The organism is Thermoanaerobacterium sp. PSU-2, from assembly GCF_002102475.1.
Lineage (GTDB): Bacteria > Bacillota > Thermoanaerobacteria > Thermoanaerobacterales > Thermoanaerobacteraceae > Thermoanaerobacterium.
On record NZ_MSQD01000003.1, the window covers coordinates 115,343 to 203,931 of the forward strand.

The 88,589-nt window shown below is 34.4% G+C and carries 84 protein-coding genes, 2 tRNA genes, 2 pseudogenes and 2 other annotated features (1 of these 90 cut by a window edge); of the genes and pseudogenes, 4 read left to right on the forward strand and 84 right to left on the reverse strand.

The features are described 5' to 3' along the window. The 29 genes from pstC to BVF91_RS03845 form a co-directional block, all read right to left on the reverse strand. Positions 1-788, reverse strand: the 5' portion of a protein-coding gene (pstC, locus tag BVF91_RS03705; protein WP_085112154.1) for a phosphate ABC transporter permease subunit PstC. It extends 118 nt beyond the left edge of the window; only the first 788 of its 906 coding nucleotides appear in the window; the start codon lies at positions 786-788; its stop codon lies off the left edge, out of view. A gap of 101 nt (positions 789-889) precedes the next feature. Then, a complete protein-coding gene (locus tag BVF91_RS03710) occupies positions 890-2,569 on the reverse strand; it encodes a methyl-accepting chemotaxis protein (protein WP_085112155.1) in 1,680 nt (559 codons plus the stop codon). Positions 2,570-2,645: 76 nt separating this feature from the next. After that, positions 2,646-3,539: a phosphate ABC transporter substrate-binding protein gene (locus BVF91_RS03715; protein WP_085112156.1), complete on the reverse strand. Its 894-nt coding sequence runs from the start codon at positions 3,537-3,539 to the stop codon at positions 2,646-2,648. A 93-nt stretch (positions 3,540-3,632) separates the two neighbouring features. Then, positions 3,633-4,994, reverse strand: coding sequence for a two-component system histidine kinase PnpS (gene pnpS, locus BVF91_RS03720; protein WP_085112157.1), 1,362 nt, complete (start codon positions 4,992-4,994; stop codon positions 3,633-3,635). Next, on the reverse strand, positions 4,987-5,694 hold the full coding sequence (locus BVF91_RS03725) for a response regulator (RefSeq protein WP_085112158.1): 708 nt from the start codon (positions 5,692-5,694) through the stop codon (positions 4,987-4,989). The genes pnpS and BVF91_RS03725 overlap by 8 nt, the downstream gene beginning before the upstream one ends. 40 nt (positions 5,695-5,734) lie before the next feature. Further along, positions 5,735-6,202 carry a transcriptional regulator NrdR gene (gene nrdR / locus BVF91_RS03730; RefSeq protein ID WP_013787850.1) on the reverse strand — a complete coding sequence of 156 codons (468 nt, stop codon included), beginning with the start codon at positions 6,200-6,202 and terminating at the stop codon, positions 5,735-5,737. A gap of 88 nt (positions 6,203-6,290) precedes the next feature. Then, a complete protein-coding gene (locus tag BVF91_RS03735) occupies positions 6,291-6,542 on the reverse strand; it encodes a YlmC/YmxH family sporulation protein (protein ID WP_085112159.1) in 252 nt (83 codons plus the stop codon). A gap of 86 nt (positions 6,543-6,628) precedes the next feature. Beyond that, positions 6,629-7,399 carry an RNA polymerase sporulation sigma factor SigG gene (gene sigG, locus BVF91_RS03740; RefSeq protein ID WP_013787848.1) on the reverse strand — a complete coding sequence of 257 codons (771 nt, stop codon included), beginning with the start codon at positions 7,397-7,399 and terminating at the stop codon, positions 6,629-6,631. 65 nt (positions 7,400-7,464) lie between these two features. Beyond that, the gene (gene sigE / locus BVF91_RS03745; protein ID WP_085112160.1) at positions 7,465-8,190 is read right to left on the reverse strand and encodes an RNA polymerase sporulation sigma factor SigE; all 726 of its coding nucleotides are present in this window, start codon (positions 8,188-8,190) and stop codon (positions 7,465-7,467) included. 15 nt (positions 8,191-8,205) lie between these two features. Further along, a complete protein-coding gene (spoIIGA, locus tag BVF91_RS03750) occupies positions 8,206-9,048 on the reverse strand; it encodes a sigma-E processing peptidase SpoIIGA (RefSeq protein ID WP_085112161.1) in 843 nt (280 codons plus the stop codon). 233 nt (positions 9,049-9,281) lie between these two features. Then, positions 9,282-10,370: a cell division protein FtsZ gene (ftsZ, locus tag BVF91_RS03755; RefSeq protein WP_085112162.1), complete on the reverse strand. Its 1,089-nt coding sequence runs from the start codon at positions 10,368-10,370 to the stop codon at positions 9,282-9,284. Between the two features lie 17 nt (positions 10,371-10,387). Further along, positions 10,388-11,614, reverse strand: coding sequence for a cell division protein FtsA (gene ftsA / locus BVF91_RS03760; RefSeq protein WP_085112163.1), 1,227 nt, complete (start codon positions 11,612-11,614; stop codon positions 10,388-10,390). 22 nt (positions 11,615-11,636) lie between these two features. Continuing rightward, positions 11,637-11,984, reverse strand: coding sequence for a small basic family protein (locus tag BVF91_RS03765; RefSeq protein ID WP_013787843.1), 348 nt, complete (start codon positions 11,982-11,984; stop codon positions 11,637-11,639). Further along, positions 11,984-12,703: a DUF881 domain-containing protein gene (locus BVF91_RS03770; protein WP_085112164.1), complete on the reverse strand. Its 720-nt coding sequence runs from the start codon at positions 12,701-12,703 to the stop codon at positions 11,984-11,986. The genes BVF91_RS03765 and BVF91_RS03770 overlap by 1 nt, the downstream gene beginning before the upstream one ends. A 17-nt stretch (positions 12,704-12,720) precedes the next feature. Continuing rightward, positions 12,721-13,440: a cell division protein FtsQ/DivIB gene (locus tag BVF91_RS03775; RefSeq protein WP_085112165.1), complete on the reverse strand. Its 720-nt coding sequence runs from the start codon at positions 13,438-13,440 to the stop codon at positions 12,721-12,723. Positions 13,441-13,502: 62 nt separating this feature from the next. Next, positions 13,503-14,753 (reverse strand): UDP-N-acetylglucosamine 1-carboxyvinyltransferase, encoded by a 1,251-nt coding sequence (murA, locus tag BVF91_RS03780; protein ID WP_085112166.1) that lies wholly within the window; start codon positions 14,751-14,753, stop codon positions 13,503-13,505. Positions 14,754-14,823: 70 nt separating this feature from the next. After that, positions 14,824-15,918: an undecaprenyldiphospho-muramoylpentapeptide beta-N-acetylglucosaminyltransferase gene (gene murG, locus BVF91_RS03785; protein WP_085112167.1), complete on the reverse strand. Its 1,095-nt coding sequence runs from the start codon at positions 15,916-15,918 to the stop codon at positions 14,824-14,826. Positions 15,919-15,922: 4 nt separating this feature from the next. Then, positions 15,923-17,029, reverse strand: coding sequence for a stage V sporulation protein E (gene spoVE, locus BVF91_RS03790; protein WP_014758445.1), 1,107 nt, complete (start codon positions 17,027-17,029; stop codon positions 15,923-15,925). Between the two features lie 5 nt (positions 17,030-17,034). Continuing rightward, complete coding sequence (gene murD / locus BVF91_RS03795; protein ID WP_085112168.1) at positions 17,035-18,399, reverse strand: UDP-N-acetylmuramoyl-L-alanine--D-glutamate ligase; 1,365 nt, start codon at positions 18,397-18,399, stop codon at positions 17,035-17,037. A 51-nt stretch (positions 18,400-18,450) separates the two neighbouring features. Then, positions 18,451-19,401: a phospho-N-acetylmuramoyl-pentapeptide-transferase gene (mraY, locus tag BVF91_RS03800; protein WP_085112169.1), complete on the reverse strand. Its 951-nt coding sequence runs from the start codon at positions 19,399-19,401 to the stop codon at positions 18,451-18,453. Next, positions 19,398-20,786, reverse strand: a complete 1,389-nt coding sequence (locus BVF91_RS03805) for a UDP-N-acetylmuramoyl-tripeptide--D-alanyl-D-alanine ligase (RefSeq protein ID WP_240495797.1) — start codon at positions 20,784-20,786, stop codon at positions 19,398-19,400. Before BVF91_RS03805 ends, mraY begins: the two co-directional genes overlap by 4 nt. Further along, a complete protein-coding gene (locus tag BVF91_RS03810) occupies positions 20,755-22,221 on the reverse strand; it encodes a UDP-N-acetylmuramoyl-L-alanyl-D-glutamate--2,6-diaminopimelate ligase (protein ID WP_085112170.1) in 1,467 nt (488 codons plus the stop codon). The genes BVF91_RS03805 and BVF91_RS03810 overlap by 32 nt, the downstream gene beginning before the upstream one ends. A gap of 88 nt (positions 22,222-22,309) precedes the next feature. Then, positions 22,310-24,385, reverse strand: a complete 2,076-nt coding sequence (locus BVF91_RS03815; protein WP_464852150.1) for a stage V sporulation protein D — start codon at positions 24,383-24,385, stop codon at positions 22,310-22,312. A 12-nt stretch (positions 24,386-24,397) separates the two neighbouring features. Beyond that, positions 24,398-24,829, reverse strand: coding sequence for a septum formation initiator family protein (locus tag BVF91_RS03820; protein WP_085112172.1), 432 nt, complete (start codon positions 24,827-24,829; stop codon positions 24,398-24,400). A 21-nt stretch (positions 24,830-24,850) separates the two neighbouring features. Then, a complete protein-coding gene (gene rsmH / locus BVF91_RS03825) occupies positions 24,851-25,783 on the reverse strand; it encodes a 16S rRNA (cytosine(1402)-N(4))-methyltransferase RsmH (protein WP_085112173.1) in 933 nt (310 codons plus the stop codon). A gap of 10 nt (positions 25,784-25,793) precedes the next feature. Then, on the reverse strand, positions 25,794-26,225 hold the full coding sequence (gene mraZ, locus BVF91_RS03830) for a division/cell wall cluster transcriptional repressor MraZ (protein ID WP_041592077.1): 432 nt from the start codon (positions 26,223-26,225) through the stop codon (positions 25,794-25,796). A 157-nt stretch (positions 26,226-26,382) separates the two neighbouring features. Further along, positions 26,383-27,651: an EF-P 5-aminopentanol modification-associated protein YfmH gene (gene yfmH / locus BVF91_RS03835; RefSeq protein ID WP_085112174.1), complete on the reverse strand. Its 1,269-nt coding sequence runs from the start codon at positions 27,649-27,651 to the stop codon at positions 26,383-26,385. 13 nt (positions 27,652-27,664) lie between these two features. Continuing rightward, positions 27,665-28,921 (reverse strand): EF-P 5-aminopentanol modification-associated protein YfmF, encoded by a 1,257-nt coding sequence (gene yfmF, locus BVF91_RS03840; RefSeq protein WP_085112175.1) that lies wholly within the window; start codon positions 28,919-28,921, stop codon positions 27,665-27,667. Positions 28,922-29,019: 98 nt separating this feature from the next. Next, positions 29,020-29,592: a YhcN/YlaJ family sporulation lipoprotein gene (locus BVF91_RS03845; protein WP_085112176.1), complete on the reverse strand. Its 573-nt coding sequence runs from the start codon at positions 29,590-29,592 to the stop codon at positions 29,020-29,022. A 165-nt stretch (positions 29,593-29,757) separates the two neighbouring features. On the opposite strand from BVF91_RS03845, the gene ychF reads away from it, so the two are divergent. Next, complete coding sequence (gene ychF, locus BVF91_RS03850; RefSeq protein WP_085112177.1) at positions 29,758-30,849, forward strand: redox-regulated ATPase YchF; 1,092 nt, start codon at positions 29,758-29,760, stop codon at positions 30,847-30,849. A 30-nt stretch (positions 30,850-30,879) separates the two neighbouring features. On the opposite strand, the gene thiI is transcribed toward ychF, so the two are convergent. The 10 genes from thiI to BVF91_RS03900 all read right to left on the reverse strand — a co-directional run bounded on the left by thiI (position 30,880) and on the right by BVF91_RS03900 (position 40,454). Beyond that, entirely contained in the window at positions 30,880-32,025 is a 1,146-nt protein-coding gene (thiI, locus tag BVF91_RS03855) for a tRNA uracil 4-sulfurtransferase ThiI (protein ID WP_085112178.1), read from the reverse strand. Positions 32,026-32,027: 2 nt separating this feature from the next. Continuing rightward, positions 32,028-33,182, reverse strand: coding sequence for a cysteine desulfurase family protein (locus BVF91_RS03860; protein WP_085112179.1), 1,155 nt, complete (start codon positions 33,180-33,182; stop codon positions 32,028-32,030). A gap of 113 nt (positions 33,183-33,295) precedes the next feature. Continuing rightward, positions 33,296-34,810, reverse strand: coding sequence for a 4Fe-4S dicluster domain-containing protein (locus tag BVF91_RS03865; RefSeq protein ID WP_085112180.1), 1,515 nt, complete (start codon positions 34,808-34,810; stop codon positions 33,296-33,298). Between the two features lie 15 nt (positions 34,811-34,825). Further along, positions 34,826-35,986 (reverse strand): SpoIIE family protein phosphatase, encoded by a 1,161-nt coding sequence (locus BVF91_RS03870; RefSeq protein WP_085112181.1) that lies wholly within the window; start codon positions 35,984-35,986, stop codon positions 34,826-34,828. Further along, positions 35,983-37,701 (reverse strand): [Fe-Fe] hydrogenase large subunit C-terminal domain-containing protein, encoded by a 1,719-nt coding sequence (locus BVF91_RS03875; RefSeq protein WP_085112182.1) that lies wholly within the window; start codon positions 37,699-37,701, stop codon positions 35,983-35,985. Before BVF91_RS03875 ends, BVF91_RS03870 begins: the two co-directional genes overlap by 4 nt. Beyond that, positions 37,698-37,943: a (2Fe-2S) ferredoxin domain-containing protein gene (locus BVF91_RS03880; protein ID WP_085112183.1), complete on the reverse strand. Its 246-nt coding sequence runs from the start codon at positions 37,941-37,943 to the stop codon at positions 37,698-37,700. The genes BVF91_RS03875 and BVF91_RS03880 overlap by 4 nt, the downstream gene beginning before the upstream one ends. A gap of 94 nt (positions 37,944-38,037) precedes the next feature. Further along, positions 38,038-38,238: a DUF3006 family protein gene (locus BVF91_RS03885; RefSeq protein ID WP_085112184.1), complete on the reverse strand. Its 201-nt coding sequence runs from the start codon at positions 38,236-38,238 to the stop codon at positions 38,038-38,040. Positions 38,239-38,335: 97 nt separating this feature from the next. After that, positions 38,336-38,602, reverse strand: coding sequence for a metal-sensitive transcriptional regulator (locus BVF91_RS03890; RefSeq protein ID WP_013787818.1), 267 nt, complete (start codon positions 38,600-38,602; stop codon positions 38,336-38,338). Between the two features lie 12 nt (positions 38,603-38,614). After that, positions 38,615-39,727, reverse strand: a complete 1,113-nt coding sequence (locus tag BVF91_RS03895; RefSeq protein ID WP_085112185.1) for a glycosyltransferase — start codon at positions 39,725-39,727, stop codon at positions 38,615-38,617. A 58-nt stretch (positions 39,728-39,785) separates the two neighbouring features. Beyond that, positions 39,786-40,454 carry a hypothetical protein gene (locus tag BVF91_RS03900; RefSeq protein ID WP_085112186.1) on the reverse strand — a complete coding sequence of 223 codons (669 nt, stop codon included), beginning with the start codon at positions 40,452-40,454 and terminating at the stop codon, positions 39,786-39,788. Positions 40,455-40,581: 127 nt separating this feature from the next. On the opposite strand from BVF91_RS03900, the gene BVF91_RS03905 reads away from it, so the two are divergent. After that, positions 40,582-41,952, forward strand: a complete 1,371-nt coding sequence (locus BVF91_RS03905; RefSeq protein ID WP_085112187.1) for a hypothetical protein — start codon at positions 40,582-40,584, stop codon at positions 41,950-41,952. Here the strand turns inward: BVF91_RS03905 and BVF91_RS03910 are convergent. Continuing rightward, positions 41,936-42,193 (reverse strand): putative Se/S carrier protein, encoded by a 258-nt coding sequence (locus tag BVF91_RS03910; protein WP_085112188.1) that lies wholly within the window; start codon positions 42,191-42,193, stop codon positions 41,936-41,938. The two genes, BVF91_RS03905 and BVF91_RS03910, sit on opposite strands and share 17 nt — an antisense overlap. A 127-nt stretch (positions 42,194-42,320) precedes the next feature. Here BVF91_RS03910 and BVF91_RS03915 point away from each other — a divergent pair, with 127 nt between their 5' ends. Then, a complete protein-coding gene (locus BVF91_RS03915) occupies positions 42,321-43,103 on the forward strand; it encodes a CAP domain-containing protein (protein ID WP_085112189.1) in 783 nt (260 codons plus the stop codon). A gap of 44 nt (positions 43,104-43,147) precedes the next feature. On the opposite strand, the gene BVF91_RS03920 is transcribed toward BVF91_RS03915, so the two are convergent. The 36 genes from BVF91_RS03920 to tnpA form a co-directional block, all read right to left on the reverse strand. Beyond that, entirely contained in the window at positions 43,148-44,551 is a 1,404-nt protein-coding gene (locus BVF91_RS03920) for an aminopeptidase (RefSeq protein WP_085112190.1), read from the reverse strand. A gap of 68 nt (positions 44,552-44,619) precedes the next feature. After that, positions 44,620-45,252, reverse strand: a complete 633-nt coding sequence (locus tag BVF91_RS03925) for a response regulator (protein WP_013787811.1) — start codon at positions 45,250-45,252, stop codon at positions 44,620-44,622. Then, positions 45,245-46,393, reverse strand: coding sequence for a sensor histidine kinase (locus tag BVF91_RS03930; RefSeq protein WP_085112191.1), 1,149 nt, complete (start codon positions 46,391-46,393; stop codon positions 45,245-45,247). Before BVF91_RS03930 ends, BVF91_RS03925 begins: the two co-directional genes overlap by 8 nt. A 110-nt stretch (positions 46,394-46,503) precedes the next feature. Continuing rightward, positions 46,504-46,577: transfer RNA gene (locus BVF91_RS03935), tRNA-Ile, on the reverse strand. Position 46,578: 1 nt separating this feature from the next. Beyond that, a tRNA-Ala gene (locus BVF91_RS03940) sits at positions 46,579-46,654 on the reverse strand. 38 nt (positions 46,655-46,692) lie between these two features. Beyond that, the gene (yunB, locus tag BVF91_RS03945; protein WP_085112192.1) at positions 46,693-47,403 is read right to left on the reverse strand and encodes a sporulation protein YunB; all 711 of its coding nucleotides are present in this window, start codon (positions 47,401-47,403) and stop codon (positions 46,693-46,695) included. Between the two features lie 51 nt (positions 47,404-47,454). Then, entirely contained in the window at positions 47,455-49,815 is a 2,361-nt protein-coding gene (locus BVF91_RS03950) for an endonuclease MutS2 (RefSeq protein WP_085112193.1), read from the reverse strand. Beyond that, complete coding sequence (locus BVF91_RS03955) at positions 49,815-52,160, reverse strand: U32 family peptidase (protein WP_085112194.1); 2,346 nt, start codon at positions 52,158-52,160, stop codon at positions 49,815-49,817. The genes BVF91_RS03950 and BVF91_RS03955 overlap by 1 nt, the downstream gene beginning before the upstream one ends. 53 nt (positions 52,161-52,213) lie before the next feature. Further along, entirely contained in the window at positions 52,214-52,588 is a 375-nt protein-coding gene (locus BVF91_RS03960) for a cell division protein ZapA (RefSeq protein ID WP_085112195.1), read from the reverse strand. A 97-nt stretch (positions 52,589-52,685) separates the two neighbouring features. Further along, positions 52,686-55,067, reverse strand: a complete 2,382-nt coding sequence (gene pheT / locus BVF91_RS03965) for a phenylalanine--tRNA ligase subunit beta (protein ID WP_085112196.1) — start codon at positions 55,065-55,067, stop codon at positions 52,686-52,688. 12 nt (positions 55,068-55,079) lie between these two features. Then, positions 55,080-56,099, reverse strand: a complete 1,020-nt coding sequence (gene pheS, locus BVF91_RS03970) for a phenylalanine--tRNA ligase subunit alpha (protein ID WP_085112197.1) — start codon at positions 56,097-56,099, stop codon at positions 55,080-55,082. Positions 56,100-56,146: 47 nt separating this feature from the next. Beyond that, positions 56,147-56,361: a binding site (T-box leader), on the reverse strand. Between the two features lie 33 nt (positions 56,362-56,394). Continuing rightward, positions 56,395-57,165: a TrmH family RNA methyltransferase gene (locus BVF91_RS03975; protein WP_085112198.1), complete on the reverse strand. Its 771-nt coding sequence runs from the start codon at positions 57,163-57,165 to the stop codon at positions 56,395-56,397. Positions 57,166-57,220: 55 nt separating this feature from the next. Next, positions 57,221-57,580 (reverse strand): 50S ribosomal protein L20, encoded by a 360-nt coding sequence (gene rplT / locus BVF91_RS03980; RefSeq protein WP_013787802.1) that lies wholly within the window; start codon positions 57,578-57,580, stop codon positions 57,221-57,223. A 19-nt stretch (positions 57,581-57,599) separates the two neighbouring features. Beyond that, positions 57,600-57,797, reverse strand: coding sequence for a 50S ribosomal protein L35 (rpmI, locus tag BVF91_RS03985; RefSeq protein WP_085112199.1), 198 nt, complete (start codon positions 57,795-57,797; stop codon positions 57,600-57,602). A gap of 17 nt (positions 57,798-57,814) precedes the next feature. Next, complete coding sequence (gene infC / locus BVF91_RS03990; protein ID WP_013787800.1) at positions 57,815-58,327, reverse strand: translation initiation factor IF-3; 513 nt, start codon at positions 58,325-58,327, stop codon at positions 57,815-57,817. A 21-nt stretch (positions 58,328-58,348) separates the two neighbouring features. After that, positions 58,349-58,460, reverse strand: a sequence feature (ribosomal protein L20 leader region). 56 nt (positions 58,461-58,516) lie between these two features. After that, positions 58,517-59,563 (reverse strand): chorismate synthase, encoded by a 1,047-nt coding sequence (locus BVF91_RS03995; RefSeq protein ID WP_085112200.1) that lies wholly within the window; start codon positions 59,561-59,563, stop codon positions 58,517-58,519. Between the two features lies 1 nt (position 59,564). After that, on the reverse strand, positions 59,565-60,755 hold the full coding sequence (locus BVF91_RS04000; protein ID WP_240495798.1) for an MFS transporter: 1,191 nt from the start codon (positions 60,753-60,755) through the stop codon (positions 59,565-59,567). 152 nt (positions 60,756-60,907) lie between these two features. Further along, positions 60,908-62,812, reverse strand: coding sequence for a threonine--tRNA ligase (gene thrS / locus BVF91_RS04005; RefSeq protein WP_085112202.1), 1,905 nt, complete (start codon positions 62,810-62,812; stop codon positions 60,908-60,910). A gap of 278 nt (positions 62,813-63,090) precedes the next feature. Then, positions 63,091-63,690: a DUF445 domain-containing protein gene (locus BVF91_RS04010; RefSeq protein WP_085112203.1), complete on the reverse strand. Its 600-nt coding sequence runs from the start codon at positions 63,688-63,690 to the stop codon at positions 63,091-63,093. 77 nt (positions 63,691-63,767) lie between these two features. Next, positions 63,768-64,643, reverse strand: coding sequence for a putative sporulation protein YtxC (ytxC, locus tag BVF91_RS04015; RefSeq protein WP_085112204.1), 876 nt, complete (start codon positions 64,641-64,643; stop codon positions 63,768-63,770). Positions 64,644-64,697: 54 nt separating this feature from the next. Further along, positions 64,698-65,432 (reverse strand): DUF6873 family GME fold protein, encoded by a 735-nt coding sequence (locus BVF91_RS04020; RefSeq protein WP_085112205.1) that lies wholly within the window; start codon positions 65,430-65,432, stop codon positions 64,698-64,700. Between the two features lie 42 nt (positions 65,433-65,474). Further along, the gene (locus BVF91_RS04025) at positions 65,475-66,437 is read right to left on the reverse strand and encodes a GGDEF domain-containing response regulator (RefSeq protein WP_085112206.1); all 963 of its coding nucleotides are present in this window, start codon (positions 66,435-66,437) and stop codon (positions 65,475-65,477) included. A gap of 182 nt (positions 66,438-66,619) precedes the next feature. Beyond that, positions 66,620-67,954: a GH1 family beta-glucosidase gene (locus BVF91_RS04030; protein WP_085112207.1), complete on the reverse strand. Its 1,335-nt coding sequence runs from the start codon at positions 67,952-67,954 to the stop codon at positions 66,620-66,622. A 116-nt stretch (positions 67,955-68,070) separates the two neighbouring features. After that, positions 68,071-68,274 carry a 4Fe-4S binding protein gene (locus BVF91_RS04035; protein WP_085112208.1) on the reverse strand — a complete coding sequence of 68 codons (204 nt, stop codon included), beginning with the start codon at positions 68,272-68,274 and terminating at the stop codon, positions 68,071-68,073. A 117-nt stretch (positions 68,275-68,391) separates the two neighbouring features. After that, on the reverse strand, positions 68,392-70,233 hold the full coding sequence (asnB, locus tag BVF91_RS04040; RefSeq protein ID WP_085112209.1) for an asparagine synthase (glutamine-hydrolyzing): 1,842 nt from the start codon (positions 70,231-70,233) through the stop codon (positions 68,392-68,394). A gap of 278 nt (positions 70,234-70,511) precedes the next feature. Beyond that, positions 70,512-71,705: an ABC transporter permease gene (locus BVF91_RS04045; RefSeq protein ID WP_206199012.1), complete on the reverse strand. Its 1,194-nt coding sequence runs from the start codon at positions 71,703-71,705 to the stop codon at positions 70,512-70,514. Continuing rightward, positions 71,686-72,417: an ABC transporter ATP-binding protein gene (locus BVF91_RS04050; protein ID WP_085112211.1), complete on the reverse strand. Its 732-nt coding sequence runs from the start codon at positions 72,415-72,417 to the stop codon at positions 71,686-71,688. Before BVF91_RS04050 ends, BVF91_RS04045 begins: the two co-directional genes overlap by 20 nt. A gap of 19 nt (positions 72,418-72,436) precedes the next feature. Continuing rightward, entirely contained in the window at positions 72,437-74,473 is a 2,037-nt protein-coding gene (locus BVF91_RS04055; RefSeq protein WP_240495805.1) for a beta-barrel domain-containing protein, read from the reverse strand. A 14-nt stretch (positions 74,474-74,487) separates the two neighbouring features. Next, positions 74,488-76,704: a peptidase domain-containing ABC transporter gene (locus tag BVF91_RS04060; protein WP_085112213.1), complete on the reverse strand. Its 2,217-nt coding sequence runs from the start codon at positions 76,702-76,704 to the stop codon at positions 74,488-74,490. Positions 76,705-76,919: 215 nt separating this feature from the next. Then, positions 76,920-78,095 carry a M48 family metalloprotease gene (locus tag BVF91_RS04065; protein WP_085112214.1) on the reverse strand — a complete coding sequence of 392 codons (1,176 nt, stop codon included), beginning with the start codon at positions 78,093-78,095 and terminating at the stop codon, positions 76,920-76,922. Between the two features lie 81 nt (positions 78,096-78,176). Continuing rightward, positions 78,177-78,431 carry a Blp family class II bacteriocin gene (locus BVF91_RS04070; protein ID WP_206199013.1) on the reverse strand — a complete coding sequence of 85 codons (255 nt, stop codon included), beginning with the start codon at positions 78,429-78,431 and terminating at the stop codon, positions 78,177-78,179. 575 nt (positions 78,432-79,006) lie between these two features. Then, positions 79,007-79,174, reverse strand: a complete 168-nt coding sequence (locus tag BVF91_RS04075; protein ID WP_206199014.1) for a cysteine peptidase family C39 domain-containing protein — start codon at positions 79,172-79,174, stop codon at positions 79,007-79,009. Positions 79,175-79,237: 63 nt separating this feature from the next. Next, positions 79,238-79,603: a hypothetical protein gene (locus tag BVF91_RS04080; RefSeq protein WP_085112215.1), complete on the reverse strand. Its 366-nt coding sequence runs from the start codon at positions 79,601-79,603 to the stop codon at positions 79,238-79,240. 113 nt (positions 79,604-79,716) lie between these two features. Then, the gene (locus BVF91_RS04085) at positions 79,717-79,950 is read right to left on the reverse strand and encodes a hypothetical protein (protein ID WP_206199015.1); all 234 of its coding nucleotides are present in this window, start codon (positions 79,948-79,950) and stop codon (positions 79,717-79,719) included. A gap of 574 nt (positions 79,951-80,524) precedes the next feature. Then, positions 80,525-80,692, reverse strand: a complete 168-nt coding sequence (locus BVF91_RS04090) for a cysteine peptidase family C39 domain-containing protein (RefSeq protein WP_206199016.1) — start codon at positions 80,690-80,692, stop codon at positions 80,525-80,527. A 982-nt stretch (positions 80,693-81,674) separates the two neighbouring features. Then, positions 81,675-82,115: an IS200/IS605 family transposase gene (tnpA, locus tag BVF91_RS04100; protein ID WP_085112217.1), complete on the reverse strand. Its 441-nt coding sequence runs from the start codon at positions 82,113-82,115 to the stop codon at positions 81,675-81,677. 150 nt (positions 82,116-82,265) lie between these two features. Here tnpA and BVF91_RS04105 point away from each other — a divergent pair, with 150 nt between their 5' ends. After that, positions 82,266-82,718: an ATP-binding protein gene (locus tag BVF91_RS04105; protein WP_276204892.1), complete on the forward strand. Its 453-nt coding sequence runs from the start codon at positions 82,266-82,268 to the stop codon at positions 82,716-82,718. Here BVF91_RS04105 and BVF91_RS13645 read toward each other — a convergent pair. The 8 genes and pseudogenes from BVF91_RS13645 to BVF91_RS13595 form a co-directional block, all read right to left on the reverse strand. Next, the gene (locus tag BVF91_RS13645) at positions 82,665-82,994 is read right to left on the reverse strand and encodes a cysteine peptidase family C39 domain-containing protein (RefSeq protein WP_240495799.1); all 330 of its coding nucleotides are present in this window, start codon (positions 82,992-82,994) and stop codon (positions 82,665-82,667) included. The genes BVF91_RS04105 and BVF91_RS13645 overlap by 54 nt on opposite strands. A gap of 748 nt (positions 82,995-83,742) precedes the next feature. After that, a complete protein-coding gene (locus BVF91_RS04120; protein ID WP_085112219.1) occupies positions 83,743-84,003 on the reverse strand; it encodes a hypothetical protein in 261 nt (86 codons plus the stop codon). A 472-nt stretch (positions 84,004-84,475) separates the two neighbouring features. After that, positions 84,476-85,672, reverse strand: a pseudogene (locus tag BVF91_RS04125) (IS701 family transposase). 252 nt (positions 85,673-85,924) lie between these two features. Next, positions 85,925-86,167 carry a cysteine peptidase family C39 domain-containing protein gene (locus BVF91_RS04130; protein WP_240495800.1) on the reverse strand — a complete coding sequence of 81 codons (243 nt, stop codon included), beginning with the start codon at positions 86,165-86,167 and terminating at the stop codon, positions 85,925-85,927. A gap of 67 nt (positions 86,168-86,234) precedes the next feature. Continuing rightward, complete coding sequence (locus BVF91_RS04135) at positions 86,235-87,011, reverse strand: CPBP family intramembrane glutamic endopeptidase (RefSeq protein ID WP_085112220.1); 777 nt, start codon at positions 87,009-87,011, stop codon at positions 86,235-86,237. A 226-nt stretch (positions 87,012-87,237) separates the two neighbouring features. After that, positions 87,238-87,423 carry a hypothetical protein gene (locus tag BVF91_RS04140; protein ID WP_085112221.1) on the reverse strand — a complete coding sequence of 62 codons (186 nt, stop codon included), beginning with the start codon at positions 87,421-87,423 and terminating at the stop codon, positions 87,238-87,240. Between the two features lie 31 nt (positions 87,424-87,454). Continuing rightward, on the reverse strand, positions 87,455-87,637 hold the full coding sequence (locus BVF91_RS04145) for a lactococcin G-beta/enterocin 1071B family bacteriocin (RefSeq protein WP_085112222.1): 183 nt from the start codon (positions 87,635-87,637) through the stop codon (positions 87,455-87,457). 503 nt (positions 87,638-88,140) lie between these two features. Continuing rightward, positions 88,141-88,403: pseudogene (locus BVF91_RS13595) on the reverse strand (cysteine peptidase family C39 domain-containing protein). Between the last annotated feature and the right edge of the window lie 186 nt (positions 88,404-88,589).

Consider the following 88,589-nt stretch of genomic DNA (forward strand, 5'->3'; position numbering starts at 1 on the left):
GTATTTGCCATATCCATAGTGATAATAGATGTAATCGTGGACATAGGCTGCAAGAACGACAAAGGAATCGCTGGGCTGTTTCCGATAACCATTTGAACTGCCAAAGCCTCGCCAAAAGCACGAGCTAACCCTAATACAATTGCTGTAAGTATACCTGACTTCGCAGCAGGCAATATTACCCTTCTAATCGTCTGCCATCTCGTGGCACCAAGTGCATAAGAAGCTTCCCGTATCTCCCAAGGCAATGACTTAATAGCATCCGTACTGACGCTTGTTATCGTTGGAAGAACCATTATCGTCAATACTAATATGCCTGCCAGCAGGCTAAAACCTAACCCGCCAATGTGCTTACTTATGAAGGGAACTAAAACGGTAAGTCCAATCCAACCGTATACGACAGAAGGGATGCCAACGAATATCTCCATCGCAGGCTGCAATAAGTTTCTTCCAAGTTTTTTTGCTATTTCAACCATGAAGATAGCTGCTGATATGCTAAGAGGTGTGCTTATCAAAATGGCAAAAACTGAAACAAACACAGAACCTAATATGAACTGAAGCGACCCTATGGCAGGCCCTCCTTGACTATTAGGTCTATCTGGTTTCCATGTGGTTCCAAAAAGAAATTCGCTTACAGAACGTTTATCAACAATAAACGTTGAAAGCCCTTTTGTTGCAACAAAGTAAAAAATAGAAACAGTGATGACTATCAATAAAAAAGCACAAATAAAAGCATACGTTTTTCCAATCTTGTCAAAAACCTTTCGTCTTTTGTCATACTTTTCAGACATTTTTTACCTCCTGATATGAATTTTCGACAATACTTTAATTATAGTATCAAAATAAAAAAAAATATTCATTAAGGTAATGTAAAATTTATGTTAATTTTATGTTAAATATTAAAATCTTTTACTGATTCATTTAACAATTGAGCATAACCGATTAAATCATTTGTGGCTTTTTCCAGATTAATTATCATCTCATACTCTTCATCAATATTTTTCTCCACAGCACCGGCATTTTGATTAAAACTAGCCGATATTTCTTTTACTATTAACGCATCCGACATTATTTTTTTAAGATTTTCCATTACTTTTTTTATGTACTCTTCTAATTCTAAAATATTCTCTTTTGTAATCTTTATATTCATATAAATGTCATTAAAATTTTCTTCTGCTTTTTTACTTATGGACAATCCTTTAGCAATTACATTTTTTTCTTTTTCTATTCTGGTATTAGCACTGTAAATTTCATCTAACACTTCAGATAAGATAGTCGATGCTTGTACAATAGCATTTTCAGAATCTACGGATAATTTCCTTATTTCATCAGCAACAACCCTAAATCCTCTCCCGTGCTCTTTAGCTTTTGCAGCCTCAATCGCCGCATTTAACGAAAGCAAGTGGGTCTGTTTTGATATGTTTTTTATGATATCTACGATATCATTAATCTTTTTTGAATTTACCACCAATCTTTTAAATAATTCATAAGTATCATGAACACTTAAACTAATTTCTTTCATGTTTTCTGCAACATTTTCGATTGCGCTTAAACCCATCACAGCAGTTTCGTTCATGACTTTGGCAGAACTTACTGTTTTATCTACATTTGACATCATCAAATTAGCTGCTGATTCAATCTCAAGAATGTTATTCGCCGTATTTTCTATGGCAATCTTCTGTTGCTCAGAGCCTGATGATATTTCTTTCATGCTTTCAAAGATTTCTTTTGTCTTTTCTATTGATTTTGCGGAAACATCTTTAAAAGTTTCTGCATGTGTATTCAAGCCTTCAATGATTTCGTAAATATTTTGTACTATATCTCTTAAATTAGAAACCATGTAACTTACACTATTTGAAATATTAACTATTTCAAAACTTCCTGTCTTAATATCAGATACTATTTTTAGATCTCCATTTGAAATTTTGCTGAAGACCTTCTGCAATTTAGTTAAAGGCTCTGTAATTCCTTTAGTTCCAATCATTGATAGTAGAAATGCAAGAATTAACGAAAATAAGCCTATTAATAAAGTTGCATTCCTTATTTCATACACAGGTTTCAAATAAGCATTTTCACTGACAACAATCACGTATAGCCAATCCTTTTCAATAACGTATCTATAGCTTATTAATACATCATTGTTGTTCAGCTTTGTATGTACTAACCCGTTGTTTTTCTTAAACATCTCAGCGATTTGCGATCTACTGATTACATTGCTTTCCTCTCTTTTTAAACTGCCATCCTGCCATCTTATGGAATCAAATTGTCTATCAAACATGTAAATTTGTGGTTTAAGCCCTCTTGTATTATAAGAAGCTTTTTCGCTTTCAATGACATATTGAAGTTTCGCTCCAAATTCACTTGAATTGTACGCTCCTTCTAAAAGTGATATTTGATTTATCATAGTTTTTGTAGAACTTAATAAACTGTTTTGTATGTCATTAACTATGTAATTTTTTGTAATTGTATATGTAGTAAATCCCACAATTGTTATAGATATTAATACGAGAATTGAAAAAAGAAGTATCATCTTTGTTCTAATTCTAAGACCAGATATACTCAATTTCTTCATCTATTTCTCTCCTAAACATAAGAGCCAGTATAAATACCAGCTCTTATAAAATATATTTTGTATTCTGTTTTTTTGCCTATTTTAAAGTTACTTTCATGTCATTTATGTTTATAAAGCCAAGCTTCTCTGCAGGCCCTTTCTGTACTTCGTCAGACATCATAAAGTCTAAGAATGCCTTCACAACGCCTTTAGGCTCGCCTTTTGTGTACATGTGCTCATATGATGCGATTGGATATGTGCCATTTATAACATTTTCTTTTGTTGGCTCAACACCATTGTACTTAAGAGCTTTTACAGAATCATCAAGATAAGAGAATGCAAGATAGCTTATTGCACCTTTCTTTTCCGCCACCGTCTTTCTAACAGTACCTGAAGCATCTTCTGTCAATGCCAATCCCTGTACTTCATCTTGTCCACCTAACACGATCTTCTTAAAAGTTGCTCTTGTACCTGAGCTTGTTGGCCTATTTACCACGATTATCGGCTCATCTGGGCCTCCAACTTCTTTCCAATTTTTTATCTTACCTGTAAAGATATCAACCAATTGCTGCTGCGTCAGATTATCTACTGTCACGTCTTTATTAACAACAACAGCAAACCCTACAACGGCTACTTTATGATCTACCAATGATTTTGCATCAATACCTGATTTTTCTTCTGCATATATGTCTGAATCACCTATGTCCGCTGCACCTTGCGCTACCTGTGTCAAACCGGTACCACTTCCACCGCCTTGTACATTAATAGTAGCATTAGGATATTTTTGATTGAATAATGTTGCTGCTTGCTCTACTAAAGGCTGTAAAGCTGTAGAACCGACTGCTGTTGCAGTACCAGAAATATCTTGACTGCTATTTGATTGATTAGATGATCCAGAATTATTAGTATTTGGACCACATGCAGAAAATAAAAACACGCTTAAAACCATCAATACAGACAATAGAACTTTTGCTATTTTACTCTTTGACATAATTGCACCTCCGTATTTTTTTTACAAGTTTAGTATAACAGTCTATTGTAAAGCCTGTATTAAGCTTGTGTTAAAATCATGTAAAATCATGTACTATTTTTGTTCTTTAGGTAAAACAATGGTAAATTTTGTGCCTTTGCCGACTTCACTTTCTACAGTAATACTGCCTTTCATTGATTCTACAATGTGTTTTACAATTGCAAGGCCAAGTCCAGTACCACCTAATTTTCTCGATCTTCCTTTATCAACCCGATAAAACCTTTCAAAGAGCCTCGGTATATTTTCCTTTGATATGCCTATACCACTGTCTTCTACTTCTATTACGATATTGTTTTCCATATCGGCTGTGGTGACTTTCACATATCCACCTTCAGGAGTATACTTTATTCCATTGTCAATAAGATTGATGATCATCTGTCTAAGTCTATCCTTACTGGTCTTGATCACAACATCCTTGCAGTTTAAATCTTTTATAAGCTTTATATTTTTATCTTCAGCAGTTTTTTCCATGATGTAAAAAATTTCATTGATTTCTTCATCAATTGCAATATCCTCTTTTACAAAACCTTCCTTCAAATTTTCTATCTCAGAAAGCGTCAAAATATCATTTATTAGCCTCGTAAGTCTTTCAGCTTCAAACTCGATGATCTCTAAAAACCTGTCCCTTCTCTCAACATTATCAATTGCACCTTCCCTCAATGTCTCAATAAAACCTCTTATAGAAGTAAGTGGCGTCCTTAACTCATGTGATACATTTGCCACAAAATCGCTTCTGATTTTTTCTAACTTTCTGATTTCCGTTATATCATTTATTATGACAACAAATCCTAATTTTTTATGCGTGACTTGATGAACGATTGGACTGGAGTATATTTTTAGATGTTTGTTAAATGTGTCAATCTCAAAGTTATCTATATTATATCCCTTGTCTTTTATGATTTTTTCCAAAACATCGTGAAATTTCGAATTTCTAACGACATCCAATATGTGTTTTCCAACTGCATAATTATCCTTGATGCCAAGCATTGTTCGAGCTGAATCGTTTATAAGCAAAATTCTTTCATTTTCATCAAAAGCTACGACGCCATTTACTAAACTTCTTAAAATAGCTTCCAACTTTGCATTTCTATCGTACAACTCGTCTATCGTCTCTTGAAGCTTGTCCGACATGGTATTTATGGCAAATGATAATTGACCAATCTCATCGATTGATTTTATCTCAATTCTGTGTTCGTAATTGCCCTTCGTTATCTCTTTAGCAACATCGGTAATCTCATTGATAGGCTGAACAATACCTTTTATTAGCCTGTAACCAAAAAAATTGCTGACAATCAGCCCAAAAAGTATCCCGATTATGAGCCTTATCATTGACACTTTTCCAATAAAAAAAAATGATGTTGCCAAGATGCCTAAAAAGCTTATGATAAAATAGCTGTAGTACAGTTTTTTAAACATCACTTTCACCTATATCCTTTAATTTGTACCCAATCCCACGTACCGTTTCAATGTATACTGGAAGTTTATCATCATCTTCTATCTTTTTTCTCAAATGTCGTATGTGGACATCCACAGTTCTTGTTTCGCCAGCGTATTCATATCCCCATACCTTGTCCAACAAATAATCTCGAGTCAAAACTTTGCCTCGATTTTTTGATAAAAGTTTTAAAAGCTCAAACTCTTTTAAAGTGAGATCAAGCAATTCATTACCTTTATAAACCAAATGTTTTTCAGTATCTATCGTGATATCTCCAAACTTGATGATCTCATTGCCCTCAGACTCATTTTTGGATCTTCTTAGCACTACTTTAATCCTTGCCAACAGCTCTCTTATACTGAAAGGCTTTGTAATGTAGTCATCTGCCCCAAGTTCCAATCCTAATATCTTGTCTACTTCTTCGCTCTTTGCAGTCAGCATAATTATAGGGATGTTTTTAAGATGTTCATCTGATTTTAACTTCTTACATACATCTATGCCATCTATATCGGGAAGCATCAAATCTAAAAGAATCAGATCGGGGTTTGTCTCTTTGCATTTTTCAAGGCCATCTTTGCCATTATCTGTTAAAACAACATTATATCCTTGTGCTTCTAAATTGTACCTTAGCAACTCTAAAATATGGGCTTCATCTTCAATAACAAGAATTGTATGTGCCAAAATTGCACCTCCTAAGTACATCATGTACAAAAATAGAGCTTCATTTCTTCTCCTCGGTATCATTCAGCAATTTTTTTAGCTCGTCCATAAAAGTGTTTATGTCTTTAAATTGTCTGTAAACAGATGCAAATCTTACATACGCCACTTCGTCAACATTTTTAAGCTTTTCCATCACCATCTCTCCAATTTTAGCAGACGTGATTTCCTTTTCATAAGAATTGTAAATATCTCTTTCTATTTCATCTGTCAGCTCTTCTAATTTTTGAATGGGAACTGGTCTTTTTTCACAAGCCTTTATCATGCCTCTTAGTATTTTATCCCTGTCATAAGACTCTCTGCTTAAATCTTTCTTTATTACCAAAATTGGAACTTGCTCGACTTTTTCATAAGTGGTAAACCTTTTGCCGCAATTTATACATTCTCGCCTTCTCCTTATTGAAGTAGAATCATCGGTAGGTCGAGAATCAATCACTTTAGAATCTAAATAACCGCAAAAAGGACATTTCAAACATTATCATTCCTTTCGTCACAACCGATCAAAAAACTTTCTTCATCGACAATTGCTAATAAAATTATAATAAAATTGATGTAAATAGTCAAACTTGTGTTACATCTTCATTAATATCAATTAGTATAACATCTTCTCCTATTTTTTTTACAGATTGCCATGGTATATACAAGTCCTGATCCTTTGCAAAAAGTCTAAATCCTTTTGTCTCGCCTGGTATTATAAATCCGTCTACTTTGCCTTCCTCCAAGTTTACTTCTATGTCAATTATGTTGCCAAGTCTTTTCCCTGTTTTTACGTCAATTACGTCTTTGTCTCTTAAATCTGATGTCTTAAACATTCCGATTCCCCCTTAAAATCTTTATACTAAAAATATATGCAGTTATTTTTATCAAATTACAATAGAAAAACTTGCCATAAGGCAAGTCATATATATTTTCTCATGTGGGATAATGCTGATTTTTCAAGTCTTGACACTTGAGCTTGTGATATACCAATCTCTTTCGCAACCTCCATTTGAGTTTTCCCTTCAAAGAAGCGCATCGTCAATATCATCTTTTCTCTGTCGTTTAATTTCTTTATCGCCTCCTTTAATGCTATTTGTTCCAACCATACTTCATCTACGTTTTTTTCATCGCCAATCTGGTCCATCACGTATATTGCATCTCCACCATCATGGTATATTGGTTCAAAAAGTGACACAGGATCTTGTATGGCATCAAGTGCAAAAACCACTTCTTCTCTCGGTATGTTCAATTCTTTCGCTATATCGCCAACAGTAGGTTCTTTTGAATTTTCATTGACAAGTTTATCTCTTACTTGCAAAGCCTTATATGCCACATCTCGTAATGATCTGCTAACCCTAATAGAATTGTTATCTCTTAAATACCGTCTGATCTCTCCAATGATCATTGGCACTGCATACGTTGAAAATTTCACGTTCTGATTTAAATCAAAATTATCTATCGCCTTAATCAAGCCTATACAGCCAACTTGAAACAAATCATCTACATACTCGCCGCGATTGTTAAATCTTTGTATAACGCTCAACACAAGTCTTAAATTTCCATTTATGAATTCTTCTCTGGCGCTTTTATCGCCGTTTTTCATTCTTAAAAGCAGTTCCTTTTGCTTAGCTCCTTTTAGTACAGGTAACTTGGAAGTATTTACTCCGCAGATCTCTACTTTATTATTCATATGCCCATCCTCCAAATGTATTGGTTAATTTTAAGTATTACCTGCGGAGCAAATTTTATTCAATTTTAAACTAATCTATTTATTTCTTTTTTGAGTCTTTTTAATATCCTTTTTTCTAATCTTGAAATGTATGACTGCGATATGCCTAATAGGTCGGCTACTTCCTTTTGAGTCATTTCTGTTCCACCGCTAAGTCCAAACCTCAATCCTATAATCCTTTTTTCTCTATCAGATAGCTTTTTCAATGCATTTTTCAACAACTGTTTGTCAACTTCGTCTTCAATGATTTTATACACCAGCTCATTGTCTGTGCCTAAAATATCTGAAAGAAGAAGCTCATTCCCATCCCAATCAATATTCAGTGGTTCATCAAACGAAACCTCCATTCTGGTCTTGCTATTCCTCCTTAAATACATGAGTATCTCATTTTCTATGCATCTTGATGCATAAGTAGCCAGCTTTATCTTTTTGCGCGGATTGAACGTATTTATTGATTTAATAAGCCCAATGGTTCCTATAGAAATAAGATCTTCTATGCCTACTCCAGTATTCTCGAATTTCTTTGCTATATAGACTACGAGCCGCAAATTCCTCTCGATTAACATTGACTTAGCTTCATTATCACCTGATTCCATTTTTGCTATCAAAAACATTTCTTCTTCTGCCGAAAGAGGAGGAGGCAAAGCCTCACTGCCACCAACATAAAAGATCGAGTCTCGAATTTTCAGTTTTGTCAATACTTTTAGTATTGCCAACTGAATAGTTACTTTCACCTTTGTCTTAATATTCACCGCATCATCCCTCCATCAATTTAGCAATTCTGTACCTATAAGTGCTTCATAATCTGAAGTCTCATTTAACTTTTTAAAATATATTCCCACAATCGCATTTTTTTGCGATTTTCTATATCCCTCAACCACCAAATTGTCAGGTATAAATCCTATCAAAATCCCGCTGTCGTTTCCAATAGAATTAAAAGGCACTAACCTCAACCTTTTAAGCCATTTATCATCATCTACTGCTTTAGTCATTTCAAATATAGATTCATTTCCCATAGAATCAAATACATTTTTTAATTTTTCTGGCAACAATTCTTTTACAGCATCATATTCTACTATTGCAACAGGATAATTAGAAATAGGATCATGTAGCGTATTGCCTGTATCTAATATCGCCTTTACATCTCTTACTTTATTATCCATTTCTATATGCAGCTTATACAAAATATTGCTTTCTATATTCTTTTTTGATATGTATCCCCAACCAATATAAGTTAAAAGTATTGCGAAAAATAGTGCTGCTATTATGATCTGTCTAATGTCTATATTCACGACGTAAATCAATGCAAAAGCCGTTCCACCTATTATAAATGAAACCAGATAAAAAATGCTTAAGACTCTTATAAATTCATGAAATCTATTAAACCCAAATGCAATTGCCACCATTAAAATAGATATTATTATTTTAAATGTAAGTGAATAAATTATATTAGGCAAAGAAAAAAATATTAGAATTACATACAAAGCGCCTAAAGCGGACGAGAAAATTAACTTTGCATTATTAGTATTCGATCTGGAAAATCTTTTAGTCAAATATAAAATTATATAATTTATGATCAAGTTTTCGATAAAAATTACATCGGCGTACACTCCTATCAGCTCCAAATAACTTTAAAAACTACCTAAACTATGTATATTCATTCCGCAATCCTTTATTCCTATTATAATAAAAAAATATCGATAAAATTGTTATAATTTGGCACTAAATTTTCTCTATTATCAATATTTTTTTAAAGAATTTTATACATTAATGTTAATTAATGTAGTTAAAAAGGCATTAAAAAAACACCCTAATTAAAACATTAATTAAGGTGTTTCTATTTTTACTTTCTACCTCTTCTTAAGAAAGTAGGAATGTCAAGGTCGTCATTGTCAAACTTTATGACCTCGTTTATGTCTTTAACTTCGCTTTGTTTTATAATTTCTTTTTCTATTTTCGGTTTCTTTTCAGAATCAAACCTCTTTTCAAACCCTGTTGCGATTACCGTAATCCTAATCTGATCCTCTAAACTTTCATCAATGACTGCGCCAAATATGATATTTGCATCAGGATCCGCTGTTTCATATATGTAGTTAGCCGCTTCGTTAACCTCAAATATGCTTAAGTTAGTTCCACCGGCTATATTTAACAATATCCCTCTTGCACCTTCTATCGACGTCTCCAAAAGTGGACTTTGAACCGCTTGCTTTGCCGCTTCGGTGGCTTTATTTTCACCAGATGCTATTCCTATACCCATGTGTGCAAGACCTGTTTCCATCATTATGGTCTTAACATCAGCAAAATCAACATTGACAAGACCTGGGACAGCAATTAGGTCAGAAATACCTTGGACACCTTGCCTTAAGACATCATCTGCAATTTTAAACGCATCTAACATTGATGTCTTCTTCTCTGCCACCTGTAACAGCCTATCATTTGGAATCGTGACAAGTGCGTCTACGTGTTTTTTAAGCTCACTTATTCCCATTTCAGCGTGTGTCATTCTTTTTTTCCCTTCAAAAGTAAACGGCTTTGTGACAACTCCAACAGTCAAAATGCCTAATTGTTTAGTTATTTCAGCTACTACAGGAGCAGCGCCTGTACCTGTGCCGCCACCCATACCTGCAGTAATAAATACCATATCAGCACCGCTTATAATCTTTTCAATCTCGTCTTTTGTCTCTTCCGCTGCTTTTTTGCCAATTTCAGGATTTGCGCCTGCCCCAAGGCCTTTTGTCAGTTTGTCGCCAATCTGTATTTTTGTCTCAGCTTTTGACATGTAAAGTGCTTGCTTGTCCGTATTGATTGCAATGAATTCCACACCTTTAAGTCCTGCCTCAATCATTCTGTTTACAGCATTCCCACCGCCACCACCGACGCCAATAACTTTAATATTTGCAAACTGCTCCATATCTGTTTCAATACCTATCATATAAGACCCTCCTCATATCATATCCAAAAATCATTAAACCAGTCTTTTATTTTTGACAATACCCCACTTTTCTTTTGGTCCCTTTCTTTCGGAACCTCAACTTGCTTTTTATATAGATACTTTCGGTTTGCAAAAACATATTTGACGATTCCTACTGCAGTTGAATATACAGGCGTAGAAACTCCAATAGCATTAGGCAAACCTAATCTTACATTTTTACCCAAAATACTCTCTGCTAAATCCAGACTGCCTTTTATAAAAGATATTCCGCCTCCTGTTATTACAATATTTGTTGAAATCTGGTCTAAAACGTTAGAACCCCTCATTTCATCGTACACCATCGTCAAAATTTCATTTACTCTCGCTTCTATAATATCTATTATATCATTAAGTCTGGTATCTTGAGAACTATGATTTGCTATATTTGCTATTTTTACTGTCTCATCATTCTCTACCTTCACCACAGAACCATACTTCTTCTTTATAATTTCGGCTTCTTCAAAAGAAATCTTTAACCCGATTGACAAATCGTTGGTTATGTGATTTCCGCCAACAGGTATCATGCCTGTATATATTAAATTTCCAGACTTAAAGACTGCTATATCTGTTACACCAGCACCTATGTCGATAAGTGCTACGCCAAGTTCTCTCTCATCTTTAGTCAATATTGCTTCTGCTGTAGCTAATGGCTCTACGATGATTCCCGACATGGTGTAACCAGCCTTTTTTACGCATTTTTCCATATTCTGTACTGCTGTCAAGCTACCCGTCACAATTGCCGCATCCACTTCCAACCTTATCCCTGCCATACCTACAGGGTCTTTAATTTCTCCATAACCATCTACTATGTATTCAATAGGGATAAGCTCAATTATCTGTTTATCAGATGGCAAAGCCATTATTTTAGCAGCTTGCAGCACTCTTTCCACATCTTGCGCTGTTATCTCTTTATCATCCCTTGTTACAGCCACAAGACCTCTATTTCTGTATATTTCAGTAAGGCCGCCGGGAATTTTAATGTAAACCGATGTGACCTTTTGATTCGCCATTCTTTCAGCCTGTTCGATGGATTTTTTAATGGAAAAAGCAGTTGTCTCTATATCAACAACGACTCCTTTTTTCATGCCATTGCATGGATACATTCCAATGCCAATTATCCTCAGCTCTCCATTTTTGTCACATTGGCCAATTATAGTGCATACTTTTGATGTCCCAATATCAATACCTGTTATGATTTCATTCAATTAATTCTCCTCCCCTCGGAGCTTATTGTTTTTTAGAAAAATTATTCAAAATGTATCTCCGAATATAAGCAAAATTTGTAAACAATCTGCTGCCAAAAGCAAAAATCGCAGCCAAATAAATCGGAACTCCTAACACATCACCTATATAGGCTAAAACTGCAGCCAATATAGCATTTCCAAAAAAGCCTGAAATGAAAATAGCATTATTGAATTTATTTTCAAGGCTGGCACGAATTCCTCCAAAAACAGAATCTAGTGCAGCCAGTATGGCAACGGAAAGATATGATGTATATGCAGGAGGCAAATTAATTGGCAAGAAAAAGCCGATTGCAAGTCCTAAAGCTAAACTTAAAATGATAATTAAAGCCATCAATTATTCCCTCCTTCGTAAGGTTTCGCATATTTATACGTTAAAACACCGTCATATTTTTTGACTAATATTTTGTCAGAACGCTTAATGTTAACCTGAATTCCCCAGTTTGACAATGTATCGATGATTCCACCTTTAAGTCGCAAAGCAGCTTCCAATGTATCTGGATTTCCAATGGCTTTCACCACATATGGAGGCGTAAATCTGACTGAATTAATATCGATAGTATTGCCTATCATTCGTATCTCAGATGTTGCAACGAGTCTTTGGTCATTTATTGATATAGCTTCAGCTCCCGCTGCTCTAAGCTCATTAACTATATTTAGAAGATCTTCATCGTGAACCAAAAAAGCATTCTGATCAGCACCGGGTTGAAGTTGTGTATTGCCATCATTTATTGTAACTATGATGCCAGGTCCTTCAACATCAGAAAGGCCCGCTAATTCTTTATATTTGTCAAGGTCATCTTTAAGAGACTTTGTTACTGTGCTTGACTTAGCCGCAGAATTTTCATAATTTGATATTTTCGCTTCTAAATCATTTATCTGTTTTTTCAACTCATCTCTCTCTTTCTGAACTTGATTTAATTTACTTGTAAGTTCCTCTGCTCTTTGCACAGTCAAACTATCACTGTTTTTCACATTTCTAAACTGTGTTGATATCATTATTCCAAGAACGACACATACAAAAGCGATAGAAACAAAAAAGCTCTTTTTCACTGCACTTCCTCCATTTCTTATGGCGTATAAATTGGATTCCCGTTGCTTACTATAAGAACATTTCCACTGTTATAGCCTTTTTTCTCTAAATCATTCAATATCTTTTCAGAAAAATTTAATGAATAGCTTATGTCATCAACATTCTCCAATACTACATTTATTCCTGAATTCGTCTTTAATGTAATCTTTGAACCATCAACAATTATACTATTGTATATATTCTTATTATATATTAACGGCAATAGTTTTGCTATGTCCTTATTATTACTTAAATTGTTGATTTTACTTCCTATCTCAAATTTTCCAACGTCGATTCCCTTTAATATTGGCAATTTATTGTTGTAATCACCTAACTGAACTGCGACACAGTCGGTATCTACATATAGAAATTTGTCTTTATAGCTTATTTGAGCCGCCAATACCCTTTCATCTATTTTTATTTCGACTTTAGAAGGATAAATTATGTTAATTGACGCATCTTTAATGTATGGATCCTTCATAATGGATTTAATGACGGCTGATTTATTTATTTTCAGAGTATTGCTGCCTATCTCTATCCCCGACAACCTTATGACATCGCTCTTATCTACTGATCTTGTCCCATAGACATATATGTTTTTTACATCAAATAATGATGTTTTAAATAAAATTATATAAAGTATGATTGCAAAAATAAATAAAAATACGATAAAAACGCTAAACCTCTTTTTCTTTTTATACTGTCTTTCTTCCATCATATACATCGCCTCTATCATATGCTTGTACAAATTTTAGATGATGTAAAACAGCATTGGCTGTTTTACATAGTCCTTTCTATGTCAGCACCAAGATTTTTTAAATTTTCGCTAAAATCTTCATATCCTCTATCAATATGTTCTATGTCTTCTACAATTGTAGTGCCGATAGCACCTAATCCAGCTAAGACTAGTGCTGCACCACCTCTTAAATCTTTTGCAACGACATTTGTTCCCGTAAGCTTGTCAACTCCTTTCACTACCGCAATTCGCCCATCTACTTTAATATCTGCACCCATTCTTACTAATTCTTCTGTATATTTAAACCTATTGTCAAAAATAGTCTCCGTAACTATAGATGTCCCATCCGCAGTAGCTAAAAGTGAAACCATTTGTGCCTGAAGATCCGTTGGAAAACCAGGATATGGGAGAGTTATTATCATGTCAACTGCCTTGGCTCTACCGGTAGAATTAAGTTTTATAAAGTCATTGCCATGTGATATTTTAAAACCACATTCATTTAGCTTTGACAAAAGAGAATCTACGTGTCTTTTAATCACATTTTTAAGAACTACCTCTCCTTTTGTAATAGCTGATGCAATAAGATAAGTCCCCGCAACTATCCTATCAGGTATTATTGTGTATTCAGTATCATGCAATTCTTTTACACCTCGTACGACAATAGTATTTGTACCTGCACCTGAAATCTTTGCACCCATCGAATTTAGAAAATTTTGTAGATCCTCTATTTCTGGCTCTTTTGCAGCATTTCCTATAACTGTAGTTCCATCAGCCATGGATGCAGCCAACATTATATTTTCAGTTGCACCAACGCTGGGTATATCAAGATGTATTTCATTGCCGCAAATTGACTTGCTTTCACAATTGATAAATCCATACGATTCATCTATTGATATGCCAAGCTTTTTTAAACTTTTTATGTGCAAGTCAATAGGCCTATGCCCTATGTCACATCCTCCTGGAAAGCTGATCTGAGCAACATTATTTCTTGCCACCAATGCTCCCATCAAAAAAATGGATGATCTCATTGCTCTCATTAATCTGTCTGGAATGTGGTAATCAATGATACCACTGGAATCTACTATAATGTCTGACCCATCAAATTCTACTGTACAGCCTAAGTGTCTTAATATTTCTATCATAGAATAAACATCTTTTAATCTTGGGCAAGAGTGTAAAATACTTACACCTTTGTTTAATAGTGTTGCAGCAAGTATTGGCAATACAGAATTTTTCGCACCGTTTATCCGTACCTCACCTTTTAATCTATTTCCTCCTTTAATGACATATTTCATCCCATTCTATCACCTCCTGTTAAGCTGTACAATTCATAATATGCACCTATGCTTCAGGAGGTTACATCGCCTATTTTAGCTTACAAACAAGCCTATAAATTTCATTGGCAGCATCTATCTTTGATAACTTTTTTGCATTAGCTTTCATGGTTTTAAGCTTACTGGAGTCATTTACGATAGATAATATCTTTTTATACAAAACATCTCCATTTAAGTCTTTTTCAAGAATCACCAAAGCTGCACCATTTTTTTCAAGAACTCTTGCATTGTACTCTTGATGATTGTGAGTAACATTTGGAGACGGAATCAAAATCGATGCAGTTGATGTGGCTAACAATTCTGCAAGTGTGATTGCACCTGATCTACACACCATTACATCTGCAATTGAATAGATATCACCCATTTCATAACAATACGGAATTATCTTAATATTTTCTCCTAATCTTATATCGTAATCTTTGATCATTTTTATTACACTGTCATACTGATTTTTTCCTGTTATCATAAGAATCTGAAATTCTTCTCTCGATTTTTTTATCACATCAACCATGTATTCATTGATTTTGGCAGCGCCTCTGCTACCTCCTACAGAAACCACTACTTTTTTCGTCTCATCTAAGCCCCATTTTTTCAAAGCCTTTTTTCTATCACCATTCAAAATTTCCATTCTAATGGGATTACCTGTTACAAAGATATTGCCTTTATTTCGAAAGTACTTTTTTGACTCATCAAATGCAACGGCCACAATATCTACAAACCTTGAAAGTATCTTATTAGTAAGTCCTGGATAAGCATTTTGCTCGTGAATAAGCGTTGGTATCTTCATAAGGGCTGCTGTCATGACTACAGGGCCGCACACATATCCCCCTGTTCCAATTACTACATCCGGTCTATAATCATTTATTATTTTTTTTGCATCTATCAAACCATCGAAAGCTATCTTAATAGTCTTTATCGTATCAATTGATAATTTGCGCTTAAATCCTTTTACCCTTATCGTTTTAAGGGTATAACCTGACTTTGGCACCAATTCTTTTTCAAGCCCATTTTCTGTTCCTACAAATAATATCTCTGCATCTTTTTCGTTTCGCATGATTTCATTTGCAATTGCCACTGCCGGATATATATGACCACCTGTACCGCCACCTGTCAATAAGTACCTCATTTCATCAACTCCTATCCATGTTTGCGTACCTTGATATATTCAATAATATGCCCATTGCAGCCATCATAAAGACTGTAGATGTCCCACCATAACTGATAAATGGCAAAGACACACCAGTAGCTGGCATTGATGAAGTTACAACTGCAACATTTATCAATGTTTGAACGCCGATCACACCTACAATGCCGGTAGCAATGAGGCATCCAAATACATCCGGAGCTTTTGCCGCAACTCTAAGGCCTCTTATTATAAGATACAGAAAAAGCAGCAGTATAGAAGCTGTCCCAATAAGGCCAAGCTCTTCACCGATTATTGAAAAAATAAAGTCGTTTTGTGGCATCGGCAGATACATAAACTTCTGTCGGCTTCTGCCTAAACCGACTCCAAAAAGCCCTCCTGAACCTAAAGCATACAAAGACTGTACAATTTGATAGCCATGCCCTTTTATGTCTTGCCATGGATTTAAAAATGTAAATACCCTTTGCCTTATGTACTTTATGCTGGTCACTACGATAATAGCTGCAGAACCACCAACTCCAAACAATGTCGCCATAAATGATAACTTTGCGCCCGCCACAAATAAGATTATTATAGAAATGATAAATATTGTACCAGCAGTGCTGAAATTTGGCTGCTTCATAATGAGTAAAAAGAATATTCCGGCAATCAATAGTACAGGAAGGACTCCCTTTTTAAAGCTTTTTGCATAATTAGGGTTATTATCAAAATATTTTGCAAAAAACAGTATTATGGCGTATTTAGCTATTTCTGACGGCTGCAAAGTAAATCCGCCTATTTCAATCCATCTGGTAGAATTGTACCTTGTACTTCCTATTCCTGGCAACAATACTACTATAAGTAAAACTATTGACAATATCAACAACGCATTTGACAGCTTCTTCAATTTATGATAATCAAAATTCATCATAAATGTCATGGCAAAAAAGCCGATAATTGCCCACAAAAGCTGACGCTTCAAAAAATAGAATGAATCATGGTATTGGTAATACGCATTTGCAGAGCTTGCGCTAAATACCATCACAACACCTATGGACACAAGAACCAATACGGATATAAGTATATTGTAATCAACGGGATACTTACGATTCACCGAGCCTACCCCCTCAAAGAATTTACTGCATCTTTAAAGAGTCTGCCTCTCTCTTCATAATTTCTAAACATATCCCAACTTGCACAGGCAGGCGATAAAAGCACATTGTCGCCAGGTTTAGCCGCATTATAAGCAGCATAAACAGCATCATCTATGCTTTCTACAAATATAACATCATCTTCTGAATACCCTTCTTTTATAGCAGATCTATAGATTAAATCTTTTGTCTCGCCAAGCAGAATCAATTTTTTTACGCGGCCTTTAAAAGAAGCAGTAAATTCATCAAAACTTACACCTTTGTCATATCCACCGGCAATCAATATGATAGGGCCTTTCATGGCTTCAATAGCTTTTATAGCCGCATCTGGGTTTGTGCCCTTTGAGTCATTGTAATATTTGACTCCATTTACGTTTCTTACAAATTCAATCCTATGCTCAACGCCTTTAAATGTCCTCAATGTTTCACTTATGACCTTAATATCAATTCCCGCTAAATAAGCCATTGTAGATGCCACCATGGCATTTTCTACATTGTGATTTCCTGGAATATATATGTCTTCAATGTCTATTATCGCACTTTTTTCTCCATCTGCAGAGATTACGATTTTTCCATTTTCAAGATACGTACCATACTCTAAAGCTCTATTTCTGCTAAAAGGAAAAACATTGCATTTGGCTTTTTTAAATAAAGAAGAAATATTTTTATCATCATAATTTAAGACAGTGAATTGATCAGCAGTTTGATTCTCGAAAATCCGCCCTTTGATTTCGATGTAGTTTTCCAATGTCTTGTGTCTATTTAAATGATCCGGGGTTATATTTATTATTGCGCTTATTACAGGTTTGAACTCCTTTATTGTTTCCAATTGAAAACTGCTTATTTCCGCTACAATGACATCATCCGCATTAGCATTTATTGCTGCTTCAACAAGAGGATATCCTATGTTTCCTGCAACATATGTCTTTATACCTGACGCTTTAAATATTTCGCCAAGCAGCGATGTTGTAGTAGTCTTTCCATTTGTACCGGTTATGGCGTATATAGGCGCTTTTGACAACCTATAAGCAAACTCCACCTCACCTATTACATCAATGCCCTTTGATTTTGACAATACGACTATATCAGAGTCCACAGAAATCCCAGGACTAACAATGACCATTTCTGCACCATTTAAAAGCTCATCTGTGACATCTTTAAAGCAAAATGTAACACCTTTTTCTTTAAATTCTTTCAAATCATCACCAAACTTATCCTCATCTTTTGAATCAAACACAAATATTTTAGCATTTAACATCAATAAAACCCTACACAGAGCTTTGCCACTTAACCCAAATCCTGCTACAACAACTTTTTTACCACAAAAGTCCATATTTTCCTCCTAAATTATAAAAAATTTTTCATTCTGATTTTTAAGATAAATTTAACTTATTCCATAAAATGACACAAACACTGCTATCAAAGTTACTATCCAAAATAAAAATACGACTTTAGTTTCTGACCAACCAGAAAGCTCAAAATGATGATGGAGAGGGCTCATTTTAAATATTCTTTTACCTGTAAGCCTAAATGACACAACTTGAATTATAACTGACAATGCTTCAGCGACATAAACAATTCCCACCACTACTAAAATGACAGGCAATTTAGTCATTGTTGCCAAAGCCGCTACAGCTCCACCAATTGCAAGTGAACCTGTATCTCCCATAAACACTTCGGCAGGGTATCTATTAAACTTCAAAAATCCAAGAAGTGCACCAGTAATTGCTGCACCAAACACAGTTAACGACGTATTGTTCATAAAAAAGCCTATTAAGGTAAAAAAAGCGGTAACCATAAAAGATACTCCTGATGCAAGCCCATCCAATCCATCCGTTAGATTAACACTATTTACAGTTCCAACAACTACAAACATTATAAACGGTATGTAAAAGTAGCCCAAGTCAATTTCTCGCTTCAAAAATGGAACTATTACATCAGTGCCAACTATATTCTTCGAAAAATACGCAAACAAAATAGCTAATGCAAATTGACCTAAAAGCTTTTGTCTGGCGGTAAGACCTAACGATCTTTTATACCGCACTTTTATGTAGTCATCCAAAAAGCCGATTATTCCATATCCTAATGTTATCGTGATTAACAATGCCATGTATTTATCCCATTTTGAAAATACAATATCAGCAATGAGCAAAGAGATAATTATGATTATTCCACCCATTGTAGGGGTTCCAGCTTTTTTTAGATGCGTCTTAGGTCCATCGCTTCTTACACTTTGACCAAACTTTAATTTAGTTAGCCATGGAATAACAATAGGACCTAATACGACACAAATTAAAAAAGAAACAATTGTAGCAAATATCATCTTTTGTATCATTTATAAGCACTCTCCTGCAAAAATTTCACGATTTCCTCCATCTTCATCCCTCTTGAACCTTTAACTAAAAAGACATCACTTTCTTTCATAATATTTTTTATGGCATCAATGGCTTCTGCATTATTAGCGCATCTAAAGACATTATCATTGTTCATTCCTTTTTCTATTGCCCCATCAGCTATTTTTAAAGCATAATCTCCAACTGTTATAAGCACATCAATATCATTTTCTTTTACATATTCCCCAACCTCTCGATGCGCAATGTCTGCATACTGTCCTAACTCTAACATATTGCCTAACACAGCTACTTTCCTTCTCTCTGTATATCCACCTAAAACTGACAAAGCAGCTTTCATGGATGAAGGATTTGCATTATACACATCGTTTATAATTTTAATACCTGCTGCATCTATTATATTTAATCTCATATCACTTGGCTGAAACTTAGCCAGTGCTTTCCTTATATCTTCTTTATTGACATCAAATTTGATTCCTATACAAATTGCCGCTAATGAATTATATATATTGTGTTTTCCTGGTACGTTTAATTCTATGTCTAATAAATACCCATCTATCAAAACCTTGTATTTTGAAGATTCTTCCTTTAATTCTATGTCAAAGGCCTTGATATCGCCATTATTTATACCGTATGTCACAAATTTAGGGCCCTTTTTTTCAAGCAATTTTATTAACATATCATCATCTGCATTAATTACGACTGTATCGCCATCTTTAAAATCTTCAATAAGCTCTGATTTTGCCTTTAATATATTTTCACGGGAACCTAATTTTTCAATATGAGCAACTCCAATATTCGTATATACCGCAACATTAGGAGATGCAATGTTTTTTAACCTTCTTATTTCGCCAAAACCGCTCATTCCCATTTCAACAACAGCCATATCATGACCATCATTAAGCGTAAATAAGGTAAGGGGCAAGCCGATCTCATTGTTGAAATTTCCGATTGTCTTTAAGACATTGTACTTCATCGATAAAACATCGTAAATCATGTCCTTAGTCGTAGTTTTTCCACTGCTGCCAGTTACGGCAATAAATGGAATATCGAATTTGCTTCTATAATATTTAGCTATCCTGTGCAAAGCGTCTTTTGTGTCTTTGACAAATATAATCGGTTTACTATCGTGTCTGATATAATTGATAGACTCTGTAAGGGAAGCAGAACCTACATTTAAGGCATCATCTATGAATTCCTCTCCATTGAACCTTTCACCTTTTAAAGGTATAAACAAATCTCCAGACTTAATTGTCCTCGAATCGGTGCTTATACCGCTTACGCATACATTTATATCGCCGGATAGTAATTTCCCTTCTGTTGCATCCAATATCTCTTTAACTGTTAAAATCAACTTTTTCATCTCCATTTAATATATCTCTTACTATGTCTCTTTCATCAAAATCTATGACTTTGTCTTTCAATACTTGATATGTTTCATGCCCCTTACCAGCTAAAATTACGACGTCATTGTCCTTCGCTATAGATAGTGCGTACTTTATAGCTTCTTTCCTATCTTCTATGATTGTGTAAGGGCATTTTGTATTTTTAATGCCTTCTTCAATTTCTTGTATTATCTTAATAGGCTCCTCCGACCTTGGATTGTCCGAAGTTATAATTACAAAATCGGCATATTTGCCAGCGACTTCTCCCATTTTAGGGCGTTTGCCTTTATCTCTGTCGCCGCCACAACCAAAAAGCAATATCTTTTTCCCAGTATTGTATTCTTCAAATGCCTTCATTAAATTCTCAAGTCCGTCTGGAGTGTGGGCGTAGTCAATCACTACATTGTAAGGTACATCCAAATCAAGAACTTCAAATCTTCCTTTTATCTTGACATCCTTAAGTGCCATTTTTACAGACTGAAGCGGTATACCCAATATAAATGCTACCGAAATAGCCGCCAGTGAATTGTATACACTAAATAGCCCCGGTATCTTTAAAGCTATTTCACTTTTTATATCTTCTATTTGAACAGTAAATTTCGCACCTTTAATATCGTTTTTGATGTCTTTTGCCATTATGTATGCATAGTCTTTTATGCCATATGTTACAACTTTAGCATTAGAATTCTCTATCATATACGAAGAATAATCATCATCTATGTTTATCACGCAAGCCATCTTTGCCATCCTGAAAAGTTTAGCCTTTGCACTAGCATACTCATCCATCGTCTTGTGAAAATCTAAATGATCTTGGGTTAAATTGGTAAAAACAGCTATATCAAATTTACATTCATCTACTCTGTTTAACGCCAATGAATGTGAAGAAACTTCCATCACTACGTATTTCACACCTTCATCAACCATGAGCCTAAGGTATCTTTGAAGATCTAATGACTCTGGAGTAGTCCTCTCTGTTGGATAGACTTTGTCGCCAATCATGTTGTGAATCGTTCCTATCAACCCGACTTTATTGTTCTGGCTTTCCAGTATGGACTTTATCATGTATGTGACAGAAGTCTTGCCGTTTGTTCCTGTCACGCCTATCATAAAAAGCTGTTTTGAAGGATCACCGTAGTAATTTGATGCGATTTTAGCCAATGACTTCCTGGCATTTTCTACTTTTATGACGGTGATATCTTTATCTATGGTTATTTCATGTTCAACTACGACGGCAACAGCTCCTCTTTCTACAGCATCATTTATGTAATCCGCCCCATCAAACTTAAATCCTTTGATTGCAACAAATAGCGAACCTTCTTTTGAATTCCTGGAATCATAGCAAATTCCTTTTACATCAACATCGATGTTGCCTTTAACAGTTGTATAATTTACATCCTTTAATATATCCACAAGTCTCATAATAGGCCTCCTAATTCATTATATACATTTAATAGTATAGCACAATTATGCAGTTTGCATATATCAAAAACTGCATATTGTGCTTGAATTAATTTTCCAGTGGCCTAAAGTCGACTTCAACAGTTGTTCCTTTATCAACTTTTTCACCTTTTTCTGGCTTCTGGCTTACAGCAATACCAGAACCATTGATTTTTATTTTCAGCCCTAAAGAGCTTAAAATGTTACTCGCTTCTGTTATAGATCTTCCTTTTAGATCAGGTACATCAACCTTTCCGTTATTATTATATTCATTTAAATACAAGACAATTTGCGAATCTTCTTCTACCATTGCCCCGGGTTTAGGCATTTGATCTACAACTGTGTTCCCAGTTCCTTCGATGGAAAATTGCAGCTTATCTTTTAACAATGCATTTTGAGCCTCATTCAAGTTCAAATTCCTTACATCTGGAACTTTTACAAGAGGCTTCACTACAATGCCTTTTGGTTTTACATTTAAGTACGTCAACGTGTCATATAATATGCTTCTTACTACAGGTCCTGCTAACGCACTGCCAAAATGGGTTTCGGCATTTGGTTCATCAATCACCACAAGCGCTATCACCTTTGGATCTTCTGCAGGTGCAAATCCGACGTATGAAGCCACGTATTTCCCCGGTGTATATTTTTCTGTAGTGCCTGTTTTTCCTCCAACATCATACCCTTCTATGTAACCTGCCTTGCCTGTGCCTTCGGATACTACACTTTCAAGTATCTGCCTCATTGTAGCTGATGTCTTTTCGGATATCACTTGCCTTATTACAGTTGGTTTGAATTCTTTTATAGGTTTCCCATCAGAATCGACTATTTCTTTGACTATATGAGGCTCCATCAGTTTTCCGCCATTTACTATCGCTGAAACCGCTCGTATCATTTGAAGTGGCGTAACCGCAATACCCTGTCCAAACGAGTTTGTAGCAAGCTCTACAGGGCCTACATCTTTTTCTTTCATTACAAGGCCAGGTGCTTCTCCAGGTAATGTTATGCCGGTGGTTTCTCCAAAGCCAAATTCATGAATGTACTTGTACAATTTGTCTACTCCAAGCCTTTGGGCAATTGTCGCAAAGACAACGTTGCAGGAATTTTGGACTCCTTGTACAAATGTTTCGCTGTAATGTGTTGCCCAACAATTTATTCTCTGCCCTGCAACCATGATATATCCAGGGTCATAAAATTGCTCGTTTAACCCAACAACACCTTCCTCCAATGCTGCTGACGCTGTAACTGTCTTGAAAACTGAGCCAGGTTCGTAAGCATCCGATATAGCCTTATCTCTCCAATTTTTAAACCAATCGCTTTTGGGACCTGCAAATGGGTTGTTTGGATCGTAATCAGGCCTTGATGCCATGGCTAAAATATCACCTGTCTTAGGATCCATTACGATTGCAACAGCACCTTTTGTAGGCTTAGTATGTGCATACGCATCATCAAGAGCTTTTTCTGCAAAATGCTGTATGTTTGAATCAATCGTCAAAACAACATTGTAACCATCTATAGGTGGGATGTATTCTTCTTCACCATTCCCCATTTTCCTGCCTAATGCATCAACTGGCGACGAAATCCTTCCAGGTATTCCTCTTAAATAGCTATCGTACACCGACTCGATTCCGTCCAGTCCTTGATTGTCTACACCTGTAAACCCAAGTATGTGGGAAGCTAAATTCTTCTCTGGATAATATCTTTTTGTATCTCCAGATATTACAATACAAGATAGATTTAATTTTCTTATCTTGTTAGCCGTATCATCATCAATTCTCCTTGCAATCAATACCTCTTGTACATTCTTGTTGTTTATCTTTTTAAGGATATCTTCTTTGTCGATTTTTAAAATCTCAGCCAGCTTTGACGCAATTTCATCTTTTTGGCTGTCTTTCACTTCTTTCGGTATTATGCTAACTTTGTTAGAACTTGCGCTTTCAGCAAGTGCCTTGCCATTTCTGTCTAATATCAAGCCGCGTTTTGGCGTAACTGAAACATCTAATGTCCACTGAGGTATGGCAAGCTTTTGAAATTCATCGCTTTTTACTATCTGTATCCAAAAAAGCCTAACAATGAGAACGCTAATAATAAGTATAGAAAAAAACAGCAAAAATAAAATTCTCTTTTTGGTAGAAATGCTTGGTGATATTTAAAATCCCTCCTATCTCACCAGCAGTCCCAAAATCCTTCCCCAAAAAGTCTTATTTTTGTTTTCATCATCTGTTTTTTTCTCAGCGACTTGATTTTGTTTTCCAACACTCATGTAGACTATCTGCCCTTTATCAGGCTCTACCATTCCTAACTGATTTTTCGCTATTTCTTCTATCCTCTGCAGATCGCTCATTGAAGCAATTTGGACTTCTAACTGCTGGTTTAACTTTTCTATTTCGCTGGCTTTTGCCTCTACACTGCTTAATGCAACAGATTTTTGATATATCAACGCATACCTAAACAAAACGGTAAGGCTTAAAAATCCTACAAAAACTATTACTGCAAGGTTTTTAAGCTTCTTATTCTTTTTGGGTTTTTTACCTTTGTTTTCTTCATAATACGGCTTTAGATCATAATCGTAATTGTGCTTTTCTAATACCAATTTATTCTTCCCCCTTATACTTTAGAACAGCAGTTTTTCTGCAACTCTTAGTTTTGCACTTCGAGATCTTGGGTTTACTCTTATTTCATTTTCACTTGGTACAATAGGTTTTTTAGTTATGATCTTTATTACTGGTTTTTTCCCACATGTACACGGCAAGTTTTTAGGGCATGTACACGGATCCTCCAGTTTCTTGTAAGTATTTTTTACTATTCGATCTTCCAGCGAGTGGAATGTTATGATTGCTATTCTTCCTCCCGGATTCATTGCATCTACAAAGTCAGCAATAGCATCTCCAAGCCCTTTTAGCTCTTCATTGACTTCAATCCTTATAGCTTGAAATGTTCTTTTAGCAGGATGCGGTCCTGTCCTCCTCTTTGATGCAGGTATGGCCTTTTTTATTACGTCTACTAACTCAAATGTAGTCTTAATAGGTTTTCTCTTTCTCTCCTCAACGATGAACTTTGCAATTCGTTTAGCCCATAGTTCTTCACCATAATCAGAAATTACCTTTGCAATTTCATCTTCTGAATAATTGTTTACAACGTACTCTGCTGTAATGTCACTTTCTTTGTCCATTCTCATATCAAGTGGGGCATCGTGCATGTAAGAAAATCCCCTTTGTGCCTCATCTAATTGATATGAAGATACGCCAAGGTCTAATAAAGCACCATCTATGCTCTTAATCCCGCATTTTTTTAATATATCTTTTATATTCTTATAATTGTCATGAATATACGTTGCATTATTGAAGTCTTTAAGCCTAATAGATGCAGCCTTTATGGCGTCCATGTCTCTGTCGATTGCGATTAATTTTCCTTTATCAAGCCGTCTTAATATCTCATATGAATGGCCACCACCGCCTAAAGTTCCATCTACATAAATACCATCAGGCTTAATTTCTAAATATTCAATAGTCTCTTGCAACAACACACTTTCATGTTTGAAATCCATAAAAATCACCTTATATGTTTAAATCGTCTAAATGCTCTGCAACATCTTCAAAAGAAACATCAATATTATTTGAATATTCCATCCATACTTCTTTACTCCAAATCTCTACTCTTGACGATACCCCAATTATTATGACTTCTTTCTCAATTTTTGCATGTTCTCTCAAGATGTTCGGTATTAATACTCTTCCCTGCTTGTCTATTTCGCATTCAGTGGCGCCTGCTAAGAAAAATCTGGTAAATGCTCTGGCATCTTTTCTGTTAAGTGGCAATGTCTTTAGCTTTGCCTCGATATTTGACCATTCTGACAATGAGTAAGCAAAAAGGCAATTGTCAAGCCCTCGCGTCAACACAAATTTATACCCCAGTTCGTCCCTGAACTTGGCAGGTATAAAAACTCTCCCTTTTTGATCTATTGTATGTTCATATTGCCCCATCAGCATACCGAACACCCATTTCTATTGCACTTCTAACCACTTTGCACCACTTTAAACCACTTATTATGTTTATTCTATATAAAACTCAAAAATCCTTCAATAAATTAAAATTTTTTTCACAAAAAAATAACGAGTATGACTCGTTATCAAAAACTATAACATATTATGGCTTTACAACAGATAATACACAGTTATCTTCATTAAAATGCGTCTTAAATCTATTTAGTACATCATCAGGAGTTATATCTTCTATGACAGATGTAAAATCCAAGATATTAATGTCTTTCATGTAGTACGATATAAAGTTGTGTGCAATACTTTCAACAGAATTAAATGATTTTACAAATCGGCCAAGTATCTTTTTCTTAATTCTATAGAAATCACCGTCATCCACTTTATTGATGGATGAAATTTTAGCTATAAGAGCCTTTTTCACAGCTTCAGGATCTACAGATTGACCACCTATTATAGAGTAACCATGATCTACTTCACCTACGTACTCTACATCAAAAGTTGTATCAATAAGTCCATCATTATAAAGTTTTTCATACAAGTCGGAGCTTCTACCGGCTAAAATCTCTAAGCAAATCTGTGTAGTTATGTCCTTTTTAAGTAATCTCTTTCCTCCATAACCTATGTCATTGTCTTTAAATCCAATATTAAATAGCGGCATCGAAACAGACATCTTCTGTTCTACGTAATTCTTGTTTATTTTAGTCGGCTCATCAGGATAAATGCGCTTTATCTCTCCATTTCTTTTTTCTGTTTTAACACTATCATTTACGATTTCTGCAACTTTATCCACGTCAACATCGCCAACTGCGAATAAAACCATGTTTGATGGATGATAAAATGTATTGTAGCATTTATACAAGATGTCTTTGTCGATTCTTGATATAGATTCAATTGTACCTGCAATATCTATTTTTACGGGATGTTGGCGGTACAATCCGCCTAACATATTGAAAAAGAGCCTCCAAGACGGATCGTCATCGTACATGCGAATTTCTTGGGCTATTATGCCTTTTTCCTTTTCTACATTTTCATCTGTAAAATAAGGCCTTTGGACAAAATCCAAGAGAAGTTTTAAATTGCTGTAAAAATTGTCTGTGCATGAAAACAAATAAGCAGTAGTTGTAAAATTCGTATAAGCATTTGCAGAAGCTCCATTCTTAGAAAACTCCTCAAATACGCTTCCACTTTCTTCTTCAAACATCTTATGCTCTAAAAAATGTGCAATACCATCTGGCACATGTGTAGGTTCACTTTCACCGGGAATTATAAATTCTCTATCATTAGAACCATAATGAGTTGCAAACATTGCATACTGTTTTATAAAACCTTTCTTAGGCATTACAAAGACATTTAATCCACTTTCATGCTCATATTTATACATTTTCTCTTTTATTAAGTCATTAAATACTTCCATCATCTCATATCACTCCTCATTTTTTTGTCATGAAATAGACAGTATCCAATTGCAGCTTTTTAGATACATCCACGATATCATTTATTGTAACTTTTTTTACCTTACTTATAAAATCGTCTATACTGTAATTTGTATGTGAAAGTTTTTGTGATAAGTAAAAATCAGCCAGTTGTGTTCCACTGTCTTTTATTGAATTAAACGACGTAATCAAAGCTTTCACAGCCGAATCAAATTCATAATCAGATATATTACCTGATTTTATCTCCTCTACTTGCTTTTGTATTATCTCCAATGCTTTTTCGTAATTTTCAATTTCAATGCCTGACATTATAAGCATTAATCCTTTAAATCTTTCTAACCTTGTCTGGGCATAATATGCAAGGCTTTCCCTTTCTCTAACATTCATAAAAAGCTTAGAGAAAGGCCCTCCACCCAAAACACCGCTTAATACTAAAAGAGAAAAATACTCCTCATCCCATGGATTTACGTTTGTCCTGTATCCTAAAGTCAGCTTCCCCTGAGTAACATCAAGTTTATCTTCTACATATTTTACCTTATCGATCTTTCTTAATATAGGCGTATCTGGAATCACATCCACACTCGTTCTCTCTATTTTAAAATACTTATTGAAAAACTCTTTCACATCGTCTACATCCACATTGCCTACGACAAATATATCTATTGGAAGCCTTTTAATTGCTTTTTTATAATACTCATAAAGATTTTTTTCATCTATTTTATCTACGTCATCTACATTTCCAAGCTCATAAATTGCGTAATCTTCGTCTTTACACATTTCTTCTATACACCTTTCAACGGCGTATTTAGTCTTTTCATTTACGCGGGAATTGATAATATTCTTCTGCTTTTCTTTCTCTTGTTGCACATACGTTTGTTCAAAACCATCATTTGATATTAATGGATTCAAAAGTATGTCTGATATGAACTTAACGCTTTCTTCCAATATATCTTCCTTTAAATATGTACTATCTACAATTTCCATCTTAAACTGTGCAATCTGCCGCTCACCTTTTTTATAAACCGAATAAGCAAACGTAGCACCGTAAAGATCTTCTAAATGCTTTGTTATATCCTTATACGTTTTAAAGCTAAAGCTTCCTCTCCTTAAAACCGATGGCAGCAATGCAAATTTTGCCGTTTCATCGCTTAATTTATTGCTTATGTACACATTAATTGTTACCGTTTTAAACTTATTAAGTTTATTGACATAGAGTTCAATACCACTCGCAATGTTTTCCTTTATGATGGACATATTTTTCACTCCTTCTATAATAATCCAATTGACCTAATTATATTTAAAAACTACAAATATGTCAACAAAGCATAAACCCGGGTTTCCCCAGGTTTATATTATGCACTTGGCGTTATCCTTTTTAATATCTCTGTTATCTGTTTAGTAAACTCAGATAATGGTCTTCCAGATGCTATTCCTTTTGCTATATTGTTTATCCTTGTATATAAATCAGGATCGGATGTTACAGACACATTCTTTATCCCTTTATCAGTATCTCTCACTGTCTTCTCTACTTTTTTCTTAACCTGTGTCTCATGGGTACCTTGGACACTGGCTTTCATGTCAATACCTACAATAGCAGTATTTCCGGATATAACTACAGTAGCCTTGTTTACTTCAGGAAGTTTTGCCACATTGCTGGCTATTTTTGCTGCTCTCACGCTTTGCGGAACCGGCTTTTTCGCTGGAGTCGGTGTAGTAGGTGCAGGTGTTGTTGGAGTTGGTGTCGTCGGCACTCTTGACGGTGCAGGAGTAGTCATCCCTGGTGACGGAGCTGGTGTCGTCCTAGGCGTCGTAGGAGTATATCTTGTTAGCGATGGCTTTTTAGATGCTTTGCAGCCCGTCAAAGATATAGACAATGCCATTATCAATGCTAAAAGTATTAAAAAAATTTTTTTGCTATTTTTCAATTCAAACACCTCCAATCAATATTTTGCTCAGATGAAGTCAATTTATTACAATATTCAATGTAAATTATATCCAATGACTCAATTTGAAGTTTTAGTGTTTTTCATATATAATCTATTTGATGTATTTAGAAAAATTTTTTGATTTTAAAAAGCGGAGGAATACAGATGGAAATAGGAATAGTCGGTCTACCTAATGTTGGAAAAAGCACGATTTTTAATGCAATAACACAAGCAGGCGCCGAATGTGCAAATTATCCTTTTTGTACGATAGAGCCTAATGTAGGAATCGTATCTGTGCCCGATAAAAGGCTTAATGAATTAGCAAAAATCGTAAATCCTCAAAAAATAATACCTGCCACGATAAAATTTGTCGATATAGCAGGATTAGTAAAGGGTGCCAGCAAAGGCGAAGGATTAGGCAATAAATTTTTATCACACATAAGAGAAGTCGATGCAATATTAAATGTGGTAAGGTGCTTTGATGACAGCAACATAACTCACGTTGAAGGCAGTATTGATCCAATAAGAGACATCGAAATAATAACGTTAGAGCTTATACTGGCTGATTTGGAAGTTGTTGAAAAGCGAATTGCAAAGACTTCCAAATATGCTAAAAACGATAAAAGTGCTGCATTTGAATTGAATGTATTGGAAAAAATCAAAAAGACATTAGATGATGGTAAGCCTATCCGCACGATGGACTTTGATGATGAGGAATTATCTTTTGTAAATCAACTTATGCTTCTTACATCTAAGCCTGTGATGTATGCAGCCAATATATCAGAAGACGATCTTATATCTAAAAATGAAAATGAGTATGTTAAGAAGCTTAAAGATTTTGCAAAAAATGAGAAATCCGATGTTATTGTGATATCAGCAAAAATAGAAGAAGAACTTTCGTCACTTCCAGATGAAGAAAAATATGAATTGCTTTCCGAATACGGCTTAGAAGAACCTGGATTAAATAACATAATCCGTCACGGGTACTCCCTTTTAGGACTTATTACATTTTTTACAGCAGGGCCAAAGGAAGTAAGAGCCTGGACTATTAAAAGAGGTACAAAGGCACCACAGGCTGCCGGGAAAATACACTCAGATTTTGAGAAAGGTTTTATACGTGCTGAAGTGATATCGTATAAAGATTACGTTGAATCAGGCGGAGAAACTCCAGCAAAAGAAAAAGGATTGATGAGGTTAGAAGGAAAAGATTACGTCGTGGAAGATGGCGATATAATAGTATTTAGATTTAACGTATAAAATCCCATAGACTTATGCCTATGGGATTTTTTAGCTTTTTATCTTTATCTCATCTATTTGGAGACTGCTAATAAATTGTTCATAGTCTAATTCTTTTTCGCCTTGGACAACTTCGTCTAAATCAGGTTTTATAATAGGATGTTTTGGAACGAATATGGTACAGCAATCTTCATAAGGCCTTATAGATATATCGTACGTCCCGATTTTCTTAGAAATCTCTACAATTTCACTCTTATCCATTCCTATAAGCGGTCTAAACACTGGCATGTGTGTCACTGCATTTGTGCAGTACAAGCTCTCTATGGTTTGGCTGGCAACTTGTCCTAAGCTTTCACCTGTTATAAGTGCTTTTGCACCGTACTTAAGAGCAATATTTTCTGCGACTCTCATCATCATTCTTCTCATTATAATAGTAGTCAATTTTGGAGGACACTTGTCGTATATGGCCAGTTGAAAATCTGTAAAATTCACCACATGCAAATATACATCTTGTCCATACTCTGAAAGCTTTTTGCACAAATCAATTACTTTGTCCTTTGCACGCTCCTGCGTATATGGTGGACTATGAAAATACACCGCTTCTATCTCTACTCCTCTTTTCATCATCATCCATGCTGCAACAGGGCTATCAATTCCACCTGATAATAAAACAACAGCTTTCCCATTTGTGCCCAGGGGCATTCCCCCAATTCCCTCTACGGTATCAGAGTATAAATACGCCTTCTCCCTTATTTCCACATTTAAGACCACATCAGGATTGTGCACATCAACATGAACGTCATCGATATTTTTAAGTATTTCACTCCCAATCATTCTGCTTAATTCAATGCTTTCATAAGGAAATGATTTATTAGGTCTCCTGGTCTCCACTTTAAAGCTTTTATTTGAATGATGCCTCATAATCTCAATTGCCGAGTCGTATATCGCATTAAGGTCCAATTCTACTTTTTTAGCTATTGTTATTCCAACTATTCCAAATACCTTCCTAAGTTTGTCAATAGCTTCTTTTGCATCGTTGCTTGTTTCTACGTATATTCTCCCATGTGTCTTTTCAACTTTTACTCCGTCAAAGCTTTTTAAAGCTTCTTTAATGTTTCTAACAAGTTTATTTTCGAAAAAAGCTCTATTGTCGCCTTTTAAAGCTAACTCACCATACTTTATAAGAATAACCTCCATTTTTACCTCCTTTTGTATCTCCTTAAAAATTTCACTTTCTCCTTTAATACATCAACTGTATAATCTATTTCTTCATCTGTATTAAACACACTTAAGGAAAACCTAATAGCACCTTCTATATATTCGCGACTTAGCCCAATAGCCTTTAATACATGGCTTTCAGTGTTTTTATGGGATGAACAAGCAGAACCGGTTGACACATATATGCCCTTCTCTTCCAAAGCATGAAGCAATACTTCACCTCTTACACCTAAAAAGGATATATTTAATATTTGCGGAGCACCATCATCGATGTCAGGACCATTTAAGTGAATATCAGAGATCTCATTTTTTATACCATCGTACAATCTTTTCTTTAATGCTTTAAGTTTAGCCTCGTATTCAAGAAAATTATCATTTATCAATCGACATGCTTCTCCAAGTCCTACGATGCCTGGCATATTTTCAGTTCCTGACCTTAAATTGGCTTCCTGTCCTCCACCGTACAAAATAGGTTTAATTTTAGTCCCTTTTTTTACGTATAGAGCGCCTATGCCCTTTGGCCCATGCATTTTATGGCCGCTTAAAGACAAAAGGTCTATGTTTATATTCTTTAAATCAATATTAATTTTTCCAACTGCTTGTACACCATCAACATGAAAATAAAATTTATCTTTCCTTTGTTTTAATTTAGCAATCTCATCCAATGGTTCTATAGTACCTATCTCATTATTGACAGCCATTATAGACATCAAAATCGTCCTGTCATTTATTGCATTTTTTAACTCATCTAAGTCTACATATCCTTGTTTATCTACATTGAGATAAGTGACATCAAAGCCTTCTTCTTCAAGCTGCTTCATGACATTCAATACAGATGGATGCTCAATCTTTGTGGTTATCAGATGATTGCCATATCTCTTCATGCCATGTACAATGCCGCGTATAGCCAAATTATTTGATTCAGTTCCACCTGATGTAAAAAATACTTCATGTGATTCACACCTCAATAATTTCGCTATATCTTCTCTTGACTTAGACAATATCTTTTCTGCAATATATCCTTTACGATGTACTGACGATGGATTGCCATATTCGACTTCCATTACTTCAACCATTTTTTCAACTACTTCTCTACGAACTTTCGTCGTGGCGCTATTGTCAAGATATACCTCCATACATATCAGTCCTCACATTTTTATGTAATTCAAATATATTATATGTTAATGATGATATATATTTCAACAAAAATTTAGGGCCCAATAGATTGGACCCATCATTTTTAAAACTCCTAAGCTTCTTTAAACGATGTTTCACTTGACTCATCTTCACTGTGGTCAACATGAAAATCGACGTCATCAGTGTCAAATTGGCTGATTCTGTCTTTTATGTTTTTATGGTAAGATGAATCACCAAACTTATTGACAGCCAATTTCGCTTGGTTTACGTTGTTATTTATTACGCCTGCACCGCCAATGCAACCTCCAACACAAGCCATACCTTCTATAAAATTATTTGGCAATTTACCGGCTTTCATTATTTTCAACGTCTTGTTGCACTCATCAAGTCCATTGCACACTACAGGATTTATCTCAACATCGGCATCTATTTCCTTAACTGCTTCAATTACAGCCTCTAAGACGCCTCCCGATCTTGCAAACTTTCTTCCAAAAAGCGTAGCATCATCCACTTCCACATCTGGTTGTTCTTTCATGTCTATTTTTGCTGCATCCAGCACAGCAACCATCTCTTCAAATGTCATGGCAAAATCCGTTATGCCCTTTACATCATCTCTCATGACTTCCGATTTTTTTGCAGTACATGGACCTATGAATACTGTCACTGCCATAGGATCGTGTTTTTTGATGTATTTTGATATAGCTGTCATTGGAGATACAGTTGTCGATATGTTTTGCGACAGCTCAGGATAGCTTTTCTTTATGTGTGCCACAAAGGCAGGACAACATGAACTTGTCATGACTTTTATGTCTTTTATTTTATGGCTGAATTCTTTTGCCTCTTCCATAGCTACAAAATCTGCCCCAAGAGCAACTTCAATCACATCGACAAAACCAAATTCTTTCAAAGCAGATTTTATCTGTCCCACAGTTACATCTTTAAATTGAGATGCTATGGCTGGCGCTATCAAAGCATAAACTTTTTTCCCACTCTTAATAGCCCTTATAATGTCCACAATATAAGACTTGTCTGTTATGGCTCCAAATGGACATGCCACTGTACAAGCACCACACGAAGTGCATTTTTCATAATTTATGGCAGCTTTCAATTCTTCATCCATAGTTATGGCTTTTGCTGAACAAGATCTAATGCATGGCCTCAAATTGTCAGAAATTGCATTGTATGGACACGCATCTTTGCACCTGCCACATTCTATACACTTGTCATAGTCGATGTTTGCCTTTTTGTTTATTATCGTTATGGCACCTTTTGGACATACTTCTGTACACCTGTGAGTAATACATCCTCTACAAGCTTCAGTGACACGATACCTTTTAATCGGGCATTCTTCACAGGCAATATCTAAAACCTGAATTATTGGCTCTTCACCGTCCACTGCATGTTTCATAGTACGCTTTAAATTTTTCCCCATTGCAACTTTGGTTCTCTGCTCAATTATAGCTCTTTCTTTATACACGCAACACCTAAATCTTGGTTTTGTTCCCGGTATTATCTCGTAAGGTATTTCATCATATTCATCTTCGAGCCTATCTTCAAGCGTCAATTTCGCAACGTTGTAAAGTACCTCGTACTTTAACATTTGAACATCTGTGTTAAACTTAAACAAGGCAATCTATCCTTTCTAAAAATAATTTACTTCCACATTTTTATTTAATCCCTTTAATAAACTTATAAGCTCTTCCACAATCCTGACCTTTATTCTAAGGTCAGATGGAAAATCAGGATTTTGATGGGCACTGTTTACAGCCTGACCCACTAAGAAATTTACGTCAGTAGCGTAATTTAATATCTTAAACAGCCGAGTGGCAGCATCTTTTCTTGAAAATCTCAATAAGTTTGAATCGCTATTCTCAATATATTCTTTAAAAATTTCAACAGTCTTTCTTAAAGTCAATACGCCTTCTGTCACCAAATCAATTCCATCAATGTGGGCATAAGGAGGTATATCAGGATCAACATACTCTGTAGATGTGATCACATCTTTATTTAAAATCCTGCTTACAATTTTTGCAGCAGTACCGCCACATACCACCTTTAATCCTTCACTTTTCATGAGTTTTTTCACAACCCATTCATCCATATTTTTCAAAACCGGTGGCCCTACCATTACCGTAACTTTTTTCGATTCGTTAACTTTTATCACTATTGCAGTTGTATCATCGCCAGGTTTATTCTTGTACAAATTATTACAGGTTGTTATAAGCTGTGAGCAAATATCTGATGCATCGCTGTAGGCCTCTAATACTTTTGATAAATATTGCTTAACATTATCCCACTGCCAACCGAGATTTAATACTCCTCCTACACCAGCATGAATTACTCCATCAGATACAACTATCAGTGCATCATTCAAATCCAATTTGAAGCTGCTTTCAAAGATTTTCTTATCACCTATTTCAACACACTTTCTGTCAATCTTCTTATGCACACCATTTTTAAAATAAAACACAGATGGATTGTCATATTCAACCAGATGAGCATTATTGCCACATATAGAAACAACAGTAAATGTAGAATATGCTATATTTCTCTCTTTACATATTGGCAATGTTTCAGCCACCGTCTCTACCACATCTTTTAGTTCAGAACCCATGTCCAACATTTTTGATACAATTCGCGCTGTCAGAGTAGATAAAATGTTGGCCTTAACACCACTTCCAAGGCCATCTGCCATAACTGCCATTACATAATCTTTTTTTCTTATTATTTGAACACTATCTCCGCACAACTCTTCATCGTACTTATTCAATGATGCATGTGCAATATCGATGTAATGACTCATTCATCATCACCTTGATTTAACAGCATATCTTTCATTCTGGTCAGTATGACTTTTGTCTCCGCTGTTGTTTCCCCCAACAAGCTGGCTATCTCTTGTGCAACCTTCATCTGCCTATCTATCACTTGCTGTGCCAACTGGTAGTTTTCCCTTTTAAGTTTCGAGAAACTTTCCTTTTGTTTCTCCATCTTTGTTATATCTGTAAAAATCCCAATGGCAATTTTATACTCCTCTAAATAGTAGATGCTTTCCAATGCTATGATTCCGTAATTTTTAAACGATACTTTCTTATTAAAAATGCTTTTCTTATTTTCAATAACCTCTACAAAATCAGATGTGTCAAAAATCAACGATAGATCTTCACCTTTAACCATTGACGAATTCACCAAGAACATCTTCTCAAAAGCTCTGTTCATATCTTGAATTTCATACTCGTTATTGACCGCAATTATGGCATTGGGAGTAGAGCTTATTATGATATTGGACAGCGTTTCAGCCCTCCCCCTCATGTATGGCAAGCACATATACGGTTCTGCCATTCCATTAAAGACTGCTATGGCTTTTTCCCTACAAGTATCATAGCCACATGCACCGCAATTCAATTCATCTTCAGGTGAAAACTTGCCAATCTTCGATAGTATCTCTTTTATCTCGCCCTCACTTGGCATTTTCCATTTATCGCTTAAATCAATAAACTTTCGGCTTAAATCTAAAGAAAAATCGCTAAAGTCGCTGAAATCATCGCTAAATCTCTCCTTCATGCGAGAATAGCTTATAACTTCTTCCTTCCTTTTTGTAATGCCACTTTCTAACTTTCCAAATGCAGGACCATTGATGCAACCGCCATCGCAAGCATTGGCTTCTATCCAATACCCATGTAAATTGCCAGATCTTAAATCATTTAAAAGATCTTTCACATTCTCTATCGATGACACAGAGACAACCTTTCTTAAATTCAAATCAACATCCATACAATCAATTGTTTTTCCTTCAATTGGATACAATTTATACTGCTCTTCAGCATCAACATCTTCCAAATAATCTTCCATATATTCAAAATCTACTTCCTCTGTACCAAACAAATTCATTACTTCTTCAAATGTCAATACAGCATCTATAGCTCCTTCACAGCTAAAATCACTCATCTCAGCTTTTTTAGCGAGGCACGGACCTATAAATACAACTTTCACGCTTTCACCGTATATACTTTTTATGGCCCTTCCAGCAGCTACCATCGGCGATACAACTGGTACAAGGCACTTTATAAGATCTGGATAGTACTTTTCAACCAAATAATTTACAGATGGACATGAAGTAGTAATCAAGTTGTCATATTTCAAATCGTTATAATACTTTTCATACTCCTTAGATATAAGCATAGCACCTACTGATGTCTCAACTATCATTTCGGCTCCTAAACTTTTTAAAGCTTTCAAGAATTTTAAAGCACTATTATGCCCAACAAGTGCAGGATACGATGGAGCTACAGTGAAAACAACTTTTTCCCCTCTATTTAAAAATGATTGAACTTTTTCTACATCTGACCTAACTGTTTTCGCATTCTGAGGGCAAACATTTAAACATCTTCCACATGCAATGCATCTGTATTCTATGATTTCAGCTTGTTCATTATTAACTTTTATCGCTTTGACAGGGCAGTACCTAATACATTTATAGCAGTTTCTGCAATTGGCTTCTTTAAAATTAATGACACTCATTTTAGTTCACCTAAAACATGTTCTTTAAAAAATTCCTCAACGCTGTTTGGTTTAATTGATAAGCACGTACCACCATCAATTTTTACAGAAACCGCCCTTAAACAATTGCCCATGCAAAAATCAGCTTTTAACTCTACTTTGTCTTCAAGGCTGTAATCTTTAATCATTTTTTTTAATTTATTAATAACATCGTAGGAGCCTTTTAAATGGCATGAGCTGCCTACACAAACAGTAATAACCATATAAATCACCCGTATACTGTATACAATTATTTTATTATATGATAAAGACTAAGTAAACAATAGTTAATTTATTAACAATTAGTGTTAAAAAAAATTAATCTTCTTCCCTAGATTCTTCAATCATCTTTTTTAGTTTTCTTCCTCTTTCATTGACATCCAATGAAATATCTATAGCATCTTCTTCAGCAATATTACTGGGAAGATACTTTGTAGGAATATTTATCTTCCTGTCGTCATCAAGAACAACTATAGCTACGTCATCTTCTATCTTTTCTACAATACCATGTATTCTCACGTAAAACACCTTCTTTTTATTAATTATACACCCTTCTATTTCCATTATCAACATAGAGAAGGGTCTTTTCTGACCCCATTTTACTGCCAAATATTGCTCATTTTAAAAATTTAACTAATAAATCAACAACACTTTGAAGTTCCTCATAAGTTATCTTTCCATCTTCATTTGCAAGAAAGCACTGTTCAGCATGTTCATTTATGATTGACAATCCAACTTTTTCTAAAGAAGCTCTCACCGCTGCTATTTGCAGCAAAATATTAGAACACCCTTTGTCTTCTTCCACCATTTTTTCGATTCCAGCTATATGCCCCTTTATGGTTTTTAATCTTAAAAGTACATCATCTTTTATACTTTTGGTCATAGCCATCACCTTTCAATTGTATTTTATCCTTTTATCTAATTTTTCAAAAATTATGCCCATTTCCTTCTTAAAAAGTTCTTTCCAGTCAAACGTTTTAGCAAATTCCCTTCCGTTTTGTCCGTATATACTCATTTTATCACAATTTTCTATCAAATCTATAGCTTTTTCAACAAAATCAGATACATTGTACTTTATAGTTATACCACACTCATTTTCTTTAATCAATTTTCCTAAATCGCCAATGTCTGTTGCTATCACGGGAAGGCCAGATGCCATGTATTCTACAGCTTTAAGTGGAAAAGAATATTTTATAAGTTCTGTTGGAAAAAGCGTACAAAGTCCAATATCAGCTTTATTAAAATACAGCGGCAAATCGCTATACTTTACTTTCCCCAAAAAATGTACAACATCATCTACTTTGCTATCTCTCGACAATTTCCTAAGAGCATGTTCATATTTCCCCTTCCCAAGTATCATCATCGAAACGTCATACTCTCGCCTTAAGATAGAAAGTGCTTTTATAGGCATCTCAACGCCTGACCAATGCTCTAATGAACCGCTAAATATAATGACTATTCCTTGATGTTTTTCCTTTTTGCCATTAAACAGTTCATAATTGACACCATTTGGTATGTAGTATGGTGTAATGCCTGTCATGTTTTTTCTCAATTCTATCAAATGTTGATTTACAGAAAATGTAACATCAGAATTTTCAATGCAATATTTCTCCATGTTTTTTGTCCTCTCATAAATGTCCTCATATTCAAAAAATGCAGGAAAATAGTCGATATCTTCGTAAGCCAAAAAGCTTATTCTTCCTGATTTCAGAAGTTCTACGGCAGTCAAACCTGCCCATGGACCTTGTGCAATACATATATCGTATTTCGAAGAATCAAGTTCAACGTATTTTTTATACAAAATCATCGGGCTAAAAAGACTCGCAAACTTAACAGGTATTCCTATATAAGTAATCGTGCCTTCTTGCTTTTTCAATACTCCAAGATCGTCATACCTACAAAATACTACCGTCAAGTCATATTTGTCTTTTAAGTAATCTATCAAATGATGACTTCTCTGCGGAAGTGAATTTAAAATATCGATAAATGTCATAAATAAAATTTTCATAAAAAATCCTCCTATCATTGTTATGAGAAAAGCCAGCTTATGCTGGCTTTTCATATTTTTAATATGGTGAATATGGGGCTTTCTGCGGAGGAAATATAGGTGGGAATGGTCTCTGCATGAATTCATCACATACATTTGTCGGAAACTCCTCGCACTCAGGTGGTACTGGGCAGAATCCATACGAAGGTATCAATAATTGTACATCCATAGCAGATTTTATGATGATCCATACACCTATGATTACCTCTAATGTTGTTGGTGTTCCAACATTGACTCTTCCAAACAAACACTCCGCAACAGCTTCAAACTTCATGATGGCAATAGTTGGTTCTGGCACATACAATACTATATCCTTATTAAACGTAGTTGTTAGTCCTGTCAATGTTTGAATATCGCCAGATGTATTTGTAATCACTACATCATATGTTACTTGGAATGTAGCCTGCACTCTTGCAAATCCAGGTCTTTCAGGAATAGGTGTAAGTGTAAATCCTGGAGGTGATACAAGCGAAACAGTTACATTCTCACAGCGTCCAAATGTTGGGTTTGTGATAGTAGGCACAAATGGAACTGGTGGTATGCTGTCTAAACACAATCTCTGTGAGCATGAATCGTATATCTTTGTAACTTCTATGCAAGTTATCTCTGTTGGTTCAGGAAGCTGACCTGGCTCTACTGGACCTGGTCCTACTTCTTGTTCTCCAATCAGCTTTTTAGCAAATGCCATTTTATTTCCCCCTTACGACTAAATTTTTGTTTAATTTGATTTTGCATATTTCTAGTTACAATATACGTAATAACCATAATATTTGTTACAAATAAAGAATATAATTTTAAATGAAAGGAGGCATTTTATGGACAAGGTACTATTAAATTTTAAAGGTAAGGTGTACAAATTTTCATCAAACCGAAATTCTATTTTATTAAATATAGCTGGCGAAAATTCGAACGAAATAAACCTTATAGACAATGCAATAAGCGATTTTGATGTTGGGCTAAGCTCGAATGAAATTTTAATAGCATATTTTAGCAGAGAGCAAAATATTGTTTTAGCACATTTAAATGATGATAACAAAGTAATCAAAAAGATTTTGTACCATTATAATGACAAATCATTTTTTGCAGATAACTTCAGATTAATAATGTCTGGTGAGACATTACATCTATTTTTTACAGAGCATAATCTATCATCACCCAAGAAATTGATTCTGAAGCATTTTGTACTCAATAAGACTTTCAAAGTTAATGACGTAGCTGTCATTTACAACAATCAAATTAAACCTTTCTACAGCGTAGCATCTGATAAATCCGGAGTTCTACATTTAGTCTATATAACAGCCGAAAACACTCAGAAGATTTTTTATACAACGTATTTAAGCGGTGCATGGACCTTAAAGACTACAATTTCTGAAGCTATATCGCTGGAATATCCAAATATAGCCATCGATGACAAACGAAATATCCATATATGCTGGGTTGAGGAAAACATAATAAAAGAGCTAAAATACAGAAAAAAAATCGACGGTGGATGGCCAAAAGGATCGTGGGATAAAAAAATCACTTTGTCATTTTCAGACGCGATTTTGTGGCCTTGCTTTAATATAATAGACACTACTATATGGTGTACATGGATTCAACAAAATGCTTTTTACAGTGCTGTATCATCAGATGGAGGCAATAGTTTCTGCAAGCCTTTTAAATTGGCTGAAAAACCTTCGTCGTATGAATTTGCAAAAAAAGCAGAAGAATCAGCAGAAAAATTCACGTTTTTAGATGATAACGGATTAGAGCTTCCTTTTAATAGAGTTAAAGATAGCATATCATATGATAAAGATAATTATTTTACATTTTATATAAAAGAAGTCCAAGAATACTTAAGCACACTATCTAAAAAAATAGAAAACCTCCAAAATGAGAAAGTACATTTAGAGAGAAACCTAAATCAAAAAAGCTATGAAATCGCACTTAAAAACAGAAATATCGAAGAACTTAAGGAAAATTTGAAAAAATATTATGAAGAAAGAATGAAGTTTACTTCAAAAATTGACAATCTTAATTCTGTCTACAACAATGTCCTTTTGGAAAATGAGAAATTAAAAAAGCAGATAAAAGATCTGCAAAATAAAATAATCATATTAAACTCAAAGCTTAATGAAAAAGTAGAAAATGGGACAATAGACAAGATAAAATCAATTATTTTTGGAAAGCCTAACGAACACCTATGACAGTATATCCGCTATATGTCTTTTCTACCTCATATATCCCTTTATAAGGGATATTTATTCTTTGTACTATTAATTTTACAATATTTACGTATTCCAGGCCAAATTTTAATGAATGGCTGCAGCTATTCATTATAGAGCGTGGCGTTGGTATAAATTCTACAGGTATATTGTTCTGCCTTAATACCTTGTCACACAGCACTGCATGTTGATAAGAATAAAAGACTAATATCCCATATCTCATCTTTGCACCCCCTACTCACATTATATTCAGAGGTGCAACTATTGATAAGATTTCCTACGTGTCCATTAATTACTTAAAGGTTTTTTTCTTTTTTTGTCGAATAATTTAATTAAGGGGTGTGATATTAGTGAAAAAAAATCTAAAGTACTATGCAGCATTTGCAGTAATTTCATTGTCAATGATTGGCTCTTTTAATATTGCAGAAGCTTCGTATTCTTACGGAACATATACAAACAACAACGTTGTCTACAACGGAGCATCAACTTTAAAGACCACCACATCAAATAACTCCGTATTCAATACAGCCACAGTAAAAATAAATTATGTACAGGCAAATAACACAAATGCTTGGTACAATAACAATTATTGGTGGATAACAATGAATAATAGCACTGCAAATGTAAGCCAGACAACAATTAATACAAAAGGAACTATTGCATCTACGACTGCATCAGCCGGCAATTCATCTTCCAATGCTGTTGAAAGTGCTAAGAATAGCGGCACACAACAAAATTATCAAGGGTTATCAGCACAAGAAAAACAGTTGGTGGATCTCATAAATAGCGAAAGAACATCGAGAGGCTTGAGTCCGCTTACCATCGATGAGAACCTGTCAAAAGTGGCCAGGATAAAAGCTGAGGATATGAGGGACAACAACTATTTTTCTCACACGTCACCTACTTATGGCTCGCCATTTGATATGATGAAACAATTTGGCATAAGTTACAATGCCGCTGCAGAAAACATAGCACTAAACAGCGATGTTGTAAGTGCTCATTATGCATTGATGAATTCCAGCGGTCATAGGGAAAATATCTTAAACCCTTATTTCAATAAGGTTGGCGTTGGCGTTGTCACAAACAGCACTGGAAACGGCGTAATTGTGGTAGAAATGTTTATAAATCAATAACATAGTTAAAAAAACACCGGCTACACCGGTGTTTTTAATGTCCTTTACCTGCTTAAAAGGAATGATTTATATGCTTTATATCCCATGTACAAGTCAAGTTTTGATGACAATTCATAAGGTGAATGCATGCTTAAAAGTGCAATACCGCAGTCAATAACCTCCATACCATAGTTTGCTGCAAAAAGTGCGACTGTTCCTCCACCGCCAATGTCAACTTTTCCAAGCTCTCCTGTCTGCCATACTACATCATTTTCATTAAATATCTTTCTCACTTTTGCCACAAACTCAGCATTTGCGTCATTTGAACCACTTTTTCCGCGTGAACCCGTGTACTTCGTCAGGCACACACCATGTCCTATATATGAACTGTTAAGTTTTTCGCTTACGTCAGGGTATAAAGGATCAAAACCAGCATTTACATCCGCAGACAACAATTCTGCATTTCTCATGGCTGCTCTAAGCTTTATATCAGTGCTGCCTTCTTGTTTTTCCAAGATTTCCGCTATAGCATTTTCAAAAAATCTGGACTGTAATCCTGTATTTCCCATGCTTCCTATCTCTTCTTTGTCAGCAAATATAGCTACTGCAGTCTTTTCAGGATTGTCAACATCTAAAATAGCTCTAAGCACATCATAAGCGCATATCCTATCGTCTTGTCCATAAGCTCCTATCATGCTTCTATCAAAGCCTATATCCCTTGGTTTGTGTGCTGGCACCAATTCCAACTCAGCACTTATAAAATCTTCTTCCACTATCCCATATTTCTCATTTAAAATCTTCAACAAATTTGGCTTTACAGAAACGTCTTCAGACAAAGGCATATTCCCTATAACCGGATTTAGTGCTTCTCCAGTTACCACATCAGCAGCTTTTTTCTCCATCTGATCTTTTCCAAGGTGCGGCAGTAAATCAGTTATGTATAGCACAGGGTCTTTTTCATCTTCTCCGACTTTAAAAACGACTTTTTCGCCGTTTTCTTTTATGACGACTCCGTGCAGTGCCAATGGTATCGTAACCCACTGGTACTTCTTAATCCCCCCATAATAATGTGTCTTAAACAATGCAAGACCACTATCTTCATACAGCGGATTTGGTTTTAAATCAATCCTTGGTGAATCTATATGAGCGGCTGCAGCTTTAAATCCATTGCGGACAGAATCCTTTCCGATAACAGCTAAAATTACCGATTTGCCTTTATTGTTATAGTACACCTTTGTGCCTGGCTTTAAGTTTGTAGCTGTTTCCAAATTTATAAAACCATTTTCTTCAGCAACCTTTATTATCCTGTCTGCAACTTCTCTCTCCGTTTTACACTCTCCTATGAATGCTTTGTAATCTTCTGCGTACTCAAATATCTTTTCCTTTTCCTCGTCATTTACTTTAAGCCATCCATTTTTGCTTTTGTATCCAAATCTCTTTTCAATGTCTTTTAACTCGCCACTCTCCATTTCATACGCCTCCTAAACATTTTGGATTACATATTAACTATAAAATATTTTTGGAATAAAAGCAAATTTTATGTATGCATATTGTACATGTTATTATTTTTTAATAGATATATGGCAGCTTGAGTCCTATCTTTTACATCTAATTTTCTAAATATATTGTACACGTGATTTTTGACTGTCTTTTCGCTTAAGAAAAGCTTATCCGCTATCTCTTTATTGCTATACCCTTCAGCGATTAAATTTAAAATCTCAAACTCTCTGTCAGTAAGATCTTTTTTGCATTCATTTTTCTCTAAGCTTTCAATTTCCCTGATAAGTGAAGGGTGTATATAAACGCCTCCATTTGATATGATTCTTATAGCCTTTATAAGTTCATCTGAATCTGCATCTTTTAATATGTAACCTTCCACACCAATCTTCAATGCTTCCATAAGGTACTCTTTGTCATTGTAGATAGTCAAAAACATTATTTTATTTTTAGGATCATTGCTTTTAATCATCTTTGCAGCCTTAATGCCATTTACATTTGGCATGTTTATATCCATCAAAATTATATCTGGAGAATTATTTTTAGCCAAATTATAAGCTTCTTCTCCATCTGAGGCTTGATACACCACTTTCATATCTTCTTCTAATTCAATTATCTGCTTTAACCCTTGACGCAAAAGCACATGGTCGTCAGCAATCATAATGTTAATCATTGCACTTATCACCACCTAGCGGAATAGAAATGTAAATTTGTGTCCCCTCATTAGGTGAACTGTTTATTTCAAATTTCCCGTTTAATATCTGAACTCTCTCCCGCATCCCCAACAGCCCAAATTTATTGTCTTGAGATGTCTTTTCAAAGCCTACACCGTCATCTTTTATAATTATGCTTATAAAGCGATCGCCAAACTCTAATCGTATCACAGCATTCCTCGCCTTCGAATGCTTCCGAATGTTTGTCAAGGCTTCCTGAATGACTCTGAAACAGGTTATTTCTATCTCAGGCTTTAATCTTTTATGTTCAGATAAAGTAATAAAATCCACATTTATTCCAGTATCATTTTTAAAGTCATTTATGTACTTTGATACGGCAGGTATTAAGCCTAAATCATCAAGAACAGACGGCCTTAAATCGTATATGATCTTCCTCACTTCTTTTAAAGATAAGTGTGCTATGTCTTTAAGGTTTTTAAGCTCATCTTTTGCTTTTTCTGTATCTTTGCTAATGAGTTTCTCGCACAGCTCCGCTTTTAATATTACATTTGCCATAGACTGCGCAGGACCATCGTGAATCTCTCGGGCGATCCTCTTCCTCTCATCTTCCTGAGCTTCTATTATTCGTATGTTTAGAAGCTGCCTGTCTTTAAGTTCTTCGTACTGATTGTGAAGCTTTGTCAAATCTCCTGTCAAGTAATCAAGGGCAACACCTATCTGTGTAGAAAGTTTTTCTGCTTTCTCTACAATCGCCCTATATTCAATGAGCTTTCTTTCCAGCTCATTTCTCCTTGTTATAAGGTCTTTTTCTTCCTGCCTTTTTAAAATAAGCGCTACCTGAATCTCTTTCGCTTCTTCGTAAGCTTCCTTTATGGCATCCTCACTTATGTTGCCAAAGCGCTGGCTTACATAAGCCAGTTTTAGCTTAGAGCTTTTCTCTTTTCTTTCAAGTTGTTCTACCTCTTTTATAACCGATCTAACCTTGACTTTCAGCTCGTTTATCTGTTCTTCTAAAAGATGATACTCATTCCTTGTCCTCTCTAATATTTCTGAAATCTGCTCTTTGCTGCTGCCTATAACTTCTATCGTCTTTTCTACTATGTTGTCAAGTTTTTTATCATATTCAAACTTGGAAGCCATTTTTACACCTCAAAGACAAATTTTATTTATCTAATTCGACAAAAATTTGCTAATTCCTCTATTTTTTTTAATTTTAGACATAAAAAAAAAGACCCGCTAGGGTTTACAAATGGGCTTAGATGGACTTGAACCATCGACCTCACGCTTATCAGGCGTGCGCTCTTACCGCCTGAGCTACAAGCCCATGGTGGAGATGAGGAGATTCGAACTCCTGACCCCCTGCTTGCAAGGCAGGTGCTCTCCCAACTGAGCTACACCCCCGTCAAACAATTATTATTATACCATAATTTCTAATGTTGTCAATTGCTTTCTACATTAATTTTTGAATTTCCATTTGGAACAGGAACAGTGTATTTGTTGCCGTTGACGTCTACAAAGCTTTGAGGTACATCACCTACAATTATGCTGTCGGCAATAGGCATGTGTGTGGATACCTGTATTTGCTTTGATGCAAGCGGCGCAATTATTTGAATGTTCGTCTTTATGTAGAGGTATATTATGTGCCTCGTCTGATTTATCCCTGCTGGTTCAAAGCTTGATTCAAAGTCTACATTCACCGAGCCGATTGGCAGGAGTCCTACTTTTATCTTTGGGCCTGTATTTGCAAATACATCCTTTGATATTAGGCTGCCAAGAGGTAATTTCACGTACACCGATCCTATGCTGTTTAAATTATCCTGAACAGCTTGAGTAATCTTTGCTGACAAAATATTCATCTCTATCGTATTAGCTTGCAGCATCGATACTTTTCCGCTGTTGTCAGTTCTTACATTTATAAGGTCGCTGTATTGAATGCCTTTTAGAACTTTTTCATTGATGGATTTATTGATAGATTTTACAGCTACTTCCTGAGCTACTGTCTCACTGGCCTTAATAAGCGCAGGTGTCAACCTGTACGTTACAAACATATACAGCAATGATAATATAAATAATGATGCCAAAATGTAAACAAAATTTTTGTTTATCCCACGTATTTTTATCCTCCTTCTTCCCCACTTTTTTCTCCTCATATAGAAAAACACCTCCTCTACATTTTATGATAGAGGAGGTGTTTTGGTTACTCATTTTTCTTTTAATTCTACGATTGTGACGCCGTCTTCTCCTTCGCCATACCTTCCCAGCCTAAACGACTTTACATGCTTGTTCATTTTGAGAAGCCTTGTGATTCCGCTTCTTAAAGTGCCAGTCCCTTTTCCGTGTATGACAGTAACCTGTTTTAGACCTGCAAGGTATGCATCATCAAGGTATTTGTCGACTTCTATCGAAGCTTCCTCCAATGTCTTTCCTCTCAAGTCAATTGATGTAGAAATATTAGAAGATTTCTCATTAATGTATTTGGCAAAACCTTTCTCCATCTCTTTCTCTTGGCTTGATTCAGCTTCTCTAAGATTGCTAATGTGAACATTCATCTTTAGTATCCCTGCCTGTATCTTTACATTTCCATCTTTATCAGGTTCAGACAAGGCTGTCCCGGTTTGATCAAGAGGAACTATGTAAAAAGTCTGTCCTGGCATGACATTTCTTGGGATCTTTTTGTACTCAGGGATTTCTGATTTCTTGAGATTTTCTTCCATCTCACTTATATTCTCTTTAAGCTTAAGCCGAGCTTCCTCAATAAGCTTATTTTTTCTATCAGACTTTTCCGCCTCTTTAAGCTTAGCAATAATTTCATCAGCAGTTGCTTTTGTATTTTCTAATATCTTTTTCGCCTTTTCTCTGGCTTTTTCTATTATTTTTTCTCTTTCTCGCTCGGTATCTTTTATTTTTTTCTCATACTCTTGTCTTAAACTTTCTACCTGATTTTTTAATGCCTCAATTTCTCTCTTAGCGTTTTCTGCTTCTATCCTTTTATTTTCAAGGTCTTTTAATATGTCCTCGAATTTTAATTCTTCACTTGTTATATAATTTTTTGCATTGTCTATGATGTCATCATTTAATCCTAATCGCTTGCTTATCTCAAATGCATTGCTTTTCCCAGGTATTCCTATTGTGAGGCGATAAGTGGGCTTTAACGTCTCTACATCAAATTCCACAGAGGCATTCTCCACACCCTCATTTTGCAGTGCGTACTGCTTAAGCTCACTGTAATGTGTCGTGGCAATTGTGCGACAATTCATCCTGTGAAGAAAGTCAAGTATGCTCATGGCAAGAGCAGCACCTTCTGTCGGATCGGTGCCAGCTCCTAATTCATCCAGCAAAACCAAGCTATCGCTGGTGACATTATTTAGTATTTTTACTATATTGGTCATGTGAGCTGAAAATGTGCTTAAGCTTTGCTCTATGCTTTGTTCATCTCCAATGTCCACAAATATATTGTCAAAGAAAGCAACATCAGAACCCTCATCAGCAGGGATATTTAGTCCTGACATAGACATAAGCGTCAAAAGCCCTACAGTCTTTAATGTGACAGTCTTTCCACCTGTATTAGGCCCTGTTATGACAAGAGTATTAAAAGATTCACCTAAATGTAGGCTTATAGGTACGACTGCATCTTTTGAGATGAGAGGATGTCTTGCATTTTTTAAATTTACATATCCTTTAGTATTCAATATAGGTTTTGTTGAGTCTGTGCTTATGGAATACTTCGCCTTTGCAAAAATAACATCCAACTCTTTTAATACAACCATGTTTTCATGTATCTCATCAACATGTTTTCCTACATCTTCTGTAAGCTCAGCTAAAATCCTTTCGACCTCATGTTGTTCTTTAATCTCAAGCTGTCTTAGATCATTGTTAAGTTCTACAACAGCCATAGGTTCTATGAAAAGCGTAGCACCGCTGGACGATTGATCGTGAATAAGGCCTTTAAATGTTCCTCTGTACTCCTGCTTTACCGGCACCACGTATCTTCCATTTCTTATGGTTATGATGGGATCTTGCAGCTCTTTTGACGAAGACGCAATTATAGAGTTTAATGTATCTCTTATTTTATTGTTTATATGGGCTTTCTGCCTTCTTATCTCTTTTAAGGCAGGCGATGCGTCATCAGCCAGTTCGTCTTCAGATATGACAGCTCTATCGATCTTATCGTACAGTTCCTTAATATTCGTAAGCCTCATGTTGTATTCTTTTAAATGTGGAAAATTGTCTTCTTCTTTTTCGTTTCTCAAATACGCTTTAACTTTCCCTGCCAATGATAAAAACCTGGATAGAGATAAAAGCTGTCCCGGGTTCAATGACGACTTTATCTTGGCTTTAGCCAAAATCTCGTCTAACTTTTTAAATGCAAAAGAAATATTGCCATAAGAACTAATAAAAGATACCGCTTCATTTACTTTTTCAATTTCTTCTAATGCTTTTTCTACATTTTCGTACGGTTTAATGCTTAATGCTAATTCTTTTCCCGGTTCAGAATCGCACAAATTTACAATTTGATTAATTATCTTGTCAAATTCCAAATTTTTAAAATACCTTTCATCCATTACAATACCCCTCTGTAAAAATGTCCTCTTGTGTAGTTTTCAACGTGTAAATCGTAAGTTCCAAATTCCAATGAATCTTTGTAAGCTTTTATTACATCTCTTACTTCTTCATCGCTTTCAACTGTATCATTTATCCTTATATAAGATAAACCTGTCTTTTTTAAATCATTCATCTTGTCAACCATGTATAAAACCGATGAGTTTAAAAGCTTTATTTTACAAAAGCCGTCGCTTACAATTTTCATGAGATTGCCCTTTCTGTCCTTCAAGAAATATTTTCCTTCTTCACATCCTTTTTTATCGCATCCCTTTAAATTTTTTATTGGACAGTATTCCATCGTCAAAAGCGGCAACCTTCCATAAGCAATCGCCTCAAATTTCGCATTGCTTCTTAAGGATATGTCTTCTATCTGATGAATGTTAAGCTCTGGTGATAGTGTAATTGTATCTGCTTTGTCAAAAAAATCAACAGCAAGGCTATTTGAAACGTTCAAATTAAAATCAACGCAAACATCAAGCCCTAATTTTACTGCAGTATCATACAAACCTATGTTAGTCACAAGGACCTTTTTAAATCCCATTTCTTTTATATTTTTTATCTCTCGCTGAAAGTCATCCAGCTCATCCCTCATTATCTGTGGAAATGCCGGGATTATCTCACATTTATCCATGTAACAAATGATATTTTTCAGCACATCACCATTTAGCCTGTAATTGAAATAGACTCTATCTGCTCCAAGCGCGCACGCTATTTTCACATGTTCTTCTTTTTCAGTGTAAAATGACAATTTCAAATCACTAATTTTATCATTTATTAATTTATTAAGATTTATGTTAATATTTTTAGGACTTCTATATTTTAATTTTTTTGTAATAAGGTCTTCCACCGCTTCTCTTCTGGTCTCTTTCACCTCGCTTAACGGCATAAAGAGACCCTCATCCATGTCTACTTCTATGCTTCTTACAAAGAAAGGCGTATCGTTTATTGACGCCACTTTTTCTATCAATGTGTCTTTGTCAACGGCCTTTTTCAATGCCTTAGTTGAGACAATTTTGCTGTCTTTAGAGACACATATGTCGTTATTTTTAATCATTATATTAAGATGTCTATTTTCTTTCATATTTACAAATACATCAACAGGCGACTTTAACTCATTTGACACAGAAAATAGCCTGTTTAATTTTACATCATACGTTTTGTATAATACGTCACCATAATTTACAGGTATTTTTTTAAGCTCTACAACCTGCCCTTTATGTGCTTCATCCACTTTTTTGCCGTCTACTATAAGAACGTCGACTTTATATCCATGTTCACCAGTTTCTGTTGATATGCCATCTCCAACTGATAGACTGTTTGAAAGTGATACTTTTATTTTTTTGCCATCAATGGATATGACTTTGCCTAATGGAACACCTTTATTTTTTGGATTTACGTAGCTCATGTAATCTGGCTTTTTCTCGTACAGATATCCATTAGAAAAGCCTCTTGTAAATATTCCAGACATCATTTCTTTGTACACGCCTGTGTTGATATTTTCTCCGCTTAAATATGCATCAATGGCTTTTCTGTATGATGCAACGACAGATGCCACGTATTCTTTTTCTTTCATGCGGCCTTCAATCTTAAATGAGTCAATGCCTGACTCTATCATATCCTTTATGTGGTCTATCGTGCATAAATCTGCCATGCTTAATAAATGCATATTGCTGGCAATTGTATTCATCTTGTCATCTAAAAGATCGTATTTCAAGCGACATGGCCCAGCGCATCTGCCTCTATTGCCACTTCTTCCGCCAATTATGCTGCTAAATAAGCATTGACCGGAGTAAGAAACACAAAGAGCTCCATGAACAAATACTTCCACTTCTATGCCAGTCACAGATTTTATCTTTTCAATTTCTTTTAAGCTTAGCTCACGAGGCATCACGACTCTTTTTATCCCTATCTCTTTAGCTGCTTTAATGCTTTCTAAGTTGCTTAAAGTCATCTGCGTGCTGGCATGTATGTCCAACTCAGGATAGAAGTTTTTAAGTAGTTTAACAACGCCAACGTCCTGAACTATTATCGCATCCACATTTAACTGATACAGATAATCGATGTATTTGAGAAGCAAATCAACTTCTTTGTTAAACACGATTGTATTTACAGTCACATAAACTTTTCTATCTCTCAAATGGGCATACTCTACTGCTTCTTTCAATTCATCTTCTTCAAAATTTGCCGCATATGCTCTGGCGCCAAAAAGCTTGCCACCAATGTATACAGCATCAGCTCCGTAATTTAAAGCAAATTTTAGCGTCTCCAGGTTTCCTGCAGGAGCCAACAATTCTACTCTTTTCATCAAATCACCTTATAAAGATATTTATATACTTAGTCTCTTTATTTTAATAGATTTTAACCAACGTCGTCAAATGTATTTATGTATTCCTCCAACTCTTCTCTTGCTGCTTTTAATTCTTCTTTCAACTTTTCAACTTCTTCTGTTAATTCTTCTATCCTTTCATCATCAGCACTTAACCTTGATTTTAGCGATACAATCTCTTTTTTTAAGGCACTGTTTTCTTCCCTCGAGATAAAAAGCTCATCGGCTATGTTAAGAGCCGATAAAACAAGCACCATCTGATTTGAAAGTCTATTGTAACTGCCAGAAATCCCTGATATTACATCGTTTAAATGTTCTGTCAATCTGAGTATATAATCTTCAGGATAGTCTGTCTTCAATATATACTCGTTGCCATTTATATTTACCGTTATCTTCCTTATTTCCATTAGAACATCCCCTCAAACCAAGCATTACTTTATTTATTTCTACAAATCTTTTCGATTTCCTCCTTTATGAAGAAAAAAAGACCATTTCGGTCTTTTTTTATCTTAATTGCGCTCCAAGCTCCTCATTCAGGCTCTTTACTATTTTGTCATGGACTTTGCCTACTTCATCGTCTGTCAAAGTCTTGTCGTACGATCTGTACCAAATTGAAAATGCCACGCTTTTTTTGCCATCAGGAATATTTTCGCCTTCGTACACATCAAACAATTTAACATCATCTACAAGTTTCCCGCCAGCTTTTCTTATGACACTTTCTATATCTGCCACAAATGTGTTTTTATCTACCAGCACAGCTATATCCCTTTCAACGGCTGGATATTTTGGCAGCGGCTTGTAGATTTTCTCGTCGTTTGCGTGCTTAAACAAAAGTTCAATGTTTACCTCTGCCACGTAAACCCTCTTATTTATATCGTAGTTTTCTGCAACATCAGGGCTTAATTCGCCAAAGACGCATATCTTTTCATCCCCTACAATGACATCAGCAGATCTTCCTGGATGATATGCAGGGTTTTGACTTCTTGCGTATTTGACATTCTTTATGTTGAGGACGTCTAAAAGTTCTTCAACCACACCCTTAATCGTCAGAAAATCCACATCATGTCCATACATGGCAATTATACCGCTTTTTATCTCTGTCGGAAGTTCTTCTACAGGCAGCGATTTCGGTATAAAGACTCTCGATATTTCAAATGCTTTAAATTCTGGGACTTTTCGGCTGTAATTTGTGTAAACCACGTTTAGCATGAATGGCAAAAGCGTCGTCCTCATGTAAGCTTGATCCTCTCCAAGTGGATTCATTATTTTGACAGCATTCCTCAAATAGCTGTCATCAGGCAAATTTATCCTGTCTAAATCCTTCATGCCCATAAATGACGTTGTTATGACTTCATTTAATCCGAATGACAAAAATACATCCTTTACGGTATCTTCCAGCTTCTGTTCTCTTGTCTTAACACCTGCTGTAATCTGAGTTCCTTTTAATAGGGTATCTTCTATGTTGTTGTAGCCGTACATTCTCCCGATTTCTTCCGCAATATCTGCCTCACCGTCAATATCACTTCTAAATGCTGGCACCTTTACTATCAAGTTTTCGCCATCGCAGATGGCGCCAAAATCCAAAAATGAAAGTATTTCCTTCATTTCTTGGCAAGACAGATTTGTTCCTAAAAGCTTGTTTATTCTTTCATATCGCACACTTAGGACTTTCTCAGTTACAGGTTTTGGATATACGTCTACAAGCCCTTCTAATATCTCTCCGCCGCTTAATTCAGCCATAAGCTGTGCTGCTCTATTGCATGCCAAAACCGTAATCTCTGGATCAAGCCCTTTTTCAAACCTTGACGATGCTTCACTTCTAAGGCCAAGTTTTCTCGATGTATACCGTATATTGCTGCCTCTAAAATTGGCACTTTCTATCAATATATTTACTGTGTCATCTGTTATTTCAGTATTTTGACCACCCATAACGCCAGCTAAGCCTATAGCCTTTTCCTCATCTGCGATTACAAGCATATCGCTATCCAGAATCCTCTCTTTGTCATCGAGAGTTGTAAGCTTTTCGCCTTCTTTTGCCCTTCTTACAATTATATGCCCGTTTTTGACTTTGTCTAAGTCAAAGGCATGTAGCGGCTGTCCCAATTCCATCATAACGTAATTTGTCACATCTACTATGTTGTTTATGGGCCTTATACCAGCTTTCAACAGCCTCATTTGCATCCACATAGGCGATGGGCCTATTTTGGCATTCCTTATGACTCTGGCAACGTACCTAAAGCACAAATCATCTGCTTCGATTGTGACAGTAGCTGGATTTTTGTCGTCAACTTCTCTTATTTTAACTTTAGGCATCCTGTAGCTTTTTCTGTATGTAGCTGCAGCCTCCCTCGCAATTCCAACTACTGAAAGGCAATCAGGCCTATTTGGCGTTATTTCAAATTCTATCACATCGTCCAGTTCAAGAGCATCTCTTACATCGTCTCCTAAAGGAAGCTCAGGAAGAATAAATATGCCGTTTCTCTGGTACTCCGGAAGCAAGCTTTCGTCTAATCCCAATTCTTTGGCAGAGCACATCATTCCATTTGATTCAACACCTCTTAGTTTACCTCTTTTTATCTTTACGCCGCCAGGCAGTGTTGAACCATGCAGTGCGACGGGAATATAATCACCAACCTTGATATTTTGAGCGCCTGTCACTATCTGCAATTTTTCTTCCCCTACATCTACGATTCCTATTTGAAGCTTTAAAGCATCAGGATGTTTTTCTAAAGATACAATCTTTCCTATCACTACATTTTTTATCTCTTGCCCGTAACTTTTTATAGTCTCCACCTTTGAACCTGACATCGTAAGATCGTCAGCCAATTTTTTTGCATCAACAGACAAATCTACGTAGTCTTTTAACCATGAATACGATATTAGCATGTCTTAACCTCCTTAAAACTGTTTAATAAAGCGTAGGTCATTTTCGTAAAGAAGACGCAAATCGTCTATCCCATATTTAAGCATAGTTATTCTGTCAAGTCCCATGCCAAATGCAAAGCCTGAATACTTTTCAGGATCGATTCCAGACATCCTAAGCACATTGGGGTGAACCATGCCAGATCCTAATATCTCGATCCACCCGGAATATCCACAAACTCTACAGCCCTTTCCGCCACATGCAAAGCACGATACGTCCATTTCTGCACTTGGCTCAGTAAAAGGAAAATAGTGAGGCCTGAATTTTGTCTTTGTGTCTGAACCAAAAAGCCTTTTGGCAAATAGATTTAAAACGCCTTTCAAATCTCCCATCGTTATTCCTTCATCAACTGCCAATCCTTCTATCTGGTTGAACACAGGAGAATGTGTAGCATCTATTTCATCTGACCTATAAACTCTACCTGGCGATATGACTTTTATAGGTGGTTTGCTTTTTTCCATAGTCCTCACCTGAACAGGCGATGTCTGCGTCCTAAGCAAGATGTTTTTAGTAATATAAAAAGTATCCTGCAAATCCCTTGCTGGATGATCAGGCGGAGTATTTAGCGCTTCAAAATTGTAGTAATCAAGCTCGATTTCAGGTCCTTCGGCGATGGAAAACCCAAGCCCTAAGAATATATCCTTTATTTCATCTAAAACTTTTGTCATAGGATGTTTATGGCCTATCTCATGGACTTTCCCGGGCAATGTTATGTCGATATATTCGCTTTTTATTTTTTTCCCTTTTTCCTGTTTCAACACTTCTTCTCTTTTTTGAGTAAGCTCTTTCTCGATCTCTTCTCTTACCTCATTTGAGATTTTGCCAATGATAGGCCTTTCTTCAGGCGATAGACTTCCCATACCTCTTAATATCTGTGTCAGTTCGCCTTTCTTCCCTAAATACTTAACCCTTATCTCCTCAAGTGTCTTTAAACTTTCCGCAGATGACAGCTCTTTTTTGGCTTCTTCAAGTAGATTTCTCAACGTCTCTTCCAAAGAAATACTCTCCTTTCTTTCCTAAATATAATAAAAAAACTCCATCTTAAAAGGACGGAGATATGACCGTGGTACCACCTAATTTGGCTAAAAGCCCACTCATTTTGATATAACGGAAATAAACCGGTTATGCCTACTATCAGTTCAGCACACTGCTTAAGAGGGAACTTCCATTACGCAGTACCAACAATGCTCTCAGTCTACGGCATCGCCTCCCTGTCGCACTTAAACGTAATGTACTTTACTCTTTCATCGCATTTTTCTTTATTTTTTTGAATATTATATCATCTTTGCGCTATTTTATCAATCTCTGTCTTTCCGATTCATAAAGGCAAATAGATGCTGCCACAGATACATTTAAAGACTCCGCCATGCCATCCATAGGTATCTTAAAGGAGTCATCTACAAATTCATCTAAATGACTATTTACGCCTCTTGACTCATTTCCAAAGATAAGTGCTGCATTTTTTGAAATATCGAAATCGTAGATGTACTTTTCTGCTTTAAGACTTGTAGACAAAATTCTTATGCCATGTTTCTTAAATACATCAAAAAGCCTTGAAGGCTCTACATCATTTACAACAGGCAGGTGAAATATGGAGCCCATAGTAGAGCGCAATACTTTAGGATTGTATATATCTACAGTATTATTTATAGTAAAGATGCCATCTGCGTTAAATGCATCTGCAGACCTTATTATGGTTCCTACATTGCCTGGATCTTGTACTTCATCAAGTATCACGTAGAAACCGCCTTCTTTAATGATGTCATTCACTTCCCACTTAGGCATCTTGATAACAGCCATAATCATCTGTGGAGCGACAGTGTCGGAAATCTTCTTAAATACTTTTTCATCCACAAAGACGATCTTTTCCTTTTCAATCTGAAAGTCTATATTAAAATCTTTCGAAACCAGCAGGTGTACAATCTCAAAGCCGCTTTTTAATGCTTCAAAAACGCTGTTTTTGCCTTCTACGAAAAACAGCCTTTTCTCATACCTGTATTTCTTATCTGATAGCTTCTTTATGTTCTTTATAAACTCATTTTTTTCGCTTGTTATGACCATTTAACATTCACTATCCTGTATATAGGTTAAAACCCGGCATGTACCGGGTATAAGATTATGCATTCAGTTGTTGTTTTGCTATGTTAACCAACTCTGCAAAAGCCTTGTTGTCGTGTATAGCCATTTCTGACAACATCTTTCTGTTTATCTCTATATTAGCCTTCTTAAGTCCATTTATAAACCTGCTATAAGAAATACCATTTGCTCTTGCTGCAGCGTTAATTCTGGCAATCCACAACTTCCTAAAATCTCTCTTTCTTAATTTCCTTCCAATGTATGCATAATTAAGTGACTTCATTACAGCTTGGTTAGCTACTCTGAAAAGTTTGCTTTTTGCACCGTAGTAACCTTTAGCAAGTTTTAATATTTTTTTATGTCTTTTTCTCGTAACTTTTCCTGATTTTACCCTCGACATTTTTATACCTCCTAATTATTTACGCATAAGGAATCAAGCGTTTTATGTTCTTTGCATCGACACCGCTTAAATATGCTATCTTTCTCAAGTTTCTCTTAGTCTTTCTCGTCTTTTTCGTAAGTATATGCCTCTTAAAAGCTTTTGATCTCTTTACTTTACCGTTTTTTGTAAGAGCGAATCTTTTTGCAGCTCCGCTGTGTGTTTTCATTTTTGGCATTTTCGTATCCTCCTCAATTAAACGTTTTTAGGTGCTAATATCATCATCAAATTTCTGCCCTCCATGTTTGGGGCCTTCTCAACATTACCATATTCTTCTAAGCTCTTTGCAAATCTATTTAACAGTTCTTCGGCAAGATTTGTGTGTGAAGCTTCCCTGCCTCTGAATCTTATCGTCACTTTTACTTTATCTCCATCTTTTAAGAACTTCATGGCGCTTTTGACTTTTACGCCAAAGTCGTGTTCTTCAATCGCTGGAGTCATCCTTATTTCCTTTATGTTGATGACTTTCTGCTTCTTTTTAGATTCTTTCTCTTTCTTGCTTTGTTCATACCTGTATTTTCCGAAGTCCATTAATTTGCATACTGGTGGATTTGCCTGTGGTGCAATCTTAACCAGATCGATGTGCCTTTCTAAAGCAATTTTGTATGCCTCTTTTGCTGACATTATACCTAATTGATTACCATCTTGATCAATGAGGCGCACTTCCTTATCTCTAATTTCCTCATTAACCTGCAGCTCCTTGTTAATAAATACGCACCTCCTAAAATATTACAAAAAATAAAGCGGGTATAAACCCGCTTCTTTTTGGCTAAAACAACATTTTACTTTAAACCTGACACCTGCGGTGAAAGGTGAGAAGCGGGTGCTTCTACTTTAAACACATGTTAAATTATAGCACAACTTATCATCTCAGTCAATACCCTTCTCACCACAAGATCAATACTTTTCAACTCTTTTCATATACATATTAAAGTTTTCCACCATGTCCTGCAAGGAATCTCCGCCAAATTTTTTAGTCATTTCATCGGCTATAGTCCACGCACATACAGCTTCAAGCACTACAGCAGCGGCTTCAACAGCGGTTACGTCCGAACGCTCATACGTAGCCTTCACTTCTTCCTTCGAATCTATATCAACAGATGTAAGAGGTTTTCTCAAAGTTGGTATAGGTTTCATATAGGCTCTCAAAACTATTGGCATGCCATTTGAAATACCGCCTTCAATTCCACCTGCGTTGTTGGTCTTTCTGTAAAAATGCCCGTCGTAAAATATCTCATCGTGGACTGAAGAACCCTTTTGCCTTGCCGCCATAAAACCCATGCCGATTTCCACCCCTTTTATGGCTTGGACGCTCATGACGCTATAGGATAAAAGGGCGTCCAGCTTGCGATCCCATTGAACATGGCTGCCTAAGCCTATTGGTACCCCGTCTATTGTGATTTCGATCACACCGCCTAAAGTGTCCCCTTCATTTTTTGCTTCATCTATAAGGGCAGGCCACTTTTCTCTATCTCTTTCTCCACCTATCTCCAATATATCGCTTTTTACAACTATGCCAAAGTTTTTAAGAAGCAACTTTGCTACAGCGCCAACAGATACTCTCGCTGCTGTTTCCCTGGCACTGGCTCTTTCTAAAACATCTCTCATGTCTTTTAAATCGTATTTGATGGCACCAGACAGATCTGCATGGCCTGGCCTTGGTCGGGTCACTCTCGGCACATCTTTTCCCTTCCAATTTTCGTAATCAAGGTTTCTAATGAGAATAGAAAGCGGCGCACCAATTGTCAAATTGTTTCTGACTCCACCTAAAATGTGAACAGCATCGCTTTCAATAGACATCCTGCCGCCTCTGCCGTAGCCAGATTGCCTTCTTTTAAGTTCATTATTTATGAAATCCACATCTATAAACAAATTTGATGGCAAACCTTCGATGATGGCAACAAGCGCTTCTCCATGTGTCTCTCCAGATGTTAAATACCTCAAATCATGCTCCCCCTTTGCTTAATACAGTTTTTTCAGTTTTATATAGCGCAACAGCAAAAAGCAATATGCTGGACAAGACTCTCAATACCGTCGTTATATACATGAATGTCTCATATCCCACAATTTCATAAAACCACGTTCCAACAATAGGCGATAGAAAAGCAGCAAATTGTGTCACGATAGTATAGATGGCAATATAATTCATCTTTTCCTTGTGGTCAGGCAAAAGCTCCAAAAGCCAGTTTAAAGAAAGCATGGTGTATCCTGCTGTAGCCATACCGCCAAAAAAGTCTATGGCAGCACCTACGTAGAGGCTGGTAACTTTAGCCCATAATGCTGGAATCGTGGATATAAGTAAAGTACTTATGCTTAATGCAATGCCATTTCCTTTTCTATCCGCGAGATTTGCCCACCACTTATACGTTAAAATAGAACCTACTGAGCCTACAATCGTTGAAATGCTCATCCACATGTTGTTAGCGTGGAGATTGTCGACTTTGTATATGGTAAATATGGGCCATGCCATCATCCACGTAAAAGTAAATATAAAAGATGCAAGGCTAAAATAGATAAACTTTCTCGATTGCATCATAGTTTTTAGCGAATCTAAAATAGACGCTGAAGCTTCTTTTTTGTGGGATACGTAGTGAAACTTTGAGTAATAATAGGCGTCAAGTATCCCAAACAAAAATGCTATAAAAAACATTATCTGGTAACCGTATGGAAACTTGATCCTATCCAAAAGTATGCCTGTTATTAATACCGCCGCTGTGCCTAATACACCTGTCCAGATGTTTCTATCCGCAAAGACTTTGCCGCGAAACTCCTCAGGTATCAAATCGCTCATAAATGACTGCCAACACATTCCTGCGACAATAGCCGGCAAATTCAATAATCCTACAAATAAAACCACCGCTTCAGGTCTAAACTTGCTCATAAACGGTACTAAAGCAACTAAAAGGTAAAAGCTCCTTGTAATGTACTCTAAAACGTAGGCAAACTTAAAAACATTTTTAGCCTTATTTATAAAGATTGTAGCAGGCAGTATCCCAATCAAAGCCATAAGGGCTGGAAGAGAATTAATAAGAGATACTTCGTAGTTGTTGGCACCCAATTTTATAGCGAATATGCCTACAAATGGCATAATCATATTGTACCCTATTGAAAATGTTATGCCATTTAGCAGATTCATCTTTATGTTGTAGTTGAGATATTTGTAGACCTCCCTATTTTTAGCCGTAATTATTCCCCCCGATAAAACACTACATATTTAGATTATCACTTTTTATTTTGCCAATCAAGGTAGTAGAATGTCCACCAATTCAAAGTTGGTGGACATTTCTTTTAGAGGGATTTTTGCTTAATCTCTTCCAAAATGGATGATAAAAATTCTTGCAATGATTTAGATCCAAGATCTCCTTCTTTTCTTGATCTTACAGAAACATTTCCTGCTTCTACTTCCTTATCGCCTAATATAAGCATGTAAGGTATCTTTTGCATTTGCGCTTCTCTTATCTTGTAGCCTATTTTCTCATTTCTATCATCAAGTTCGACCCTTATATCATTTTCCAATAGCCTTTCATGAATATTCTGTGCATAACCCAAGTGCTTATCAGAAATCGGAAGTATTTTTACCTGCACAGGAGCAAGCCATGTAGGGAATGCACCGGCAAAGTTTTCTGTGAGAATCGCTATAAACCTTTCTATGCTGCCAAACACCACCCTGTGCAACATGACAGGTCTATGCTTTTCACCATCATCACCGACGTATTCGCAGTTAAACCTTTCAGGCATCTGAAAATCCAACTGTATCGTGCCACACTGCCATGTACGCCCTATGCTATCCTTTAGATGAAAGTCAATCTTAGGGCCGTAAAAGGCTCCATCGCCTTCATTCACCTTATAATCGAGTCCTATATGCTCCATAGCCTTTATCAAGGCGTTTGTTGCCAATTCCCAGTCTTCGTCAGAACCTATCGAATTCTCTGGCCTCGTAGAAAGTTCCACAAAGTACTCAAATCCAAATATCTTGTAGAAGTAGTCGATAAGTTTGATGACTCCCAGGATTTCTGATTCCACCTGATCTGGCGTCATAAACAAATGGGCATCGTCTTGCGTGAAACTCCTAACTCTCATCAGCCCATGGAGAGCACCTGATAATTCATGCCTGTGAACAAGTCCCAGTTCGCAAAGCCTAAGAGGCAGATCTCTGTAGCTATGCATAGTTGAATTGTACACAAGCAAAGCACCCGGGCAGTTCATCGGCTTTATGGCATAATCCTCATCATCAATCTTTGTAAAGTACATATTTTCTTTGTAATGATCCCAATGGCCTGATCTGTGCCACAGCTCTTCGTTTAAAATTATTGGCGTCTTAATCTCCTGATAGCCTCTCTTTGCATGTTCTTTTCTCCAAAAATCTTCTAAGATATTTCTTAAGATCATTCCCTTTGGATGGAAAAACGGAAAACCAGGTCCTTCATTGTGGATGCTGAAAAGATCCAATTCCTTTCCCAATTTCCTGTGGTCTCTTTTTTTAGCTTCCTCAATCATGTTTAAGTATTCGTCTAACATGCTTTTCTTAGGAAAGCTTATGCCATATATTCTCTGCAGCATCTTATTGTGCTCGTCGCCTCTCCAGTAAGCACCTGCCACTGAAAGGAGTTTTATGGATTTAACCATGCCTGTCGATGGCAAATGTGGCCCTGCGCAGAGATCTGTAAATTCGCCTTGTCTGTAAAAAGATATTGTAGCATCCTGCGGCAAATCCTTTATAAGCTCAACTTTGTAAGGTTCACCTTTTTCTTCCATGAATTTTATAGCTTCCTCTCTGGGAAGCACAAACCTCTCAAGCTTTAAATCTTCCTTAATAATCTTATTCATCTCGTCTTCTATCTTAGAAAAATCATCGACTGTAAAAGGTTCATCAACATCAAAATCGTAGTAAAAACCATTGTCAATGGCAGGACCTATTGTAAGCTTCACGTTTTTATAAAGCCTTTTAATGGCCTGTGCCATTATATGTGATGAAGTGTGCCAGTATATCTTTTTTCCATCCTCATCATCAAAAGTCAAGATTTCCAGCTTGCCGTCTTCATTGATTGGTGTAAACAGCTCCACAATCCTGCCATTTAATTTGCCACCAAGTGCTTCTTTAGCAAGCTTATGGCTTAGACTTTTAGCGATTTCATATACGCTTATGCCACTTTCATATTCTCTTTCTGTTCCATCTTTAAGTATTATCTTCATACCTTGTCCTCCTTCTTAAATTTAAATAAAAGAACCTCACGCCAAAAGAGGCAGAGGTTCTGCGGTTCCACTCTCATTTATACTCTAAATTATAACGGAATTACCGATCGGATTCATCACCCGCAGCTTAGAGGTGGTCTTCGATATCAAAAATATTTGAATGATTTCAGCCTAAGTCATCCAATCTCTTTGATATTTTTAGATATCTACTTTCCTCATCATCGCCAAAATATTGATTTTTTTCTATTATATAATTGATATACTGACTTGTCAATATTCTACAACAGCCTTACCACAAATGCCTGTAAAATTCCTATTACAAAACCTAAAACCCCGCCTAAAATCACAATCATCTTTAATTCTTTATTAGAAACATCCAGTATAATCTTCTCCAGCTTTTCAAGCTCAAAAAGCTTTATCTTCTCCTCAACTATCTCTGCTATGCCAATCTTCTCTGACATATCATTAAGCATCGTAGCTGCAGATTCATCCAAAAACTTCTCTGCTTCTTTGCTTACAATCCCAACTACATAATTTACTATCATCGATTTTAATGACTTCGGTATAAACGAAGGGATATTCTTCTCAACTGTAGAATCAACATCGTCTAATATCTTCTTTATTATATAATTGCGATTGTCTTCATTTAAAAGCTTATCCAATATGTCGTCCATCGATACAAGTTCATCTTCCACTACTTTTCCTATTGATGACGCTATCTCATCTCTCCTTCTGGGTATAAGCCCTTGAATAGAAATGCCAAAAATCTTTACAGGCTTTATCGGTCTAAAAAGCATGACGACAGCAATGTAATTTGTTATCCATCCAATAGCAGCACCAACAACGCCTAAAAACATCATTTGTAGAAAAAAATGCATTAGATCACCTCAACAAAATAACCTATGAATATAATAACAGATTTCTTCAAATAATAAAACCCAGTTTAAGCTGGGTCTTATTTCCTTGCCTCATTTATCGCACATAAGCTGCAACCATTGCATATAAATACTTTGTTTGAAAATATTTTTTTAACAGTATCAAAAACATCTTTACTTTTTATATTTTCCAACGAATGTATATATATCTTAGAAGGAGCCATTGCAATAAGTGTGCTTATAAGCATATCATCATCTGTCAATTCTCCTCCTGTAAATTCAATTGTAATATCGCTTAAGAACTGCCCTGTTATAGGCTTCTTTTCTTTGTCGTAAAATGAAAATTTACCACTTTTATCAACGAGGATGTTAAGAACATCTATTTTGGAGTCCTGAAGTTCTACAAAATACTTTAAAAGCCCGATAAATTCATCGTATTCCTTTTGCATCATGTATTCGTCAACCGCTCTATCCACTACCTCGCTTAACTCGCCAATAAAATCCCTTAACCTGAAATTGACAAACCCTTCTATGTCAATAGTCTCATTGTCCTTTAAGAAATCCTCTATTTCCTCAAAGATTCTTTCTTTCTTAACTAATTTGAATGTCTCTCTATTTACATCGTTATCTAAAATACCTCTCGCTATGTTTTCAATCTTTCGCTTCTCATCAGAATCAAAATAATAATAGTATTTATCTATAATCCTTTTTATCAACTTCTTGTCGATCTGATTTACTATTACATCAGAAATCACATCAGATACATGCTCTTTTATTTTAGCTATATTTTTACTCGAAACTCTATCCTCTACGTCTATATTAAAAAAAGTAATGTTCCCACGATTATCTAAATTTACAGTAAAATCTAATCCTTCATTCTTCATATATTCTAACTCATTGTTAAAAACGCTGCCACTTAATAAAGCATTTGGGATACCGATAGACAAAAGCTGCATTTTTCTCACTCCCTTCGTTAGTAGTATGTGCTTTTAAGTCTTTTCTTTGCATCATCAGTAGAGTGGAATAATGGAACCTATGTCTTTTACTTCACCAGATGACAAAAAAATTATTTCTTTGTTTTTATATTTCAAAAAATCAATTATTTTCTTGTATTCGTTGTGATATCTTAAATCTCCAGCAACGCAAAAAACATCTTTATCTATAAGTCCAGACGCTCCTCCTATAAATCCGTAATCAAACCCATTAAGCTTTATACCACCTTGTTCAATCAAAAGGCAGTCAAACCCTTCTTTTGAAGCTGTCTTATAAAGACCTGCGTCCGATGTTATGAAACTTATATTGTCCACGATTGCCATGTTGCACTTGGTGTATCCTTGCTTAACGTGTATAAATTTCACTCCTTTTTTCTCTAATACTTCCCTTAATACTGGATCAGTATACTTCAAATTATGAAAAGCATAATCGCCTAATCTTGCTACATTATATGCTATATTGCCAGGATAGTTTCTACTTAGTACAGTCTTCCCAAATATTACTTCCAAGTTTAACTTTTTGATTTCTTCAACAAAATTTTCATCAACATCTGGCGCTAAAACAATTTGTCTGTCACCTACATTGTGGGCGATTATATCCGGATGATACGATATGGCTTCGTAGAGAGAAGCATGTCTTTTTGTCATTACGACTTCTATTTCCATCTTTTTCAATGAATTAACTACATCAAGATGCCTTCCATCGACGACGACACACCGTACTTTTTTGTCAGGTACATAAGGATTTTTCAAAAATAAAACCTCCTAAAAAAAATCAGCATACCTACTGTATGCCTAACATTTCCTTCTATCTTTTAAGTATTTGCTTCCTTCTATAGACTTAAGCTTCCTCTTAATCTCTGCAGCTACTGCACTTATCTGCAGCTCATTATCAAAATTTCTGTTTTCGTTCGTCACAACAGCTATAGATATTGAAACGAATGGAAACCTCTGTATTTCTCCTCGCCTATTGATGACTTCTATATAGCCATTGGCCAAATCCTCATCATCGTAATACCTCTTTATATCCTCATCAAAGGTATTTATTATATAATTGCATATATCATCGATTTTATCTGGAGTAGTTATTATTATAAAGTCATCTCCGCCTATATGCCCTAAAAAATCGTTGGGATTTCCACATTTAAAAAGGGCATCTTTCAAGATCCTGGCTGTCTGCCTTATTATTTTATCGCCACGTGAAAATCCGTAGTAATCATTGAAGGACTTAAAATTATCCAAGTCTATGTACAAAACAGCGTACAAGAGCCCATTTTTTATGCGCCTTCTTATCTCATACTTTATGTCAATATTGCCTCTAAGTCCTGTAAGTGGATTGGCCATCCTGTTGTGCTCGATCCTCTGAAACAGATTTTTCACTTGTGCAAGAAGTTCTTTTTCATTGAATGGTTTCGTTATGTACGCATCAGCGCCTAACTCCAACCCGTGCAGTTTCTCTTCATAATTGTCACTGGATGTCAAAAGTATGACAGGCACCAATTGATTTTCTTCCTCATCCCTCAATATTCTAAGTAAGTCAAATCCACTAAGACCAGGCATGACTACATCAAGTATGACCATATCCGGCAAAATGCGTCTATACAACTTTAAAGCCTCATCGCCATCTTGTGACTCGTAAATTTTATACCCGGCGCCGCCTAAAATGTTTTTTAAAATAGTCCTGCTTAGCTTATCATCATCAACGATCAATATACTTTTTTCATTCACATTACTTCCCCCAAAATCTTTTTCACCCATAATAAATTATATTTACGACTTGTAAGAATGATTCGCTCCAAATGCAAATAAAAAATAATAACCAATATATTACATCACTAATAAATTATAATATTGAAGAAGGCAATAGTCAATAAAATATAAGAAAAATGGCAGGTTTGATGCTCTGCCATTTTCTACTATTCTCAACACGATTTTTATATTTAGATGGTTCTTGTAGAAATCAAATCTTTATACCATAGGGCACTGTCCTTCAAAATCCTTCTTTCCGTCTCATAGTCCACATATACGATGCCAAATCTCTTTGAATAGCCATGAGCCCACTCAAAATTGTCCATAAGTGACCACACAAAGTACCCTTTCAAATTTCCACCATCATCTAAAAAGCGTTTAGCCTCTTTAAAATGCTGTCTTAAAAACTCTACCCGCTTTTCATCGTGTACACGATCGTCATCCTCAACGACATCATTAAACGCCGCACCATTTTCAGTAATGTACAATGGCATATCATAAGTGTATTCTCTTTTAAGCCTCATCAAAATATTGTAAAGTGATTCAGGGTAAATCTCCCATCCCATCTCCGTCTTTTCATTTCCAGGATCTATCTGCACAACATCCAAAATACCGTCATTTCCTTTCTGGACAACTGCTCTTGTGTAATAATTAACTCCCAGAAAATCTAATTTTTGAGAAATCACATTCAAATCTTCATCATTTATAAAATCGACTTTTGCAAATTTACCAAAATACTCTACCATATCTTCCGGGTATTTGGCTTTAAATAGAGGATCTAAGAACCATCTGTTTTGGAAACCATCGGCTATTTGAGCCGCAATTTTGTCATCGTCACTATCTGAGGCAGGAAATACTTCGTTTAAGTTTAGAGTAATGCCTATTTTAGAGTCATCTAAATTTAGATCTCTAAATATTTCCACAGCTTTGCCATGTGACAACAAAAGATGGTGCGAAACTAACAAAGCTTCACCTAGATCTTTATGCCCTGGCGCATGTTCGCCGATGAAATACGACAAAAATGAAGAACACCATGGCTCATTTAATGTGATCCAGTTTTTTATGTATCCGCCCAGTTCAGAAAAAAGTTTTGCGGCATATTCACCATACCACTCAACAACATCTCTATTAAGCCATCCACCTAAATCATCAGCCCATTGAGGCAGATCCCAATGGTATATTGTAGCAAAAGGTTTAATGTCATTTTTTAAAAGCTCATCAGTCAACCTTTTATAAAAATCCATCCCCTTAGGATTGTACTGCCCTTTCGCAGGGAAAATCCTTGGCCAAGCAATAGAAAATCTGTACGCTTCAATGCCTAAGTCTTTCATCATCTTTACATCGTCCTTGTATAGATGGTAGTGATCGCAAGCCACATCGCCATTATGGCCTTTGTATACCTTTCCATCTTGTCTGGAAAATGTGTCCCAGATAGACATAGTCCTGCCATCCTCGTTGTAAGCACCTTCAACTTGATACGAAGCCGTAGCCACGCCAAACAAAAAATCTTTGCTAAAGTCTGACATTTCACACCCTCCCATAAATTATCTATTACAATTATACCATATATTTACTATTAATAAAAAGAAAATAGACAAAAAAATATAGGTATATACCTTTCGTACATACCCTTTCTAATACACTACGCATTTACTAATTTTATGGCGCCGTGTGGACAATACCTGGTACAAACGCCGCATCCAGTACATTTTTCTTTATCCACATTTATCTCAACTTGAAACAAGCCCTTTCTTGATAACTTAAATGCGCCAAACTTGCAACTGTGACTTGCTGGACAAAACGGTGATCTATCACATATATCTTGATCTACATATGCATACCTCATATCATTTCCTCCTTTTAGTCTATTAATATTTTATTATACCCCCCTACTGTAGTAGGGTCGTCTGTATACATTATACTTGTCTTTCGTCTTGTTTGTCAAGATGTTTTTATAGACCATCTATAAAATTTTTATCTTGTACTTTAAAAGCCATTCATTTATTTGTATAAGGTATGCATATAGCTGAGGACCGCCCATAAGTTGAGAAAACCATGCTGGGTCGTAATCTTTCGCATCCGTATCTATGAGATTTTGCACTTCATTTTTGTCGACTAATTGTAAAATCGGTGAAGACGGATCGTCAATAATCCTCTGAAGCCAACTTTTTACCTTCTCTTTAAAAATCGGGTTATGTGTCTTAGGATACGGACTTTTTTTCCTTTCTACTACTATATCAGGTATATACCCTTTTAATGCTTCTCTCAAAAGGCCTTTCTCTCTATTGTGAAGATTCTTCATATCCCACGGAATATTCCAGACATATTCCACTATCCTGTGATCCAAAAACGGCACCCTAACTTCAAGACCCGATGCCATGCTCATCCTATCCATCCTATCAAGAAGCATGGAAAGAAATCTCGTCTGGTTTAGATAAAATATCTCTCTCATGCGAGAAGATGCTTTATCTTCTCCTGAAAGCTTAGGTACTTCCCTTAATGCTTCATTATACCGATCGTTTAAGTACTCTGTTGGACGGATCTTTTTTACAACATCTTTAGATAAAAGATTCATTCTTTTTTCAACCATTCTTATCCATGGAAAAGTGCCTGACTCGATGGCAGCTTTATTTCTAAACCATGGATAGCCTCCAAACACCTCATCAGCACCTTCACCTGACAGCGCAACTTTTACATCCTTTTTGACTTCTCTCAAAAATAAGTACAAAGAAGAATCAACATCAGCCATTCCCGGCAAATCGCGGGCATAAAGAGCAGGCAACAGAGCATCTGCCAGTTCTTCATTATCTACATAGACATAATTATGAGCCGTATCTATTTCTTTTGAAACAGTTTCAACTAAATCTGAATCGCTGTTTGGCTGAAATTGATTTGGTTTAAAGTATTTATCGTTTCCGATGTAATCTACTGAATATGTTATAAGCTTGCTGCCTAATTTTTTTAACTTTTCATTGGCAAAAGCAGAAACCGCAGTAGAGTCTAATCCACCAGAAAGCAGCGAGCACAGCGGTACATCCGAAACAAGCTGACGCTTTGAGGCATCGTCCAAAAGATACCGAATCTTTTCCATCGTAGTTTTAATGTCATCTTCATGGTCTTTACTTACCAATGACCAGTATCTTTCAATTTTTATTCCGTCTTTGCTAAACGTAAGAGAATGGCCCGGCTTTAACTCATATATATCACGAAAAACGCCAATCCCCGGCGTCCTGGTAGGACCCATGACAAAAATCTCTGCAAGTCCTTCTTCATCCACTTCAGCCTGAACGTATGGATGTGCTAAAATCGCTTTAATTTCCGAGCCGAAAATGAGAGAACCATTCTTATAAGTATAAAAAAGAGGTTTGACACCTATCCTATCCCTTGAAAGAAAAAGTTTATTCTCGTAACCATCCCATACCGCAAATGCGTATATGCCATTTAACTTGTGGACACAATCGCTGCCCCATTCGATATATGAAGTCAACAAGACCTCTGTATCTGAATGACCATTGAATTTGTAACCTAACGACCTAAGCTCATCTCTTATTTCCTCCGTATTGTACAACTCTCCATTGTATATTATCACGTACTTTCTCTCGCCAAACTCCTTAATCATCGGCTGCTCTCCACCCTCAGGGTCAATGACTATAAGCCTTGTCTGTGCAAAACCACAATGAGTCGAAAACCATGTACCCCAGCTATCAGGGCCTCTATTCCTAAGTCTTTCTCCCATTGCAACTACTATGTTTTTCCTATTTATCACTTCTTCATCAAAGCTTACCCATCCTGCTATTCCGCACATCGTATCAGCCCCTTTCGAAATAATAATAAGGGTAGCTATATTGATTGATATTGAATTTCATCTGTTTGTAGTATATGTAGAAAGGGTAAAAATGTGAAAATTCTTGGTGATACTTACCTTACCAAAGCATTTGTAGTCATGCAGTTAATTAAACTTTTAAAATTTTTATAAAAGATATCAAATTTTTGTTAATATTTAAAAGGCTTCTACAATTTCTCTTTCGTGTAGAAGCCTTTGTAAAATGTTTTTGCCTGTATAAAATGATATAGATTTGCTTATTACGCTCTAAAAAGGGCCCATTCCTGCTTAAACATCACAGCAGCTAAGTATACACTAATACTTATATATACTAATGATGAAACTATGAATATTCCTATGTGTGCCATACTAACAATCCCATAAAGCAAATCTTTAAAAATTGAAATAGTCCCAAATACAGGTAGTGCAAAGTAAAACGCGGGAATTTCATTAGGCATTTTATACATGACCATATATGCAGGAATTATCGCAATAAACACTAATGGTGAAATATATGACTGGCCTTCTTTAAAAGATTTTGCGTATGCACTTAAAGCAAGTTCTAAAGCTGCAAATATTGATGCTGTAAAAAAGGCAGCCACGAACATGACAATTATTGCTGTCGTGCCCATTTTAAAATCGGCATTTAAAGATACCATATCTTTATTAAAAACAAAAGATACAAATAACCCTGAAAGTGAAGCAACAGCACTGAGAAGCGCCATGGCTGTTACAGCTAAGTATTTGCCTGCCATTATAGAAAGTCTTGACGCAGAAGTCGTAAGCAAAGGTTCCAGAGTCCCTCTTTCTTTCTCGCCAGCAGCCAAATCAACGGCAGCTCCTATCCCCCCTGTCGCTGTCCATAAAGTCAAAAGCATTGGCACAATGAATGATAAAAAAGACCCTGCCATTTTGCTCTGTGAAGCTACGTTTTCTGTCTTTACCACAATTGGCTCAATTATCTTAGGGTCTATTCCATTTGCTATAAGTCTTTGTTTTACGATGATGTTTGAATATTCCCTTATAAATCCTTCAATCATGCTTTCTGCATTGGCAGATTTAACATTCGACTTGTCGACCTGTATTATTAAATTGGTGTTCTTGCCCTCTCCTATATTTTTATCAAAATCAGAAGGTATAATGACAATCGTTCGTATATCACCTTTCTCAAGACTTTCTTTAGGATTTTGTAGATCTGTTATTACATTTATTCCTGTAGATTTTAAATAATTTACGAATCTTTGATTATCACCTTCATCTATAACAGCTATTTTAGTATCGCTTACTTTTTGCTGAGATATGCTTTCTGCTCCACCTATAACTATATACATCATTATAGGAATAAACAAGGCAGGAAGAAGAATTGTAACTATCCATGTCTTTTTATCTCTAAAAATATCTTTTAGCTCTTTTTTTAAAACTATGAAAATATGTTTAAACTTCAACTTTATCACCTACCAATTCCATAAATAATTCTTCAAGATTATCTGTTTTATATTTCTCCTTTAAATCTCCAATAGTCCCTTCCTCTATAAGTTTTCCTTTGTGTATTATACCTATCTTGTCACAAAGCTTTTCTACCTCTGACATACTGTGACTTGAAAAAATAATTGTCTTTCCTTCTTCTTTACAAAGCCTTATAAAATCGTGCACTTCTCGTACCGAACCTACATCCAATCCTGATGTTGGCTCATCAAAAAGCATCACCTTGGGATCGTGTATTATTGACCTTACAATCGCCACTTTCTGTTTCATTCCTTTTGAAAGTTTGCTTGCTGCTTTATCAATAAATCCTGTCATATCAAATTTGCGTATTAACATATCAATTTTTTTATTTATCTCTTTTTTATCCATATCGTGAAGCTCTGCAAAATAAAGTATATTTTCTCTTGCAGTAAGCCTGTCATATAAACCGCTTTCTCCCCCAAAAAGTATCCCTACTTCTTTTCTTATATCTTCTGGTTCTTTTATCAAGTTTTTTCCATTTATAATGACTGTTCCACTTGTAGGCTTAAGCATCGTAGCAAGCATCCTTAAAGTAGTGGTTTTTCCTGCACCATTTTCACCCAAAAGCCCGTATATTTCTCCTTCTTCGACTTTAAAGCTTAAATTATCTACTGCTTTAATGTTTTTAAACATTTTAGTTAAACCATAGACTTCTATCAAAATCTACACCTCCAATTTATTAATTCCATAAATTAAGCTGTTCCAAAATATAATACAGCATTTTTTCTTTTCTTGTTACAACTTGCGCCTCCACTATCATTCCGACTTTAATGCTCCCTTTCTCACCACTATGGCTGTACATAGTTTTATTGTTAATAGTTGCTTCTGCATCATAATAATTTATGCCGCTTTGCTGGTCAGTTCGTGAATCTAATCCAACTTTTGTAATTTTACCTGTTAAATCACCATATTCCTGATAAGGCAAAGCTAAAACATGATATTTTATGTTTTGCCCCACTTTTATATTTGCAATATCTTTATTAGAAATATAAAGCTGAACTTTATATTCAGGTTTATCTGGTATAATTTTAACTGTTTCCGTACCGCTTTGTAACAAATCTCCTTTATTTATATTCATAATCATGTTAACTGTACCGTCTGTAGGAGCTTTTACTATATAGTCCTCAATATTAAGATTTATATTATTAATATCACCTTTTAATTTCTGAATCTCATTCTCATCAGCTTCAATATTGTCATCTATCTGAGATATTGTATCAAACGTAAATTTTTCAACATTTATGCTACCAGTATTAGCTTGAAGTTCTTTAAGTTTAGTCTCATTTTGTTCTATATTTGCTTTAAGGTTAAGCATATATTGATTTTGATAACTTAAGAGTTCCTCTTTAGCACTATTTATGGCATTTTTTTCATCATCTGCCTGCTGTGATGCGTTATCTTGTAACTCATTAATTTTATCTTGCCTTTGCTTTATATTTAACTGATAGTCTAAAAACTGATTATAATAGGAACTATCAGGTGAAAGATAATTTGAATTATCGTTAATAGATTTTTGCAGAAGCTTTAAGTTATTTATTGTATTTTCAACACTCTGTATTTCTGCTTGAATGCCTTGCAATTGGTTTATCTTTTCCTCATTCTGTTCAATATTTGCTTTAATATTCATAATATATTGGTTCTTATAAATTTCAAGATCTTGCTGGGCAGCGTTTAGAGCTGTTCTTGCGTCGTCAACCTGCGTCGGCAAAGCATCTTGGTTTTGAGATATAATATTATACGCATTCTGCAATTGATTAATTTTATATTGATATTGCTGAACATTCATCTGGTAATCCAAAAATTGATAATAATATAGACTATTCGTTGGCAAATAGTTTTTATTATCATTAATTGATTGTATAAGGAGATTTAAATTATTGATTGTATTTTGCAAATCTTTTGTTTGAACATATTCACCATTTAATTGATCTAATTGTGCCTTATTTTGTTCTATATTAGTTTTAAGATTTAAATTATATTGATTTAGATAATTTTGAAGATCTTGCTGTGCATCAAAAATTGTACGTTCAGCATTTGTAATTTCTCTATCTTGTTCAGTTTGTAATTGTTGAATTTTTTCCTGCTTTTGATTTATATTCATCTGATAATCAACAAATTGGTTATAGTACGAACTATCACTATTCAAATTATTTACATTTTGATTTATTGCTTGTTCTAAAAGTTTCAAGTTATTTATGGTATCTTTTATATCCTGAGATTGTATGTTAACAGCATAAACTTGATTTTCAATTGATTTTCTATCTATATAAAATGCCATATATTTGTAATAATAATATTCTTCTTCAGAATTTTTATCAAAATAATTTTTACCATCTAATATACTTTTTTTTAGTTTTTTCAAATTTTCAACTTCATTTTCTGTTTTTTTAAGTTGATCCTCCAGTATGGATTTTTGTAAGTCCAAGACCTTATGGTCAATTGTATATAAAATATCCCCTTGTTTTACGACTTGTCCATCTTTAACATATATCTCTTGAACATTGCCAGTTACCTTGTTCAATATGTTTGTCTCATATTCATATGGTCTTATAACACCATTAGCCTTTACTACAATTTCTTTCTCACTAAAATATGACCATATTAATGCAGATATTATGATTGATAAAAAAATATATACAGTTATACTTGCTACAGGGTACGGTCTTGATTCTAAAATTTCCCTACTGTCAGTCAATTCATTTATACTTTGTATCATGCTTCTCAAGGAAGTCACGCTCCTATCAATTCAGCCGATGACATTTCATTCTCTATTACATATTGTGTGGGTATTTGATCTTTCCACAGTTCGTAATACATACCTTTAAACTTCATTAATTCTTCATGTGTACCGCTTTCTATAATTTTCCCTTTATCAACAACATATATTGTATCGCACTTCATTATTGTGCTTAATCTATGTGCAATAATTATCACTGTTACATTCTTCGTAAATTCATAAATCATCTCGTGTATTGCTTTTTCTGTAGTAGTATCAAGATTGCTTGTCGCTTCGTCCATTATAAATATATCAGGCTTTTTAAGAAGTGCCCTGGCTATTGCAATCCTCTGCTTCTGTCCTCCAGATAAGTTTGAACCATTTTCTTCAATTACAGTATCATATCTTAATGGCAAATTATTAATAAAATCATGTATTTGCGCTTTTTTACATGCCTCAACTATGTCTTCAAAGTCGACATTATCTATGCCCAATGAAAGATTTTCTTTAATAGTACCATTAAATAGAAACGTATTTTGCGAGATATACGCTATTCTCTCTCTCAATACTTCTAAATTTATGTCCCTAATATTATATCCATTTATCAATATTTCGCCTTTTTCGCAATGATAAAAATTCATTAAAAGCTTTACTAAAGTTGTCTTACCTGAACCACTTTCGCCAACAAGTGCTATTTTCTTACCAGAAGGAATATAAAGATTTATGTCGTCTAATATTAATTGCCTTGTACCATATCTAAAGCTAACATTTTTAAATTCAATATTGCCTTTTAACGATGCCGGGTTTATTTTTTTATCTTCATCTTTGCTTTTTTCAATTTCAATGTCCAATATTTCTCCTAGCCTATCAGCAGCTACAATAGCTGTTTGCATTTGAGGTTGAAGATTTATAAGATTTTCAATGGGATCTAAAAAATATGTAAGAAGTGCATTAAATGTCATAAGCTGACCTATTGTCAATCTGCCATGTATAACTTCATTTCCGCCAACCCATAAAAGTACAACACCAAAAACAGCTTTTATACCGCCTTCCAAAGAAGACTGAAAATTGCTCATCCATCCATTTTTAAAGAGACTTTTCATTAATTTTATAAATTTCTTTTCAGTCTCTAAGTTCACTTTCGCTTCTGCATTAAAAGCCTTTACAGTTTCGATCCCATTTAATGATTCTACAAGATACGATGTCAGCTTTGCATTATTTTCCATCGTCACTCTGTTTATATTTTTAAGAGGTTTATTAAAAGACCATACAATGATAGCATATAAAACTACGGGAATTATAGTTATACCAAATAACATATGATTCTGGCTGTATAAAATAGCAGCACCTGCAATGGCCATTAACGTATCAATCATTACCGTCAATGTGGCTCCTGATATAGCATCCCTTATTTTTGAAGCATCATTGAATCTTGATATTATCTCTCCCACTTCTCTTGTATCAAAAAAATTCATAGGAAGTTCAATAACATGGTTGTAATATCCCAGCATTAATGGTATATCTATATTTTGGCTTAAGTATATAAGCAACTGTGTTCTAAATGCATTTAAAAGAACTTTAAAAATATACAAAATGATAATTCCTATTGAAAGCATGTTTAAAGTACTAGTCAAATTATTTGGAAGTATTGAATCCATCAAAAATTTAAAATAAAATGAGCTTAGTATCCCTAATATTGTAAATAACAATGATGCAAAAAATATATTTACTATCAATCTCTTCTGCGGTTTCAGTAGAACAAAAAATCTCGAAAATAATCCCTGTGTTTCATCGCCTTTTCTAAATTTAACTGTCGGCACCATCAAAACTAATACGCCTGTCCATATTTTAAAAAATTCCTGAGGAGTATATTTTACAACTCCTTTTGCAGGATCTGCAATAATCAATTCTTTTTTAGTTATTTTATGTATTACAACATAATGAAGAAGCTTTCCGTCAACAATTACATGAGCTATAGCAGGCAGTGGAAATTCGCCAAAAATATCTTCAGGTTTATTCGCCTTAACTCCTTTTGCCGTAAAGCCAAGCCTTTCAGCTGCTTTTATCAGACCATATACACTTGTCCCTTGTTTATCCGTTCCTGCAGCTTCTCGTATTTTTGATATAGGTATTTTAAGTCCATATTGCTTTGATATTGTTGCAAGACATGCAGCACCACAGTCTTTTATATCGTGTTGTTTTATGCACATGTAGCGCTTAAATATGTTCATTAACTATCACCTTTAATTTAAATGTATTTATAATCATATTAAACAATCCTCTCTCCATCGTTAAAATTAAATCTAATTTTCTATTTTTTATATCTTTTGCTAATAAAAATATAAATAATCGCCGATAAACAACCTACTACAAATGGTATAATAAGTTTCAAAAGAAACACCCCCTTAAAATTTTAATACCAAAAATACTCTCTAAGGCAAAAACTTTATTGTTCAAAGTTAGCTAGCTTACTTCTAATTTTATCTGATACATTTCGTAAATGTTTTATACGATTGTCAATTGATGGATGGTCTTGAAATTTTTCTCTTAATTTGCTTAATTTAATCATATTATTATTTAACTTTGCAAGCTTTAATAAAGCAGAAATATAAGTATTTACATCAATTCCACTTTTAATCACATACTCATCCGCAGAATATTCTTGAAAGCGAATAATTATAAGACTCAAATAAATACATAACCAGAATACTAAGATAAATACAGTAATTCCAATTGGTATTGGTATATTAATATGTCTGTAAACTTCTAAATAATCCAATATATTACCAGTAGGATATAGAAATAAATAATACACAGAGATTATTAATAATATTCTTTTTAAAAGATGGCGCTTTTTCCAGTGTCCAATTTCATGTGCAATTACAGCTTTAAGTTCGTCAACTGATAAATTTTTTATTAAATAATCTGTGATAAACAGATATCGTCCACCAATACCAGCTACTAATGCATTTGCTTCTTTAGTTTTTACAGTAGGCCATTCATATATTTTTAAACTATGTATATCATATTTAGACAAAAAATCTATTAATATCTTCTTTAATTCAGTATCTCTTAATGGCTTTGCTTTTATTAAAAACCTTATTATATGAGGATATAAAATATTTATAAGTAAAATAATAATTACAAATATAACATATTGTAACAATCCTTCTATATTATACTTATCTATCAAGTTAATTCTGAAAAAAGCAATTATAAAATATGGAATAAATATTGTTAATAAATAACTTATCACTCTTTTTAAATCATCCCAATAACTTAGCTGAAGGTTCCTCAATTTTTTATATGTGTTATGTGAAATAATTTGATTTAATATTGCTAAGAAAAATATAAATCCCCAAACAACAATATTTGATAAAATCATACTTTTGGGAATATTTATATAATGCATTATTTTTCCTATAGCAAATGCAAGTGCAAACAATGATATTACCATTACTAACCATTGATAATATTCTTGCATAATTATAAATTTATCTAAAACATATTCTATAGATAAATTTTTATTATTATACATACTTAATATTTTTTTATTTATAAATATGCTTATTGCTATATTAATTAAAATTGTAATACATATTATAATAATATAATTTATCATAATTCACATCTCCAATCTCATTTTTATAATTATCGTGGTGAAGCAAAATAACTTCACCACGATAATTATGCAATTACACATTTACCACCATCCAGTGGTAATGTAAACTACAGCTCCACCTAATCCTCCAACTATTGCACCTCCAACTGCACCTGAAACTGTACCGATAACTGGTAAGGTCATACTTCCTCCAAAAGCTCCTGTTATTCCACCTCCAACAGCTCCAGCAAGTGTAGTTCTACTAAATTCTTTCCATGACCAGGCTCCACCGTCAATCATCATCAAGTCATCTTCTGTCAATTCCATAAATCCATTCATTGGTAATACTGCTTCCATTCTTTCTCCCTCCTCTCCTTTTTGACTACAACCGCGCGATTTTCATCTATGTTTTTAAAAATACCATGGTAAATCTTTTTACAAAATAAGTATTAGAAATAATGAACAGCACTGATGACTTAGAAATTATGACCATTCTGTATGTTTAGGTAAAGTTTACTCGACTGATAATTCTTCTATTGATAGACACGTTCAACCTTTAAAAAACTTTATTTTCATCTGTTTTTTTTGAATTATCTCCCGTTTTCTCAATTTATCTTAATTTTACATTAATCGTCTTTATTATTTGTTTTAAGTGCAAATTCTCCTTCTTTTAAGTTTTAAAAATCATACAATTACATACTGACTATATATCCATATACTGTCCTTTTCACGTTTTCTTTATTTTCTTTATAATAATACAAAGCTGTTCATTTTTTCAATGTCCGAAAGTATACTATTTTTGATTTTTTTAATAAATTTTTCTGCAAAAAGTATACTTTCGTATAATAATAATTGCCATAAATTAAAAATATCTTCCGATTTATTTGCCTTAACTCCTTTTGCCGTAAACACAAGCTTTTCAACCGCTTTTATCAAGCCATATACGAACTTGTCCCTTGTTTATCCGTTCCTGCCGCTTCTCGTATTTTCGATATAGGTATTTTAAGTCCATATTGCTTTGATATTATTGCAATACATGCCGCACCACAATCTTTTATGTCATGCTGTTTTATGCATATGTAGCGCTTAAATAAATTCATAATGTCTCCTCACCCTTTACTTTTAGGCTTATTTTATTCTTATTTAGTATATTGTACTTATTATCAACGCCTCATTATTCTAATTACAGCTATAATAATAGCAAATATTCCAAACCCTACAAATAATATAACGCTTGTCATATTTATGTAAAACGGAAGAATTGTAAATCTGTTAACAAATCTCATTAAAGATACAGCAAATAAAGCAAGTATACCGTAATATTCAAGCCTGACCTTCCGTTCATTTTTCATTCTTATCGCATTATAATTTATCAGATACAAAAATATAACAATTATAATCACAAAAACATTAGAAAAAATATCATAATTTTTTCTACTAATAATTGTTTGAAGGATCATAAGAACATTCAATAAAGTTGTAGATATTGAAATTATTAAAGGAAAATAAATTCCTCCAAATTTATTCACATTTTCCACTCCCTACTTATTAAAAATTAAAGTTTTAATCATATAAGATATTGAGTATACCCATCACAAACATATTTTTTGTGATGGGTATACAATCATTATAAATTCAATTACTATTTTGTTGCAAAACCATACCCTATATATGCACCCGAAATTGCACTTAGTGTCCAATATGTTATAGCTACACCCCAACCAATTGGTTCACTCATAGCAGCAACTGCCAATGTTGCACCTAAAAATGTAGCGGTTCCTGCAAAAACTCTATCCAAATTAACTCCGCCGTCAATCATCATCAAGTCCTCTTCCATCAATTCCATAAACCCATTCATTGGCATTACAGCTTCCACCTCTTCTCCTCCTTTCCTTTTTGACTACAATCGCGCGATTTTCATCTATGTTTTTAAAAATACCATGGTAAATCTTTTTACAAAATAAGTATTAGAAATAATGAACAGCACTGATGACTTAGAAATTATGACCATTCTGTATGTTTAGGTAAAGTTTTCTCGACTGATAATTCTTCTATTGATAGACACGTTCAACCTTTAAAAAACTTTATTTTCATCTGTTTTTTTTGAATTATCTCCCGTTTTCTCAATTTATCTTAATTTTACATTAATCGTCTTTATTATTTGTTTTAAGTGCAAATTCTCCTTCTTTTAAGTTTTAAAAATCATACAATTACATACTGACTATATATCCATATACTGTCCTTTTCACGTTTTCTTTATTTTCTTTATAATAATACAAAGCTGTTCATTTTTTCAATGTCCGAAAGTATACTATTTTTGATTTTTTTAATAAATTTTTCTGCAAAAAGTATACTTTCGTATAATAATAATTGCCATAAATTAAAAATATCTTCCGATTTATTTGCCTTAACTCCTTTTGCCGTAAACACAAGCTTTTCAACCGCTTTTATCAAGCCATATACGAACTTGTCCCTTGTTTATCCGTTCCTGCCGCTTCTCGTATTTTCGATATAGGTATTTTAAGTCCATATTGCTTTGATATTATTGCAATACATGCCGCACCACAATCTTTTATGTCATGCTGTTTTATGCATACATAGCGCTTAAATATGTTCATAATATTCACCTTTTATCGAGTGTTTAATCTTGTTTTTTGTTATAAAATCATAAAAGAAAAATAAGCATTTCTGTCGAATATACATAACCTTTTTGTAATGTATTTATTGTGTTAAATTTTTCGTATCCACAATTACATACCAGCATTATATCATTTATAATCTTTTGGTCTAAATTTTTCCTTATATGAATTTTTTAAATTCAAAATAAAATAAAATAATAACAATATCAACGGAATTAAAACAATAATGAATACAATAAAGTTAAACCTAATTATATAATAAAAAAAGTCTATTATTGAAACATAAAAATTAATCAGCAATGATATTAAAATTAATTTGCTATATGTTTTTATATAGAATATATATGCAATAAAATTAAAGATAAATACGGCAAGTGCCAATGATTGCTGAATTGTTATCAAAAGTAACAGAGCAGTTATTATAAATATAATTGTTATTGTATTTTTTTTTGATAAAGTATTATTTAGAAAATTATTTAGGAAATTTCTATATTTATAAAACAACGGAAGTTCACCTCTTTTTTAACATATATAACTAAAATCTTCCCACATAAATAAATTAATTCTATTTCTTGAAAACTTAATACTTTGCCAAAAAAAGTATAGTAATTTACACAATTATGCACTTTAGAAAGGCTTTCCTTAAGTTTTTTGGAATCGTAGCCATAAAAGCATTAAATAATTGACCCAGATGCTCCGAAATTAACGATAGTTTATTTGCTATTGTATCTAAGAATACTATTCATAACATGAGCCTCCAGTTGGTTTGTTTTTTGGATAATTCAATTATACAAAATGGAGGTCTCATGCTATTTTATAACCAAACAATATTGAATTATCAGAGTACAGAGCTACTTTTAAGTGCGAAGTTTTAGTATTTAACTTTAAAATTATGCACTTAAAACATAAACTCAACCACCACCTGCTAAAGCAGGTGGGTTGGATATGCCGCTTAAGCAGCTTAAAACTCGCCTAAAGTAAAATTATCATTCTTTTGATTTTCTTCTATGTCTTGATTTTGTATATACTCTATTATCACTTCATCTGTTACATTACCACTACTTGCTGCAAAATATCCTCGTGCCCATAAATGTTGTCCCCAGAATTGTTTGTTAAGCTCCTTATTTTCCATTAGTAACTTTCTTGAACTATATCCTTTTATATATTGCACTAACTTACTTACTGACATATGTGGTGGTGCTGACACTAGTATATGTATATGGTCTTTTGATACATGCCCTGATAATATTTCTACTTCGTTATTTTTACATACCATTCTTATTAGTTCTCTTGTTCTTTCTGCTATTTTTCCAACCAATACCGGTTTTCTGTATTTCGTTATCCATACTATATGATATTTTAGGTCATATGTAGCATGCGACGACTTTCTATAATTTTGCATATTTATCACCTCTAGTTTTATTTTTTACTAGAAGTGATTATTTATTTTGTTGACCTAAAGGTTTCAGCTTAAGCTGAGGGATTTAACCCCATTATACAGACATTAAAGGTACTAAGTTCACTTGAATTTATTAAAAATGGACAAAATGTAATACTTGCAGGTAATTCTGGCACAGGCAAAACGCATATAGCAATAGGACTAGGCATAAAAGCTTGTTTAGCAGGATATAGAGTACTATTTACAACAATTCCAACTTTAATAAATCAATTAAAAGAAAGTAGGTCAGAGAAAACATTACACACTTTTGAAAACAAATTTGCAAAATATGACCTAGTAATAGCAGACGAACTTGGCTATATCTCTTTTGACAAAGAGGGATCTGAGCTTTTATTTACAAACTTATCATTAAGAGCAGGAAGAAAATCAACGATAATAACGACAAACTTATCATTTGAAAGGTGGGCTGAAATATTTCAAGATCCAGTGATGACAGCAGCGATGGTAGATAGACTAACGCATAAAGCCTATTTAGTAAATATGAATGGAAATTCATATAGACTTAAAGAAACGGAGGAATGGATAAAGAGTCAGAATATTGCTTAATTTTTTATACACTAAGTGGAGGAAAATTCGATTGAAATTTGGAGTATTTTTCACTTGACAAATGCACTTAACTCCTTTTGCCGTAAACCCAAGCTTTTCAGCTGCTTTTATCAAGCCGTATGTACGTGTTTCTTGCTTATCCGTTCCTGCAGCTTCTCGTATTTTTGATATAGGTATTTTAAGTACATATTGCTTTGATATTGTTGCAAGACATGCTGCACCACAATCTTTTATATCGTGTTGTTTTATGCATACATAGCACTTAAATATGTTCATAATGTCTTACTTTCCATCGAGTATTTAGTCTTGTTTTTATTATAAAATCATAAATCTATATAAAGAAAGATAAATTTTCTCAAATTCTATTATTGCTCCTCATGGTAAAAATTTTTAATCTTTTAAACTTTTGTATACCTGTCGAAGGAAAAATAAGCATTCTTGTCAAATATGCATACGCAACCTCTTCTGTTAAAATTGGATTATTGCTTATATATTCGACATTTGTGGAGGTGAACATCCTTTTTCGTATCTCAAAAAACTAGGAACATCAAGCTATTTAAAATTGAAATTTGCTCAAATAAAAACAAGATTAATATATTTTATCGACTTTTAAAATCTTTATATAAACCATAAAAAATAAAAAACAAACTAGCACATAATAATGTTATATATATTATACTAATAAAAGAATATTCGTCAAATATTTCCGGAAACACGTATGATATAAGATGAGCTACAGTTATTAAAGCAACATAAATTATACCTGCTGTTGCAGATAAAATTTTTTTTTGTTTATATCGTAAAATATAGGAACAGAAAAGTATCCAAATTGATATAATAAATGGAAATAAATCATCTTTCTTTAAAATAGATATATAAATATTTACTACACACAAAGCAAATAGTAGTAATATAATATTAAAAATAAAATTTTTGTTGTTTAAATTTATCATAAATAATATAACTCCTTTAATTCTAACAATTTTTAAAAAGTGGGGGGATTAAATAAGCCCCCACTTTTTAATTATTTAAAAAGGTCTATAACCGAATGTCCCATCATATAAATTCCAAACGCTACACCACCAATACCTCCTGCTACCCCTCCAACTTTTTTTAATATACTGCTTTGTTTAAGTGATGAACCTATAACGCCTGTACCTAATGCTACTCCGCCAAGACCTGTAAGATAATCTTCAGCAGCCGCTTTTAAATTGCCACCATCAATCATCATCGCATTTTCTTCTGTCAATTCCATAAATCCATTTATTTGTAATACTACTTCCATCTCTTTCCCTCCTTTCCTTTTTGACTACAATCGGCCAATTTTCATCTATATTTTAAATACCATGGTAAATCTTTTTACAAAATAAGTATTAGAAATAATGAACAACACGATGACTTAGAAATTATGACCATTTTATATGTTTAGGTAAAGTTTACTCAACTGATAATTCTTCATCTATAAGAATAATTTACCTCTATTGGTAAACACACGTTCAACCTTTAAAAAACTTTATTTTCATCCGTTTTTTTTTTTTTTTTGAATTATCTCCCGTTATTTCAATTTATCTTAATTTTACATTAGTTATTTTCATTGTTTGTTTTAAGTGCAAATTTTCCCTGTTTTAATTTTAAAAAAAATACAATTACATACTGACTATATGTTCATGCTTCTTCATTTTTACGTTTTCTTTATTTCTTTTCTATAGATGAGAAAAATTAATAACAAATATTACCATCAAATAGATACACTCTGCCTATGCTAATTTTAGTTGTTCTAAAATTTCATCAATAGGTACGCAGTTTTCAGCTTGTTCATATAGCCATTGAACATGCTGCTTTTGTACTTCTTTACGAACCATTTTTATTCCCTGCCCAAATTTGTAATATTCGTCGCCCGAAGTCGTACAATACAGGTATGTCAATGATATAAGCCATAATAATCTATCTATTGATTTTGTTGAGCGTACTTGATACGTATTTAGTCCAAGATTATTCTTTGTCTGTCTAAAGAATATTTCTATAGGCCATCTCTGACTCTAGTATTTTAGAATAGTCTCAGTATCTAATTCAGTATCAGTACAGATAAATGCATGTAGAGCCTTCTGATTTTTAAAAGCTTTCTCAGGCCAGCACATTAGAACTACAGCATTATCTATCCCATTTAAGGCTCCTTCATAGCGATATGCCCAGTAACTAGAACCGTTTACTGTAACGAGGTGAACTTCGTTCTTTTCAATATATTGGGCAAAGTCTTTTATCTGAATTCTGATGCCTTGTGGATAGATAATTCTATTAGTCTTTAGTGCTCATATGAGATGGTATCCTCTTTCAAAATGTGCTTCTATTACTTTCTTGTTTATATACCATGAATCACATAGTCCATATGCTGGTCCTTTAGGTATTGGAAGCATAGATACCATTTCACATATTCTTTCGATTTTGCTTTTGCCACCTTTTTCATAGCGTTCGATTTAGTAAGGCAATACTATTTTGCCGCATGATAGCATCATGGTAAGAAGCTGATGCCCCCAAACTTGCTTTCCTTTTAAATGTGATTGATGAAATCCTGTTGCCTGGATAGAATGTTTAGCCTGTGACGAAGGCTTAGTTTTTTCAGCAATAGTATCGTCAAAAATCACAAATATCGGTTTTTTGCGAGTTTGTGATAATTCAAGTATAATACGAATAACTTCCCGCCTTATAGCTCTCCATGCATACTCTATATTCCAAACACCTTGACTTAAGAATTTGCCAAAGGTAGTTCTATGGCAATTAGCAAAGCTTAAATTAACTATATCAGTAACAGTACCACTATAACCCTTTTGAGTGGCAGCAATTATAAATTCTACAATATGGTGAATAACAGGTTTAGTAAAATATAATGCAAAATTTAATTTCATTAAGTACTGGATTATTGATGAATTTTCTGTTATTCTTTTATTATGAGACATTTGCTCCACTCCTATGGTTAATATTGTTATAGTGTGGCAACAACATATTAATACCATAAAAGCGAGCATTTGTCTCTATTTTTTATTAAATTTTTTCATGTAAGTTTATTATGGTAATTTATGTAAGCTAATTTTCTCATCTATAGATAATAATACAAAATTGTTCATTTTTTCAATGTCCGAAAGTATACTCTTTTTAATTTTTTTAATAAATTTTTCTGTAAAAAGTATACTTTAGTATACTAACAATTGTCATAAATCAAAAATATCTTCGGGTTTATTTGCTTTAATTCCTTTTGCCGTAAAGCCAAGCTTTTCAGCTGCTTTTATCAAGCCATATACACTTGTCCCTTGTTTATCCGTTCCTGCAGCTTCTCGTATTTTTGATATAGGTATTTTAAGGCCATATTGCTTTGATATCGTTGCAAGACATGCTGCACCACAATCTTTTATGTCGTGTTGTTTTATACACATGAAATGAGTGAAGATTGACATATTTTATTACCTCGATAATTTATAATATATTTTCATCTTATATAAATCATTATTAAATAACATATTTTTACATATAGCACTTTTTTCTTTGAGAATAAAAAAATTTAATTGTTATAATTAATAAAATACAGCCAAGAAAAAAATAAAATGTTGATTCTATCTTATTCATATTATGAATTATATTATCAAACAATCCTCCTAATAATCCAATTAAATTTGAAGATATATGTATAATAATAGGAGCCCAAATTGATTCAGTTAAATAATACATAACTGATAAAAAAATGCCTAGTAAAAATGCATAAAAGCCTTGGTATAATGAACCATGAATTATAGCAAATATAGCTGACTGTATTATTATTGCTGTATAAATTGATAATTCTTTTCTTAATTCATTAAAAATTAAACCTCTAAAAATTATTTCTTCTACTATTGGTGCTATGATTACAACAGATAAAAAAACTGTTAGAAAATTCACTTTATAATTTCCTATTTTGTTATAAAAATCTTGGTACTTATAATAATCAGGAAAATACTTATATAACTTTAATGTAATATTCATTATTTCTAAAACCATATTAAAAATCAAGCCCATGAATATTAATAATATTAATTCACTAAACTTCATTTTTTTAAATGAACAATATCTGTATAAGCTTATATTTCTATTTTTAAAAAGTAAAAATAAACATACTATTGTTAATATTGACGATAACAAAGTCATTATATTAAAATCTATATTACCTATAAATACTATCAAAATACCCGCAATTAATAGTGAACAAAGAAAATATATTCCTAAATATATAATTATATTCTCAAAAATTTGATTATCTTTATTCATATAATTCGCTCCATTTTCTCAAAAATAAGCTATACTACCAATCTGATTTATAAATTTTATATTAAAAAGCAAAGTTATGGAAACTGATACAGCGTTTGAGAATTTTAACAGGATGCCCAAAATAAAAATACTGTACCAATATCCACAGCAAAACGGCAATAATAGCTGAATTTTAGATATCACAAGCGAAGGAATATGTCCTTCTCTTGTGATATTTTCTAAACTATTAATTTTGATTAAAAACACTACCCCAAACTGTATCTGAGCCCATCGAAGCTGGTGGATAATCGATAGGAGCATTAAATATCATTCCCCCTATATATCCAACAGCATACCCAATGTAATATAGTATGCCTCCACCACTAACATCTCTTAATTCCGTTTCATTTAAAACTTTAAATTCGCTATCCATTTTATACCTCCTCTCAAAAAATCTTTCTTTCTCACTTCCAAGCATTTAATCCATCTTTAAAACCATCAACAACCCCATTGCCAAAATCTATTGCCATATCTATTAAACCAATCCAAAATCCAGCACCATCCAAAAAGCCTTTTCCACCATCAATCATCATCAAGTCCTCTTCTGTCAATTCCATAAACCCATTCATTGGTAATACTACTTCCATTCTTTTTCCCTCCTTCCTTTTTTGTACTACAACCGCGCGATTTTCATCTATGTCTAAAAATACCATGGTAAATCTTTTTGCAAGATAGGAACTAAAAATTATGACCAGCACTGATGAACTTAGAAATTATGACCATTCTATATGTTTAGGTAAAGTTTACTCGACTGATAATTCTTCATCTATAAGAATAATTTACCTCTATTGGTAAACACGTTCAACCTTTAAAAAAACTTTATTTTTATCTGTTTTTTTGAATTATCTCCCGTTATTTCAATTTATCTTAATTTTACACTAATTATTTCGATTGTTTGTTTTAAGTGCAAATTTTCCCTGTTTTAATTTTTAAAAAGCATACAATTACATACTGACTATATGTCCATGCTTCTTCATTTTTAAGTTTTCTTTATTTCTTTTATAATAATACAAAATTGTTCATTTTTTCAATGTCCGAAAGTATACTGTTTTTGATTTTTTTTAATAAATTTTTCTGTAAAAAGTATACTTTAGTATACTAATAATTGTCGTAAATCAAAAATATCTTCCGGTTTATTTGCTTTAACTCCTTTTGCCGTAAACCCAAACTTTTCAGCCGCTTTTATCAAGCCATATACACTTGTCCCTTGTTTATCCGTTCCTGCAGCTTCTCGTATTTTGATATAGGTATTTTAAGGCCATATTGCTTTGATATTGTTGCAAGACATGCTGCATCACAATCTTTTATGTCGTGTTGTTTTATGCATATATAGCGTTTAAATATGTTTTTCATTTATATCACCTTTTATTTTTCTCTCTCATTGATCTTTTTTCCTATGCATTTTGCTAATTATTATATAAGGATTTTGCCTTTAACAGAAGTTTAACAATGTATGGATATAATATACCTGCCAATATGATGAGAGATGCCCATACAAAATACTGCGGCAATTCTCCTGCTTTATATTTTTCTAGTATA

What these genes read in the sequence shown, in the direction of transcription:
- yfmH (WP_085112174.1), bottom strand. Translation starts at nt 27,651, where the DNA reads ATGATGGAAGTATTTAATGACTTAATAAAAGAGAAAATGTATAAATAT.
- BVF91_RS04130 (WP_240495800.1), bottom strand. Translation starts at nt 86,167, where the DNA reads ATGTCAATCTTCACTCATTTCATGTGTATAAAACAACACGACATAAAA.
- BVF91_RS03810 (WP_085112170.1), bottom strand. Translation starts at nt 22,221, where the DNA reads ATGAGACTTGTGGATATATTAAAGGATGTAAATTATACAACTGTTAAA.
- BVF91_RS04025 (WP_085112206.1), bottom strand. Translation starts at nt 66,437, where the DNA reads ATGGGTGAAAAAGATTTTGGGGGAAGTAATGTGAATGAAAAAAGTATA.
- sigG (WP_013787848.1), bottom strand. Translation starts at nt 7,399, where the DNA reads ATGAATAATAAAGTAGAGATCTGCGGAGTAAATACTTCCAAGTTACCT.
- pnpS (WP_085112157.1), bottom strand. Translation starts at nt 4,994, where the DNA reads ATGTTTAAAAAACTGTACTACAGCTATTTTATCATAAGCTTTTTAGGC.
- BVF91_RS03975 (WP_085112198.1), bottom strand. Translation starts at nt 57,165, where the DNA reads ATGGTCATAACAAGCGAAAAAAATGAGTTTATAAAGAACATAAAGAAG.
- BVF91_RS04065 (WP_085112214.1), bottom strand. Translation starts at nt 78,095, where the DNA reads ATGATAAATTATATTATTATAATATGTATTACAATTTTAATTAATATA.
- BVF91_RS03710 (WP_085112155.1), bottom strand. Translation starts at nt 2,569, where the DNA reads ATGAAGAAATTGAGTATATCTGGTCTTAGAATTAGAACAAAGATGATA.
- BVF91_RS03805 (WP_240495797.1), bottom strand. Translation starts at nt 20,786, where the DNA reads ATGGAGATGAAAAAGTTGATTTTAACAGTTAAAGAGATATTGGATGCA.
- BVF91_RS03765 (WP_013787843.1), bottom strand. Translation starts at nt 11,984, where the DNA reads ATGGCTTTAATTATCATTTTAAGTTTAGCTTTAGGACTTGCAATCGGC.
- pheT (WP_085112196.1), bottom strand. Translation starts at nt 55,067, where the DNA reads ATGCTAATATCGTATTCATGGTTAAAAGACTACGTAGATTTGTCTGTT.
- BVF91_RS03925 (WP_013787811.1), bottom strand. Translation starts at nt 45,252, where the DNA reads ATGATTAACATTATGATTGCTGACGACCATGTGCTTTTGCGTCAAGGG.
- BVF91_RS03955 (WP_085112194.1), bottom strand. Translation starts at nt 52,160, where the DNA reads ATGAAAAGAGTAGAATTGTTGGCTCCTGCAGGAAACCTGGAGACGCTA.
- murG (WP_085112167.1), bottom strand. Translation starts at nt 15,918, where the DNA reads ATGAGGTACTTATTGACAGGTGGCGGTACAGGTGGTCATATATATCCG.
- BVF91_RS03715 (WP_085112156.1), bottom strand. Translation starts at nt 3,539, where the DNA reads ATGTCAAAGAGTAAAATAGCAAAAGTTCTATTGTCTGTATTGATGGTT.
- thrS (WP_085112202.1), bottom strand. Translation starts at nt 62,812, where the DNA reads ATGAAGATAATACTTAAAGATGGAACAGAAAGAGAATATGAAAGTGGC.
- BVF91_RS04070 (WP_206199013.1), bottom strand. Translation starts at nt 78,431, where the DNA reads ATGGAAGCAGTATTACCAATGAATGGATTTATGGAATTGACAGAAGAT.
- BVF91_RS04055 (WP_240495805.1), bottom strand. Translation starts at nt 74,473, where the DNA reads ATGATACAAAGTATAAATGAATTGACTGACAGTAGGGAAATTTTAGAA.
- BVF91_RS03900 (WP_085112186.1), bottom strand. Translation starts at nt 40,454, where the DNA reads ATGGCATTTGCTAAAAAGCTGATTGGAGAACAAGAAGTAGGACCAGGT.
- asnB (WP_085112209.1), bottom strand. Translation starts at nt 70,233, where the DNA reads ATGTGCGGAATAGCAGGATGGGTAAGCTTTGATGAAGAAGTGATAAAT.
- ychF (WP_085112177.1), top strand. Translation starts at nt 29,758, where the DNA reads ATGGAAATAGGAATAGTCGGTCTACCTAATGTTGGAAAAAGCACGATT.
- BVF91_RS04000 (WP_240495798.1), bottom strand. Translation starts at nt 60,755, where the DNA reads ATGAATCTGCTAAATGGCATAACATTTTCAATAGGGTACAATATGATT.
- ftsZ (WP_085112162.1), bottom strand. Translation starts at nt 10,370, where the DNA reads ATGATAGGTATTGAAACAGATATGGAGCAGTTTGCAAATATTAAAGTT.
- BVF91_RS03860 (WP_085112179.1), bottom strand. Translation starts at nt 33,182, where the DNA reads ATGGAGGTATATCTTGACAATAGCGCCACGACGAAAGTTCGTAGAGAA.
- mraY (WP_085112169.1), bottom strand. Translation starts at nt 19,401, where the DNA reads ATGATACAAAAGATGATATTTGCTACAATTGTTTCTTTTTTAATTTGT.
- BVF91_RS03775 (WP_085112165.1), bottom strand. Translation starts at nt 13,440, where the DNA reads ATGATGGAAGAAAGACAGTATAAAAAGAAAAAGAGGTTTAGCGTTTTT.
- rsmH (WP_085112173.1), bottom strand. Translation starts at nt 25,783, where the DNA reads ATGGATTTCAAACATGAAAGTGTGTTGTTGCAAGAGACTATTGAATAT.
- BVF91_RS03895 (WP_085112185.1), bottom strand. Translation starts at nt 39,727, where the DNA reads ATGAAAATTTTATTTATGACATTTATCGATATTTTAAATTCACTTCCG.
- murA (WP_085112166.1), bottom strand. Translation starts at nt 14,753, where the DNA reads ATGAAATATGTCATTAAAGGAGGAAATAGATTAAAAGGTGAGGTACGG.
- BVF91_RS03870 (WP_085112181.1), bottom strand. Translation starts at nt 35,986, where the DNA reads ATGAGTCATTACATCGATATTGCACATGCATCATTGAATAAGTACGAT.
- BVF91_RS03920 (WP_085112190.1), bottom strand. Translation starts at nt 44,551, where the DNA reads ATGGAGAGTGGCGAGTTAAAAGACATTGAAAAGAGATTTGGATACAAA.
- rplT (WP_013787802.1), bottom strand. Translation starts at nt 57,580, where the DNA reads ATGTCGAGGGTAAAATCAGGAAAAGTTACGAGAAAAAGACATAAAAAA.
- BVF91_RS04090 (WP_206199016.1), bottom strand. Translation starts at nt 80,692, where the DNA reads ATGAACATATTTAAGCGCTATGTATGCATAAAACAGCATGACATAAAA.
- BVF91_RS03960 (WP_085112195.1), bottom strand. Translation starts at nt 52,588, where the DNA reads ATGGAAATAAGGAAGATAACGGTAAATATAAATGGCAACGAGTATATA.
- BVF91_RS03910 (WP_085112188.1), bottom strand. Translation starts at nt 42,193, where the DNA reads ATGAGATATGGGATATTAGTCTTTTATTCTTATCAACATGCAGTGCTG.
- BVF91_RS04135 (WP_085112220.1), bottom strand. Translation starts at nt 87,011, where the DNA reads ATGAATAAAGATAATCAAATTTTTGAGAATATAATTATATATTTAGGA.
- rpmI (WP_085112199.1), bottom strand. Translation starts at nt 57,797, where the DNA reads ATGCCAAAAATGAAAACACACAGCGGAGCTGCAAAAAGATTCGCTCTT.
- BVF91_RS04035 (WP_085112208.1), bottom strand. Translation starts at nt 68,274, where the DNA reads ATGAGGTATGCATATGTAGATCAAGATATATGTGATAGATCACCGTTT.
- yunB (WP_085112192.1), bottom strand. Translation starts at nt 47,403, where the DNA reads ATGAGGAGAAAAAAGTGGGGAAGAAGGAGGATAAAAATACGTGGGATA.
- mraZ (WP_041592077.1), bottom strand. Translation starts at nt 26,225, where the DNA reads ATGCTGATGGGGCAATATGAACATACAATAGATCAAAAAGGGAGAGTT.
- BVF91_RS03890 (WP_013787818.1), bottom strand. Translation starts at nt 38,602, where the DNA reads ATGACCAAAAGTATAAAAGATGATGTACTTTTAAGATTAAAAACCATA.
- BVF91_RS03880 (WP_085112183.1), bottom strand. Translation starts at nt 37,943, where the DNA reads ATGGTTATTACTGTTTGTGTAGGCAGCTCATGCCATTTAAAAGGCTCC.
- ytxC (WP_085112204.1), bottom strand. Translation starts at nt 64,643, where the DNA reads ATGCAGCTTTTGTCTATCGGTATCCCAAATGCTTTATTAAGTGGCAGC.
- BVF91_RS04145 (WP_085112222.1), bottom strand. Translation starts at nt 87,637, where the DNA reads ATGGAAGTAGTATTACCAATGAATGGGTTTATGGAATTGACAGAAGAG.
- BVF91_RS03950 (WP_085112193.1), bottom strand. Translation starts at nt 49,815, where the DNA reads ATGGATGAAAGGTATTTTAAAAATTTGGAATTTGACAAGATAATTAAT.
- BVF91_RS04075 (WP_206199014.1), bottom strand. Translation starts at nt 79,174, where the DNA reads ATGAATTTATTTAAGCGCTACATATGCATAAAACAGCATGACATAAAA.
- thiI (WP_085112178.1), bottom strand. Translation starts at nt 32,025, where the DNA reads ATGGAGGTTATTCTTATAAAGTATGGTGAGTTAGCTTTAAAAGGCGAC.
- BVF91_RS03930 (WP_085112191.1), bottom strand. Translation starts at nt 46,393, where the DNA reads ATGGCTTCCAAGTTTGAATATGATAAAAAACTTGACAACATAGTAGAA.
- BVF91_RS03905 (WP_085112187.1), top strand. Translation starts at nt 40,582, where the DNA reads ATGGACAAGGTACTATTAAATTTTAAAGGTAAGGTGTACAAATTTTCA.
- BVF91_RS04060 (WP_085112213.1), bottom strand. Translation starts at nt 76,704, where the DNA reads ATGAACATATTTAAGCGCTACATGTGCATAAAACAACACGATATAAAA.
- BVF91_RS03735 (WP_085112159.1), bottom strand. Translation starts at nt 6,542, where the DNA reads ATGTTTAAGACATCAGATTTAAGAGACAAAGACGTAATTGACGTAAAA.
- BVF91_RS04010 (WP_085112203.1), bottom strand. Translation starts at nt 63,690, where the DNA reads ATGCATTTTTTTCTACAAATGATGTTTTTAGGCGTTGTTGGTGCTGCT.
- BVF91_RS04120 (WP_085112219.1), bottom strand. Translation starts at nt 84,003, where the DNA reads ATGGAAGTAGTATTACAAATAAATGGATTTATGGAATTGACAGAAGAA.
- yfmF (WP_085112175.1), bottom strand. Translation starts at nt 28,921, where the DNA reads ATGTCCATCATAAAGGAAAACATTGCGAGTGGTATTGAACTCTATGTC.
- BVF91_RS13645 (WP_240495799.1), bottom strand. Translation starts at nt 82,994, where the DNA reads ATGAACATATTTAAGTGCTATGTATGCATAAAACAACACGATATAAAA.
- murD (WP_085112168.1), bottom strand. Translation starts at nt 18,399, where the DNA reads ATGGACTTTTGTGGTAAAAAAGTTGTTGTAGCAGGATTTGGGTTAAGT.
- BVF91_RS03875 (WP_085112182.1), bottom strand. Translation starts at nt 37,701, where the DNA reads ATGAGTGTCATTAATTTTAAAGAAGCCAATTGCAGAAACTGCTATAAA.
- tnpA (WP_085112217.1), bottom strand. Translation starts at nt 82,115, where the DNA reads ATGCAAAATTATAGAAAGTCGTCGCATGCTACATATGACCTAAAATAT.
- BVF91_RS04030 (WP_085112207.1), bottom strand. Translation starts at nt 67,954, where the DNA reads ATGTCAGACTTTAGCAAAGATTTTTTGTTTGGCGTGGCTACGGCTTCG.
- BVF91_RS04140 (WP_085112221.1), bottom strand. Translation starts at nt 87,423, where the DNA reads ATGGATAGCGAATTTAAAGTTTTAAATGAAACGGAATTAAGAGATGTT.